Genomic DNA, 115,343 nt, shown 5'->3' on the forward strand with positions numbered 1-115,343 from the left:
TTAGCGTATTTAAACCCACAACTTTGTTCCCGCTTACAATTATAGAGGCCACACCTTTATTTTTAAGCGATTTATCGTTTGTATTTTTTTCGTATAACTCAACTAATTGGTTAAACTCGTTTTCGTATGCTTTTACTATATCAATCATATTTCTTGCTCCTTTGGCGTATTTACATTATCGCATACATCGCATGTGCTTCTATAGTAGTCTATAATATCGCTACATGCACCACTTTTTAGCACTCTACCATCGCAAATCAAATAGGAATAATCACTGTGGTTTGCAATTTCTTCTCTGTGAGTTATAACGATAACGCCTGTGTCATTTTCTTTTAAGTGTTTCATAATATCTACTATCATATCTAAACTCATCAAATCTATACCTGAATCTGGCTCATCCATAATTAAAAATTTCGGCTTTAATAGTATACAACTTGCAATTTCCACCCTTTTGCGCTCACCGCCTGATAATTTTTTATCAACAAAACGCGATAGATAAACATCGGGGTTGAGTCTTACTAGATTTAATGCTTCTTTTATATCATCTAATTTTATTTTCCCACCCAAACTTAAATAATTTTTAACACTTAAACCTTCAAATCGAGCAGGCTCTTGCCACAGCAAGCTAATGCCTAATCGAGCACGATCTGTAATGCTAAAATTTGTTATATCATTGTCGTCTAAGTAAATCTTTCCTTCATTAGGTTTATAATCGGACAATCCCATTATTATATAAGCAAGTGTTGATTTACCCACACCATTGCTTCCAATAATGGATGTAATTTTTTCTTCTTCAAAGCTGATGTTTACACCTTTTATGATTTCTTTTGAGTTGCGAGAGTATTTTATATTTTCTAATGTTAACATATTGTCTCCTTATTAAATTGTATTCTAAACTAATTCCATGTCAAGTTTCTTTAATCTTTCAATCTCATCTCTAAACTCAATGGCTTTTTCAAACTCCATTTTTTCGGACGCTTCTTTCATTTGCCTATAAAGCTTACTTATCATTTTTGGCAAATCTTTCTTTATTATGCCATCAATTTTTGGGTTTTCCAAATAATCCAAATTGCACATTTCCAAAACCTTACTATCTTTATTTTTTATTATTGTTGTAGGCGTTATATGATTTTTTATATTGTGACTTTCTTGAATTTTTCTTCTTCTTAGCGTTTCATTTATTGCTTCCTGCATTGATTTAGTCATATTATTTGCATAAAAAATTACTTTAGAAGTTGCATTTCGTGCAGCTCTTCCTGCAGTTTGTATAAGGCTCGTTTTGCTTCGCAAGAAACCCTCTTTGTCTGCATCCAATATTGCTACTAAATTTACCTCTGGTATATCAAGGCCCTCTCTTAGTAAATTTACGCCTACAAGACAGTCAAACTTATCGTTTCTAAAATCCCATATAATCTTCGCACGCTCAATTGCGTCTATCTCAGAATGCATATACTTTGCCCTAAGCCCTAAATTATTGTAATATTCGCTTACATCTTCTGCCATTTTTTTTGTAAGTGTCGTCACAAGTACCTTATAACCTTGATTTATGCTATTTTTAATCTCACCAAACAAATCATCTATCGCCCCATCCATAGGCTTTACTAATATTTCTGGATCCATAAGTCCCGTTGGTCTAATAATCTGCTCTACTATGTATGGTTTTGATAGTTCAAGCTCAAATTCAGATGGTGTAGCCGAAACAAATATTACTTGATAATTTTTTTCCATAAATTCATTGAATTTAAGTGGTCTGTTATCCAAAGCGCTTGGCAACCTAAAGCCGTAATTTACGAGTGTTTTTTTCCTTGAGTAATCACCTTCATACATACCTCTTAATTGTGGGATTGTAACATGAGATTCATCTATAATTAACAAAAAATCCTTATTAAAGTAATCTATTAAAGAAATAGGGGGCTCACCTGGCGATCTACTTGAAAAATGCAAGGAGTAATTTTCAATACCGCTGCATGTGCCCGTTTGTTCAATCATTTCAAGGTCAAAATTAACCCTTTCCTCTATGCGTTGGGCTTCCAAAAGCTTATTTTGGGATTTAAAAAATTGAATGCGCTCCCTTAACTCCTCTCTTATTCTATGAATCGCTATGTTGCGTTTTTGCTTTGTAGATACGTAGTGGCTTGCTGGAAAAATAACCACAGAGTCTTTTTTTTCAATCAATTTGGCAACAAGAGGATCAAAAATGGATATTTTTTCAACTGTATCGTCAAAAAATTCAATTCTTAAAGCCATGTTTTTAAAATAAGACAAATACACATCAACAACGTCACCCCTTACGCGAAAATTACCCCTTTCAAAATCAATATCGTTTCTCTTGTACAAAAGTTCAACCAGTACTTCTAAAAATTTTCTGATGTTTAATTTATCGCCAACACTTATCTTAAAAGACATGCCTTCATAATCTTCTTTTTCGCCAATGCCATATATACACGAAACGCTTGCTACAACAATAACATCTTTTCTTGTAAGCAAGCTCATCGTAGCTTTTTGGCGAAGTCTGTCTATCTCATCATTAATAGATGAGTCTTTTGCAATATAGGTATCTGTGCGGGGTACATAGGCTTCTGGTTGATAATAGTCGTAATAGCTAATAAAATACTCAACCGCATTATTTGGAAAAAAATTCGCAAATTCTGTATAAAGCTGACTTGCAAGCGTTTTATTATGAGAAATTACCAGTACAGGTTTATTTATATGTTTAATTAAATTTGCTATTGTAAAGGTTTTGCCACTGCCTGTTACGCCAATCAATGTTTGGAATCTAACACCTTTTTTTAGGTTGTTAACCAAACTTCTTATTGCATTTGGCTGGTCGCCTGTGGGCTTATAATCTGAGTGTAGATCGTATATCATCTTTAAATCCTATCTATTAAACAATCTGTAGAAGCTATTTTATCAATAAATAATATGCCGTCTAAATGATCAATTTCATGTTGAATTACAACCGCTTCAAATCTTTTTGCTTCAAGCGTTTGTTTTTTGCCATTTAAATCTATATAACCAACTGTTATTTTTTTTGGCCGTGAAACGTAGGCTAAATAATCTGGTATGCTAAGACAACCTTCTTTTGTAACTATACCATCTAAGCTCTTTTCAAGAATCGCCGGGTTTATCATTATTATCCTTCCATGATTTTTGTTTTTTGTTTTTGACACATCTACTGCAACAATTCTTGTCAAATATCCGATTTGCACAGCAGCTATGCCCACACAATGATTATAATAGTCAAGCACAAATGTGAGCTTATCTGCAATAGACAATATTTCATTATTAATAGAATCTACATCAAGCGATTGTTTTTTTAAAAGTTTGTCTGGAAACTTTACAATTTCTATCATTCATATACTGTAAGACTCGATCGGCCTAATTGAAAAATCAACATCCATTTCTTTCGAAATTGCGTTTATTGTACTATTGACAGAACTAATGTTTACATCCATTGGTACTTCAACTTCCAAAACCATAATGTATATATCTTTCTTCGATCCAGAAACCCGAGTCTTTAAGTCAACAATATTTATATTTAAATCACATAACGCTTGAGTAACTTTATATACAATACCTGGTTTATCACTACCATAAATTGAAATCATATATTTTTTTACTTCTTTTAAAGGCTGGTCCACTGCGTCAATTTGTCTTGCAGAAATGCTTAATTGCAAGTTTTTTCTAACATTTGCAAAAGCTTTCTTTAACTCCAATAAGCTAATTATAGAAGTATTTGAAATAATCAGTATCATGGAAAATTGATCTTTTAGTAATGTTGAAGAAGAATCCTCTATATTAAAATTCAGCTCGTATAGTACTTTTGCCACACTGGCAACAATGCCTGGCTTATCCTTCCCAATAACCGTTAAAGCATAATAATACTTCATACTACAGCATAATTATAAGTATTTTTTTTAAAAAAACAAATTAAACTTTTCCATACTTAAAGGATATAACTATAGCGCTTATAATAAATGCAATGCCAACAAATTGCCATAAGCTAATGGTTTGAGCAAAAAAAATATACGCCAAAATTGAAGAGCCAATAATTTCTCCAAGCGTAGTAATTGCTATAGCGGTTGCTTTTAAATACTTTAGCGCCCAATTAAATGCGCTATGGCCTACAAGCTGCGGTATAATTGCAAGGAGAAATATAAAAGAAAAATCCCTTGTGCTATAGTGAAAAGCATCCACATTGGCAAACATTACCATGATAGTTATGAAAATGGCAGCCGATGAATATACTACAGTAATATATTTGTTTGTATCCATACTTTTTCTAAGTTGAGCCCCAATTATAAAGTAAAAACTCACGCTAAAAGCACCAATTAAAGCTAACATATCCCCAAATAAAGCTACTTTGTCAATTTTAGAGCTAAATAGATTACCATCATTTACTGTTATAATAATCGTTCCAATAAAAGATACAATTAACGCTAAAACCATCTTAAATGTAATTTTTTCTTTCATTAAAAACAGCGATACCAAAACTACAAAAAAGGGGTTAGTGCTAACAAGCACCACTGAGCTTGCGATAGAAGTGTATTTTAGTGAAGCAATCCAAAAATAAAAATGCAACGCTAAAAAAACACCACTTAAAAAACCAAGCAAAAGCTCTTTTCTTGATAACGGTAGTATTTTGTTCTTTTTTAAAATGTTAATAAGCAATAATATTAGCGCTGCAATATCAAGCCTATACATTGATAATACTATGCTTGGCACATTGGCACATTCCTTTATAAATATCGAAGCAAAGCTAACGCCAATTATACCTATTAAGCTGGCTAAAATAATTTTATGCTTACTCAAAACTATGCTGTGTCCTTGCTATTATTTCATTTTGTAGCTGTTCATTTAAGTGACAAAAATAATCGCTATACCCGGCCACCCTTACAATCAAATCAGAGTAATCCTGCGGTTTTTTTTGGGCTTCTTTTAAGGTATTTGCATCTACTACATTAAACTGCACATGATGCCCATCAAGTTTAAAATACGATCTAATTAGACTCACTAAAGCATTTATACCTTTTTGATCTTTTAGTAAATCAGGTGTAAACTTCATATTAAGCAGTGTTCCTCCGGTTTTTATATGATCCATTTTTGATGCAGATTTTATCACAGCTGTGGGTCCTTTTCGATCTGCTCCTTGGGTTGGCGATATACCTTCTGAGATAGGAATATAGGCTAGTCTACCATCTGGCGTTGCAAGCATCTTCGACCCAAAATACACATGCACAGTTGTTGGCAACATATTTATCCTAAAGGTTCCACCTTTATAAGTAGGCTTGCCATCAATATTTTTAAAAAATTCATCGAATACTTCTTGCATTATGCTGTCAGCAAAATCATCATCGTTGCCATATTTGGGTGCTTTATTAAGCATTATTTGTCTTTGGATTTCAAAACCTTCAAAGTTTGATTTTAGCATTAAAAGCAAATCATTCGGCTCTATTTTCTTTGTATTAAACACAAGGTACTTTATGCTCGACAAACTATCTGTAACTGTTCCTATGCCTGTGCCTTGTATGTAGCACGTATTGTACCTTGTGCCACCTGCGTTGAAGTCTTTGCCGTTTTGTATACAATCATCAATAAGCACAGATAAAAATGGGACAGGGCAATATTTTGCATATATTTGCTCAATCATTAAACTGCCTTTCATTTTGATATCAATAAAGTACTGTAATTGCTTTTTGTAGGCATCGAAAAATTCATCAAATGTACTATAGTCTTGAAAATTTTTTATTTTCAAACCGATTTGCTTGCCAGTAAGAGGATCTATACCATTATTTAATGTGATTTCTAGCACCTTTGGCAGGCTAAAATATCCAGTTAATGTGTAGCTTTCTTTGCCAAAAGCCCCAGATTCCACACAGCCGCTTGTGCCGCCAAGTCGTGCATCCTCTATAGATTTGCCTTGCCTTAATAATTCTTGCACTACAGAATCCGCATTAAAAATAGCCGGTTGTCCAAATCCAGTTTTTATTACATCTATAGCCCTTTTTATGAACTCATCAGGTGTTTTTTTGCTAACATGAATTGAAGGGTTTGGTTGCACAAGCCTCATTTCTTCAATCACATCCAGCGTTAGATAAGATAGCTCATTAACACTTGGATTGCCTTTTTCACCCAAACCACCTAAATTAATTTGGGCAAAATCCGTATACGTTGAGCTCTCCTGCGCTGTCACACCCACTTTTGCAACCGCTGGATGGTTATTAAATTTTATCCATAAACACTCAAGTAGCTCTTTTGCCTTTTGCTTTGTTAAAATACCTCTTTCAATATCCTTTTTGTAAAATGGGTATAGATGCATATCAAGCTTACCAGGGCTAAATGAATCCCAACCATTAAGCTCGGTTATTACGCCAAGATGTACAAACCAGTAATACTGAATTGCTTCATAAAAAGTTTCTGGCTTGTAAGCTGGCACTTTGTTACAAATCCTTGCAATCTCTAAAAGCTCTTGCTTTCTAGTGGGGTTTTGCTCTGATTGGGCTATTCTTAAAGCTTCTTTTGCGTATCTATTTGCGAATTTTATAATTGCATTTGCAGCAATCTTCATTGCATGGAGTTCTTCTTTTTTGCTCAAACTTTCTGGATCATTTTTTGAATTGTTGAGTGTTTCATTTATCTGGTCAATGATGTCAAGCATACCCATTTTATAAATTTTATCGCCCAAAACCGTATGACCAGGTGCGCGCTGTTCCATAAATTCGGTAAAAACACCAGCTTCAAATGCATCAAGCCACGCTTGATGCATATTTGAAAATATCTTTTCCCTTATAGTTTTGCCACTCCAATAGGGTATTATAGCATCTTTATAAAGCAAAAATACTTCATCATCAACCCTATAGGGGACCTTAGATCTTTCATTTAAAATTTTTAAATCTTGTAATGAGTGTAGATTGATTTCTGGATAAGTTGGCGTCGCCTTAGGAAACTCCCCACGCTCTCCCACTATCAATTCATCGTCAAGTAGTGTTACTTTTTTATTTTCCAAAATATACTCAAATGCTAGCGCCCTTTTTAAAGGTATGCTGTCAACATCATTTTTTTTGTAAAACTCTGTTAAAAGCATTGCTCTTTCGGCGGAAATTTTTTCTTGAGCGTGCAAGCTTTGTTCGTATAGTTTTTTAATACGAGCGGTGCAACCCCTTAGTGTTTTTGGTTGTTTAAACCCTACAATTGAGCAACTCGTTTGCATATTAGCCTCCTATATTTACAATAAATTCTTGAGACTTAAAAAAGTTTGCTATTGAATTAACTGCTTCATCAGATGGTTTTTTAATATGTTGAAGTTTAAATTCCATATTAAGCCGCCTATACTTATCAAGCATTATATTGTGATAAAAAAGCAAATCTATCTTGTGAATCTTTAGTTTTTTCAAAAATATAGCAGTTTGAGAAAGATTATCCAAATTATCATTAATCGTTGGTATTATCGGTAGCCTTATAGTGATTTTGTCTCTTGCGGCGCAAGAGAGTTTTTCTAAATTTTCAAGAATGATTTGATTTGATACGCCTGTGTATTTTTTGTGCAATTGTGGATCCATTATCTTTAAATCGTACAAAAACTGGTCAGTATAGTCTAAAATCTTTTCTATATTTGAAAAGTTTGTATAGCCTGAAGTATCAATCGCAATATTTAGATAGTAATCCTTTAGTTTTTTAACCAAATACAATAAAAATTTGGCCTGAGAAAATGGTTCTCCACCAGAAATTGTAACACCACCCTCACTGTAGAATACTTTATCTTTTAATATTTCTTCAACCAATTCATTTATGCTGTAGAGTGCTCCAATTTCAGATAGGGCGTTTGTAGGGCAACTCTTTGTGCAATCCAAGCACATGTTACATAAAAGTTTGTTGATATGAGCTTTGTTGTCAATTATTTTAATGGCTTGTTTTTTACAAATATGTTCGCATGTCTTACAATTTATGCATTTGTTTTCATAATGCACTAATTGTGTTTTAAAACTTTGACTTTCTGGGTTATGACACCAAAGGCACGACAAAGGACAACCTTTAAAGAATATTGTTGTCCTGATACCTTCTCCATCGTGAATAGAATATCGCTTAATATCAAAAATTAGACCTTTCATTGTCTAAAGTAATACTCCATAATAAATTTTTCCTGCACACTAAAAGACCAATGAACATCCTTCATAAATACAGCTGCCTTAAAACAATCTTTTTCCAACAATTCTATGAAAGAATCATGTTCTGTTGTTGATCGCTTTTCCCACTCTGGCAAATAATGTGCTTTTTTTGGAAAATCATAAAGCCTTTGTCTTAAGTTTTCAATTATTTTTAGGGCATAGTGATTTTTACTTAAATTTAAGTATGAGTTGTGAAAATTTAAATTGTTTTTATAGTACAAGTCAAAATTTGATTCATCAAGTGCTTTTTGCATCACATCATTGTAAACTTTTAGTTTTTCAATCAATTGACTGTCAATATAAAGACACAGCTGTTGTATAATAGCGCATTCCAAAGCTCCAATTATTTCATAAAAATACTTAACATCATCTACACTAAGTTTATTAATCAATATACCTTTTCTTGGCTTTATCGTAACGAAACCATACATCTCAAGTTGCAACAGAGCATCTCTTAAAGGTGTTTTGCTAATTTTTAGCAGATTTGATAAGGCATTGATATCAATATAGTCGCCACCTTTTAGATTTTGTTTGTTTATCTGTTCCTTTAAGTACTCGTATACTTGTTCCCTTAAAGACTTTAAATTAATTTCCATCTGATATCTGATATATCACATATTTTATTAAAAAAAGCCACGACTGTGGCCCGTATTTAATTTTTTCATTCTCTTCTCCCCATCCCAAACAGGTTTAAAAGCATTAAGAAAAGGTTAATAAAGTCAAGATATAAAGCCAAAGCACCAATTACAGTGCCTTTTAAAACTAAAGAGCTATTGTCTGCATCAATTGTGTAACTCATTTGTTTCAATTTTTGATTATCGTAGGCTGCAAGACCAGCAAATACTATAACGCCAATTACACTTATTACAAAATACATCATTGGACTTTTGAGAAATATATTTACCACACTTGCTATAATAACACCTATTAAACCCATAAACAAAAAATGGCCAAAGCCCGTTAAATCTTTTTTTGTAGTCAAGCCAAATAAACTCATAACTAAAAACATCAAAGCACTTGTTCCAAATGCTGAAGCAATAACTGTTTGCGTGTATGCTAAAAAGATGAAGGATAGTGTTACACCATTGAGTAAACTATACAGTATAAATAAAAAAGCAGCAACTTGAGCATTTAGCTTATTAATTCCCGCACTAATTGTGAACACTAGGCCTAATTCCCCTATTATTAAAACCCAAAACAAAATAGGATTTTTGGCAATTATACTCAAGGCTTGAGGGCTGGTAGAAAAACCATAGGAGATTAAAAAAGTTAACCCTAAACCCAAAAACATCCACAAATATACCTTACTTACAAAAGCTGACGTGCTTATTGCTTGATCTTGTGTTCTTAATATTGTATTTGACATACCTCAGACCTCCCTTTTTTAGATTATAATCAATTTTACGATTTATTCAAGCGATCTAGATCCGATTGATACAATAACTATACCTAAAGCAATAAACACTAAACCAACCAACGCAGATAGGTAAATTTTTTGGCCTAAGAATAAATTTAGGTATATAAGCGACAAAAAAGGCGTTAAATAAATACCGTTTGATATAATATGCGTTTTTAAATACTCTAGGGCTTTAAACCAAAATATAAAGCTTATACCATTTATAAATGTTCCATTAACAAACAACCAAAATAAACTTTTAAAATTCGGTATTTTAAACGTTGATAGTATAAATAGGGTTGGTGTGATAAATATTAAAACAACCAAAAAATATAAAAAAACGCTTGTGGTTTTTTCAAAATTCATCTTTTTGCCAATAACTGAGTACACAGCAGCACTTAAGGCTGCAAGGAGTGCAAAAAAATCTCCTTTAATATTACCTAGACTTATTTGGAAAATATTCCCTTTAGTTACAATAATTATTATACCAAAAAAGCTAATCAAAATAGCAAGAATTTTTTTTATTGTGAGTTTTTCTTTAAACACAAATATTGACATAATAAATAAAAATACGGGCCAGGTATAGTTTAAAATAAACGCACTTACTGGATCTCCAATAGAAAACGCTTTATAAAGCATCAGGTAATTAAAGTAAATACCAATAAAGCCTATTAAAATAATGTAAAAGTAATCTTTTTTTGTATAAGAAAAAATCAGCTTTAATTTTTTTTGTAAAATCACAAAAACAAACAGAACTATTGTAGAAATTATTGTTGAGTAAAATAACATCTGAATATTATCTAAGACAGACAGTATTTCTTTTGAAGCAATAGGTATAAGTGCCCAGCATGCTATACATAAAGCTAGATAAATATAACCTTTTTTGGTATTTGACATTATAGTATTTTACTAATAAAAAGCTTCGTGCGTTCTTGCTTTGGGTTTGTAAAAATTTCCTGAGGTGTTCCTTCTTCTACAATCTGACCATCATCCATAAACACTACTCTATCACCAACTTCACGTGCAAAACCCATTTCGTGCGTAACAACAATCATAGTCATACCTTCTTTGGCTAAGTTTCTCATAACATTTAACACTTCACCCACCATTTCTGGATCCAGTGCACTTGTGGGTTCATCAAACAACATTACAATAGGGTTCATAGCCAAAGCCCTAGCAATTGCCACACGTTGCTGTTGACCACCTGATAATTCATCTGCGTAGTGATTTGCCTTTTCTTCTAAACCAACTTTTTTTAAAAGCTCTAGTGCAAGCCTGTGAGCTTCTTCTTTAGACTTGCCAAGTACTTTAATGGGTCCAATAGTAATATTATCTATTACTGTTAAGTGTGCAAACAAGTTAAAATGCTGAAAAACCATTCCCACTTCTCTTCTTACTAAATTTAGGTTAGTTTTATTGTGTGTAATCTCAACATTATTTATGTAAATCTCGCCACTATCAACTTTTTCCAAGCCATTTAAACATCTTAAAAAAGTGCTTTTCCCTGAACCAGAAGCACCCATTATTACAACAACTTCTTTTGGCTTAACCGATAGCGATACACCTTTTAGTACTAAATTTTTTCCAAAGCTTTTTTTAACATTTTTAGCGTCTATCAATTTTGAATCTCCTTTCTAAATATCCAGAAATTCCAGTCAATGTGAAAATTATAGCTAGATATATTACAGCTACCGCAGTCCAGATTTGCAATGATGCAAATGTTGTAGAAATAATCATTTGACCCTGCCTTGTAAGCTCTGAGATGGAAATTACAGATAACAGTGATGTGTCTTTGATAGTTTGTATAAATTGATTGACAAGTGGTGGTATCATACGCTTAAAAGCTTGAGGTAATATAATATATCTCATTGTTTTATATTTTGTCATACCAATACTATAAGCTGCTTCTGTTTGACCTTTTCCTATAGACAAAATACCAGCTCTAATGATTTCTGTAAGGTATGCGCCTTCATTAAGGGACAGTGCAAGTATACCAGCAATAGGCGTAAAATAAGGGTGAAACCACTCATGTAAAGGCAAAATCATTGGAAGCGCAAAGTAAATATAAAAAATCTCAACGAGCAAAGGCAGTCCTCTAAAAATATGTACATAAACTTCGCCTGTTTTTTTGAATATGGGATTGTGTGAAATTTTAAATAATGCAAATATAAGTCCAAGAAATGTTGCTACAATTATAACAACTACTGAGTAGAACAGTGTTAGTTTTGCTCCATATATTAGTTGAGGTAAATTTTGCCAAATTACATTTAAAAAATCACTCACTATAAACTACCAACCTTTTTGAAAAATTAAAGCAGCCCTTTGGTTGGCTGCTTATCTTAAATTATTTTGTAATCAATCCAGCATTATCATCGCCAAAGTATTTTCTATAAAGTTTTAGGTATGTACCGTTTTGTAGAATTTTTTCAAGACCAGCATTTACTTTTTCAAGCAACCTTGGATCTTGTTTGCTAACAGCAATTCCATAATCTTCACCGGTTAATAATTTTCCAACCGTATGGACATTTTTATGAGTTTTTGCATAATTAATATTTACTGGGTTATCAAACACCACTGCCTGAGCACCACCATTTTGCAATTGGTTGTAAGCATCGTCAATGTTTGTAAAACGTTCTACTTTGATATCTTTCATTTTTGATAACATGATATCAGCGGTTGTCCCTAACTTTGTGGCTGCAGTTTTTCCTTTCAGATCAGCCAAATCTTTAATTGGGCTATCTTTTTTAACCAATATGGACTGTCCTGAGTGATAATATGGTTTTGAGAAATACACAACTTGAGCCCTCTGAGGTGTAATTGTCATACCTGCTACTGCCATTTGAATTGTACCCGTTTGGAGTGCTGGAATCAGACCTTGAAAATCCATAGTGTGCCATTCAACTTTAAATCCTTCTGCTTTTGCAATGGCATTTACCAAATCAACATCAAAACCTACTACTTTACCATGTTCTTGCATTTCAAATGGTGGGAAAGTAGTATCCACGCCTACTTTAACTACCGGTTCGGCTTTAGCCAAATTTAGCAAACCTAAGGAAAATACGAAAAAACTAGCTACAAAAAACACAAAAACTTTACGAAGCATACAAACCCCCTTTTAATTTTCTACTTAAGTTTTAACAAATTATAATAAAATTGTCAACTGATTTTTAATTAGATGGGGTGCGCTAATGCACCCCTAAAGTTTAAGACTTGGGAGGTCTTAAGGCTAATGAGATTATGATACCTATGATTGCTATTATCATAACTATTGGGAACACTGTAAAATAAGAGCCCGTCATGTCTTTAATTTTACCGGAAAGCAGTGTACCTAAAATTGCAGCTATACCGTATGCTGTAAATATTACACCGTAGTTTTTACCATAATATTTAGTGCCAAAGAATGTTTTTGTTGCAGTTGGTGCAATTGCAAGCCAACCACCAAGTGTAAGCCATAGCAAAGAAAATGCTATATAATAAATTCCTACGCTTTTTGATGAATATAACAAACCTGTTGCAACAGCAATTATCACAAAAGACAAAGCAGATGCGTATTTTGGAGTCAATTTATCTGTAAGCCAGCCGTATAAAGGTCTTCCTGCAAAGTTAAATACCGCAAATAATTGAATAGCACTTGCTGCTGCAGCAACAGACAACTTCAATTCCTTTCCTACAGGCGCCGCAATACCTATTGCCGTAATACCTGCCATAGCGCCAATTATATATAAGAACCAAAGTATCCAAAAGGTTGATTTTGTCATAGCTTCTGAGCGATCATAATCTTTAACAGCAACTATTTGAGTCTGAACGGTAGTTGTAGTGGATGCGACTTTAAAATCAGGTGGAGGAAATTTAAATGGCAAAGAAAGCAATACATTTATAACCAAAAATACTACACCTAAATACATAAAAGTATTCAAAGGGCCCACAGAGGCTATTAGAGCTTTGATTATTGGTGCCATAATAAGTGCAGAAAGGCCAAATCCGCCTACCGTTAAACCAATTGCTAAACCGCCTTTGTCTGGAAACCATTTAGCAGCAACGGCAACAGGACAACCATAAACTAAACCTACACCAAAACCACCGATTATCCCATAAATTAAAGCAAGCATCCCAATACTTGTGGAAAATCCAGCTAAAATCCAGCCAATTCCAACAAGTATACTACCCAAAATCATCGTATTTCTTGGGCCCCATTTTTGCATCAAATTGCCACCAATTGGCATAGCTATAGCAAAAACTGCCAAGAAGAGCATAAAAGGATAACCACTTGCAGTAGCTGAGATACTCCAGAGTTTTTCAAGAGGAGCCCTAAACAAACTAAAAGAGTAAATAGTCCCAAGCATTATGTTTACAACTAAACCAAGAATAACATAAAGCCATCTACCACCACCTGCTTGTGCAGCATCTTGAGCCATACTAAGACCTCCTTACAAATAAATTAATTGTTTGTAATAAATATATCAAATAAAATTTAATTTGTCAATTACTTTTTATTTAATTATTTGAAAATAATAAAATACAAACCTCACATTTTGATAAGGGTTAATAAATCTAATATTTTAATTGTCAAATTTTTTTGTTTAGATAATTATAAATTGAATTTTTAAAAATTTTCTGTAACATACCAAATTATGAAAACGATAGTAATATTGGGTCAAACAGCAACAGGCAAATCAGAGTTAGCATTTAGACTTGCAAAAACACTAAATGGTGAAATAATTTCTGCAGATTCCATTCAAATTTATAAATATTTTGATGTAGGATCTGCAAAACCGTCAAAGACATGCTTAAAAGAAATTAAACATCATTTGATTGATATTAAAGAACCAGATGAAGATTATAGCGCCCAAGAATTTTCGATCCAAGCCAAACAAATAATACAAGAGATTAAATCAATAGGTAAAATTCCTATGCTTTGCGGAGGCACATTGTTTTATATTGATGCGCTGCTAAATTCACTTGACTTAATTCCCCAAGTGGATTCAAAAATTAAAAACTTTTTTGATAGTGTAGGCAATGAAAATGTGATTAATTTATATAAATGGCTTAAAATTATTGATCCTAAATGGGCACAAAAAATTAACAAAAATGATAAGCAACGTACTATTAGAGCTTTGAGTGTTTTTTTACAAACTGGAAGTAGTTTAACGAATTTTTTTAATACAAAAAAGAAGGAAAATTTTTTTGAAAATTGCATGATATTTTCATTGCAAATTTCAGACAATGTATTAGAGAAAAGGATAATTCATAGAACAACAAATATGCTTGATGGACTTATAGAAGAGACGCTTAATATTATAAAAATGGGTTTTGCCCAAACAAAACCCATGCAGTCTATTGGTTATAGGCAAGCTTTACTGTATATTAATGGTAAAATAACCAAAGAAGAAATGACAGACAGTATTATAAAAGAAACAAAACTATACGCTAAAAGGCAAAAAACATACTTTAGCTCAAAGTTTAAAGATAAAAGCATCAAAGTGGATTACAAAAATGCTTTTGAAACAATTATGGAATACCTATACCAAAGCCATCTGCCTTAGTCTTTTAATACGCTCTTGAATAGGCGGGTGGGTAGAAAACAAGTTTATTATACCTTTTGCACTGAATGGGTTTACAATAAAGAGATTCTCCGTGGCAGGATTGCCTTTTAATGGTATTTGTTTTGAATAGTTTTCAAGCTTTTCTAAAGCGCTTGCTAAATATAAAGGGTTAGCGCTAAATTCTGCGCCAGCTTTGTCTGCTTCGTATTCCCTCGCACGTGATATTGCAAGCTGGATTAGCGTTGCAGCCAAAGGTGCAAATATTGCTAGTGCTATTAAAACAAAAGGGTTAGATTCTGAATCTCGATCTTTAGAAAATCCTCCAAACAGTGCAGCCCATCTTATCATATCGGCGATAATCATTATAGCGCCAGCTATAGTTGCAGCAATTGTAGAAATTAAAATATCCCTGTGTTTAATATGACCTAACTCATGCCCCAATACCCCCATTAGTTCGTTTTCATTCAGGAGCCTTAGCGCTCCCGCTGTAACAGCAATCGCTGCGTTTTTTGGGTTTCTGCCCGTTGCAAATGCGTTTGGAGCTTCCTGTGGTATTATGTATATGCTTGGCATAGGCAAATCTGCATTTTGAGCAAGTTTTCTTACAATCCTGAATAAAGCAGGATACTCGCTTTCTGTAACCTTTTGAGCGTGATATATTCCAAGCGCTATTTTATCAGAAAAAAAGTAACTAAAAAAATTCATCCCAATTGCAAGCGCAAATGCTATCAAAGCCCCACTTCTGCCACCTATTGCATTTCCAATTACAATAAACAGTGCTGTAAGTATTCCTAGTAAAAGCGCGGTCTTAACCGTGTTTATCATAATTATTACCTCCTTTTCATGTTTTTTCCATTAAAATTATAAAGCAAAAGTAAAAATTGTCAAGGTATCCTTGAATATGTTAGTTACCTGTAGTATAATTGATAACTGTATAGGAGGTGTAGCATGGGAAGTGTAATAATTACTGGTGCTTCAAGCGGCATTGGAAAAGCGTGTGCTGAAATTTTTGCAAAAAATGGTTATAATCTTGTATTAAATGCAAGAAGAATAGACAGATTAGAAGAAATTGCAAGTAAATTAAAAAATGAAAAAATAAAAGTGTTTTATAAAAAAACCGATATGTCAAATAAAGAAGATATATTTGAGTTTGTTGAATCTATACCCAAAGATTTTTACCCAATAGACATACTTATAAATAACGCTGGACTATCCCGCGGTTTAGAACCATTAGATCAAGGGAACATTGACAATTGGAATGAGATGATTGATGCAAACATCAAAGGCGTGCTGATTATAACAAAACTGATTATACCTATTATGAAAAAACAGGGTTATGGTCATATAATTAATTTAGGTTCTATTGCAGGGCATGAATCGTATCCTGGCGGAAATGTCTATTGCGCAACAAAAGCTGCTATTAAGTCTTTAACAAAAAGTTTAAGAATGGACTTAATAAGAACAAATATACGTGTATCAAGCATTGATCCAGGTATGGTAGAAACTGAGTTTAGCGAAGTAAGATTTAGAGACGCACAAAGGGCTAAAAAAGTTTACGAGAACATAAAACCATTGTATGCAGAAGATATTGCCGATGTTATATACTTTATTGCAACAAGGCCTCAGCATGTAAACATTGAAGATGTAATTATAATGCCTACTCAGCAAGCAAGCGTTTTGATTAATGATAGGGATTACAACAAATAGGGGGTAGTTTTGTTTGAAATAATAAAAGAAATCAAGGAAAAAAAACATCAAGAGATAAGTGGAGAATTATTTATGGTGTTAGAAAAACACTTCCTTGATGCAAAAAATGGTGATAAATATATTGGTTTAAAGTTAAAAGACAAAAGTGGCACTATAGAGGCAAAGATCTGGAAAAATTTATATCACTTGCACGAAAATTTTAAAGAGGGAGATTTCGTAAAACTCAAAGCAAAAACTAATTATTATAAAGACAATTGGCAACTTATTATAGAAGACATTCAAAAAGTAGATGCCGATGAGAAATTAAAAGATGAGTTTTTGCCAAAAACAAAAAAAGATATAGAAGTCTTATCTAAAGAACTTTTTGCTATTATAAACGGCATACAAAACCAAGGTATTAAAAAATTGCTGCTTAACATTTTTGGAGTTGATGAATTTTTTTCTAAATTTAAAAAAGCGCCTGCTGCAAAAAGTATGCATCATGCCTATATTGGTGGCCTAATTGAGCATACAGTTTCGGTTGCTAAAATATCTAAAGAAATATCAAAGTTTTACATGCCTATAGATGTAGATATATTGGTTGCAGTGGCGCTTTTACATGATATTGGAAAAGTTTACGAAATAGATGCTTCTACATTTAACTATACAAACGAGGGCAGGCTTATTGGCCACATTGTAATTGGCTATAATCTAGTCAAAGAAAAGTTAAAAAGTGCAAAACTATCGTTTGAGCAGGAAATTCAGATTCTGCATTGCATTCTAAGTCATCATGGAGAATACGAGTACGGTTCTCCAAAAATCCCAAAAACTAAAGAAGCATTATTGCTGCACCTAATTGACACAATGGACTCAAAAATGGAGCCTTTGCAAAACTTACAAGCAAATGAAACAAATTGGACTGAATCAATAAAAATATTGGGTAGAAGTTTTTTTGTGTCAAAAAATAATAAAAGTGAAGAGTTAACGCTGTTTTAATAAATAATATGAATTACATTGTTTTTGAGGGCATTGACGGCAGTGGTAAAAGCACTGTCTCAAAAATGTTTTTACAGTATTTGCTAAACAAAGGATACAGCGTATTATACACAAAAGAACCATACACATCAGATATAGACGTGCTAATAAGAAAAAATCAAACGAACAAAACTTTGCTTTTTTTGTTTTTAGCCGATAGGTCTATACATATAGAGAAACTTAAAAAACAACATGTTGATTTTATTGTAAGTGATAGGTCTTTTTACTCAACAATTTGCTATCAAGGATACGGTGGTGGCATAGATGTTGAATTTGTAACTAAACTTAATGAATTTGTTGTTGAGGATTTTTTACCAAATACTGTATTTTACCTGGATTGCACCCCAGAAGTGGCATTAAGTAGAATTAAAAAACTTGACGCTATAGAACACAAACATTTAACTTTTTTTCAAAAGGTTAGAGAGGGTTATTTAGATCTTGCAAAAAAACACAATTTTATCACAATTAATGCCCAGGGCAATCTTCAAGAAGTTTTTTCGAATACAGTGGAATATTATGAAACAAGATTTAGCTAAATTTACAACATTTGCCTTAATAAACGCAAGCCTTGATGATGCAAGGCAGTTTTCTCAAAGTCTTGGCACTAACAATTCGTATGAGTTTGAAGATTTAAAATTACAAGATACTGATCAAATCAGGATAAAATCATACGAGTTTAACGAAACACCCAATGCTTTTTTAATCGGAAAAGCAAATTTAGAGTCTCAAAACGCATTATTAAAGCTCACAGAAGAACCCACAAACCATAATTATTTTATTTTTTATGAAACAGAATACATAATAGATACGCTCATCTCAAGGGCCCAAATCATTAATTTTAATATAAAGCCTGAAAATATTGATAAGTTGTTTGAATTTTTTAAAAACAGTGATAAAAGTGGTTTTTTAAAAGAAATTTTGAACATTAAAAATATAAGCAAGCAAAATAAACCAATTTTCTTAAAATACTTAAAAAGCCTAATAAGTAGACTTTCGGATAATTTCCCTGAAAAAATCAATATTTTAATTGAAGAATACAAAAATTTAAGAACTTATAATTTAAATATTAATTTATTTATTGCTCAACTATGTATTGAGCTTTGGAGGACATAAATGAGTATTGCGTATGTCGTATTTAAACACTCAAATAGTATAATTCCTTTTAAATATACGAAATTTGAGCTAAAGGTTGGCGATTTTGTGATTGCTGAGTCAGAAAGGGGCTTAAATCTCGCAAAGGTAATAAAAATATCTAAAGAAAAGGATGACAAATTAAAAAGTATCGTGAGAGTAGCAACTGCATCTGACCTTCAAAGGTACAATGAAAATCTTGTGTTAGCACAAAAAGCCAAAAAATATTGCGCACAAGAGTCAAAAAACTTAAATCTTGATATAAAACTAGTTGATGTTGAGTACACGATAGATAATAGCAAAATTATTTTTTATTTCACATCACCCACAAGGGTAGATTTTAGGCATTTGGTTAAAAAACTTGCTTCTTATTTTAAAACTCGTATTGAAATGCGCCAAATCGGCGTAAGGGATGAAGCTAAATTAATAGGCGGTATTGGTTTGTGCGGTCAAATAGTTTGCTGCAAGCGTTTCTTGCAAAACTTTGAGCCTGTATCAATAAAAATGGCCAAAGACCAGAATTTAAGCATAAGCGTTAAAAAAATTTCTGGCATATGTGGAAGGTTATTGTGTTGCTTGTATTACGAAGAGCATATTTACTCTGATTTTCTCAAAAATTTGCCACCAAAAGGCTCGATTATAAAAACAGACGAGTGCGAAGGCGAGGTTGTGCTTGTAAACCCAATAAAAAACACTGTTGTAATAAAAGACCAAGAAAATAAGATGATAGAAGTTGGAGTCAATGATATAAAAAGCGTAATAAAAATTGCAGAAGAAAAAGGAGAAGAATATGAAATTATCGAGGAAGAATAGTTATTATCTAACTACACCCATTTACTATGTTAATGATATCCCGCATATTGGTCACTCATATACTACAATTGCAGCAGATACTCTTGCTCGTTTTCACAGATTAATAAAAGAAAATGTATTTTTTCTAACAGGAACAGACGAACATGGGAAAAAAATTGAAACAACCGCAAAATCACTAAATAAATCGCCAAAGCAATTAGCAGATGAGGTTGTAGTGAGGTTTCAAAGCTTATGGAAAAAGCTTGACATAACAAATACAAAGTTTATTAGAACAACCGATGAATATCACAAAAAAGTAGTAGCGCAGATTTTTGAAGAAGTTTACAAAAAAGGCGATATTTACAAAGACCAATATGAAGGCTGGTACTGTGTACCTTGCGAAACATTTCACACTCAGCCTGGCCCAAATAACACATGCCCAGATTGCTCAAGACCACTTGAATTAATTAAAGAAGAGTCTTACTTTTTTAAATTGTCAAAATATCAAGATAAACTGCTCAAATTTTATGAGGAAAACCCAGATTTTGTTTTGCCAAAATCTCGATACAATGAGATTGTAAGTTTTGTAAAAAGTGGTCTAAAAGACTTGAGTGTAACACGCATAAATCTGGATTGGGGTATCAAAGTGCCTTTTGATGAAAAGCATACCATATACGTATGGTTTGATGCTTTATTTAATTATTTAACCGCAATAGATTATCCTAAAGAGAATTTCAAAGAAATCTGGCCCGCAGATGTACATTTGGTAGGCAAGGATATTTTAAAATTCCATGCAGTGTACTGGCCGGCTTTCTTGATGAGCTTAGATTTGCCACTGCCAAAACATGTGGTAGCGCATGGTTGGTGGACGGTTGATGGTAAAAAAATGAGCAAATCGCTAGGCAATGTAATAGATCCTAACGAGATGATAGAAAAATATCCTCGCGATGCCTACAGGTATTACTTGCTTAAAGCTGTCCCGTTTGGCCTAGATGGTAATTTTAGCGAAAAAGAATTTGTGGAAAAAATAAACAGTAATCTTGTAAACGATCTTGGCAATTTAATCAACAGATCGCTTACAATGATAGAAAAATACAACAGTGGTGTTGTAAAAGAAGGTACTGCAGATGAGACAGCCAAAAATTTAGCTCAAACAACCTTTGAAAACATTAAACTTGCTTTCGATATTTTTAGATTTGATGAAGCGCTTGAGTCAATTATGAATTTTGTAAGATCTATAAACAAATATATAACAGACAAGCAGCCCTGGTCAATTAAAAACAAAAATGAGTTAGATAATGTGTTGTTCAATATATTCTGCTCGATAAAATTTATATGCGGTGCAATTTTACCATTTATGCCAGATACAGCATCCAAGATTTATAAACAAATTGGATACAGCGATGACATTTATTCTAAAACGATAGATTTTTTCCTTGATTGGTCAGTAAATAATATTAAAATTGGCACAAAAGAAATGCTTTTTACCAGATATGAATACACACAAAAACAAAAAGATGCTTCCAATGAGCGCATAAACATTGATGAATTCAGAAAAATTGATTTAAAGGTAGCCAAAATAATTGATGCTTACCCTATAGAAAAATCAAATAAGTTAATGAAACTCAAAATAGATATTGGAGAAGAAGAACCCAGAACACTCGTTGCTGGCATTAAAGAATACTTTAAACCGGAAGAATTAATTGGCAAAACTATTATAGTTGTGGCCAACTTACAAAAGGCTAAGTTAATGAATGTAGAATCAAATGGCATGCTGCTTGCAGCAAAAGATGAGACAAGTTTAAAATTATTAACAGTCGATGGTGATATTAAGCCAGGAAGTAAAATAAGCTAATCTAAAAATTTTGAGGAGGTTTTATGCTTAGTGTAGATAGTCTAAAAGTTACATGTCTATCCGAAACTAGCTGGTTTGACACGGGCTTGTTAATGAGCAATATCAAAAAAGCTGGAGGGATGAATACTGACCAATACTCAATTAATTGGGATTATAAAAACGCAGGGGGCTATAGCGCTTTAGTAGAATACACAAAAAGCTATCAAAAAGGGTATGTTTTGCTTGATGTTGGCTGGAGAGAATCCTATATGGATTGGGTGTTTGATAGGGAAGGGGTAATGGAGCTTTTAAAAAAAGAAAAACTCAATGATGTGTTTATAAGTCACGAACACATGGATCACTTTTGGGGTTTGAATAGTATTACAAAAATAAGGAACGATTTCAATTTGTATATACCGGTGGGTTTTAGCAAAAAAGGCTATGAAATAATTGAAAAAAGCAATTTTAAAGGTAACTTGGTTGAAGTTGATGATAAATTTCAAAATGATACGCTTTCTTCGTTTGTTTACAAAATGGATATTATTTTAGGCGTAAAAAACGAACAAATGCTCGTATTCAACCTTAAGGACAAAGGTTTTGTTACAATCACAGGTTGCTGTCATCCCGGTGTAAATACTATGATGGAATATGTCAAGAATCATTATGGAGATGCTCTCTACGGTTTATACGGTGGGCTTCATATTTCACTTTTAGAAGACTGGAACGAACAAAAAGCTAAAGAAATTGAAAAACTTGCAAGTTGGGGATTAAAGAAAGTCGCTGCCAATCATTGCACAGGTGTTATTGCCGTTGAGCACATGATACAAAAAGGTATAAATGTCATAGGAGGCAGCGCAAAATTTGCAAGTCAAAGTCAATTATACATAGGAAACTCCGATAACATAGAATTTTAATCTGTTTATAACAAATTATATGATGGATACACACTTTAGCGAAACATTAAAAGATATAATTATGGATAATTTGTACATAGGGATATACTTCACAGATGAAAAAGGCAAAACGTTATATGTAAACAAAACATTCGAAGAAATGTCTTTGATAAAGGCAAAAGAACTTGTAGGTAAAACACTGGAAGAATTGGTAAAGCAAAAATACTTTACTGCAGCAGCAACCCTGCTTGTAATAAAAACAAAAAAACCTGCAGCAGTTACCTACATAACCAAAACTAACAAAAAGCTTTTAGCACGAGGCAAACCTTTTTTTGACCAAAATGGCAATTTTAAATACGTTGTAAGCACAGTATATGATCTAAGTGAAGTTCACTACATGGGCGATATTGACTATGACAGTCAGTATAATAACAAAAATAATCAAATTATTGCTTTTAGTTCTCAGATGGTTAGTATAGTGGACTTTACTTTAAGGGTTGCAAATGTAGATTCTACTGTTTTAATTACAGGGGAATCTGGTGTTGGAAAAGAGGTTGTTGCAAGACTCATTCATGACGCAAGTCCTCGCAGAATTTATCCTTTTGTAAAAGTAAATTGCGCAGCTATACCTGAAAATTTAATGGAAACAGAACTATTTGGTTATGAGGGCGGTGCCTTTACAGGTTCTAATCCAAAAGGCAAAAAAGGTTTTTTTGAAGCGGCACAAAAAGGCACATTATTTTTAGACGAAATTGGAGAACTATCTTTAAATGTACAAGCAAAACTACTGCAAGTTTTGCAGGACAAGCAATTTACTCGTGTTGGTTCTACACAGCTCATTAATGTAGATGTGAGAATCATTACTGCCACAAACAGAAACTTAAAAGACATGATATCAAAAAAGCTGTTTAGAGAAGATTTATACTACCGACTTAATGTCATACCCATTTTTATACCACCGCTTAGAGAAAGGAGGGATGATATTGAACCACTTATCAATTACATAGTCGCTAGAGTTAACACCAAATACAACTTTAACAAACAATTAGAGCCCGAATTGATTAGTTTATTTAAATCACTTTCATGGAGAGGCAATATAAGAGAGCTAGAAAATGTTATTGAAAAACTGATAATTACAACACCCAAAAACCTCATTGCCAAATCAGACTATTTGATAGAAAATATTCAGCAGCCAAATATAAACCCAAAGCTTATACTAAAAAACTACGAAAAAGAACTTTTGCTTAGCCTTTTGCCAGTATGTAAAAATACTCGAGAGCTTGCCAAAAAGTACGGTGTATCGCAGTCTACTATTGTTAGAAAACTAAAGCATTATGGAATTTTGATTCAATAATGAATCGAAATATTCAAAAATAAATCAAATCTTATCCTGTTTTGTAAACAAAATATTTATTTATGATTCATAAGTGTATATCAGTAACCAATTCTTTATATTTAAATGATTAATTAGTTATTTAGAAATACTAACAAGATAACTAAAATTAATAGTTAAATAATTAGGAACAGTTTTTGCTTTAGTTAATTTAAGTAAGTAAAGAGGAGGATAAAATGAGTGTTTGCATTTTGGGGACATCCCATACAAAGTTTGGTAAATTAAATGATAGCATTTACGATCTTATCATTGCCAGCGGGAAAGAAGCGATTTTAGACGCTAAAATAGATCCAAAAGACATTGGGGGTGTTTGGATTGCAAACTATGGAAGCCTTGGCTTTAATAACCAGGGTCACTTAGGTCCAGTTGGTGTAGAGATCGATGAGTCTTTGAGGTTTAAGCCTTGCGTTAAGGTAGAAAGTGCCTGTGCAAGCGGCTCGGCTGCAATACTACAGGCAATAAACGCTATTGAATCTGGTAGAGTAAGGTTTGCTCTGGTTGTTGGGGCAGAAAAGATGACATCACTGGATACAAAAGGCATCACAAAAATATTGGCAACAGGTTCTTTTTGGCCAGATGAAGGCGAAAAAGGCATTACATTCCCGGGATTGTTTGCAGAGTATGCAAAAGGCTATAAAGCACATTATAACTTTAGCGATGACCAATTAAGAACAATGTTTGCAAAAGTTTCATCAAAAAACCACAAAAATGCCCTTTTAAACCCTTTAGCTCAGCTACCTTTAGATATTGAGCCGCAAGATATACTGAATATGCCAGACAACAAAAACCCCATCATAGCAGACCCATTAAGGCTGTATGATTGCTCACTAATTACAGACGGTGCTGCTTGTGTCGTATTATCAAAACTTGAAGATGCAAAAGCAGTAAAAGACAAACTTGTTGAAATAGCTTCCATAGAAGCTGCTTGCGATTATTTATCTATGTCTAAAAGGGCAAATTATGAGTTTACAGCAGGCAAAATTGCCGTTCAAAAAGCTTACGAAAAAGCAAAAATTAGCGTCAATGATTTAGATTTTGCAGAAGTTCACGACTGTTTTACAATTGCAGAGATTTTAGCATATGAAGCTCTTGGTATAAAAAAGGACGGGGAAGGCTGCAAAGCTTTAGAAGAAGGCATTGTATACAGAGACGGAAAACTGCCTGTAAACCTATCAGGCGGTCTTAAAGCCAAAGGCCACCCAGTAGGTGCAACGGGTGTTTCTATGGCTGTTATTGCTGCAAGGCAGCTTTTAGGAAACGCGCTTGGCTTTCAGCTGAAAAATCCACAGATTGGCCTAACATTCAATATTGGAGGCTCAGCGGCAAGTAACTATGCAGTTGTATTCAAAAGGTTATCTTAAAAGGAGCAGGTAATGTATCAAAGTGATTTAAAAGGCAAAATCGCTTTAGTAAGTGGTGGATATAGGGGCATTGGAGAGACTGCTTGCTCAGCTTTTGCAAAAGCTGGCATTAATGTTGCAATAGCAGCAAGAAATTACAATTTATGTAAACAAAAAACTGATAGCTTAAAATCAGACTATGGCATTGAAACGCTGGCTTTGCAAATGGATGTAAGCGATACAGAAAGCGTAAAAAATGGCGTAAACAAAGTAAAAGAAACACTTGGGCGCATAGATATCCTCGTTAATGCTGCTGGTATTTCTGGTGTGCAAAAGCCTGCAGTTGAACTTATTGAATCTGAGTTTGACGAAGTTTTTAATGTTGATTTCAAAGGCACGTTTTTTGTCTGCAAAGAAACAGCAAAGTTAATGATAGCTCAAAATGCAGGAAAGATTATAAATATAGCTTCTATTTTAGGCAAAATTGCAACACCATACATGACAGGGTACTGCGCAAGCAAAGCGGCTGTTATTCATTTTAGTAAAGTCTTGGCTTTAGAGCTTATAAAACACAACATACAGGTAAATGTAATATGCCCCGGGTATTTTTTAACAGATATCAACAAAGCATTTTTTGAAACTCAAAAAGGAAAACAATACATAAATGAGCGCATACCCATAAAGCGTTTGGGAAATGTCGAAGAGCTTGAGAGTACATTTCTTTACTTAGCAGCAGCCCCTGCTTTTTTAACAGGCACAGAAATTATAATAGATGGCGCACAAACGATCATATAACGAAAGGAGGCTAACTAATGCTTAGGACAAAAGAACAATACTTTGAAAAACTATTTTCGATGAAGCCTAATATCTATATAGGTGGGAAAAAAGTCTCAAGGGATGATCCAAGACTAAGGCCTGGGCTTAATGTGCTTGGTGTAACATTCGATTTAGCGCAGGATGAAAAATGGAAAAATGTAGCCACAGCGCACTCAACTCTAATAGATGAAGAGGTAAACAGATGGGCTCATTTACCCCAAAACCCTTATGATTTGATGCAAAAACAAAAACTCATAAGGTTTGCTGCAAGACGTGTAGGTGGGTGTATTCAGCGCTGCATGGGTCATGATGCTATAAACGCTTTGGCTATATGCACAAAAGAAATAGATGAAGTCAAAGGGACAAACTACCACGAAAGATTTATGAACTATTTAAAGGATTATCAAAAAAATGATCTTGTGGGTTGCTGCGCACAAACCGACTCTAAAGGCGATAGGTTAAAAAGACCCAGCGAGCAGTCAAATCCTGACCACTATGTCCATATTGTGCAAGAAAGAGACGATGGAATCATTGTAAGTGGCTTTAAAATGTCCATAACGCAGGCCGCATATGCAGACGAAATACTAGTTATACCAACAAGAGCGCTCAAAGCAGACGATAGGGCTTTTGCTGTGGCATTTGCGCTACCTGCCGATTGGGATAATATGTATTTAATTACAAGGCCTGTATGGCTCAGAGACAAAGATGACAAAAATGCCCCACCTTTTTGCAAATACGGCGTATCAGACTCCGTAATAGTCTTTGACAACACATTCGTGCCAAAAGAAAGGGTATTTATGTGTGGGGAGTGGGAATTTGGTAGAAGGCTTGCGCTTCTTTTTGCGGATTCCCACAGACACAGCTACTCTGGGTGCAAACCCGCAGTATCAGATATACTATGCGGTACAGCATCTTTGGCTGCGCAGGCTAATAGTATAGAAAAAGTTCCGCACGTGAAAGAAAAACTAACAGAGTATGCAGGGGCAGCTGAGCTTGCCTATGCAGCAGGCATAGCAGCTGCCGTATTTGGCGAAAAAACAAAATCCGGTGTATTCTTCCCAAACCCAATTTATGCAAATGTAGGCAGAAGACTAACCGGTGAGCTCATTTATCACGAGTATAACCTTCTAACAGAAATAGCAGGCGGCATAAGCGTTACTTTACCGTTTAAAGAAGATTTCTTTGCTCCAGAAACAAAAGAGTACTTAGAAAAGTTCATCGTAAGAAACCCAAATTTAACAGCCGATTATTCACTGAAGCTGTGGAAGTTTATAGAAGATATTGGCGCATCGCCTATGACTGCATGGTATGAAATAGCAGGAGTCCACGGCGGAGGCTCACCTATTATGGAAACCATAGCGCTAAGCATAGAGTTTGATTTTGAAACCAGAAAAAGCCTAGCGCGCTATCTTGCAGGCATAGATGAAGCATACGATGAGTCAAAAGAACTCAATTTAGAGCCAAACGATATTAAATAGGAGGAGATATTATGGAAAGCATTGGAGAATTATTGGGATTTCACCATCCAGACGAAATGAGAGAGTTTTTTAGAAAAAAGTCAAAAAAGATGACAAATAAGCTAATGGATTTAAAAGAGGCCGTTGCCCTTATAAATGAGGGCGACTATCTTTCAATTGGTGGTTTTGGCACTGTAAGAGTACCAACTGCCTTCATACATGAACTATTGCGGGCAAAAAAGAAGAATCTCCAAGCTGCTTGTTTTACATCAAATGTTGACACAGATTTACTGGCAGCAGGCAAAACATTCACCAAAGCCGATGTGTCATACATTATAAATTTTGAAGCACTTGGGGCACCAAAAGTTTTAAAAAAATACTTTGAAAGCGGTGCTATAGAGCTAACTGAGTGGTCAAATGGTGCAATGGGCTGGCGCTATAAAGCAGCGGCTATGGGCCTATCTTATTTACCTGTAAGATCTATGCTGGGTACAGATACACAAAAGTACTCTGCAGCAAAAGAGCTAACATGCCCATTTACAGGTATAAAATACTTGGCTGTGCCTGCGCTGTATCCTGATGTAGCAGTTATCCATGTCCATGCGGCAGACATTTACGGCAACAGCTACATAAAAGGCGTACTAGTAGCTGATGCAGATATTGCAAAGGCTTCCAAAAAGGTAATTATCACAACTGAAAAAATTGTACCCACTGAGTTTTTTAGAGATAACCCGCAAAATACCACAATCCCATTTTATCAAGTAGATGCAGTGGTTGCTGCGCCGTATGGCAGCTATCCTTGTAATATGCCGTATGAGTATTTTATGGATGTAGATCACTTAAGAGAATTTTTAAAAGCAGCAGAAGACGAAAAAACATTTGAGGAGTTTTTAAACAACAACATATACAGCTGTAAAGATTTTTACGAATATTTGGATAACTGCGGCGGCATAAGGCGAATTGAATACTTAAAAGATTTAGAAAACCAAATAATAGTGGAAGGGGGCTTAAGATGAATAACTATAATGATATAGAGTTAATGATATGCGTTGCCTCAAGAATATTTGAAGATGACACAAGTGTATCTGTTGGCACAGGTATACCATGCGCAGCTGTTATGCTTGCACAGAAGCTTTATGCACCAAATATTTTAATCACATTCGAAGCAGGTGCAGTTGCCCCCATACTGCCTGCTATGCCTATATCAGTAGGCGATTCTGCAACAATGCACAAAGCTCTCCAAACAGGCTCTACGTGCGATCAAATGGAAATGATACAGCGTGGCCTTATTGACTACTGCTTTTTAGGCGGTGCCCAAATAGATATGTACGGCAATATCAACTCTACAGTGATTGGAGACTACAAAAAACCGAAGGTAAGATTTCCGGGTTCAGGTGGAGCTAACGATTTTGCTTCTATGGCATGGAGAATTGTGATGGTCGTACCACATTCAATAAGAAGATTTACAAACAAAATAGATTTCATTACTACACCTGGCTATCTAACAGGTCCTGGCGCAAGAGAAAAAGCAGGTTTAGCGCCAAATACAGGGCCCTACAAGATCATTACTAATTTAGCTGTTATGGGCTTTGATGAAGAAACAAAAAGAATGACATTAGAATCCATTCACCCAGGATATACCATTGATGATGTACAAAAAAACACAGACTTGGAATTGCTTATCAAGCAACCCCCCAAAAAAACTGAACCGCCTACGCAAGAAGAGCTTAGAGTGTTGCGCGAAGAAGTGGATCCATTTAAAGCTGTGATAGAAAGAAAGGCAGAATAATTTTTATAAAGGGAGGTTTTATGATTCAAGGCAAGACCAAAGATTTCTTATGGATTACTCAAGGCGTCTTGGCTATTATTATTGCCATACTTTTTTTTGCTAAGTTTCCAACTTTAACGGTATTTTTTAGCATTTTGCTTTTAGCTAATTTTATGCTGATTGGAGCTGGTTCAAGAACAGATAAAATGTTTCTAGTCTACCCTTATGGAACATTTTTAGTTATTTTTTGGGGTGGTTTTTTAGGTTTATTCTACTACTGGAAACTTTATTACAATGCAATTCCAAAAACATTATTTTTAGGAATGCATCCTGGAACAGCTATTTTATGGATAGTCTTTCTTGTATTAGGAGGGTTTTTAACAACTATTCTCTCATACACAATACTTTTTGAAAGAAATGTAATTTCTCTAAAAGAATGGGAAGCATTTATTGCTGATGTAGAGGATTTTAATAAAAGGCATGAACAAGCTAATGAAGAAAAACCAGAAGAAGAAATTAAACAATAAGGGGGAACCCATATGAAGACATTTGAAATAATTGTTACACTGCTGTATGCCGCTATAATTTTATGGTGGGCGATAAGCTCCAAAAGACAAGCAGAAAAAAGTGGCTCTAAATTTTTTGCTTCAAGCAAAACTTTTGGAGCGCTTGTTGCTGGACTTGCTGCGGCAACTACCGGAATGAGCGGCTTTGGTTTTGTTGGTGGACCTGGTTTAAACTATAAATTTGGCTCAGCTGTTATGTATATGGGAATTTTCTTTACTGTAAGCTACGGTCTCATGATGTGGTTAAATGGCAAACCTATGAGAATGATGTCCGCAATCACAAACATTGAAACATTCGCAGATCTAGGAGATGTTAGATACGGTAGCAAAAGTTTAAGATTTTTGATAGCCATAAATTTAATTATCTGCATATTTGCCTACCTTGGAACACAAATTTTAGCGGGCGGATATATATTAAATTCAATTTTTGGAATTTCAGTAAAAGCTGGCGGTATAGCTTTGTTGATTTTTACACTTATATATACTGTTTATGGTGGTATGGTTGGAAGCATAAAGGTTGATTTTTTACAGGGAATCCTAAAGTTATTCAGCATTATAGGCATAGTTATTGGATTTTACTACATTACTGGCGGCATGGGTCATGCTACTATGACGATTGCATCAAGCAAACTATTTGGCCCACAATTCGTAGACCCAATAGGACACCCAGATAATGTAATGCTACCTTTGGCTATGTCGTGGGTTTTTGTTTTAGCAATAGGTGTTATAGGTCAACCACACGTCAACACAAAGTTATACTCTCTTAAAAGTTACAAAAGTTTAAAAACATTTGGCTTAGTAGGTGGATTGGGTTATGGCATAATGAGCCTTTTGTATATTCTGCCCGGAACCGCAGTGCTTTATTTAGTGGCTTCTGGTCAAGTTAAACCATTTAAAGTGCCTGATGAAACTATATTTCACTTTTTTAATCATTTACCACCAGTTTTAGCTATTATACTTTTTGCTGGACTTCTTGCCGCTACAATGTCCACTTCCAGTTCATTTCTAGTAATAGGTTCTTCAATTATCACAAGAGACATACCTAAATCATTCAATAAATCACTATCCCAAAAAGAAGAAGTGGCTTGGGGGAGGTGGGCGCTGATAGTATTAACCATAGGAGCAGCCATTTTTGGACTATACGGCGGGTATATGGTAGCTCTTTTAGGTGTGCTTGGGCTTGGAACATTCATAGCGGCATCACTGCCGGTTATTATTGGCTATCAATGGAAAAAAGCTTCTACTGAAGCTGCAATAATATCTGAAATAATTGTTTTAATAATGAGTATATTTGTATCTATAATTTATGAGCAGGTATTAAAACAAAAACTACCAGGAGGAATTGCTGGCTACTCATATATGATTATGATAGTTTTTGTAATTATGATTTTTGTTTCTTTGTTTACTAAAAAGGCTGCGGAAAACAATTTACCAGAAAAAATGAAACTTTATTTCAAACATATGGAATAAATTAGGAGGATAAAATGCTAAAAGACAAAATTTGTATCGTAACAGGCGCGGCAAGCGGTATTGGGCTTGCCATAGCCCAAAGTTTCGCTAAAGAAGGATCTAAAGTTATAATGTCAGATGTTAATCAAACTACGCTAGAGCAAGAAGCCAAAACAATAAAAGCTGATTATTTTGTGTCTGATTTAAGCACACAAAAAGGTTGCAAAGATTTAGTAGATTATACGCTCCAAAAATACTCTAAGGTTGATATGCTCATAAACAATGCAGGCATACAGCATGTTTCTCCAATCGAAGATTTTCCTGAAGATAAGTGGAATTTTATAATCTCTTTAATGCTTACAGCACCATTTTTACTTACAAAGTATGTTTGGCCTTCTATGAAAGCCCAAAAATGGGGTAGGATTATAAATATAAACTCAATACATGGGATACGCGCCTCGGAATTTAAAGTAGCATACATCTCTGCAAAACACGGTCTTTCTGGTTTAACAAAAGTAGGGGCTTTAGAAGGTGCGCCATATGGTATTACAGTAAATTCAATTTGTCCATCTTATGTTAGAACACCCCTGGTTGATAATCAAATTGATGACCAAGCGAAAACTCACGGCATACCAAGAGAAAAAGTAATAGAAGAAATAATGCTCAAAAAAGCGGCTGTAAAAAAACTCATTGAACCAAACGACATTGCAGAGGTTGCAAAATTTTTATGCACAAGCACAGCAGATTATATCACAGGAGCAATGATGAGCATTGATTGTGGCTGGAGTGCAAGCTAAAATTTTAAAGTTATTTTCTGGGAGGCCTATATGCCATTTGTAAGAGAAATAAAAGATTGGCACTTTAAGCCTAACGAGATGTTTAGTGTTAAAGATAAGGTAGTGTTTGTTACAGGGGCTGCTTCTGGTTTAGGACAAGCGATAGCTTTGGGTTTTGATGCTTTAGGATCTAACATTGTGTTAGCAGATATAGATCAAGAAGGCTTAGAGCTTACAGCAAGTAAAATGAGTTCGGATACCTTGATTGTAAATGTTGATGTTACTACCACTGATAGTGTTCAAAAAGCTGTTAAAACTACACTTGAAAAGCACAAGCGCATCGATGTTTCATTTAACATTCCGGGGATAAACATCAGAAAACCTGCTTTAGAGCTTTCATATGAAGAGTTTGACAAAGTAATAGATGTTAACTTAAAAGGCGTTTTTAGGTGTGCAAAAGAAGTTGGTAAAGTAATGTACGATCAAAAATATGGCAGTATGATTAACATGGCTTCTATATTTGCCGAACTCATCATGCCTAGGCAGGTTGCCTATGCTTCAACAAAAGGTGCATTAAGGCAAATGACAAGAGTTTTAGCAGCTGAATGGGCACCATATGTAAGAGTTAATGCAATAGGTCCTTGTTACATTCAAACTCCTTTAGTAAAGCAGGTTATGGAAAATAAAGAGTGGTATGAAAAAGTAAAACCGCAAAACATCATGCAGCGTTTTGGCTTACCGGAAGAGATTGTAGGGCCTGCTGTGTTTCTTGCTAGTGATGCTAGCAGTCTGATAACAGGTTTTTTGTTGTTAGTAGATGGAGGATGGTATGGATTTGGCGGCTGGGTGTAAAACTGTAAAACTAAACTTGAAATTGCTAGTTAATACATTATATTTTTATTATATAATTAAATTTGGAGGTTTTTTTTATGAGCACTAAGTTATACGCATTTAGCAGCGGTATCTTAAAATCTACTAAAGAAAAGTTTTTATTCAACACAGGCATTGGCGAACCATTTGATATTCCTGTGCCTTATTTTTTAGTTGATGTAGATGGAACCAAGATTCTCATTGACACAGGTATATCACCAGGGTGTATAAAAGACCCACAAGGCACTTGGGGTGATGTAATTAATGTTTACTATCCTGTAATGAAAGAAGAAGGACAACCAGTAGTGGCACTTTCTAAGCTTGGCATAAAGCCACAAGATATATCATACATTATCCAAACGCACCTCCATCTAGACCATGCGGGCAGCACAAAATTTTTCCCAAATGCAAAGGTAATAGTTCAACTGAATGAACTAAGGTATGCATTTTTCCCAGACCCGCTAATGGACGCAGCATACATTAAAAATGATATTAAAGACCCAAATATCAAATGGGAGCCTATTGTAGGTTTTAGAAGTATGTTTAACGGTGCAGTATTCATTATTCCTACACCAGGTCATACACCAGGTCACCAGAGTGTACTGGTAAGACTAAAAAAACACAAAAACGTAATTCTAACAGGTGACTCAATTTATCTCAAAGACAACTTTGAAAAAAATATACCATCTGGTTTTGCCCTTAACTTTGCAGATGCTGCCTACTCTGTACAATCACTGGGTGAGTTGGCAAAGGCAGAAAACGCCGAAATTTGGTTTGGGCATGATCCGGAATTTTTCAAAACTATAAAATTAGCACCAGAGTACTATGAATAAAAGGAGATTTATATTTGTTTTATGTTAGGCATTAAAGAAAAATTAAAAGAAAAAGTCGAAATTCAAAGGGAGGAGGTTACTAAACTTTTAAAAAACTATGGTGATGTAAAAATAGGGGATATTACTATTGCTCAAGTCATTGGTGGCATGAGAGGGTTGAAGGTCTTGGTTACAGATATTTCTTACCTAGACCCATTTGAAGGTATACGCTATAGGGGCTACACTGTAGATGAAGTGTTAGAAAAGCTTCCAAAACCTAAAGGAGCAGAAATGCCATACGATGAAGCTCAGTTTTACCTTTTAATGACCGGCGATATTCCAACTGAAGAAGAAGTGCGAGAAGTAATTGATATTTTTAAAGAAAAACGAAAAGTTCCAAATTATGTTTATAGGGTTTTAGATTCAATGCCTCGCGAAGCACGTCCCGACGTGATGCTCGCAGTTGCTGTAGGTACCATGCAGCAAGAATCTGTGTTTGCCAAAGCATACGCAGAAAATAAAATTACAAAACAAAACGCATGGGAGTATATGTTTGAGGATGTTTTAAATTTGCTGCCAAAAATTCCTATGATAGCTGCTTATATTTACAGACTAAAGTATAAAAACAACGAACAAATACCTCAAAACCCTGATCTGGATTTTGGTGGCAATTTCGCTTATATGATGGGTATAGATAAACCGTATGATGATTTTTCGCGTCTTTACTTTATTTTGCTTTCTGACCATGAAAGTGGAAATGTCTCGGCTCATACCACACACCTTGTTGCTTCTGCATGGGCTGATGCGTATTATTCTTTGGCAGCGGGAATAAATGGTCTATCTGGGCCTTTGCATGGTGGGGCTACACAAGAAGCTCTAAAGTGGTTTCAAGAATTGCTTAAAAAGCTTAACAAAATTCCTACAAAACAAGAGTTAGAGCAGTTCTGTTGGGATACTTTGAATGCAGGTCAAGTAATACCCGGTTATGGTCATGCGGTATTAAGAAATAAGGATCCAAGATTCGAAACTCAGTTAAAATTTGGAGAACAATATTTAGCGAACGATAATCTTTTTAAGTTAGTTATCGTAGCGTATAAAATAGTTCCCAATATTTTAAAACACTATACTAGCATAAAAAATCCATGGCCAAACGTTGACAATATTTCTGGTACAATTCATTCTCATTATGGAATACCTGAAGATTTTTTTTCAGTATTGTTCGATATATCCATTGCTATCGGTAGTTTATCAAATATTTTGTGGGACAGAGCTTTGGAATATCCTATTGGAAGACCAAGGTCTGTAACAATTGATCAGTTATCAAAGTTTGTTACGAATAAGATTTGAAGAAATGTAGTTTTTTGCCATTTTCAAACTATTTGATATTTCATTCAATTAATTAATAACAAAGAAGTGCTTGACAGATATTAAGTTAAATGTTAACTTAAAATACGAATTTTTAGAAAAATACGGGGATTTAATTATGCCATTTGATGAGCGCGAGTTAACTTTCATTGTCGACGGTTTAGGTGTTGGTATCTATTTAGCTGATAGTAAAGGTGTTACGTTGTGGGTAAATAAGGTTTTTGAAGATATTTCTTTAATAAAAAAAGAAGAGGTTGTTGGAAAAACCTTAGGAGAATTAGTCGATACTAAATATTTTTCAAATTCAGCCACTCTTTCTGTTATGCAAACCAACAAACCAATAACGGTATCTTTTGACACTAAAACAGGTAAAAAACTTTTATCTCAAGGTAAGCCACTTTTTGACCAAAATGGTCGTCTAAAATATATAGTAAATACTATATATGATCTCTCAAGTATATTAACGCCACAAAATGAAGAGTCTTATCAATACAGTTTGTTTAATGATTATAATATTGTTGCTCAAAGTGAAAAGATGCTACGAGTTTCAAGTATAGCCATTAAAGCTTCAAATATTGATTTACCAGTATTAATTTGCGGCGAGACCGGTGTAGGTAAAGAATTAATAGCAAAATTAATTCACTATGCTGGTATACGTAAAAATAAAACTTTTATATCACTAAATTGTGCTGCAATACCAGAATCATTAATTGAATCAGAATTATTTGGTTATGAGCCAGGAAGCTTTACAGGATCTGACAAAAAGGGTAAGAAAGGTATTTTTGAGCTAACAGATAAAGGTACTGTATTGTTGGATGAAATTGGAGAAATGCCTTTATCTTCTCAAGCAAAATTATTAAGATTTCTTGAGCAAAAAGAGTTTATTAAGTTAGGGGGTACAAGATTAACCAAAGTGGATGTTAGAGTTATAGCGGCTACAAATAAAGATTTAAAAAAATTAATATTAGAAGGTCGATTCAGAAAAGACTTGTATTATCGACTTAGTGCAATTACTATTTATGTGCCTCCTTTAAGAGAAAGACTTGACGATATTGATATTTTGGTAAATTTTTTTTTAAATAACCTTAATGAAATTTATAAAACAAAAAAATCTATTTTACCTGACGTAATTGAATTAATTAAAACGCTAAGCTTAGATGGAAATGTTAGGGAGTTAAAAAATATAATAGAAAGGTTGTATTTTTATTCTATAAATGACATTATTACTTTGGATGATTTTTATCAAAATATTGGACAAAATAGAATCAACGAAATAATAATTAGTGAAAATAGCTTAAAAGATGAACTTGAGGCTTATGAGAAAAGCATTTTAGAGAAATATTATAAACAGTATCATAGCACAAGAAAGTTAGCTAGATTTTTAAAAATAAGCCAAACTAGTGCCTTCAAAAAATTAAAGAAATACAATATAATATGAGTACTTTTAGAATCATATGGTTCTAAAAGTACTCATACTCAAATATGCTATTAATTTAAGTTTAGATAGTAAAATATTAAATATTTTAGATTACAAAATTAATTAATTAATTAATTGTAAGAATTAAATAGTAAATTGATTAATTATACATTTTTTATATAAAATATGCTATTTTTATAAAGTTTTATATAATTTAATTACCATTATTTATTTATTTAATTTAATCTGGAACGCTTTTTGCTTAATTAATTTAGAGATTATTAATAGGAGGTAAAGATGCTGATTTCAAAGGTAGGTTTAAGGGAAGAGGTGATAGAGTTTATAAATACTGTTAAAGAATTTTGCGAACGCGAGTTCAAAGATACACTAGAATGGGACGCTCAAGAGTACATGCCACATGATTTATGGAAAAAAATGGGTGATATTGGTCTTACTGGAATGATGTTGGATGCCGATTTAGGTGGATTAGGTGATGATTTGTTAACAAGTGTTGTAATACACGAAGAAATGTCTGTTTATTCACCAGCAATAGCTATGACTTTAGGTGCACATGCAATACTTGCAGGAAACGTTATAAATAGAGGGGGTAATAAAAAACAAAAAGAAAAATATATACCGCCTATTGCAAGTGGTGATAAAGTAGCTGCTATATGTATTACTGAACCAGAAATTGGCTCTGATGCGGCTCACCCAAGAACTCGAGCAATTAAAAAAGGAGACAGATATATTTTAAAAGGAAATAAAATTTTTATTACAAATGGGCCTATTGCTGATATTTTTGTGGTTTATGCACGTACATCGGATGATCCAAAAAGAGGAGTTTCTGCTTTTATTGTTGAAAAAGATTTTGGAAATATTTCTGTCGAAAAAATGCATAAAATGGGAATGCGTGCTTCTCCAACAGGATTTGTAACATTTAACGATACAGAAGTACCGGAAGAAAATTTATTAAGAGCAGAAGGAGAAGGAATTCACATAATGATGGAGGGTCTAGATGTGGAAAGAATTGGTTTATCTGGGAGCAATCTAGGTATGATAAAAGGTTCTTTAGATATTGCATCAAAATATGCAAAAGAAAGAATGCAATTTGGTCAACCAATTATAGATTATCAATTAATTCAAGAAAAACTTGCATATATATTATCTCAGTTAGAGTTAAATAGATTATATTTGTATAATTTAGCTGAAATATGGCGTAAATATCCTGGCTCTAAAAAATTACGAGCAGCAACTGCATTGGTTAAAATGACTTCAGCACAAGCTGCTGTTAAATCAGCAGAAGAGGCAATTCAAATTCTTGGTGGTTATGGTTATACAACTGACTATCGCGTTCAAATGTACTGGAGAGACGCGAAACTTTATGATATTGGTGCAGGTACGACAGAAATGATGAAGATTTTGCTCTCAAGACGAATAGAGGAAGGTTTTGCAGATTTATAAAAATTTTTAAGGAGGTTTTGTTATGACAGGTATTGTAGGTTATGGGTGTTATGTTCCAAAGCGCAGGATTAAGGTAGAAGAAATAGCTGCCCAGTGGGGCGAGGATGCCGAATCTTTAAAAAGTAGTTTATTAGTAAGAGAAAAAACAGTTCCAGCAAAAGACGAAGATTCTGTAACAATAGCATATGAAGCAGCTAGAAATGCCTTAAAAAGGGCAGAGATCGATCCAAAAGAAATAGGGGCAGTATATATTGGCTCAGAATCAAAACCCTATGCTGTTAAGCCATCAGCAACTATTGTAGCTGATGCTTTAGGTATAGCTCCAGTTGTTCATGTAGCTGATTATGAATTTGCTTGCAAAGCTGGTAGCGAAACGGTGTTTGTAGTATATGGGTTAGTTAAATCAGGAGAAATTAAATATGGCCTTGGAATAGGGTCTGATACTTCTCAAGGAGCACCAAAAGATCCGTTAGAATATACTGCAGCTGCAGGTGGAGCAGCGTTTATTATGGGCAATGATAATGTATTGGCAGAAGTAGTTGCAACATATTCATATACCACTGACACACCAGATTTTTGGAGAAGAGATGGCCAATCTTATCCGACACATACAGGACCATTTACAGGCGCACCAGCCTATTTTAATCATACCTTAAATTCTGCAAAAGGAGTAATGGAAAAGGCTAAGATGACGCCAAAGGATATTACGTATTGTGTATTTCATCAACCAAATGGTGCATTTCCGCTTAGAGCTTCAAAAATGCTAGGCTTTAAAAAAGAACAATTTGAGCCTGGGTGGGTAGCACCCTACATTGGGAATACATACTCTGGTTGTTCTCTTTTAGGGTTGGCTTCCGTGTTAGATATAGCAAAAGCAAATGACATTATACTGGTTACATCATTTGGATCTGGTGCAGGTAGCGACTCTTTTATTTTTAAGGTAACAGAAAGATTAGCAAAGGTTAGAAATAATGCTCCTTTGCTAAAGCATTATGCTGATAGAAAACAATATATTAATTATGCAAACTATGCTTTTCTACGAGGCAAAATTAAAATGAGGGAGGACTAACATAATGAGAGAGGTAGCAGTTGTTGGCATAGGTATGACAAACTTTGGATATTTATGGGAAAAATCATGGAGAGATTTAGCTGTTGAAGCAAGCCTAGAAGCAATAAAAAGCTCTGGCGTAGATAAAATAGATTCTATTTATGTTGGAAATTTTAGTGGTGGTACTTTTGTAGAGCAAGAACACATGGCGGCAATCGTTGCTGATTATTTAGGATTTTTACATATACCGTCAACTAGAATAGAAAATGCCTGTGCTTCTGGTGGAGTGGCAATTAGGCATGCTTATATGGAAGTCGCCTCTGGCATGTCTGATGCAGTACTTGTGACTGGCGTTGAAAAAATGACCGATGTGGTTACTTCTCAAGGTGTTTATTCACTTTCTATGGCTGCAGATAGAGAATTTGAAGGCTATCAGGGCGTTACATTCCCAGGTTTATTTGCGCTTGTTGCAAAAAAATACATGTACGATTTTAACGCTACCAGAAAACAACTTGCGGCAGTTGCTGTAAAAAATCACAAAAATGCTTCCAAAAATCCTAAAGCACAATTTCATAACATGATAACAATCGATGATGTTATAAATGCACCTATGATTGCAGATCCTCTTGGGCTATATGATTGTTCGCCAATGACTGATGGTGCTGCAAGTGTAGTTTTAATGCCATTAGATAAAGCAAAAAAATTAACAAATGCAGCTAAACCAATAAAAATCTCCGCCATAACCCAGGCAACCGATACTATAGCCTTAGCACAAAGAGATAGTTTTGTTACATTTCAAGCTACGGTAGAAGCTGCAAAAAAAGCTTACGAAACGGCAAAGAAATCACCGAAAGATATAAATTTAGCAGAAGTTCATGATTGTTTTACAATAGCAGAAATATGTGCAATTGAAGACCTAGGATTTTTTGAAAAAGGAAAAGGGGCAATGGCAACCGAGAATGGATTAACAGAGATTGATGGAAAAATACCTATAAACCCCAGTGGTGGTTTGAAAGGCAAAGGACATCCGGTTGGTGCTACAGGTGTTGCTCAAATTGTAAACCTTGCAGAACAACTAAGAGGAGAAGCAAAAGATCTTCAGGTGCAAAATGCTAAAGTAGGGCTAGCTCACAACTTAGGTGGTTCAGGAGCTACTGTTACAGTTACAATTTTGGAGGTGGTCTAATGCTTACAATACCAAGAATGTGGAGAGAGAAACCACAAAGATACATGCTAAAAGGTGGTAAGTGTAAAGATTGCGGGTATACAATGTATCCAGCAAGAAAAATTTGCCCAAAATGTAATTCTGAAAATATAGAAATCATAGATCTTCCGAGAGAAGGCGCTATTCTTACCTACACTATCATTTATTCTGCTCCAGAGGGATTTGGAGATTTTGCACCTTATGGAATAGCTATAGTAGAGCTTACAAATGGTGCAAGATTAATGCTGCAAATAGTTGATACTGACGTGGAAAATATACAAATAGGAAAAAAAGTTAGCGTGGTGTTTAGGAGACTATTTGTTGAAGGAAAAGCAGGAATAATAATTTACGGTCCAAAAGCAAGAGTAGAAGAATAAGTTTATAAGGGGGGAGGGGCGCCCTCTTTCCTTATCTTTGAGGTTAAGACATGAGCAAGGTTAATGTGGAAATAGAAGATAATGTAGCTATTGTTTATATGAATAATTTAGAAAAGAGAAATGCCTTAGATGAATCTTTATCAGCAGAGTTACTAGAAAACATTAAGTCACTATCTCAAAATGATTCTGTACATGCAGTTATCCTTACGTCAGCAGGTAATGTTTTTTGTGCGGGAGGAGATATTAAAGAATTTGCCTCAGGTGTAGAATTGAAAGCTATAGATCACTATTTTAAAAAAAGCATTAATGTAGATGTGTTAAGAATAGTTGACATATTAAAGAAACCTCTGATAGCAGCTGTCTCCGGCTATGCTTTAGGTGGCGGTTTTGGGCTTGTTGCCAATGCTCATATAGTTGTTTCGCATCCTAATACGCGTTTTGGCTTAACCGAGATTAATTTAGGAATATTGCCATATGTCATTTTTCCTTATGTTAAAAGAGCTATAGGCGAAAGGAACGCTGTTGCATTAACACTTACTGGTAACATAATTAGTTCAGAAGAAGCTTATCGAATTGGTCTTGTGCATTACATTGACGAGAAACCACTTGAAAAAGCCAAAGAAATAGCAAAGAGTATAGCCCAAAAAAGCCCTTTGGTTTTAAAACTCTTAATGGAATCTATTAATGTTAGTAGAAACCCTTTATGGGAAAGTGATTACTTATCATTATTAAGAATAGTTAATTTTTCTTCAGAAGATTTAAAAATTGGTATAGAATCATTTTTGAATAAACAAAAACCACAGTGGAAAGGAAAATAGGAGGCGATAATGAACATCGGTGTTTGTATAAAAGTTGTGCCTGACTATGAAATTTCCTTGGAGAAGTTTCGATTAGAAAATAACAGAATGTCTGGGGAGTATAAAGATGTAATAGGTTTGTACGATGAACATGCAATTGAAGTTGCCCTTCAATTAAAATCTAGTATTAATGCAAAACTTTACGCGATTAGCTATGGACAAGAAAAACATGTGCCGGCACTTAAAAAAGCTCTTTCTATGGGAGCAGATGAGCTTATATTGGTTCGTGCTAGTGTAGATGATCCTTTTCAAACAGCATATAATTTAGTGAGGGCTGTAGATGCATATAACATAGATTTGGTTTTATTAGGTAGAGTTTCTTCTGATCTAGAGCGAGAAATGGTTCCTGGTTTTGTGACTGGCATATTAAACTGGGCTTATCTACCGTATACTATATCAATTTTACCAGATAATGAGAATAATTGTTTTTTATGCACACAACAATTAGATAATAAAAGTTTAGTTTTGCATGTAAAAGAAAAATTTGTCGCTTCTGTAACAGACGCTCCATGCAATTTGCCTCGTATTCCTAATCTAAAGGAAATTATGAAAAGCAAAACAAAACCCATTCATATCATGGAAGAAGAGTTAACAACACCGTTTGAGTGGGCACAAGAGATATCGGTTACAATTCCAAAATATGAATATGTAAATGAGACATTACCTAATGATGATTTAGATTTTACAGCTAAATTGCTGATAGAAAACCTTAAAAAGGAGCATTACATATGAATGTGAGGAATGTTTTAATTATTAGTGATGATAATCAGGATAGACTGTCGGAGTTGAATTTTGTTGCAAAGAAATTTAGCAGTAACATTGATGCTATAATTTTCACTAATAAAAATGAAATAAATATAGACTTAAATAGGGTTTACGGCATAAACAACCTTCCAGTTAATTCAATTGATGCACTCAATTCAATGGCAGCTAAGTATGACTTGATTTTAACAAATGGATTTGCAGGAGCTTGTGTTGGTGGTATTTTAGCGTATAAATTAAAGGCCTGCTGTATTTTTGGTGTAAATGCTATAAGATATAATGATTTTATTTTTTTGCATAGTGCATATGGTGATAAGACGGTAATTGAATATAAACCACTATGCTTGCCATTAGTAATTGTTCTTAAAGAGAAGTATTTCGAACAATCTCCATGTGAAGATCAAAATAAACATGTAGTTGAGTGGATAGACGTCGATAATAAAGTTAATCTTATTAAAGAAGAAGTAGTTGAAAAAAAAGTAGAACTTGATAAAGCAAAATTTGTTGTTGGTGGAGGACGAGGCATCGGGTCTAAGGAAGGTTTTGAAATATTGCGTCAATTGGCTAATAAACTTGGGGGTATAGTAGGAAGCTCTAGAGCCGCTGTAGATAATGGATGGATTTCTCATCAATATCAAATAGGGCAATCTGGTGCTATGCTTTCAGCCAATTTATATTTTGCATTTGGTATTAGCGGTGCAACTCAACATCTTTCTGGAATTAAGAATGTTAAATGTGTTGTAGCAATTAATACTGACGAGGAAGCGCCTATATTTAAGAGGGCGCGCTACAATATAGTAGCTGATTGGAAGAGCTTTGCGATGGCTTTGTTAAATCAATTGGAGGTAGCTAATGGCTAAAATTGTATCTAATGTAAATACTAATTCAGAAGAATTTAAAAAACGATATTTGTTCAATAAAAGTAAAGTTGAAGAAATAGAAGCTATAAGAAAAGAATTAGCTAAAGGCGGTCCGTCAAAAGCTCACGAAGTGAATAAAAAAAGAGGTAAACTTTTTTGTAGAGAACGCATAGAAAAAGTAATAGATAAAAATTCTCCTTTTTTAGAAATAGGACCTTATGCCGGTTTTAATATGTATAACAATGACGCTCCATGTGGGGGGATAGTTACAGGAATAGGAAGAATCAGTGGCAAAGAGGTTATGATAGTTGCAAATGATCAGACAGTAAAAGGTGGAACATACTATCCAATTACAATCAAAAAACATATACGAGCTCAAACTATTGCTAAAGAAAACAATTTGCATTGTCTGTATTTAGTTGATTCTGGCGGGGTATTTTTACCTATGCAAGATGAAGTTTACCCTGATAAAGAACATTTTGGCAATTTTTTCTACAATCAAGCAGTAATGAGCAGTATGGGTTTGCTTCAAGTAGCTGTTGTAACTGGACTTGGAACTGCTGGAGGAGCATATGTACCATCTATGTGTGACCAAGTTATAATGGTTAAGAATCAAAGCGCGATCTTTATAGGCGGTCCGCCTCTGGTTAAAGCGGCTACTGGAGAAGAAATTGATGCAGAAAATTTGGGAGGCGCAGATGTACATACGCGTATTTCTGGTGTAGCAGACTATTTAGCAAATAACGAAGAAGAGGCTTTAAAAAAAGCAAGAGAAATTTTTGCGCACTTACCCAAAAAAGAAAAGTTTAAGCTAGATAGAATTGCACCAGAAGAACCACTGTATGATCCAGATGAAATATACGGTATATTGCCTGAAGATTTAAGCATACCTTTTGACGTGCGTGAAATTATAGCTCGTATTGTAGATAGAAGTGAATTTGAAGAATTTAAGCCCTTGTATGGTCAAACTTTAGTTACTGGTTTTGCTAGAATAGGGGGATATTTAGTCGGGATTATAGGCAACAATGGTATTATTTTCCCAGAATCTTCCCAAAAAGCTGCTCATTTTGTAGAATTATGTAGTTTAAGAAAAGTTCCTCTAGTTTTTCTTCAAAATATTACTGGGTTTATTATAGGAAAAAAATATGAACACCAAGGCATGGCAAAAGATGGTGCTAAATGGATAACAGCCATATCCACAACAAATGTTCCAAAAATCACCATCATAATAGGTAACTCTTATGGAGCAGGTAATTATGCTATGGCGGGTAGAGGCTATCACCCAAGGTTTTTGTGGATGTGGCCTAATGCAAAAATAGCTGTAATGGGTCCAAAACAAGCTGCAGAAGTATTATCAAGCATAAAAATTGCTCAACTTGAAAGGGAAGGAAAAAAAATCAGTCCAGAGGAAATAGAAGCCATACAAAAGCCAATTTTACAAGAGTACGAGGAAAAATCGAACTCATTATATTCAAGTGCTAGGCTGTGGGATGATGGAATTATTGATGCGAAAAGTACAAGGGAATATTTAATGTTAGCTTTAGAGGTAACGCTTAACAAGCCTATAGAAGATGTAAAATTTGGTATTTTTAGGATGTGAAGTATTAAAGGGGTATAATGATGAGAAGTATAAAAAGAATACTTATTGCAAATAGAGGCGAAATAGCAATTAGAATTATGAAAACACTGAAGTTACTTGATATAGAAGCTGTGGGCGTTTATTCTGAGGCTGATAAATTATCGAAGCACATTTCATACGCTGATAAGGCTTACAATATAGGTGAACCTGAAGCTTTGAAAAGCTATCTTAATACGGAAAAAATAATAGATATTGCAAAGCAAGCCAAGTGTGATGCAATTCATCCAGGATATGGTTTTCTAGCAGAAAATCCAACTTTTGCAGCAATGGTGCAAGAAAATGCCTTAATATGGATAGGACCACCACCTAACTGTATGAGAAATTTAGGTGATAAGATAAATTCAAGGATTATAGCACAATCCGTTGGTATTCCCACTACACCAGGAGGCACTATAGAGTCTATTGAACAAGCACATGCTTTAGCTAATGAATTAGGGTATCCAATACTTATAAAAGCATCTGCTGGCGGTGGCGGAAAAGGTATGAGGATTGTAAATAGCGACAAGGAGTTAGAAGAAGCAATAATAGTTGCAAAAAAAGAAGCGCAAGCGGCATTTGCAGATCCTACTGTTTACATAGAAAAATATATAGAAGACGCTCATCATATTGAGATACAATTTATAATTGATAAGTTTGGAAACGGACTATATTTCCCAGAACGAGAATGTTCAATCCAGAGAAGATATCAAAAAATTGTTGAAGAAAGCCCATCACCAACGATTAATAGAGAAGTAGCAAAAAAAATGGGGGAAGCTGCCATTTCTGTAACAAAAAAAGCAGGGTATTATAATGCAGGAACTGTGGAATTTATTTATGATAAAAAAAATGAAAAATTTTACTTTTTGGAGGTAAACGCAAGAATACAAGTAGAACATCCAGTAACTGAAGAAATCAGTGGGTTTGATTTTATTGCTTCTCAAATTGATATTGCTGAAGAAAAACAGATTAAGTTATCTCAAGACGAACTTAATTCACGTATTAATGGTCATGCCATTGAATCTAGAATATATGCCGAAGATACTGAAAACAACTTTATGTCTTCTGTAGGTAAAATAGAACACTACAAGGAACCGTCTGGTTTTGGTATTAGAGTAGATTCAGGGTTTTTTGAAGGTTCGAATGTATTGATATATTATGACTCTCTTATCTCAAAATTAATAGTAAAAGCTCCAAATAGAAATATGGCTATAAAAAAAATGTATAAGGCAGTGTCAGATTATCACATTTCGCCTATTAAGACAACAATTCCTTTATTGAAAAATATATTCAGCCATAAAAAGTTTATAGAAGGCGAGTATAATACAAGATTTTTAGAAACTTATAGAGACGATCTGTTTTCTAAAAAGCAAAATAGTAGTCGGATTATGGAGGCCATAGTATTATTCGAGTACTTAAAACAATACAAGCACCCTAATTATGATGCTATACAAGAGTCTTCTATGACATCTTGTTGGGAATCTATAGGTAACTGGAGGGGATAAAATGGAAAAGATTAAAGTAAATAATGAATTATTTGAGTACGATTTATCAATAAAGGATAGCCTTTACACGCTGGCACACGATGGTACAAGTGCGTCTTTTCAAGTTTTTAAGTACGGTGATGATTATCTTGTTTTTGATTTAGAAAATAACACATTTGTTGTTTTAGATGCATATTTAGCCAAAGATAAGGCGATTATTTGGGTGGATGATCAAGAGTTAGTATTAGAAGAAGAATCAGAAGAAAATGTTTCTTTAGGGGATGAATCTAAAGAAAACAATATAAAATCTCCAATGCCAGGTATTATTAGAGAAGTAAAATTTAAAGAAAAAGACAGTGTAAAAAAGGGTGATGCCATTGTTGTTTTAGAATCAATGAAAGTTTTAAACGACCTTAAATCCAGTATAGATGGTATTATTAAGAAAATTAATGTAGATGTAGGTATGCAGGTTGGTCCTTTAGAAATTTTAGTAGAAATTGAGCCAAAGGAGGAACAATGAGTAATTTTGTTTTTGGAGTAGAAGAGGTTGCAATAGCAGTTAATGATGCACAAGAAGCAGCGCACGATTTTTCAACATTATTTGGCATAAATTTTGATTATCAATGGGAATTGCCTGATGAGAAGTTATTTGTAAAATCAGCTAAAATTGGTAATACGCAACTACAGTTTATCGAGTCTACCAGCGAAGATGGTGTCGTTGCAAAATTTGTCGCAAAAAGAGGAGAAGGATTAAACCATATTGCATTAAAGATAAAAAATTTAGATGCCTTAATAAAACAGCTTCGAACAAATAATGTAAAGTTAATGCCGAACGAACCAGTTTTAGTTGATAACATACCCCCTTTTTCTGGAAAAATAAGATATATTTTTATACATCCATCGTCTTTTCATGGGGTACTAATAGAATTAATTGAGGAATTATAAATTTTTAAAGGAGGTTTTCGTTATGAGTAATTTTTCCGATTTTAAAAATGGGTCGTTTGCACAAAGCAGTCCTGCAATGCAAAAAATCAGAAACAAAACCATTACGGCAGAAAAATTTGCAAGTATGGTTAAATCAGGAGACTGGATATATGGGTGTATGGTTGGTACTGATGCAGTCGCGCCAAGAAAAGCTATTTTTCAAAGATTAGGTGAAGGTTCCGATAAACTCCAAAATATAGAAATGTGGGCCGTAGATAATGCATTTTTAGGAACTGATTTTGGACTTAGATATGACAAGGAAGGTAAATATCACATCCAGCACCAAGGTTTTATACATAAAGGCACAAAAGATGCAATAAAAGAAGGATGGCAGGGTTTTGATTGGTATCAGTGGGGCTGGTCAATGCATATGAACTATCAATTTGCAAGATTTTACAAAAAAGATAAATCACAAAGAATAGCAGACTGGGGTATTGCTACTATAGCAAAGCCAGAGGGTAGTTATGTAAATGGAAGCTATGGTGCTTCGAATTTTATGATTACAGCTAAAACATGCAAAAAATTTGTGTGTGAAATTAGAGAGGATCACGCTTGGTGTGAACCTGGACGCAATGTTAATTTGCATGTTGATAATGTGGATTATTTTATTGAAGTTGATTTATTAGATCCAGATTTTCAATATCCTAGATTAGATGAACGTGCTATTAAACCTTCTGAAACAGAGAAAAAAATTGCTGAACATATCTTATCAATAATGCGAGACGGCGATATTCTTCAAGTTGGTATAGGGGCTTTACCCAACGCTGTCGTTTTAGCAATAGCAGACTCTGATCTAAAGCACCTTGGAGTACATACTGAGATGATAGGTGAATGGGCTTTTACACTAATAGAAAAGGGATTAATTGATAATTCAAGAAAATCAATTGATCAGGGCAGATGCGCATGGGCTTACGCTGTACCTTTTATACCAGAGAGGTATTTTGAATTTATGCATCACAATCCAATGTTCGCTGCTTATGATATTAATTACACCAATAACTTTTTAACATTATCAATGGTTGATAATTTTATGGGTATTATGAGCTTTGCAAAAATGGACATTAGGGGACAAGTTGTATCAAGTTGCGTTGCAGGAAGACCGATATCTAGTACTGGTGGTCAATTTCAATTTATTGTTGGCGGTCAATTATCGAAAGGTGGAAGAGCTGTGCTAGCTGCTACATCTAGAACACCAGATGGTAAATCTCGAATTATCGGAATGCTTGATAGAGGCGATGTTGTAGACGTACCTTCTCAATTTGTAAGCTATGTTGCAACTGAGTATGGGATTGTTAACTTAATGGCTTGCACAGATGCTGAAAAAGCTAGAAAATTAATTAGTATCGCACATCCTGACGATAGAGAAGAATTAGAAAAAGAAGCTGCAAAGCTAGGAATCAAAACAAAACACTGGATGTTTGATGTGTGTCCAGATAGAAGGTATCCAACAGCAGATGACTTAAAAGATCACAAGCATGGTTACATGGATTTAGTTATTGCGCCAAAGGGAGTTAGTAACCCAAGTAGTTAACAAATAATAGTATTTATGGCATTAAAAAATTAAAGTTTTTAATGTCTAGTGAAAAAGGAGGGTTGTGTATGTTATTATCTAAGAAAGCGTATATTCAAAGAATTGCGACAAAAAAACCAAATCTTTATATTAATGGGGAAAGAATAGATAACTTTATTGATCACCCAAATATTAAACCTATGATTGATTCAATTGGGTTAACATATGAGTTAGCATCAAAAGACGAATTTAAAGATTTGGCAACTGCAAATTCTCAATTTATAAGTGAACCAATTAACAGATTTTTGCATATCTATACAGAAAAAGAAGATCTTATAAAACGCATTAAGTTAGCAAGGCTTTTGAGTCAAAAATTAGCAACTTGCAATTACCGCTGCGTAGGATGTGATATCCTAAACGCTTTATACGCTACTACTTACGACATGGATGAAGCATTAAAAACCAATTATCATAAAAGATTATTGGATTACATTAAATATGTACAACAAAATGATTTAGCTGTGTCTGGTGCATTAACAGATGTAAGGGGCGATAGAGCAAAAAGTCCAAGCCAACAAGATGACATGTATCTAAAAATTGTAGAAAAAAAATCTGACGGTATAGTGGTAAAGGGCGCAAAAATTTGTCAATCCGGTACATTGGTTGTCGATGAAACTGTTGTTATGCCAACAATTGCATTAAAGGAAGCTGATAAAGCCTATGCTGTTTCATTTGCAATGGAATCCGGCACAAAGGGTGTTACGTATGTTTTACAGAATAATGCGTACGAGTCCAAAAAAAGAGAAACGCCAGGTTGGGAATCAGGTAATCCATATGGTGACAGAGGCACGTTTTTAGTTATTCTTGACAACGTATTTGTGCCTTGGGATAGGGTGTTTATGTGCGAAGAATACAACTATGCTGGTTTATTAGTAAGCAATTTTACCGATATTCACAGATATGTTGGCTCTGGCTGTAAAGCAGGTTTTATTGATACAATGCTAGGTGCTGCTAAACTAATGTCAGAATACAACGGTATTCAAAATGCCTCTCATGTAGTAAATAAGATTACGGACATTGTCAAAGGCCAAGAAAGTTGTTATGCATGCGGTTTAGCTGCAGGGTATGAAGGCATAAAGACAAAATCAGGTGTATATTTGCCAAATTCTTTATATTCAAATGTATCAAAAACACTTGGCCTGCCAGCAATTGCTCAGGCTGCTATAAATCTTGCAGATATAACTGGTGGCGTATGCGTTACAGCTCCTTCTGAAAAGGACTTAAATAACCCCGACATAGGAAAATATATAGAGCATTATTTGAAAGGAAGTGATGCGGCTACAACACAAGAAAGGTTAAAATTAATAAAATTTGTTGAATATTGGATAGCAGGACCCCATTTAGCTGGTGCTATTCATGGTGGCGGATCACCTATTACACCAAACATTTTTATACAAAGGTTGGCAAATGTAGATCAAAAAAAATCACTGGTAAAAGAGCTGCTAGAAATCAACTAGGAAAAGGAGCGTGTAATGCCTGCTTTTAAAAACATAATTTATACTGAAGAAGATAACATTACCTGGATTCAATTTAATAGACCAAATAAACTCAACGCTTTTACAAGAGAAATGTGGGAAGAGCTTTATCAGTCGCTGGAGTTAGCAAAGGGCAATAAAACGACATTGGTTGTTGTTACAGGTACAGGAAAAGCTTTTAGCGCAGGTGATGATATACCATCCATGTACAAGTTTAAAACTAAAGAAGAATCACTCAATTTCTTTAGCATATTAGAAAAACCATTCGAATCTCTATTAGATTTTGAAAAGCCGCTTATTGGAATGGTAAATGGCTTAGCATATGGTGGCGGTTGTGAGTTACTTTTTTTTATGGATATTATTGTAGCAGGTAAAGATTCTAAATTTGCTTTGCCAGAAACCAAACTTGGATTGATACCACCTGGAGCGCTATCTGTGGGTTACAATGTTTTGGGTATAAAACAAATTAACCGACTTGCTTTGACAGGAGAAGCAATTGATGTATACGAAGCTCAAAGAATTGGCCTTGTGGATTACATAGTAGAACCAGATAAATTAAAAGATAAAACGCTTGAGATTACACGGAAAATCCTTTCTAACTCCAAACAGCCAATGCAGTTTATAAAAAGACTCTCAAACAAACGTAGAATTAAGGTAGAATTAGCTAACATGATTGAGAAATTGGCAGCTTTTTCTATCGAGGAAGAATCAAAACAGAGAATGGGGGCTTTTATAAACAAAAAAAACGAAACTAGTGACATCTTTTGTTAAAGTGAAATTTCAATTTTTAGGAGGTGTCATAAGGAACACTTCTTGGAGCACGCTGGTCATGTAGCGATAAACACTTTTTTGTGCGAAACTGCGGTGGTATTGTAGGTTATTGGTATGATGGATTTAGATGTAAGCAAAAGAGTGGCAGGAAAAAGAGCATTATGCTCCCAAGTGAAATTAATCAAAGAAAAAGATTTAGGAGGGAGAAAGAATGAGTTACGACAACCTTAAAAAACTAAAAGATAAATACGCCATTGTGGGTGTAGGTTATACACCACAAGGAAAAGTATCAAATAGGAGTGCTTTAAGTTTTTATGTGGAAGCAGGTATTAATGCAATAAAAGATGCTGGATTAAAAAAAGAAGATATAGATGGTTTAATATGCTATAGGCAATTTGGCACCCTTTTAAATGAACCAGAGCCAACACCTTACTTAGTAGCTCAGATGTTAGGTATACAGCCCACTATTTTAAGTCAAGAATCATATTGCCCAAGGCACCACTTTGTGCAAGCTATATCGCTTTTAGAAGCTGGCTTTTGCAATCACGTTTTAATTATATACGCTGATAATGGCCTCTCAGGAGGCAGAACATTTATAGAAGAAGCTACACACCCAGAACCTAAAAATGACAATTACCTTTATGGTGAATTTGGTTTTGTTGGAGATTATGCGCTTGCTGCAAGAAGAGCCATGTATGAGTTTAACACTGGTCCAGATACTTGGAAAGAAATAGCAATTAGCCAAAGAAAGTGGGCTATGTTAAACCCTACCGCCACAATGTACCAAAAACCATTAACGCCTGAAGACTATTTAAACTCAGACTATATTGTAGAACCGTTTAGAAAACTTGATGCAGCTTTAATAAGCGATGGTGGCAGAGCATGTATTGTCACATCCGTTGAGCGCGCCAAAGATTTAAAAAACCCTATTGTTTCAATAATGGGTATTGGAGAAGCAAACCCTAGCATCGATATACACCAAGCTACCTATATAACAGGACCGACAGGCGCTAAAAAGGCGTCAGAAATGGCTTTTAATATGGCAAATATTACGCTTAATGATATAGACGCATGTGAGATATATGATTGCTTTACATACACAGTAGAAATCACAATGCAAGATTACGGTTTCTTTAAGCCAGGTGAAGGAAAAGACTTCTTTAAAAATGGTTATACTGCTCCAGGTGGCAAACTACCTGTGAATACTTCTGGTGGTTTACTCTCAGAAGCGTATTTTATGGGTTTAACACCTATTACAGAAGCGCTAATGCAGCTCATGGGCAGGTGTGGCCAAAGACAACTAGGTACAGCAGTAGGCAATAAAAAACCAGAGATAATCTTATGCAGCGACAATGGAAGTGTATTGCAAACGCATGCAACTATAATTTTAAGGAGGCAATAAATGAGTATTTTTTTACCAACCCCGACATCTGACACAGCTTTTTTTTGGGAAGCATCTAAAAATAAACAGTTAAAATTCCAAAAATGCAGAGATTGTGGCTATGTCAGATGGCCTGCTTCAATTGCTTGCCCACAGTGCCATTCTCTAAACTTCGAATATATAATTTCAAAAGGATTGGGGAAAATCTATTCTTTTGTAGTATATAAAGTGGCTTTCCATAAAGCTTTTAAAGATAATCTTCCCTACATAGTAGCTATTGTTGAGCTTGATGAAGGACCACGTATCGTTAGTAATATAATAAACTGTGATCCATCTAAATTAAGCTGTGATATGCCAGTTAAGGTAGTGTGGGAAGAGGCTTTAGAGTTTAATATACCTAAGTTTGAATTGAATCTTTAGGAGATGTTGCTATGGAAAGCGTAGGGAAACTATATGGATTTTATGATCCCGATCAGATGAGAATGGTATTTAGGAATCGATCTAAAAAATTAGTACCAAAAGTTACTACTTTAGAGAAATGTGTTTCTTAACTGATCTTAAAGGAGATCGTGGTAAAAAACCATCACAGCAATCTGATCTTGACAGCAATTTACGCGTTGTAGAAGTTAAAAAAGATGGTATTGTTATACGCGGCGCAAAAGTGATGATATGTGGTGTTGCTGCTTCAAATGAAATTTTTTTACTGCCCGGCGGAGTTTATGGAGAAGCGGATAAAGACTTTGCTGTAGCTTACGTAGTACCAAGGTATATAGAAGGTCTAACTATTGTAGAAACAACACGTCCAAGCGACCTAAGGGGAGCTTGGAGATAACTTTGATATGCCGCAAACTGGAATTACGCAAAGCCTATCTATTGTTTGATAATGTGTTTGTGCCTAACGATAGAGTATTTATGCGTGGAGAATATAAGTACACTCGTGATATCATAAATTATTTTACTTCTACTTACCGCGCATGTCTTGGCGTTTGTGTTGCAGGGCAAGAGGATACAATGATTGGTGCAGCAGTTTTGATAGCCAGAGCTAATGGTTTGTCTTCTCGAGTATTTTTCGATAAACTTATTAATATGTCTATTAATAATGAAGTGACATATGGACTTGGCATAGGAGCTATAGCTCTAGGCAAAAAACACCCTTCTGGCGTATATTTTCCGGATCAGCTTTTAACTAATGTAAACAAAGTTCAAGTAGCAACACTTCCGTATGAGACAAAAAGACTTACACAAGATATTGCTGGTGGTATAGGAGAAGCCGGGTGCTTAACTTCATGCCAAGATATCGAAAACCCTCAATATGGGCCACTAATAGAAAAATATCTAAAAGCAGGTGAAGGTTCTGGTAAAACTCGCGCAAAAATTGCAAGGTTAATAGAATGGTTAACCTTAGGTGCAGGTGTTCCTGGCACAATGCATGGGGGAGGGTCTCCTGATGGTGCACGCCTGTTTGTTAGAGCTCTAACTCCTTTCGATAAATATGTAGACTATGCAAAAAAAATTATGAATATTGAGGAAGATGTTAAAGAACCTGAAAAAACAAAATAAATTAGCTTGATTTGCTTGCTTTAGCTGTAGAAAAGGTTTTTTTCTACACCTATTAAAAATAAGAGGAGGTTTCTTATGATTGATTTTACTTTTACACAAGAACAAGAGGATTTCAGAAAACAAGTGGCAGAATTTGTGAAAGCAAAAATTGCACCAAAAGTTAAGGATATGGAAAAAAATAAAGGTGCAGACAAAGAGGTAGTTGAAGCTGTGAAAGAAGCAAAACTCACAGGTATATTTATACCAAAAGCGTATGGTGGCTTAGGGCTTGGCTACGTTGCAAGGCTTATTGCTTTGGAAGAAATCGCCAAAGTCTCTCCTGGTGTTTCCATGATGCTCCAGATTTTTGGTCTTGGTATTGAGCCTATTCTAAAATCAGGCAGCGCAGAGCAAAAAGAAAAATACCTACCAGGCCTTGCAAGTGGAGAAAAACTTGCTACAGTAGCTGTAACAGAAACCACTGGTGGATCAGACCCAACAGGCATAGAAACAACATACACAAAGGAAAGTGACTACTACATACTAAATGGAAGAAAAATTATGCTTACCAATGCTCCCGTTGCCAATACATTTGTGGTGCTTGCGAAAGATCCAAATAACCCAAAAGCCTTTTCTACCTTCATAATTGAAGATACATTCGAAGGCTTCAAAAGAGGAAAAGATTGGAACGAGATAGGCCTTCATGGTTGCAGTGTGGGTGAGATACTGCTTCAAAACTGCAAAGTGCCCCAAGGAAACCTGCTTGGAGAAGAAGGCAAAGGCATGAGGGTAGCGATGAGCGCCATAGGTGAAGTAGGCAGAAGCGGTATGGTAGGTGTGGGCCTTGGTATACTCTCTGCTCTTTTAGAACAGTCGGTAAACTTTTCAAAAAAACGCATACTATACGGAAAACCCATAAGCAACTTACAAACCATACAAAACAAAATAGCTCAAATGAAATTAGATTTAGAAGTCTCAAGCCTACTTGGCTATAGAGCAGCAAGCATGCAGGATAAAGCTCAAAGATGTGACCTAGAGTTTGCCATGGCAAAGTACTATACTACAGAAGCTGCCCAGAGGTGCGCTAAAATGGCTGTGGATATCCATGGTGGCTATGGCGTTGTAGAAGAATCTATTGTCACAAGATTATTACGGGATGCCTTTGTGCTTGGTCCATCTGCTGGCACATCAGACATTATGACGGTTATTATTGCAAGGGCGGCTATTGGGTAGTACAAAGCTTTGATTTTTATAAAATATTTTCATTATTGACAGAATTTGAAAGTAAGTGTAGAAAAAAGGAGGTATATTTTTAAAAGGAGGAATTAAGATTGAAAGTAGAAGAGATTTTATCTAAAATAGTTCCAATTAATGAAGAAATTTATAAACAAGCAAATCAAAGAACATCAAAACTGATTATGCCATATAGGGCAATGGGTTATTTGAATGATATATCAGAACAATTATGTGCCATTTATTCTTCTATGTCTTTAAAAATCGAAAATAAAGCTGTATTTGTTATGGCAGCAGACCATGGAGTAGCAGAAGAAGATGTGAGTGCATATCCTCAACAGGTTACTTGCGAAATGATAAAAGCTTTTATTAAAGGTAATGCAACTATAACTGTCCTTGCAAGATTAAATAATTGTTCTACTATCGTCGCTGATGTGGGCACAAAATGCGATTTATCAGAAAAAGAACCAATAGGTCAAAATCAATTTATAATAAAGAAAGTTAAAAATGGCACAAATAACTTTGCAAAACAACCCGCAATGACAAAAGAAGAAGCGTATAACTCAATACTAACTGGCTTTAAAATTGCAGATGAGTATATAACATCTAAAAAACTCAATTTAATAGCAACCGGCGATATGGGCATAGCAAACACAACCGCAGCTTCTGCGGTTGGTGCTTGTATAACAAAAAACAATGTAGAACTTATAACAGGAAGAGGTACACTTATAACAGACGATACACTTGAAAATAAAATTGCCATTATCAAAAAATCACTAAATCTTCACAACCCAAGCCCCAATGATCCAATAGATGTATTATCAAAAGTAGGTGGTCTTGAGATTGGTGCAATTGCAGGTGTAATTTTGGCTGCTTGCTACAATAAAATACCTGTTGTTATTGATGGTTTAATTTCAACTGCTGGCGCACTTTTGGCTTACAAACTAAACCCACTGACAAAGCAATATATGTTTGCAGGCCATTTATCTTATGAGCCAGGCCATAGCTTAATGCTCTCTTATTTAGGATTAAGGCCAATCTTACAATTAGATATGAGGCTTGGCGAAGGCAGTGGAGCTGTGCTTGCAATGCCTATCATTGAAGCAGCGGCTAAAATAATAACGCAAGTAGCTACATTTGATGAAGCGCAAGTAACCAAAAGCAGTTTATAATACTTTATTGAGTAACTTTTTCTAGAGTATCACAAAAATCATTTGTGAATAAAAAATTAGTTTGAGGTAGTAAAAAAACACTATCTTCTAAAAAACCAAAAAAAATATGCTGTGCTAAATAGCTTCCAATTGCTACTTCTATTATTTTATAGTCAACATTTTTATTTTCGTATATGCCAAGTATTTTAAAAATCAGTTCACTGTTTTTGTATTCTAATCTTTTTAAATTAATAGGAAAATCGTATTTTTTATAAAAATTTGGCGGCGAATTGAACGTTTTTTGTAAAACTAGCGAGTAAAACACTCTGTTTAAGCGTTTCCATTTTTTTGCATACAATGTGTCAAAATTATTCTTTATTTCAATAAAATGTTTGTTTTGAGGTTTCAGGCCAAAATTATTTGCAATAATTGAGCTATGAACGGCAAATGAATAGTTATCTGTAATAATGCGTAAAAAACCGTTTTGCTTTATTTTATCGGTAATTTTTTTAAATGTGATTTTGTTAAAAATGGAATGTTGAATACGGTAAAATTTAAACCACGGCTCTGGAAAATTTACATAAATATTATCAAAGCAGTTATTTTCAAATAAATCAATAGCATACTTCGCATCGTAATTAATCAATTTTATGTTATTTAACTTTTGCAGACAACAGCGATTTAAGGCTGTTAAATAATCTTTGCCGTAAATTTCTATACCGTAAAAAAACTCGTTTGATCTTTGCCTTGCCAAGCTAAGCAAAAACTCTCCTCTGCCAAAACCTATTTCTAGGTTATTAATATTTTTTTGCAGCTTGAGTGGGTCTTTTTGAGTATAGATTTTTTCAAAGCAATCACATAAGTGCATATACGAGTTTGTTGGCTCTAAATTGTGAAAAACTATTTCTGCTTTTAGAAAATTTGCAATATTTTTTGAGATGCACAATATTTCATTTTTAAGCTCATCTGTTACGATGGAACGTGTAACTTTATTTAATTTTATAATTAATGAATCGTGTTTTTTGTAAAAATCTAAAAAACAATTAAATGGCTCATTTAATGACAAAATGCCCCTATTTTTGAACACAAAAAGATCAACACAAACTATATCTTTTAAATTTTTATCTGTTTTTAATATTGCGTGAGGCATATATAAAAAAAGGGGCAAAGCCCCTAAAAATTATTTTTGAGCATTTTTTACGCTTGCTATCACCTTTAGCGGCAAACCCCAGATATTGCAAAAACCCTCGCCATCTTTATGTCTAAATGTATCCGTAGATTCGTACGTTGCAAGATTTTTATTATATATAGAATACGGTGATTTTCTAGAAACTGCAACAACAGAGCCTTTGTATAGTTTTATAGTAACTTCACCTGTCAAATTCTCACACAATTTATCAGCAAAAGCATCAAGTGCTTCCCTTAGCGGTGAAAACCATAAACCATAATAAACAAGTTCTGAATATTTTATAGCTAATTGATCTTTAAAATGCATAGCTTCTCTATCAAGCACAAGCTGTTCTAAAGCCCTTTTTGCTTCAAGCAAACTTACAGCAGCAGGAGCTTCGTAAACTTCCCTTGATTTTATACCAACGAGACGATTTTCAATCATATCAATCCTGCCTACACCATTATTGCCTGCTATTTCGTTTAAGTGTGTAACTAAATCAACAAGCGGCATTTTTTGGCCATCTATACTTATTGGTATATCTTTTTCAAAGCCAATTGTAACGTATTGAGGCGCATTTGGTGCTTCAAGGGGGTTTTTTGTCAAAGAAAAAATATCTTCTGGGGTTTCTTGCTGTGGATCTTCTAATATGCCAGCCTCAATTGCCACTCCCCAGATATTTCTGTCTATTGAATAAGGCTTTTCTTTTGTTATAGATATGTCTATGTTGAATTTTTTAGCATATTCAATTTCTTCTTCTCGCGATTTTAACTCCCAATCTCTGATAGGCACAAGCACTCTAATATCGGGCTTTAGCGCAACTGCAGATACATCAAATCTTACTTGATCGTTACCTTTGCCTGTTGATCCGTGAGCAATGGCATCTGCGCCTTCTTTAATTGCAATCTCAACGAGTTTTTTTGTAATAAGCGGCCTTCCAAGTGCTGTGGCAAGCGGGTATTTGTTTTCATAAAGCGCATTCATTTTGAAAGCTCTCATTACATAGTCTTCTAAAAATTCTTTTCGAAGATCTTCTACATAAGCTTTTGACGCCCCAGTCTTTAGTGCTTTAGCTTTTATGGGCTCAAGCGGTTCATTTTGACCTAAATCGGCAGTATAGGCTATAACTTCGCAGTTATATTTATCCATTAACCACTTAATAATAACCGATGTATCAAGTCCACCAGAATAAGCCAAAACTACTTTTTTTACACTCATATTTTACTCCTTATTTAATAAATTAAAAATTATTGCCATTTGAGCATATAAGCGATTTTCTGCTTGTACAAATACAACCGAATTTTTACCATCAATAATATCGCTTGTCACTTCCTCATTCCTGTGAGCAGGAAGGCAATGCATAAAGATAAAATTACTATCTGCAAATGAGCACAGTTCTTTATTTGCCTGGTATTTTTTTAATATTGAGTATTTTTTTTCTTTTTGATCTTCCTGGCCCATAGAAGCCCACACATCGGTATATACAATATTTGCCCCACTTACAGCCTCTGTTGGATCATCTGTTATAACAATGTTTGCTTGAGTTAGTTTAGATATCTCAATAGCTTCTTTTACAACTAAACCGCTTGGGCTATAGTCTTTTGGACAAGCAACCGATATATCAATTCCAAGCAAAGCACAATGTAAAAGCAAAGAATTTGCCATATTGTTGCCATCACCCACATATGCTAATTTTAAATTATCAAAACTGCCAAAATGCTCCTTTATTGTAAACATATCTGCTAAGGTTTGGCATGGGTGCAGTAAATCACTTAGCCCGTTTATTACTGGAATACTTGAGTTTGAAGAAAAGTCAATCAACCTTTGGTGTTCAAATGTGCGAATCATTACAATATCGCAGTAGCTGGAGATAATTTTTGCTGTGTCTTGTATGGTTTCACCTCTACCTAACTGGATATCTTTTGAAGATAAAACTATAGTTTGACCACCAAGCCTCTTAAATCCTGCTTCAAAGGAAACCCTGGTCCTTGTAGAAGATTTTTCAAATATCATAGCAAGTATATAGTCTCTAAAGGGTTTGTACTCTTGCTTTTTTTTGATTTTTTCTTTTATATTAATACCAAGATCTACAGTTTTAAGTGTCTTTAGCGCGTCAAAATCCGTTGGGCTCAAATAATGGTAAATCATCAAACCTCCTTAAAAAAGCAGAGCCTTTTTAAATTTATTAAGTTTAAAAAAGCACTTTGAGGACCAAAAAAAATAACCAACCTATTTGCATTATCCATAGATGCTATATCCATGATATCATCTGCCCATGACTTTGTCAGGCAATATCCACTACATAATACCAAAAAATTATTTGCAACGCAATTATATAGATGATCTTGAAAGTTATTTTTTGTAAAATTTAAAAAATCTGTTTTAAATCCATATTTTTGCAAAATTTCAAAATTATCCATTGAGTAATCAATAAGACACATGCTTAAGTTAGCACCATAACGTTTTAAAAGCCTACTACCAATCTCATTAAAACAAAACTGTTTATTTTTGCAAAAAATAGTGGTATTTTCTTTGTAGTAAAAATTGGCAAACGCATTTAAATAGCCGACATACAACTCTTTGTTTTTATCTTCTTTTAAGTCAAGGTTTAGCAAATCTTTTAGTAATAATTCTTTTTCGATTTTACTAAAGCTCAAACCTTCGCTTTTAGAATCCATAAAATTTGTATACAAAATATTTTCTTGGGTTTTAAATAAAACAGGTTTTTCAAGTAAATTATCTTTTTGTAAGATAGGCAATACTTTAGTCTTTGCAAGGTCTAAGATAGACATAAAATGCACTCTTTTTTTATATATTTTGAAATCAGCCTTGTGCCTGCTGCGAGGCTTACCAATGTTTTTACTTTATCTTTATCCACAATACTAACCCCACATAAATGCGTAATTTTTGTGTTTAAAAATGCCTCTTTTGACATTGTGCATGTTGCACCCAAAAGAATATTGTATTTGGCATTTGAAAAGCTCAAAATACTATCAATCGTTTTATTTACAAGCGTCGTAGCTGAAATTATAGCTACATCGCAGCTTTTAAGCTCAAAGAAGCTAGCCCAATCAGGTAAAGAATCAAACCTGTTGTCGCGCTCTACAATTTTTAAGCTTTTAGCTTTTTGTTTGATGTGTTCTATAATGGGCGCAAAATAGCCTACCATTATAACATTATGTTGTTTTTCAATGAGGTTTAAAAAATCAAAACAATTTTCTTGTGGTTTATTTAGTATGGCGTTTGCACACGCAATGGCTAAAGCGCTATCAAGCAAATTATATGAAAAAATCCCTTTTAATAGCTCTGTTGCTTTTTTACCAATAATTTTATCACCAATATCCAAGATATTGCAACTTGCATGGTTTAACTCTTTTGCAAATGTATATGAAAGACCGCAAAAGTTTCCATTTAGTTCAACGCAAGTATAGCCAAGACCAATTCTGATATCGCTAATTTCTAGGCTATTTGCTTGCTTTTTTGCAGCTTCGTAAATCATCTCATGCACAAACATAGTTTTTTACTCTTTCTATATAGTTTAAAACTTCATTTAGCGAAAATACACCGCTAAAAACATTGATTTGTTTTTTATCCAGATAAACTGCAATAGTCGGTGCACTGTAAATATTTGTTATAGATACAATTTGAGGGAGTTTTTCAATATCAACTTCAAAAAAATTCTCTTTGTCCTTTAATTTAAAAGAAAGTGCTTTGCATGTAGAGCAATCACTGGTACTAAAAAGTATTCCAACAGGTACCTTACTATCAATGTTTTTTTCAAAAGCTTCAATTAAATCAATTACTTCCATAGTTTAATCATGTTAGCATAAATTTAAGATTTTGTAAAACCCTAAAAATCGTTCTTTACTTAAAATTTTTTTATAGTATAATATTTCGTGTGAAAGTAAAGCCAGAGTGTTTTGTTTGTTTTGTCTCGCAAGCAATAAGGGCAACAGAAATCATCAGCAAAAAAGATGAAGATGCTATAAGGGCACTAAAAAATGTATCTGAAGTTTTATCAAGACTCAGCTATGATGTAGCGCCACCTTTAATCTCTGAGTTTGTCTATGGCTCTATAACGAAAACTCTAGACCATGATGACCCATACAGTGAAATTAAAAATAAGTATAACAAGATTGCAATAGCTTATATTAAAAACCTAAAAGATTACATAAACAACTCTGAAGATAAACTGCAAGCTGCTATCAATATATCCGTTGCAGGAAATATTATAGATTTTGGCTCTCAAATTGAAAAATTTAACATCAAAGAAACAATCTCAAAAGCTATTAATGAAGGTTTTTTGGTTAATGATATTAAAGATTTCAAAGAAAAAATAAACAAAGCTAAGATACTGCTTTTTTTGGCCGATAATGCAGGTGAGATTGTTTTTGACAAATTACTTTTAGAAACAATAAAATCGCTCTACCCAAACCTGGATATTTACATAGCTTTGCGTGGCAAGCCCATAATAAATGATGTAACAAAAAACGATATAGAAGGTTTAGGTTTAGAGGATATAGGCACAATCATAGAAAGCACAAAGCCCACACCAGGTTTTTGGCCAGATTACTGTGATGAAAAATGCAAAAAGATTTACAACAGTGCAGAGATTATTGTATCAAAAGGGCAGGGCAACTTTGAGACGCTTTCTGAATTTGATGACGATAGGGTTTTCTTTTTGTTTATAATAAAATGCTCGGTTGTGGAAGGGTACCTAAAAAAACCTAAATACTCACATATTTTTGCCAAAAAAAGCTCATTATGTTAGTAGCTGGCGTAGATGAAGCAGGCAGAGGGCCATGGGCTGGGCCAATTGTCAGTGCAGTTTGTATGCTACCAAAAGAGTTTAACACAATAGTAAAAGACTCAAAAATTTTAACAGAAAAAAAGCGCGAAGAGATTTATAAAATACTCATAAAAAATTCTATATTTGGAATCGGTATGGCTTCTTGTGAAGAAATTGATGCACTTGGTATTGTAAGAGCGTTTGAGCTTTCTATAAAAAGAGCACTTGCTGTTATGCCGAAAAAACCGGAGCTTTTGTTAATTGATGGGAGAGACCATTTAAATTTGTCAATTAAATTTAAAAGTATTGTTGATGGTGACTCAAAAATAGCCTGTATTTCTGCTGCATCAATTCTGGCTAAGGTTAGCCGTGACCACTACATGATGCTAATGTCGCAAAAATATCCACAGTATGCATTTAATCAGCATAAAGGTTATGGCACAAAAAAACATACTGAATTGCTAGAAAAATTTGGCGTTTGTGAGATCCACAGAAAAAGTTTTCGGCCTATAGAGCAGTTTATTAATGGTACATTCAAACCAAAGTTACTGCTACATGCCTGCTGTGCGCCATGTGCTACAAGCGTTATAGAGCGTCTAAAAGATAACTTTAGAGTTAGCGTGTACTTTTTTAACCCAAATATACAGCCCTTAAAAGAATATAAATTGAGGCTAAAGGAAATTGTCGGGCTTTGTAAATACCACAACATAGATTTGATTGTGCCAGAATACAACCCAAAAGCATGGTTTAAAAAAATAAAACAATACAAAAACTACCCCGAGGGTTCAAAAAGATGCACGCTGTGTTATGCATACAGGTTGTACAAAACAGCACTTTTTGCAAAAAAACACAATTTTGAGTATTTTACAACCACATTATCTGTAAGTCCTCTAAAAAAATACGACGTTATTGCACACATAGGTAAAACACTTCAAGCTTTAAATATAAATTTTTTAGACGAAGACTTTAAGAAAAAAGACGGGTTTAGACGCTCATGCGAGTTATCAAAACAATTCAATTTTTATAGACAAAACTACTGCGGTTGTGTATACTCATACCATGAATCAATTAATAGAAAGCTTAAAAAACAAGCTCAAAGCAACACTCATTGAAACACACATTTCTTATGTATTAGTAAACGATATTGTCTACAAAATAAAAAAAAATGTAGATTTTGGCTTTTTGGACTTTACCACTTTAGAAAAAAGAAAGTACTTCTGCGAAAAAGAAGTTGAGCTAAACAAAAGATTGTCTAAAGATTTGTATTTAGGTGTTGTTCCCATTACTTACAAAAATAACGATTATTCAATATCTTATGATGGAGACATTGTAGAATATGCCGTTGCAATGAAAAAATTACCCCAGGATAAAATGATGGACAATCTCTTAAAAGAAAACAAAGTAACACTTAAAGATATAGATGATTTAGCAGAAATTATCGCACAATTTCACATAAACGCTGAATCAAATCAAGCAATCAGCGAGTTTGGCAAAAAAGAAAACATAAAAGTAAATACAGATGAAAACTTTAGCCAGACGATCGATGCTTGCGATGATTTTTTAACAAAACACCAATACGAGGCAATAAAGAGCTATACAAATAACTTTTTAGATAGTTATGATTGGCAAAAGCGCATCGAAGAGCAAAAAATCAGAGATTGCCACGGCGATTTATACTCACACAACATTTGTATATCTGATAAAACATACATTTACGATTGTATTGAGTTTAATGATCGGTTTAGGTACTCTGACGTTGCAAGTGATATAGCATTTCTAATAATGGATTTGGAATTTTATAAAGGATACGAGTTAGCAGAAAACTTTTTGCAAAAATATATAGAGACAACACAGGACTATTCGCTAAATGAAGTTTTAAATTTTTACAAAGTTTATAGAGCCTATGTCAGAGGTAAAATAGCATATTTTGAAAATGAAAAAGAACTATCAAATAAATATTTCGACTTAGCCTATAAATACATTGACAACAAATACAAGCCAATACTAGTGACGATGGTTGGGCTAACAGGCTGTGGCAAAAGTTATTTTAGTGAAAAATTAGCAAAAAAAATCAACGCAAAAATCTTTTCTTCAGATGTTATAAGAAAGCAAATATTTTCTCCTGCGTCCAGTAGGGACTTTGAAGGCGGTATATATACGCAACAGCACACACAAATAGTTTATGAAACGCTAAGCAAATTAGCTTATGAATCCTTAAAAGAAGGATACAATGTAATATTAGATGCTACATTCATAAAAAACTTTTTTAGACAAAATTTAATTGATTTATTAGATGAGATTGGAATAAATCCAAATTTTGTATTTTTAGATCCAGATGAATCTACAATATTGTATAATTTAAAAACAAGAAAAAAGCAAAAAAGCATCTCAGATGGCACAATAGATGTGTATTTTAAGCAAAAAGAAGTATTCGAAAAGCCAGAAAATGCAATAACAATACACTCAAACGAAGAAGGCAGTCTAAATTTTGTTTTAAATGCTATTTTGGAGGCTAAAGTATGAGACTCGGTGTTAATATTGACCATATTGCCACACTTAGACAAGCAAGGCTTGGTATTGAGCCAGAGCCTTTGTATGCAGCCTTTATTGCTCAAGAGGCTCTTGCAGATAATATTACAATGCATTTAAGAGAAGATAGGCGCCATATACAGGAAAGCGATGTAATTGCTGTAGTTAGTTCATTAAAAATTCCTCTAAACTTAGAAATGAGTATTGCAGACGATATTGTTCAGTTTGCTTTAGAAGTAAAGCCACACCAATCAACGCTTGTGCCCGAAAAAAGAAAAGAACTTACAACCGAAGGGGGCCTTGATGTAGTGACTAATTTTGAAAAGCTAAAAGAAGTAATAGATAAACTCCACTCAAAAGACATTTTTGTAAGCTTATTCATTGATCCAGATAAAAAACAAATTGAAGCGGCCAAAAAACTCAACGTTGACTCAATTGAAATGCATACAGGCGAGTATGCAAATGCACCTATATCGCAAAAAGCTAAGTTTGCAAATATTATTGCAGATGTAGCTGCTCTTGCAAAAAGTTTAGGTTTGAATGTACATGCAGGTCATGGTTTAAATTATCAAAATGTAAGCCCAATTGCAAAAATTAAAGAGATTGAGGAGCTCAACATCGGCCACTCTATAATCTCAAGGGCTGTTTTTTGTGGGCTCAAAGAAGCTATTTTGCAAATGAAGCAAATCATCGAAAAAGCCAGATGGTCGGTATAGACATAGAGCAAACAAAAAGATTTGAAAAAATGTTGAAAAAATTTGATAAAAAAACATTACTTAGAGTGTTTTCTCAAGAAGAGCTAGAATATTGTTTTTCAAAAAAATACCCGCATATCCACTTGTGCGGCAAATTTTGTGCAAAAGAAGCGTTTTTCAAAGCAACTAATATAAAAACACCACTTAATAAAATTCAAATCCTAAATAATAAAAATGGTGCACCACATATTTATATTGCTAATAAAATATTTAGCGCCGATGTTAGTATATCGCACACTGATGAATATGCAGTAGCTGTTGTTATATGCAAAACTATATAAAACTTAAAAAAATCTTAGAAAATCTTCAGCCATATTCAATAAAACTTGGACTAAAACGTATAAAAGCTATGCTTGAAGCACTTCATAACCCACAAAACGCCTTTAAAAGCATAATCATTGGCGGCACAAATGGTAAAGGCAGCGTAGCGCAAATGCTATGTGATAGTTTTGTCCACAAAGGTTATAGGGTAGGTCTATATACTTCACCTCACTTAATATTGCTAAACGAACGCATCAAAGTAAATAACAAAAGTATAGATTTTGATACACTGCTAGATATAGCTATAGAAATTGAGCCTTTAGCAAAAGAATTTGGCGTAACGTACTTTGAGTTTTTGACTGTTTTAAGCTTTTTAGCATTTAAAAAGTTAAATGTTGGATATGCAATTTTAGAGGTAGGCATGGGGGGTGAGTTTGATGCAACAAATGTAGTAGATCCGATTTTGAGTGTTATAACAAGCATCTCACTGGATCATACAGAGCATTTAGGCAAAACCATAGAACAAATAACAAAAACAAAAATGGCTATTATAAAAAAAATAGGCGTTATTGGTAAAAATCCCCCAAACGTTGTGGATTTGATAAAGCAATCCAAAAACGTCCCACTTTATTTTGTAGATGAACAATACATAAATCGTGCTAAAAATTTTGATTTAAAATTTTTAAAATGCGATTATGAAAAAGAAAATCTCGCATGCGCTATGCTTGCAGTTGATAGTCTAAACAAACATTACAATTTAGGATTAAACACAAGCGCTATGGAAAATACATACTGGCCTGCTCGCTTTGAAATAATCAAATCAGCTAATAAAAGATTTATAATAGATGGGGCACACAATGTAGATGGAGCATTAAGGTTTTTAGAATGTGCCAAAAAAATCAAAGGCCCCAAGATTTTGATTTACTCAAGTTTAAAACAAAAAGATTACCAAAAAATTTTAAATATACTTTGTGGTTGGTTTGATGAAATTATAATAACCAAAACAAACAATCGCAACTCAATTGATGAAGCAGATATTAAAGATATAATTAAAAACTATCGCTTTTTAGAAGATGTGAATGCATGCTTACTATACGCCCAAAAATCAAAATATGAAAATATATTTGTTGCAGGTTCGCTGTATTTAGCTGCTTTAGCAAAAGCCTGCGGTTTAGCGCAAGGAAACCTTCCTTAAAACTTCACACTTTAAAACTTAAAGCTTTTATCTCGCTTAGGCCTTTTCCCTGCACATCCTTTTCTAGCACCATAACAAGTGATTTGGGCTTTGTTGGGCATACTTCAACGCAAATACCACAACCCTTGCAATGGTGATAGTCAATTCCAACCATTTTTTCATCTTTATCTAAAAGAATTGACGCATCTGGGCAGTACTGCCAGCAAAACAAGCAGTTGATACATGTTTTTTCATTCCATACGGGGCGCTCAACACGCCATGAACCTGTCTCAAAATTTTCGATTTTTTCTTCTTTTGACTCAACTTCAATAATTTTGTTTAAATCCACTATGCTCATATACCCTCCTAATAAGGCACTCTATTTTGAAATGCCTTTTGCAATGTTAATTTGTCAAGTGAATCAATATTATAGCCAACCGGTATACCAGAAGCTGGTTTTGTAATTTTAATATCCTTTGGCAACATTTCTATAATATACTGTGCCGTGAGATTACCTTCAATAGAATCATCCAGCATCAATATAATTTCATTTGCAAGGGCTGCATTTTCTTTTAGTTTTTCAAGACCTAAGTCATTTGCATAAATGCCTTCAATCGGTGAAATCAAACCCCACAAAACAAAATATACACCATTATAAATATGTTGGGGTTCTAAATTTAATAGTGTTTCTATGGTTTCTACAACGCAGATAGTTGACTTATCGCGATTTTCATCCAGACATATATCGCAAATATCGCTTTCACACAAATTGGCACAGATTTTACATTTTTTTAAATGAAGGGCTGTTTCAATACTTTTAGATATTTCTTTGGCATCTTGCGGGTTATTTATAAGCCATAGAGCATACCTTAGAGCGCTTTTTTGACCAATCCCCGGTAATTTTGTTATTGATTCAACTAAGTTTTCAATTGATTTAATCATAGACCAGGTATACTTATCCCACCAGTTAATGCAGACATCTTTTCTTTTACTTTTTCTTTTGCTTTCCTGATCGCTTCATTAACGCCAGATAGCAGTAAATCTTCCAGCATTTCAACATCGTCTGATAACAACTCTTTTGAGATTTTAATCTCAACAACCTCTCCATCTCCATTGGCACTAACTGTTATCATGCCACCACCAACACTTACCTGCGTAATTTCTTTTGCCGCTTCTTGTTGGATGCGCTCAATTTCTTTTTGCATTTTTTTTGCCTGACTCATTAAAGAGTTCATATCAAATCCGCCAAAACCTTTCGTCATAAATCACCCCTTTGCTATTATTTCTCCACCAAAAATATCAATTATCATTTTATCTAATTTATCAATATCATCTACGTTATTGTCTTTAAGCATTTCCTTGTCGCCAGAATCATCTGTACCACCACCTAAAGCAACTGATGAAGTTTCTTTGATTTTTTCTGAGATTTCTTTTTTTGCTTCTGGTATAGATAAATCCACAGTGTACTGTATTATTTCTTCAATTTTAGCGAGGTTTTTTAGAGCGAGCGCCTTTTGCGTAGCAACTTTGAGTGCTACAATGTCATCAACCTTATGTTTTATTTGCAAAAAAGCATCATAGAAAAAATTTATAAAAGCTGTTTTTAATTCAATCCTTATTTCTAAAGTTAACAATTTTTCAAGTAACATTTCAACAAATGTTTCTACTTTTAAATTATGCTCTAAAAGATAACCAATCTTTTCATAGGCTTGATTTGAATTAAAATTAACAATTGCTTCAACAAACTCATCAATTAATCTATAGTCTGCAATACCAAGCACGCAAGACACATCTTTTGCAGTGATATCTTGACCTTTGTAAGCAACTACCCTGTCTAAGTAATTTTCTGCAACCCTAAAAGAGCCTTGTGCTACTTGTGAAATCAGCTTTATGCTTTCATCTTCTAATTTTATATTTTCAGTTTCTAAGATTTTTTTTAACTTAATATAAATTTTTTCTGGTGTAATTTTATTGAGCTTAAAAATTTGACACCTTGAAAGAATTGTTTGGGGTACTTTTTCTATATTTGTCGTAGCAAATATAAATTTAACATAATCTGGTGGCTCTTCAATGGTTTTTAGCAGTGCGTTAAAAGCTTCTTCTGTGAGCATATGTACTTCATCTATAATAAATATTTTATAGCGAGCGCTAAAGGGCACATACTTTATGCTTTCTATAATATTCCTTGCATCGTCAATGCGCCTGTTTGATGCACCATCAATTTCAATGACATCAACACTTCTGCCTAAAGAAATTGCTCTGCACTGCTCACACTCACCGCAGGGCTTAATTGTTGGCCCTTTTTCGCAATTAAGCGATTTTGCTATAATTCTTGCAAGCGAAGTCTTACCTGTGCCCATTGAGCCATAAAATAAAATGGAATGGTAGAGCCTATTTTGCTCTATGGCATTTTTTATTGTTTGAGTAACAACATCCTGGCCAATTACTTCATCTAATGTTTGTGGCCTGTATTTTCTTGCAAAAACTATATACATTTGCCTTCCCTTAGCGATACCCACCAATAAAGTGTACCTGCTGGGGGCTAATTTGCTACCGTTGCTTCCTTCCGGACCTGGCGGGGTTCACAAACGCCCCTACAAGTAGCTTCAAAGGTGGGTATCGCTAAAAGTGGCGCGCCCAAGAGGATTCGAACCTCTGGCCTCAAGAACCGCAATCTTGCGCTCTATCCAACTGAGCTATGGGCGCAGATAAAACCCATCTTTCATTTTTGATTATATATTTAGTGGTTATAAAAATCAAGTTTAACAAAAATTTAAACTAAAAACCTCATATTGTAAAACTGTTAATTTTTTTATATAATCAAATCTCGCTGGAGGTAGAAAGTTTTGAACATAAAAAACATAATTGGCAAAAGCTTCCTTATATTAGATGGAGCAATGGGGACACTACTGCAATCCTATGATTTAAAAGAGTCTGATTGGGATGGAAAAGTTGGGTGCAACGAAATTCTAAATATAACTAGAGCTGATATTATAAAGAATATACATCTAGATTACCTAAAAGCCGGGGCGGATATTACAAAAACAAACAGTTTTGGTGCGCTACCGTGGGTGTTAGAAGAGTATAATTTACAAGACAAAACTTACGAAATAGCAAAACAAGCGGCTATAAATGCACAAACAGCCAAGAATGAGCTCCAACTAACTGAAAATAAATCAAAATTTATTGCAGGTTCCTTAGGTCCTGGCACCAAACTTGCGTCACTTAATCAAATTGACTTTGATATAATCCATGATGGTTACTTTTTGGCCACATCAGGCTTAATCGATGGAGGTGTTGATTTAATATTGTTAGAGACATTCCAGGATCCATTGCAAATTAAAGCTGCACTTAATGGTTGTTTTGACGCCATAAAATATAAACAAAAAGATATACCCATAATGGTTTCTGCTACTATTGAGTTAAACGGTTCTATGCTTATTGGCACTGATGTTGCCACACTTGCTGCAATACTTGAGCCATTTGACATATTGAGTTTAGGCTTAAACTGCGGAAGCGGACCCATCCAGGTTGAAACACATCTTAAAAAATTATCCCAGCATTGGCATGGTTATATTTCAATTCACTCAAATGCAGGCCTACCAGAAAATGTCTGCGGTAAAGTATGCTACCCTATGGACCCAGAAAGTTTTGCAATAGCTGAGTCTAAGTTTTGCGACATAGATGGTGTATCTATTATTGGTGGTTGCTGCGGCACAACGCCAAGGCACATAAAAACACTAAGTGAAAAAATAAAAAACCTAAAGCCAAAACCTCCAAAAGGCAAAGCCCCACAAGCTCTTGCAAGCCTTTATCAATATGAGCCTTTATTCCAAGAGCCACCGCCTTTTTTGGTAGGAGAGCGCACAAACGCCACAGGTTCAAAGCAATTTAGAGACTTATTGCTAAAAGAAGACTACGATTCAATACTATCTATCGCCCAAGAGCAAGTGCTAAGTGGCGCAAAAGCATTGGATGTTAGTGTTAATTTTGCTGGACGCGACGAAGAAAAAGACATGGTAGAGCTCATAAGCCGCTTTAACCAAAAAATTTCAATCCCGTTAATGGTAGACTCTACCCAACCAAACACAGTTTTAAAGGCTTTAAAACTAATAGGCGGAAGACCCATTATAAATTCTGCAAATTTAGAAGACGGTGTTGAAAAGTTCGATAAAACTTGTGAGCTTGCAAAAAGGTTCGGTAGTGCACTTGTTTTACTTGCTATAGATGAAAAGGGTATGGCAAAAACAAAAAAACGTAAAGTAGAAGTAGCCTATAGAATGCTTGATAGAGCTTTAAAAAATGGCCTTAAAAAAACCGACTTGGTATTTGACTTGCTCACATTTACAGTAGCCTCAGCTGAAGAAGAATACAGAAATGCAGCCAAAGATACAATTGATGCCATAAAGGAATTAAGAAGCACGCATAAAGAAGTAGGTGCTATTTTGGGTATATCTAATGTATCATTTGGTCTTGATCCCCAAGCAAGAAAATATCTAAATTCAGTATTTTTGTACCATGCTGTAAAAAATGGCCTATCTATGGCTATAGTCAACCCAAAATCACTCATACCATATCCATTAATAAATCAGCAAGACAAAAGAATTTGCGAACGGTTGATTTTTAATGATTGGCAGGAGGGTGATCCTTTAATTAAATTTATTGAGCATTTTTCTGAAAATAAAAAATCTGAAGAAAAAGAAACCTTAGAAGATTTACCGCTCGAAGAAAAAATAAAAAAACTATTAATAAGCGCCCAAACCAATCAGTTAATTGAAACCGTTGATAAAGTCCTACAGTTTATGCCTGCTGATAAAATCATCGCTGACTTGCTTATAGAAGCGATGAAAACCGTAGGAAATTTGTTTGGTGAGGGCAAAATGCAACTGCCGTTTGTTTTGGCTAGTGCTGAGAGTATGAAAAAATGCGTTGACTATCTCAACCAATTTATGGATAAAAAGAAAAAAGACAAACAGCTTACACTTGTTTTGGGGACAGTAAAAGGCGATGTGCACGATGTTGGCAAAAATTTGGTAGATATAATCTTAACAAACAATGGATACAAAGTAATTAATCTAGGAACAAGAGTAGAAGCACAAACGTTTATTAAAGCTGCAAAAGAACACAACGCAGATTGCATTGGAATGAGCGGCCTTCTGGTAAAATCTACCATAGAGATGAAAAATAACATAGAAGAATTTGAAAAAAACAATCTCAAAATACCTGTGTTGCTTGGAGGTGCTGCCCTAAATAGCAAATTTGTTGAGGATTATTGTAAACCAATTTACAGTGGCAGCGTATTTTATTGCAAAGACGCCTTCGACGGTTTAAAAGCTATGTCAATTGTAGAAAGTGAAAAAAATCTTAAAATAAACAAAAAAGTAAGAAATATACCGACTAAAGCAATAACAAAAGAAATCGACCCATACGATATTGTTTTACCTAAAGCTCAGAATGTGCCTAAAGCACCTTTTTTTGGCAGAAGAGTTTTTGTATCAAATAGTCTACCAAATTATAACTACATACAAAATCTTGCATTTAACTGGATAAACAAAACTGCTCTATTTGTGCGTGCGTGGGGCTATAAAAAGGCTAATCTAGCAAAAGAAGAATATGATAAACTGACAAAAGAAGAAATACTGCCAAATTTTGAGAACTTAAAGCAACATTTAATAGAGCAAAACATTTTTGAACCGCTTATCATATATGGATATTTTGCTTGCAGATCAGATTCTATCTCGAGGCTAAAAAATGGCGATACAAAAAAAGCTGCTTTGTATATTTTTGATGAATCTACAAATGAGCTAACTAAAAATTTAGAATTTGAACAAGTAAAAAATTCAGCAAAACTTGTGATGGATTTTGAAAGAGTAGGTCATAAACCATACCTATGTTTGGCCGATTATTTTAGAAATGATATAAATGATATTGTTGCTTTTAGTTTGGTGTCTGCTGGTAGTAAATTTTCTAAGTTTGAAAAAACCCTATTTAAAAACGGCGAGTACAAAAAATATCATTTAATTCATGGGCTTGGCATAGAATTAACCGAGAGCTTGGCAGAAATTATACATAAACACATAAGAATAGAGCTAGGCATTACAAACAACGAATCAAGGAGCTTAGAAGATGTAAATTTCTTAATGAAATCTTATCAAGGAGCTAGATATTCACCAGGTTATCCATCCTGTCCGGATTTAAGTTTAAACGATATAATATTTAGCTTGTTAAGAGCTTACGAATACGGTGTAAAACTAACAGAAAATCACCAAATTGTGCCCGAACAATCTACAGTTGCAATTATACTGCATCATAAAGAAGCAATTTATTTTTAAATAAGTGGAAAGACTAAGTATTTACTTGGTCTTTCCACTCTATAGATAAGGAGGGATAGACTATATCGAAAAATGGTACTTTTCTTTTAGTGTTTTGTAGATGGTCTCACCTACGTAGCCTGGGTTTTCAATAACATGAACGCCTGCTTCTTTTAGGGCTGCATATTTTGATTCAACAGTGCCTTTTTTACCCATTATGATTGCACCGGCATGACCCATTCTTTTGCCCTTTGGAGCACTTGCACCTGCAACAAATGCAAATACAGGCTTTGTAACATGGGCCTTTATGTATTCTGCAGCCTTTTCTTCTGCATCACCGCCGATTTCACCTACTATCATAACAGCTTCTGTTTCTGGGTCTTGCTCAAATTTTTCAAGCCAGAATATGTAGTCTGTACCTACTATGGGGTCTCCACCTATACCCAAGCAGGTAGATTGTCCAAGGCCTACCTTTGAGATTTGATCCGCTGTTTCATAAAGCAGTGTGCCACTTCTTGAGATTATGCCAATTGAGCCTCTCTTAAAGATATGGCCTGGCATTATGCCTATTTTGGAAGCCTCTGGGGTGATAATGCCCGGACAGTTTGGCCCAATAAGAATAATACCTTCTTTTTCAATTACCCTTTTGACCTTTACCATATCAAGCACAGGAATACCTTCTGTGATACATACAATTATCTTTATGCTGCTTCCTACTGCCTCTAGTATAGCATCTGCTGCAAATGGGGGTGGAACAAATATGAGGCTGACATTGGGGTTTGTTTTTTGAACAGCTTCTTCCACAGTATTAAATACGGGGATGCCTTCTATGTCCTGGCCGCCTTTGCCTGGTGTTACACCACCTACTACCTTTGTGCCATAATCTCTGCAAGCTAGGGCGTGGTATTTACCTTCCTTGCCAGTAATACCCTGAACTATTACTCTGCTTGTTTTATATACAGCTATAGCCATATTTATTTCTCCTTCTTATTGGTTTCTTTTGTTGTTTCTTTTTGCTGTTCCTGACTCTTTCCTTTTGTGATTTGCGTGATCATATGGGCTGCTTCTTTGATATCCTTAGCTACAGAGAATGCAAGACCGCTGTTTTTTAGCATCTCCATGCCCTCTTCTTTATTCATTCCGGTAAGTCTTACTACAATTGGCACCTTTACTTCTACAGTCTTTAGTGCCTGGAGTATGCCGTTTGCCACTTTGTCGCATCGTACAATGCCTCCAAAGATGTTTATAAATAAAGCTTTTACTTTGAGGTCTCTGGTTATAATTTCGAAGCCTTTTGCTATAGTATCTGGTGTAGCCTCCCCGCCTACATCAAGGAAATTAGCGGGGTTTCCGCCTGCAAACTTAATAACATCCATAGTAGCCATAGCAAGGCCTGCGCCATTTACCATACAGCCTATATCACCATCAAGTTTTATAAAATTTAAGCCTGCAAAACGAGCTTCAAGCTCATCTGGATCATACTCGGTTAAATCTCTCATTTTAGCTATTTCTTTTCTTCTGAATATCGCATTATCATCTATCTCTATTTTTGCATCAAGGGCTACTAGGTGATTTGTGTCTGTTACAACCAATGGGTTCATTTCTAAAAGGGAGCAGTCTTTGTCCATAAAAAGCTTGTATAGGTTGCTTACAATCTTTGATATTTCTTTTTCTTGCTCTACTAAATCAAGATCATACTTCAGTCTTCTTATCTGGTATGGCAAAAAGCCTACTGCTGGATCTATGGGTATCTTTATGATGTCTTCTGGGTAGAGTTCGCTTACCTCTTCTATGCTCATACCGCCTCTTTTTGAAGCGATAACCGCGGGCTTTCCTATTGTCCTATCTATAGTAATAGAAAAATAGAGTTCTCTTTTGATGCTTGATACTTTCTCAACAAGTAGTTTTCTTACTTTTGAACCCTGAGGACCGGTTTGGGCTGTAACAAGCGTTTTGCCAAATAGTTCTTGGGCAATGTCACGTGCCTCGTCTGCAGTTTTAGCTATCCTTACACCGCCTGCTTTGCCTCTGCCACCTGTTAAAACCTGTGCTTTTAGCACAACGGGAAAACCCAACTCCATTGCAACCATCCATGCATCATAGGGAAAGTATGCTACTCTGCCTTCTGGGACGGGCACTTCGTATAGGCTCATTAGCTCTTTTGCTTGGTACTCGTGAAGCTTCATTTAAACCTCCAAAAAAAGTTTCTAATAATTATATACATTACTTTATCGTAAATGTCAACTATATTTTGTAAATTTATTAAAAATAATCCACACATATCAAATATAACTTTATAAACTAAATTTTAAAAAAATCAAGTACGTTAATTAGTCTTTTTCGATGCAAGCATAAGCATTATGGTTGTGAATACTTTCTAAACTTTCAACTTCTACCTTATACCAGTAAATGCGCTTATCTGATTCTAGGGCTTTTACAACATTTCTTGCTATATCTTCTACGAACATGGGGTTATCGTAGGCTTTTTCTGTTACATATTTTTCGTCTGGACGTTTTAACAAACAGTATATGTCGCTACTTGAGTTTGCCTCTACAATACCAATAACATCTTCTATCCACACCATATCGCTAAACTTTACATAAACAGACACAAAAGCCCTTTGATTGTGTGCTCCATAATCGCTTATTTCTTTAGAACATGGGCAAAGTGATGTAACAGGCACTTTGACAAACAACGTCAATTCATCAACATCGCTGCTAAACGCATGCAAACCGCAAGAATAACTCATCAGCGATTTAATTTTTGAAACGGGAGCTTGTTTTTCTACAAAATAGTCAAAATTTATCTCTAAATATGCTTTTTTGGCATTTAATTTAGCCTTTGTTTGAGCTAAAATATGATGAATTTTTTTAATGTTGATTTCATTTTTATTTTCATTTATTATTTCTATAAATCGACTCATGTGTGTACCTTTAAATTTGCTAGGCAACAACACATACATATTTATATCTGCAATTGTGTGCTGCAATCCGTTTTTTTTATCAAGTAACGTAATAGGGTATTTAACGCCTTTCACACCTACTTTATTGATATTGATATTTCGAAAATCCTTTTGAGATTGAACATCCTTTAGACTCATAAATCAAATTATAATCATTACGAAAAATAAATCAAATTACTAAAAAACTTGCACAAAAATGTAAATTTTGATAAAAGTTAGTTATGGACGATAAAATTAGAGTTGAAACATCTAATATTAAAGACGAGCTAAATAGAATCACTGAAGATTCCTCAATAAATTCATCAAATATTGATTTTGAGATTGTTGATAAAAAATTAGAGCAAACGCAAGAGGGAATAAAACCACTCTATACTGTAGATTTCATACAAAGACAGCCAAATACCTTGTGTAAAATAATAGATATTGAAATAGATAATTCAATCCCGCAAAAAAACGCTTTTACTAAAGTTGACTGCACAAATTTAGATAAACCACTGGATGCTATCCTAGATGATATAATTCAAATTATAAATAAAAAATTAGCTTTTTGCTCAATAGTCTATGGTATTAAAGAAAACAATCTGCCATTAATTGCCAAAGAGATTCAAAAGCGCTTAAACCCAAACTTTACTAAATTTAAAGTATTGATTGCAAGCGGCACACCACCTATTGATGGTAAAAACTCTGAACTTAAAACTTTTTTTGAATTAAACACTATGGGGCAAATTGACGAAAAAGGCAACATCAATTTTAAAGAAAAAAGTTTTGCAATTGCAATAGATGCTGACACGCTTATCGCAGAATACATAAAGCCAACAAAAGGCATTGACGGGTACGATATATTTGGCAATATATTGAAAGCCCAAGATGGTAAAGAACTTCAAAAAATAACTGTTAGAATTGACACAGCAGATATAGATAGAGTTGAAGATGATATTAGCGTGAAATTTATTGCTAAAAAAAAGGGCTCTTTAATTCAAAAGAATGGTATATTTTATATAGAGGAAAATGTAAAAATTAATAAAGCTGATATAAAAACAGGCAACATTTACTTAAAAGATGCATCTGATGTAAATATTGGCGTAAGTAGTGACATCGAAGAAGATGCAGTAGGTGCGGGCATAAAAGTTACTGGCAAAAAGATTGTGATTAATGGTAATGTGGGGCCAAAAGCTTACGTGGAAGCAGAAATTGTGGATATTAAAGGAAGTGTTCATCAAGATGCCACAATAAAAGCCAAAACTGCCCACATAAAAAATCTAAATGGCACATTAATAACGCAAGAGGCTTTTATAGAAAATGCAAATTATGCTAATATAGAAGCCGACGATAAAGCAATAATAGATAATTGCCTTGCATGCAACATATTATCTCCATCAGTTGAAATTAAAAAAGAAATGCTCAGCTCAAATATCGTAACCTCATCAAAAGAAGTGATTCTAAACAATGTAGTAGGCAATAACAATAAAATCTCCATAAAACCATTAGAAATCAAACAAATTTCAGCACAGTATAAAGAACTACTCGTGAAAGAAAAAATGCTTTCAAATGAGCTCAAAATGTCAAAGAGTACGCTTGAAATGCTAAAACAAAAACTTGATTCAAACTTAAAAAACTTTAGTGAATCAATAAAACTAATAAGACAGTTGCAGTCAAAAGGTGCAAAAATACCTTCTGCTTTATTAAATTCGGTAAAAAATTTTCAAGAAATAGAAAATAGCTATAAAGAACAAAAAAACAAGATAATTGCTCTTGAAGAACAATACAAAGAAACAGCGCACAAAATTAAAGAGTTGCAAGGTAGCTACAAATTTGCCCACATCATTATAAAAGGGGAGATTGAGGCAGAAAACCTTATAGAATTCGACGATACGCTATCTAGACGTTTAATAAATAAGCAAAAAGCAATTAAAATTTATGTGCGTGAGATTGACGGCAAAGAAGAAATTGTCATCGAGCCGTTATCTTAAAAGATTCTATTGCTTTTGCTAAATAATTAATAACATCAGATGCCAAAAGTGCATTTTCGCCAAATTCTTTTACTGCTAAATCTGCGCTAAATCCATGCAAGAAAACACCAAATGTTGCAGCTTCTAACGCCTCTTTGCCTTGCGCTAAAAAGCTCGCAATGATACCGGACAATACATCACCGCTACCACCTGTAGATAGGCCAGGATTGCCGCTTGTGTTAATAAAAATACTTTCGCCGTCGCTTATTAGCGTATCAGCCATTTTTAAAACCAATATCACATTATAGTTTTTTGCAAATTCTTTAATCAAATTAAGTCTGTTTTTTATAACATACTGTGTTGGCTGACCAATAAGCCTGGAAAATTCCTTTGGGTGAGGTGTTAAAATTATTGGTGCACTAGCTGTTTTTAATATATCGGGTTTTTTTGACAACACGTTTAACCCATCCGCATCAATAACCATTGGCTTTTTAAGATCAATTAAGCCTTTAAGTAAGTCTAGTCCTTCGTCAAACACGCCAAGTCCCATGCCAAAGCAAATTACATCTTTGTCTTTTACAAACTCCAGCATATCGCCAAACGAATCTTTTGAAAAAAAACCGTCTTTACTATTAACGGGGTAACTCATAGCTTCAATACATAAAGACTCAAATGCAGTATTTATGCAATCTGGAATAACAGCGCTGGAAAGTCCAACACCACTTTTTATGCTAGCACAAGATGACAAAACAACAGCACCAGATTTACCTATACTGCCTCCAACTATAGCCACATGGCCAAAATTGCCTTTGTGGGAGTTTTTTGGTCGATCTTCGAGCGAAAAATCATTCTTAACTAAAGCGCTAAATGTAGGTTTAAATTCATAAATTAAGTTTTTTGGTGTAGAGATATCTACAATCTCCAATCTGCCACAGTAATCTCTGCCAGGATACAAAAAATGACCTGGTTTTGCCAAAGCAAACGTTACAGTTAAATCAGCTTTCACAGCTATACCCAAACATTCAGCAGTATCAGCATTAATACCAGATGGTATGTCAAGTGATACTTTATACGCGTTAGAATTATTTATCTTTGCTACAATGTCGTAAAATAAACCTTCAATATTGCGCGATAGTCCAATACCAAACAAACCATCTATAATAATTAAAGAGTGTGCCAAAAAAACGTCGTTAATATCATCGACATTATTAATTATGGCAATTTCTACATTCATTGAGCGCAAAATTTCATAGTTTATTTTTGGGCTAGGGTTAAGTTTTTGTGGGTTTGCAGCCAAATTAACCAAAACATTTGCACCTGCATTGTACAAGTGCTTTGCAAGTGCCATTGCATCTCCGCCATTATTTCCAAGGCCTGCAAACACAGACACTTTAATGCCTTCAAGTTTACCAAAGTGTTTTTTTATGAGCTCAAAAGCACCTCTTGAAGCATTTTCCATCAATACAATATCTGGTATATTAAACTCTTTAATAGATTTTGCGTCTAATTCTTTCATTTGGCTAGATGTGCTTAACTTCATAAATCACTCCTTCTTGGAACAAATTTTGCTATAGAAATTAATGACATTGTTTGTTGCGAGGTATGTTTAATGCAAAAAGCACTGCTCAGTGTAAACGATAGCAATCTCATATCACAAATTATAGACAAATTGTTTGCAAAATCAACATCGAAAAATCCAAAAGCCGATTTCGGTTCAATTTTAGAACAATTATTAAAAAGTAACCCTCAAAGTCAAAGCAAAACTAACATAAACTCAAAAGATCTCCTAAGCACACTTGAGAAAATTATTAACAAGCAAAAAGACATCCAAAAAAACGACTCAAGTAAAAACACCGATCCCACAAATAATGATCTAATAAACTTGCTTTCTTTAATCCAAAATAATGCAGTTAGTAGCTTCCAAAACGAAAAAAACACAAATAGACTTGAAAAAAAATATAATCAAACTTTAAATAATATTGATATTAAAGAACTTGCAAATGCAATTAAAACTCAAGCATCGAGTCAAACCCGACAAGATAGCTCAGATCCAAAAAATACCAAAATAACAAAAAGCAATCAAAAGCCAAATTTAGAGGCAATTATACAAAATTCGCAATTAACTATTACAAATGAAGAAAAATTAACTCAAATAACAAAAACATCAAATAAAACGATTTTAGACACAGGTTTGCAAAAAACAGACTCGCAAAACAACAAACAGCCAAACACACAATTAATTGAACGCGCTCAAGACACTCAAAAGCTCAATCAACAAGAAAATCTATCAAACAAACAAACTTCAGTTATCCAAATAACAGAAAAATCTCCTACAAACGATACCAAAGCGTCATCTATAGATGCTTCTTCTTTTAATACTAAAGCAAAAGTGGATGAACAAACTCTTAATCAATATTCGTTGGATCAAAAACAACAGATTTTGCAAAAAACTACTATACTAACTGAAAAGCAAAGCCAGCAAAATTCACCTTTGCAACCAAAACAATCAAATGTAACAGAAACTTTTGCACAATCAAATCCCCAAACACAATCAAGCAAAACCTCAACGCAAGGAAATGCTAACGCCAGTATAGACTTGTCAAACACAAAAGAGTCAAAAGCCGTATCGCCAAATGCCACTAATTATAATTCTCAAAGTAAAAGCTACAACAACTCCACTAATACGCAAGAAAATAAATCTCAAAACCAAGATTTGCAAAACCAAAATACAAACCAGCCGCAGCAAAAATTTGCAATAGATAATCAAACGCCAAAAACTCTTTTTGCACAACAAACTCAATCAAAACCACTTCAAAGTGAAGAAGCTTTGCAAAACGCACAAAATCTAGAAAAAGCTCAAAAACAATTATCACAAAACACAAACAATAATCAAACTCAAAATACAATCGCCTTAGCTGATAATGCAGGCTTGCAAAAAATGCAAGATACCCAAAACACAAATGCTCCAAAACAGCCTTATCCGATTAATCATATTATTGAAAAAATCATTGAGTTGCAAAACTTAAAACCGCCCGTTGTAAAAAGCATAACAATTCAGATAAACCCACCATCCCTTGGCCAGATTGATGTAAAAGTTTCAATTGATTCAGCTAAATCACTCAGTGCAACCATCCATGTAGAAAACCAAGAAATTTTGAATCTTGTAAATAATAATTTAGATTCGCTAAAAGCCAATATTTCACAGCAGGGAATAAATGTTTCTCAAATAAGCGTAGTTTCGTCAAGCAATTTGGGTCAACAAAATTTTACTCAAAATCAAAATCAGCAAAATCAAAATCAGTCGTTATTCCAATTTAATCAAAATTTTAACCAGTCAAACAATGGCCAAAATTCATTTAATCAAGCTTTTAACCAGCAAAAACAGCAAAATTATGTTTTTGAAAGCACCACAAAACAGATAAAGCGCATATTTAAGCGCTCAAGTGCGCTTTTAGATATTAGCATTTAAAGGAGGTAAATATGAGTATTGTAGCATCGCCAACGACACTTACACCAGCATCAAGTGCATCACAAATAAGTAACCCAAACAACACTATATCTCAAGACGGTTTTTTGAAGATTTTGATTGCGCAGCTTCAAAATCAAGATCCAAGCAATCCATTATCATCAGACAAGTTTATAACGGAAAATACGCAGTTTGCACAGCTTCAACAATTGACGAATATGAATACAGCGCTTAAAAACCTACAAAATCAAAATCAAAGCAATTCTTATGCGGCGAGTTTGTTGGGGAAAAATATAATGACCAATTCTGCTGCAGTTACGGTTAACGGGGCTTCAGTAAGCCCAGTCGGTTATTCTTTAGCTCAAAATGCCGCTGATGTGCAAGCCACGATTGTGGATTCCAATGGAAACACTATTGTAACACAGGATTTAGGTCCTCAAAATGCAGGCACGAATGCATTTCAATGGAATGGACGCGGGGTCAATGGCAACTATATTTCAAATGGAACATATACAGTTGAGTTCAGCGCAACCGATTCAAATGGCAAACCAATACCAATAAGCCAAAGCGCGGGTACCGTAACTGGCGTTCAGTTTACATCAAATGGAGCGGTTTTAACAACTAATTTAGGTGAAACCGTGAATTTGAGCAATGTAGTCGGTGTTTCATCATAATAGGGGTTTAATATGGACAGTGGTTTTTGGATAGCCCAAGGTGCACTGCTTGGAAATCAATTTGCTATAGATACGGTGTCAAACAATGTAGCAAATGTAAATACCGTAGGCTTTAAGTCAAGTAGCACAAATTTTGCTGACTTACTGTATCAAACAACAAGTGAAGGAACAGCAAGCACAAATCCATTACAAGTGGGTTTGGGCTCTCAAGTTGCAGCAAATAGCCTTAATTTATCTCAAGGCTCCATTCAACCTACAAGCACTGCAACAAACATAGCATTAAACGGCAACGGTTTTTTTATGGTACAAAACGGGCCGTCTTCTAATCCAAATTATTACTTCACAAGGGCAGGCGACTTTAGCTTTGACGCAAATAATAATCTTGTAGATCCAAGCGGCAATTTTGTAGTGGGGTGGATGGCAAGCCCTAGCTCAAGTGGCACAGGTTTTACACTATCTGAAAATCCTACAACCGGTATCCCAACTACCTCAGCTGGCGTAATGAACATTTCAAATTATCAGAAAGTTCCAGCTGCTGCTTCAACATACGTTAAAATGCAAGGCAATCTTGATCCTGCAAGTTCTGTTACGCAGTACGCCCAAGCTTTACCAACTTCTGACTTTAGTATGCTTTACGATTCTAATGGGAATTCGCTAAATGTACAGCCTGGAAACAACTTTGCAGTTAGCTATAACGGCGGCACCACTTACCATATATACGAATATCAGCCCTCAGGCACTGCAGCTACACCTGGCACAGAAGGCTTTTCCACAATTAATGACTTAATTACAAAAATGAACCAAGATATCCAAAGCGACACAGGTATGACCAATTCGGTGGGCTTTAACAACGGTCAAATTACAATAGCAAATAGCGGCTCATCTAATATATCGGTTAAAGTGCTACCCACCAGTCAAGTTCCATCTTTGCCAACAAGCGTTACTCCCTCAGATAATGCAAGTTTAGATCAGTTAGTGGAACCACTGAGCCAACCAATTGCTCCAGGCCAAAGTATAAGCTCTTCAACCATAAATGCTGATTCCTACACGATGCAAGCGACATTCTACGATTCTACAGGTACAAAGCATAATTTAAACATAACTTTTACAAAGTCTGCTTATAACAAAACAAACAGCACCACAACTTGGGACTGGCAGGCAAATTTGCCAAATAACGACGCTACGCTTTCAAATAACACAGGCCAAATAGTATTTGACAGCAACGGCGGCTTGGATCCAAGCATCACTTCGCCTACGATCAACATCTCATCATTCAATAGTGGTGCTTCCAATATGAGCCTGCAGTTGAATTTTTGGAATACTTCAAACGCCAATTACTCTGGCAACCAGTTTACAGGATTAACACAATTTGGAATGAATTCAAACACATCAAGCATATCATCTGACGGTTCTGCATCTGGTATGCTGCAGAGTGTTAACTTCAATGCAAGTGGAGATTTAGTGGGAATATACTCAAACGGCAATTCTTACACAATAGGTAAAGTAGCTGTAGCTAATTTCACAAACCCTCAAGGTCTTGCACAAGTTGGCTCAAATTTATTTCAAATAACAGCCAATACAGACAGCCCCCAAACAATTGCTTCAAAATCCTATATCGGTGTTGCAGGAGAGGGCACAAGAGGAACAATATCGCCATCAAGCCTAGAGCAAAGCAATGTTGATTTAAACACCCAGTTAACAAATATGATCTTGTATGAAAGAGCTTATCAGGCAAATACAAAAAGTTTGCAAACGATGGACCAGGTAATACAAACGGCTATTCAATTAAAACAATAAGGAGGTAAACGCATATGATGCGATCACTTTGGAGCGGCGTTTCTGGGCTTCAGACTAGTCAAGATTTCATGGATGTTGTGGGAAATAACGTAGCAAATGTAAATACAGTAGGCTATAAGGCAAGCCAGATTAATTTTAGCGACGTTTTGGCACAAACTTTAAGCGGGGCAACTGGTCCTCAAGGTGCTTTAGGCGGTATGAACCCAATGCAAATAGGTCTTGGCACACAGGTGGCAAGTACAAGTAAAAACTTTTCTCAAGGCAGTTTGCAAACTACAAATGTTACCACTAATTTAGCTATTCAGGGCAACGGCTTTTTTATTGTGAGTCCAGACAATGGAAATACTTATAGTTACACACGAGCGGGTGACTTTACATTTGATGCAAAAGGCAACCTTGTAACACCTACAGGTGATGTTGTTCAAGGATGGCTAGCCAACAATACCACTCACTTAATAAACACTGCCTCTACAATTCAAGGAATAAATATACCCCAAAATATGACGGTACCAGCAGGCGTTACTAAGAATGTATCAATGAGCGGGAACTTAGATGGAGGCCAAACCGTTCAAACTTCTGAACTAACAGCAATAACACCAAGTCTTGAAAATTCTACAGGCGCAATAAACATGAATTCGATATATAATTCGAATGGCAATCTTATAGGTGTAGGTCAAACAACAGCAACGGCTGCGGTGGGAGCGGGTAGTGATACTGTAAGTGGTCTTTATGATATCAACGGCAACCAGATAGGAAGTAATTGGACGGTCACTGTAGGTGGTACAACCTTAACTCCCACCCCTGCCACCTTATCGGATTTGGCTAATGCCTTGGCTCCTAGTGGTACCACAGCTACAATTACACCAGGCGGCGAGATACAGATAAGTAGTACTGGTGGAACAACCTTGCCCACAATTACAAGTTCTAACCCTGTCTTAAACGGCATTTTATCTAATTTGTCTGGAAAGACGATTCCTGCTGGTGGCACCATAACAAGCCTGCCTTTTTTTTCAACACCTGGTGATACTGTAGCTATGAGCTTTGATGGAGGAGCCAATTACAATACTTACATATACGGTAGCGGTACAGGTGGTGGTGGTACTAGAAATTCTACTACAGGAATTATGTCTGGTAATGTGCAATATTTTACAACACTCGATGACTTAAAAAGTGATATTAATACTGACATTAATGATAATTCTGCTACTCCGCCAATTAATAATGCCACCGTAACACTCAACTCAAGCGGCGAAATGCAGATTGTGCCGACCACCGGATCTAATTTATCTTCCATAGGTCCTGTTTACTCAAATAATTCAAACCTTGCAACAATTTTGGGTACTTTATCTGGACAAGTTCAGCAAACAGGTTCCACAAGCCAGCCGTTTATGGCAGACACATACTCCACATCTGTAGCTGTATACGACTCATTAGGCAATAAGCACGATGTTACCTTTAACTTTGCAAAAACAAACTATAATCCTTCAACTAATCATACTCAGTGGGAATGGTACGCTACAGCGCCAAGTTCAGGCTCCTCAACGCCTACATTAACAAATGCAAGCGGACAAATTACCTTCGACTCAACAGGAAAACTAGTTGGACTTACACCTCCGCTCGCAATAACGGCAAACTGGAACAACGGCACATCGCAGCAAGTGGTCAATTTGCATTTTGGAGATTTAAATACTTTCGACGGTCTTACACAATTTTCACTGCCGTCTCAAACTTCAAGCCTTACGCAAGATGGATACGCTGGCGGCAGTTTACAAAATATTATTGTCAACCAAAACGGTGTAATTAGCGGTATGTTCTCAAACGGTAAAAGTTATGCTTTAGGTCAAGTTTCACTTGCGACATTTAATAACAACGACGGCTTGTTGTCTGAAGGGAATTCTTTGTTTGAGGCAACGGCAAACTCTGGCACACCAATAGTTACTACAGCAGGCACAGGTACTGCCGGTACGGTAATACCAAGCGAGTTGGAAGAAAGCAATGTAGACTTAGGCACAGAGTTTACAAATATGATTATAGCAGAGCGCGCCTACCAGGCAAACGCAAGGACACTCAGCACATCAGACACAATGCTGCAGTCTTTGCTTAATATTCAGTAATCTAAAGTAAACTTGAGATGTTTTACACAATGTAACTTAATTTTTGTGTAAAACATCCGATTTACTTTTATGGAGGCTGTAAAAATGCAAGAACAATTAGAACCTATTTTTCAAAACATAATAGCTTTTTATGATGAATTGATAGAGATTACCAAAAAAGAAACGGTCTGTTTGACATATATAGAAATAGACGGTTTAGAAACACTTATTAAAGATAAAAAAATTATATCGCAAAAAATAACTACAAGCATAAGGTGCCTTGGCGAATTATTGAAACAAGAGGATAAAGAAAAATTTTCTAATTACATTTATACAATCAAAGAGTTAAGCGATAAGCTTAATTATCAAAACAAAATAAACGCGCAAATAGCACAGCAGCACATCGCTTTTTCGCAGTCTATGATAAATCTTTACTTGGGCTTTAAAAAAGTCAGTCAAACTTATGATAAAAAAAGCTTTATGTTGTATAAAAGCGAAAACAATATAAGAGGTTAGCATGCCTTCGATTTTTGATGCACTAAATATCGGCACAAGCGGACTTAATGTTGCCCAAAATGCCATAAATATTACAGGAAACAATGTGGCAAACGCAAACACGCCCGGCTATACAGATGAGTCTCCAACAATTACTGAAAGTTATCCTACAAATACGCCAACAGGCCAGTATGGTTTAGGCGCAACTATTCAAACAATAACTTCGTCTCGCAACCAGCTGCTTGATAGTACGCTAAACCAGCAGCTAAATTCGCAGGCTTATTATCAAACCTTAAACGACAATTTATCTCAAATACAAAACATATTTAACGAAACAAAGGGGACTGGTTTAGCTACTGCTTTAAACAATTTTTTCAGCTCATGGCAAACACTATCTTCTAGCCCTGACCTTGCTACCGCAAGAGGGCAGGTAATACAAAGCGGTCAAACACTTGTGCAAGCTATCCAGTCAAGCTATAGCTCGCTTCAACAGCTAAACAGCAATCTAAATTCTCAGGTGGTTTCGAATATAAATCAGATTAATACGCTCACAAAAAACATAGCCAATATTAACGACGAGATAAAGTTAGCCTCTCTATCGCCAAGTCAATCGGCTAATACATTGATTGATCAAAGAAATCAGCTTGTTCAGCAATTGCAAAAAATAGCTAATGTTACAGTTTTAAGCAATACTTACTCATCTGGTAGTCAAGGTCAGTCAATAGGCGCCAATCAAAATGAGATGACTATACTTTTAGGTGGGATGCCTATTGTCTCTGGAATAAATTCTACCAATCTTACTACACAAGCCTCAAGCAGTGGTAAAAATGTAGACGTTGTTTTTAATGGACAGGCAATAACAAATAAAATTACAGGTGGAAGTTTAGGGGCAGTAATACAGCTTGCTAATCAAACTAGTCCTTCTAATTCTAGCAATCCTAGTGCCCCAAATACAATTAACTATATGGATACTCTAAATACGCTTGCAAACTCAATCATAAACCAAGTAAACATTTTGCACTCAGGTGGCAGCGGCCTTAGTGCATATACGCAAACTCAAGGCACATATGCACTAACAAGCGCATCAAATCCAGTTTCTCAATCAGAACAAGCGGGTGTAAATTTACCCATAAAGGATGGCACATTAAGCGTAAATGTCTACGATTCAAATAATAATCTGGTAAATACCGTTTCTATAGCTATCGGCAGCAATGATTCATTTAGCACAATTTCACAGAAGTTTAACAACGCTTTAGGCCAATACGGTATTTCAATGAGTTTATCGGGAATTTCTCAAGGCAACGTCCAAATCACATCCAATAACGGCAATCAATTCTCTTTTGCAGGTGATACTTCAAACTTTTTAGCATCAGTTGGTATCAATACCTTCTTTAGAGGTACTAATGCTTCAAATATTGGCGTTAACTCAGTAGTAGCAAACGACCAAAGCAAAATTGCAGCAGGAGAGTCCCTATCCCCTGGCGATAATTCCAATGCTTTAGCTATTGCAAACCTTCAAACACAAAATGTCATGGACTCAAATACGCAAACAATTAATCAGTATTATGAGTCTTTCGTAGGTCAAATTGGTTCACTTGCTCAATCTAACCAGAATATACTAAATTCTCAAAACTCTATGGTGAGTCAGACGCAAAGTTTGGTACAATCTCAAGAGGGTGTATCATTAGATCAAGAAGCGGCAAATCTTATAAAATACCAAATGGCATATCAGGCATCGGCTCAGTTTATATCAATTGTTAATCAGATGACGCAATCATTAATAAATATGGTGCAATAGGAGTTATTATTATGAGAATAACTAATTCTATGCTTTTTAATAACTTTCTAGCAAATTTGGATAATATCAATACTCAGCTTTACAATACACAAACTCAAATGGCAACAGGCAAAAGTATCAACAATCTATCAGATAACCCAACAGCACTATCACAAGTAATGTCAATACAAAATATACAAGATCGTTTTACCCAATACACATCAAATATTAATTATGCAAATTCTACTCTCTCAGCTCAAGATACGGCAACGAAAGATATCAGCAGCGTATTGCAAAATGCTGGCTCTTTGGTGGTGCAGGCAGCAAACGCTACAAACGATACGGCAAGCAACACTGCTATTGCACAGCAGCTTGCAGCCGTAGAATCAGAAATAAAAAATGGCGCAAACACCATGTTTGGCGGTAATTACCTATTTAGCGGTTTTTTAACAAATACAGCACCTGTGCAAAACATCACGCAGCAGGCGGTTATCACATCATCAAATAATAATTTCCAAATAACCACATCAAAAAGTTTTAGCGACCTGAATCAACTGAAAAGCGGGGCATATTCAATTAGTATTGATAACAGTGGAAATCTTACAATCAAGCAAAATGGGAATCCAGTTCCTATAAGCTCAGACGGCGTTGATAGAAGTTTTGCTGGCGGCAATACACTATCCACATCTGTAAATGTCGCAAATATTATAAATAATGGCGGCGGTTGGTTTGATACAGGAAGAGGTGTTAAGATTTACATACCTGCAAATGGTAGTAGTGCAACATTTAATTACACGCAGGGTGGCAATAATGTATATGCTGGCGATAGCAACAACCTTTCTATTGCCTACTCAGATGGTCTAACTACGCCCATTACGATAAACGCTCAAGATATGCTCTACCAGCAACACAAAATACTGCAGTCAAACAACCAGCTTTTAAATTCTTCCAATAACCCAGCAACAGCTCAAACATTACTAACAGACCTGCATCTATCTAATGCTTTGGGTAATGTATCCTTGCAAACAGGCCAAACTATTTCGATTACAGGCACAGACCATGATGGCAATGTAGTATCTGGCAGCGGTTTTACTGTATCAGCTAACGCAACAGTTTCTCAATTATTAAATTACATAACAAATCTTAAAACAAAAGAAGTTTTGCAAAACAATAAGGTTTTAACACTCCAAGACGGCTTGCTCGCAACAAGCGCAACAACACTCAATAGTATTGTTGGGGTAAATAGCTCTATTACTATTTCTTTAGCAAATACAAACTCGAATATAAGCACAACGTTTAGTGCTGGCTCTACTATCGCAAATGTTTTGTCGTTTTTTAAAAATCAAGGCTACAGCGCGACTATTTCACATGGTTTAATCCAAATCCAAGATAACTCAACAGGTTCAAATAATCTTAATGTATCAATAAAAACACAAGCAAATGGTATTCCAGTTTTTGGCCTTTTTACACCTATAAGCGATGGTGCAGGCGAGGGGTTTAACAGTTCTGTAGTATCTGCAACTATGGATAATGGCCATATCGTTATACAAGACTTGCGCGGCGGTGCGAGCAAGCTAAATTTATCTATCAATGTTTTAGATAGCAACAATAAAAATAGTAATAACATCTTTGGCGTTTTCAACACAATTGCGCAAGGAGGCGGCATTAATATTTTTGACTCATTCGATAATGCCCAGGCAGCTGTATTAGGTCAAAGTGTCAATCAAATTTCAAAAGCCACGGGTTTTAGCGGCGGCTCTACGCTAACACCAACAGTTTCTGGCTACTATACGGGAAATAATTCCGATCAATGGACATTTACAGTAACAAGTACTGCTTCAGGCGGATCTACATCAAGTATCGCAAATCTAAGTTCTGTTGGTAATTCAGCTGCAATAACAATCACAAACTCTAGTGGCGTTAGTCTTGGAACAATAGATATTTCCGTAAACAGTCATGGTCGATTTAACATATCTGTGCTTGACTCAAGCGGAAACATTACTTCAACAATACTTTCAGCTGCTAATTTAAGCAATATTAAATTACCAGATGGATTAACGCTTAACCTTTCAAAAGCAGGTGTAACTCCAATATTAAAAGACGGTGATTCGTTTTCTGTTACACTTACCAATATGCTTCAGCAGTCTATTACAAATATACAAAATTCTCTGTCTCAAGTGGATGCAAACCGTTCTGTAATCGGTGCATATGAGCAGCGCATGCAACTTGCCCAAACGCGCATAAACAATACGTCGCTATCAAACTCACAAACACTTTCAAATCTTCAAGATGCAAACTACGCTCAAGTAATTAGCAATTACGAACAAGAGATCACAATTATGCAGGCTTTAATGCAGAGCTTTGCAAAAGTAAATCAATTAAGTTTGTTTAATTATATATAAAAACCTCTAACGCGACATAATTAATCAGCTATAGCAAGATTTGTTTTCAAGATTGTTGTTTTTGAAGGTTGGTGCGCCTGTAGGGATTCGAACCCCCAACCGACGGATCCATACTTCTTTGAACCATACTTATCACTTCATGAACTATACTACAAAGTGAAATGCGCAAAAAAAGCCACAGAAATTCTAGACTACGGCTACCAAAAAGCTATCGAATACCTAAAAGACAGTGAAGGCAACCAGCCAAAAAAGGCTAAGGTGGGGCTTTAGGGAAAATAGACATATAATTACCTAACTTTCCCCATCTTTTTATGCACCACATAAAAAATTCTTTATTATAAGCATTTTTTACTTGATATTTTACCTTTGTAGTGTATATAGCATACACTAGTCTTTTGTAAGAAAAATAAAAAAGAAAGATGCGGTTTATCTTGCCGAAGTTGAAAATTACCGCGAAGGCAAAAAAGTAAAACAGAAGGTAATAAGATATATAGGCAAAGAGGTAGAAGGAGAAGTTGTAAGAAGGGTGGATTCAAAATCAATAGAGATAGAATCCGTAAAACAATATCTGGATTACAAAATACTTCATTTGATATCCAATGAGATGGGATTAACGGAAGTTTTGGGAAAATATGCGAAATATATCCTACTTTTAGTTTATACGCAGATTATTTCCCGCAAATCTATTTACAGGCTCCCTGAATATATTGAGCAAACAACTTTAAAAGAACTGTTGGGCCTCGTGCAACTCAAAAATACAAAGGTATATGCAACTGATTTTGATTTTATGGAAGGTAAACTAATTGCAGTTTATAATCCAGAGATAGAACTTATCAAAAGAAACCACGCTATAGAATCCGGCAGATTCGATTCCGATAAAGCAAGGTATATGGGTTACTCCAAAAGAAGGCTTTAGTTGGTCTAAAATCGTTACGTTTACTAAAGAACAGCAGGTAATTTTAAAACATTTAGGTTGTAGTGTATAAAAAAAGGGTGGAAGTTAGGTAATATATACAATAGAACTTCTTTAAATTTTTCCAAATTTCTTTGAGGAACATTTATTCTCATGTCTATTTCTTCTCTAAAATTTTTTCTAAAACCATAACGCAACTTCTTTACTATATAAAACAAAGCTTAAATATAATTTACAAATCTAAAATTGTTATAATACTTTTTGGCAATAAGTCAATTAATCATAAGTGAAAAAAAGTGTCAATTTTTTTGGGGGGCAAAAATAGTATAAAAACAATATTTTTTAAGGTATTCATAAATTAAGTTTTTAAGTGTTGGTTTTTAATAGCGACTACGCAAAAAAATTTTTCTACAATAAAGAAAAATATTCTTCCAGCTTTAGATATTTTCGTTTCTCGAAGTTCAATATTCTCAGGTTAAGCTGTCCTCTTTTGTCAACTCAAAAATTTCTAATTTTTTATTCCTGATTTACGCTGCTTCCTCTATACCAGTCTTATAAACACTCATAGCTGTTTTATAGCATAGGATTGCATGAGGTCTTTTGTAATTGTAAAAGCTAACATATTCTTCTATACCATCTCTAACCTCCTTAATCAATATTTTTGTGTATTTAGCTGTTTTTGCAATTATCTAATTGCGTTAATGTTCTATTAATGTAGCGTGAGTATAGTCCTCTTTAAGATTTAAAAATGGAGGTGTGTTATGAAAAACACAAAAAAACTAACGGCTTTAGGAGGACTTTTACTTACGACTTCGGCAGCAGGCATTGCAACGGCAAGCAATCAACTAAACGGCTCTATCAAAATCATGCATGATAACGAGGCAAACTATGCTGACCTTGCAAGTCTCACAATTGATCAGGCAGTGGCAAGCGCACTGAAGGCTCAGCCCGGAGTATTAAAATGAAAATTCTTCATTTAGACACACAAAAAGGTTTTCGCGGTGGCGAGCAGCAGTTAATATACCTCGCACTTGGCTTAAGGGAACTTGGTGTAGACTCTATAATAGCCTGCTGTGATGAGCTATCCAAAAAAGCGCGCACACTGGGCTTTGAGACCATAGATTCAAAAAACTTCTACAAACTCCTAAATGCAGCAAGAAAATGCGATATTTTACATGCTCATGCCTCAAATGCCCACACTTTGGGTGTTGTCTTAAAATTACTCACAAAAAAGCCGCTTGTTTATACAAGAAGGGTAGATTACAAGCAAAAAAAGACTTCAAAAATAAAGTACATGCTAACAGATAAAGCTGTGAGTGTTTCTAATGCTGTTAAACAGGTTCTGTATATAAATTATCGCACCTTCACTGAAGTTATCTATGACGTTGTAGACTTTAGTCTGCTTAATCAAGTTGACCCTCAAAAAGTAGAAGCTATTAAAAAAAAGTATAAATACCCAATAATTGGCAATATAGGGGCGCTTACTGAACAAAAAGACCACAAAACCTTAATTGATGCAGCAAGTCTGCTTGATAAAACATACACCTTTTTAATATTGGGCAAAGGGGAACTCAAAGAAGAACTAGAAAATTACGCAAAACAAAAAGGTGTTGATAATGTAGTATTTTTAGGCTTTAGGCAAGACATACAAAACTACTTGGCTGCATTTGACTTGTTTGTAATTTCATCGCAGAATGAAGGTTTATGCTCAAGTATACTGCAGGCTTTTTTATTTAAAATACCAACTGTTGCTACAGATGCAGGCGGTATTATTGAGCTTATTGGCAACAACCAAAGAGGCTTAATTGTGCCGATAAAAGACGCTAAAGGGCTTGCTCTTGCAATAGATAAACTAATTTCAAATACTGAGCTTTCAAAAAAACTAGTAAATGAGGCCTATGAGTTTGCAAAAGACTTTAACTACAAAATAATGTCTCAAAAATATTTAGATATATACAAAAAACATGCATTCATGAGAGTATAATATTCTTTGTGTAAACCTGTTTTCAGCTGCTCCCCTTTATCAAGTTAAAAATTGGGTTTGTCAAGTTTTTTGTGTAAACCTGCTTTTTACCTTCGTTTCCTTATTTTTTTTATATGGGGCCTTCGAAACACGATCAGAACCATCTGATCTATGGTCTGCAAAAACTGTAGTACCTTTATTATCTGTATAAATCTCTGTATTTTTGCCTTTGTATGAACTTCCACCTTTCTTAGTGTCAACAATGGTTGAGTCTTTTTAACTCTTTTGTGTTTTCTTAGATAGCAGTTTAGCTAACTTAGCTAACATTGATTCTTGCATAGTGTAAACCTACATAAAAAAAGTGTTTTTTGTTTACTCTCACTTTTTCTTGCTTGTTTTGTCAAGTGCAATATTGAAATGCACCAAAATGCAATCTAAAAATGCGCCACTAATGGCATTTTACGAAAGATTGCGCTGTAAACTAAAAAAATATATATTAAAAATCCTATCAGATAAGAATTTGTTAGATGCTTAGTTATTGACATGTTATTTTATAAGCCATTAAAAGCGATGTTTATGGTTGTCAATGTTGATTAAATTTGTATAGTATTATACTGTAAACACCTATGAGTGTTTATAAGACTGGTATAGAGGAAGCAGCGTAAACGGGGAACAAGAAATTAGAAATTTTTGAGTTGGTAAAAAAGGGACAGCTTAGTCTAATAGCTTTTTAGCCTAATATTTACTGTCTTACGCTTAAAAACTCAATTACCTGAAATCCTTCTAAAGGCTAGCTATGAATCTACTGGCTAGGTATTGCTACGCAAGTATCCACGCCTTATATAGTTAGAACAATTTCTTAAGTCACACAACACAAAAAATTGACAATTGACTTTTATTAAAATATAGTCATTTTTTGTGAGAAGAATACATGGAGGAGGTTTTATGTTTAATTGGTACTTTAGGGCTAATTTGCCACTAAGGGTGCTTATTGGTTTGGTGCTTGGGGTATTTGCAGGTCTTATATTGAAAGACAAAGTAATTTATTTAAAACCGTTTGGTGAGTTATTTGTAAGGCTTTTAAAGATGATTATTGTGCCTGTGATTATATTAACACTTATTTCTGGTGCGTCAAACATTGAGCCTTCAAGATTGGGGAAAATCGGCATTAAGGTTTTTATTTATTATTTCATTGCTCTAGCTTTTGCAACAACTATAGGTTTACTCGCTGGAAATATTTTCGCTCCTGGTGCTGGTTTAAATCTTCAAGGGACTCACCCTATAACATTAAAGCATCTTCAAGCACCATCGATTATTGATGTCTTGCTTAACATTGTGCCCACAAATTTTATTGAAGCTATGGCTAAAGGTGATATATTGCCAATAGTATTCTTTAGTTTATTGTTTGGTATCGCCTTGGCTTTTATTAGGGATAGTAAGAATGAAAAGCTTAAAGCATCAGCAGAAGTTTTGTTTCAAATACTCCATAGTTCCACAGAAGTAATTTTTAAAATGATAAGGTGGATATTAGAATATGCACCAATAGGTGTTTTTGCATTAATGGCTTATACAATTGGAACGGTAGGTCCAAAAGCCGTAGGGCCACTTGCTTATGTAGTTTTGGTGGTATATATAGCACTAATATTCCAAATTATTATTTTTTATGGTGGTACACTAAGCTTACTTAAGGTGAATTTTTGGAAATTTTTAAAAAAAGCTCAAGAACCATTTTTAATGGCATTTACCACAAGGAGCTCAGATGCTACACTACCTGTTACCATTGCTACAGCTCAAGAAAAAATGGGTATATCTGAAGCTGTTAGTGCTTTTACACTACCGCTTGGCGCAAAATTTAATATGGATGGTACAACTTTATATGAAGGCGTATGCGCTTTATTTGTAGCACAAGCTATAGGCCTTCACCTAACCTTAGCTCAACAATTGATAGTTATATTAACAGCAATTTTGGCCTCAATTGGCACAGCTGGCGTACCTGCTGCTGGTGCTATTATGCTATTATTAGTACTAAACTCAGTAGGTTTAAAAGTAGAACCCGGAAAACCAGAAACACTCGCCTATGCAATGATTTTTGGCATCGATGCGTTGCTTGATATGGCAAGAACCGCAACAAACGTCCTTGGAGATTTAACTGCCACTACATTTGTAGCAAAGCTTGAACATGAAATAGATATGTCAAAGTGGAGTTAAAAATGAAGACTGTGGGCATTATTGGCGGTATGGGGCCACTTGCAACAATAGACTTATACACTAAAATTATTAAATATACTAATGCTAAAACAGACCAGGAAAATTTACATGTAGTAATTGATAGTTATCCGCAAATCCCAGATAGAACTAAATATTTAAAAGGCGAAGGCGAAAATCCTCTGCCTTATCTTTTGGAATCAGCAAAGAATTTAAAAAAAGGGTTTAATGTTGATGTATATTGTATGCCATGTAACACTGCCCATTACTTTATTGATGAGCTAAGAAAAAATATCGATGCACCTTTTGTCAGTATAATAGAGTCTGTTTTTGAAGAGACAAAACAATATAACTTTAAAAAGTTAGGAATTTTGGCAACTGATGGAACATTGCTAGGAAGAGTTTACCATGATTTTTTCGAAAAAAACGGTATAAAGATTGAAAATTTTGATGAAAAAACACAAAGCTTAATCATGAAAGCTATATATGATGTGAAAGCTAATTCAGTAAACTTTGGCGCAAAGGTATTTAATGAAGCTTTAGAGAATATAACAAAAAATAATTTTGATTTATTGATAGCTGCTTGCACAGAAATACCGATTTTATTACCTTATAAACAATATGATATACAAATAATTGATGCAACGGATTGCTTAGCTAAAAACGTAGTAAAATTTTGTAAGGAGTAAATATGCTTGTTTGTAATGCTTGTGGTAAAAAGTATCCCTTAAGTGAACCCATATGGCACTGTGAGTGTGGTGGAGTATTAGACATAGAGTTTAAATCGGAATTAAATTTTGATATTATCAAAAAAAGGCCACCAAATATGTGGCGATATAGACAAGCAATACCCATTGATAACGATCATAACATTGTGTCATTTAATGAAGGATTTACCCCAATTGTAAATTATTCAGTTAATCAGAAAGAAATTTTTTTAAAGCTCGATTACTTATTCCCTACCGGTTCCTACAAAGATAGGGGGGCGAGCATACTTATTAGCAAAGCAAATGAGCTTGGCATAAAGAAAGTTATCGAAGATTCTTCCGGTAATGCAGGCTGCGCAATAGCTGCTTATTGCGCAAAAGCAAAGATTGAGTGTGAAATATACGTTCCAAAAGATACTTCACTAGCAAAACTAACACAAGTTAAAGCCTACGGTGCAAAACTAAATATAATAGAAGGTAATCGTCTACAAACAGCTCAAAAGGCGCTTGAGGATGCAAATAGCGTTTATTATGCAAGCCATACTTACAATCCATTTTTTTATCAAGGTACAAAAACACTAGCTTTTGAAATTTTTGAACAATTGGATTTTTCAGTACCAGACTATTTGTTTATACCAACAGGTAATGGCACGTTATTTATAGGTGCTTATTTAGGTTTTACTGATTTGGCAGACAATGGATATATAGATAAATTACCCAAATTAATTGCAATCCAATCTCAAAATTGCGCACCTATTTTTAAACAATACAAAGAAAATCTAAAAACATCACAAAGAGTTACAGAGTTGCATACACTTGCAGAGGGTATAGCTATAAATGAGCCTCTCCGTGCAAATCAAATAATAGATATCGTTAAAAAAACGCATGGAGATATTTTAACTGTAAATGAGCAGGAAATCAAAGATGCTTTAATTAAGCTTTCTTTGGATGGTTTTTATGTTGAACCAACATCAGCAAGCAGTTTGGCGGGTTTTTTAAAATATAAACCTACTACTAAAAGCTTAGTTGTGCTAACTGGTTTTGGTCTAAAGTCGAATGAAAAAATACAACATATCGTCGAAAACTATTAAATATTACTTTCAACTTTATTTAAGTAATCTTTTGCGATTAAAGTATCTTATTGTGGATAATTTCTTTGTTACTCCAACCCCACTTAACAAATTTTACACAAGAAATCAATTAGTAGAAAGCGGGGATTGATGTTATGCTTGATTTTGACACGAGAAGATTTTTTGATGTATTGGAGTTTTGCTTTTGGAGTACATTTTGTGTGTCTCAATTAAGAATAGGAAGCTAAACACATAGGCTAATAAAACACCTATGAGGGCTTATAAGACTAACATGAAGGAAGCGAACGTAAATGGAAAACAAGGAATTAGAAATTTTTGACCTGGCAAAGGTGTACATGTATTTTAAAGCTATTTGTGTACCAAAAATCCATTTGATAAAGTGGACCCATTTGTCAAGACAAAAAATAGCATTTTTAAAGTTACAGTTTTGAGTCTTTGTTTTAGTTATTTCTACCAAAATATACCTCTGCCGGTGTCTTATTACCAAGAGACTGATGTGGTCTTTCCTGGTTATAAAAGCTCATATAGTTACTGATACCCTGTCTTGCTTCCCGAACACTCTGATAATCCTTAATGTACACCTCCTCGTATTTTAATGTCCTCCACAATCTCTCTGTGAAAATATTATCTGTAACCCTCCCTTTAAATTGTGACCCCTGATCAGAATTGAAGATATCCGGCATTCCTATAACAAATGCCTTCTCTAAAGCACTTATGCAGAAATCTACCTCAAAAACGCTTGATAGTTCCCAGGATACTACGTATCTGCTAAACCAATCCATGATGGCCACCAAATATATCCATCCCTTGCTTAATCTGATATAGGTTATATCAGTGCCCCAGGCCTGATTGCTTCTTATTGATCTCAATATCCCTGAGCAGATAGTGGTATATCTTGTTGTCTGGATGTGGTTTGCTCAGATTGGGCTTTGGATAAATGGCTTCAATCCCCATCGGTCTCATCAGCCTCTGCACCCTTTTCCTGTTTACTAAGTAACCACTTTTGTTCAATGATACCGTCATCCTCCTGGAACCATAAAAAGGTGCTTCGTGTATTGCTCATCTATGAATTGCATGAGCTTTAAGTCGTAAAGATCAACAACAGGGCTCATAATACACTGTCGATCTGGCTATGCCCAAAAGTTCTGCCTGTCTGGTTATCGTTATAGATTTGTTTGCGTGGTCAATGAGCAATTTCTTCTCCTTAGATGTTAATTCCAGATTTTTTAAGCCAGTCAAGCTCGACCTTTAGTTGCCCAATCTGTCGGTAAAGCTCTTCTATAAGCTCATCCTTATCCTGTTCTGCCTTTTGCCTTTTCCATATAAATAACTCTGTAAGGCCATTGCTTGCTATGGCCTTACAATTCCTTGTTTGCCCAGGATGAACCTTAATATACAATATTTTTATAAAAACTCAAGTCTTTCTTCCAATTCCTTATTTGCCCAGGATGAACCTGATACTGACTTGCCAATTCAGATGTGGTCTTTTCTTCCTTTATTGCCTCTAATGCTACTTTTGCCTTAAAAGCCTGGGGATAGTTTGCCCTCATTTTCTTCATGGACATCCTTCTTTTTGGCTTCAACTGTAACTTAACATACTGTCCGATTTTCTGGATCCATTATATGATACACAAAAATCATTTAAGCAATATTACTCTTATACGTAATATCAAATATTTTTAACATATAACGCAAGATCGATTTTGTAGAAACTTGACAAACATTTATTCAAGGATTATTTTATAAAAAGTGGAAATAGAAAGCAAAAATAAACTTTTATTAGAACTTAATAATGCTCTTATTAGTAAATATGATCCAAAAGTATTCTCTAACACACTTGCTGAAATAATAAAAACAAAAGTTGCACACTATGATCGATTTAGCATTACTATACTAGACCCTGAAGACACTTGTGTTAATTATTTCAATAGCCCCTATGGTATAGAAATTCCTGAAATTGATCAAAATAAGCGAAATTTAATGCAAGCGTCTCTTTCGCAATATGTTATTAAAAACAAAAGACCTTTAATAATCTATGATTTACTCAAATATTCTAATTGGCCGTCCGTTCCGCCAATGATAAAAAAAGGTCTTAAATCCGCAATTTCAATCCCTCTTATACATAGAGAAGCCCCTTTGGGTAGTATGCATATCTATTTTAAAAATGCCCCATCAAATATCGATGAAATTTCTAATTTTCTTGTTGTATTTTCTAAACAACTCGCTCTCTTGATAGATAATATTATAATACACGCCAAAGACCAAGAAAAAATTGATTTTCTAAGTAAACAGAATATTTATTTACAAAACAAAGAGCAACAAATGTATAAAATGAATAAATTTTACTTCACAAGCAAAAAAATGCGTGATATTTTAAATTTTGTTAATAAAATAGCGATTCTAGATGTACCTGTCTTAATCACAGGAGAGACCGGGACAGGCAAAGACTTTTTAGCCCGGATTATACACTATGATAGCTTGAGAAAAAATGGAATGTTCGTGAAAATTAGCTGCCCCGCAATACCTCAAAACCTTTTTGAAAGCGAATTATTTGGACACAATAAAGGTGCGTTCACAAACGCAACTTCTCAAAAAGTTGGACAGATTGAACTAGCGAACAATGGAACATTGTTTTTCGATGAAATTGGAGATATGCCTTTTACTCTACAATCTAAGTTATTAGAGGTTTTGCAGGAAAAAATTATACATAGAATAGGAGATAATAGAACAATAAGAGTAAACTTCAGATTGATATCGGCCACAAATTCAGATTTAGAAGAAAAGATTCGCAGAAATGAATTTAGGTCTGATCTTTATTATCGTATTAATGTATTTAATATCAATATACCGCCATTAAGAGAAAGAATTGAAGATATACCAATTTTAGTGGACAATATATCATTAGAATATTCAAAAATATTTAATTGTAAACCTCCAAAATTTACTGAATCGGCAATCAAACTTCTTCAGGAGTACAATTGGCCTGGCAATATTAGGGAATTAGAAAGCTTTATTTCTAAAGTCATTGTTATTCATTCTGGAAACAAAGTATCATCCAATGAAATAAAAAGCCTTTTTTCTAACAATGACAAGTTTTTTGAAAAGGGCAATATTACTCTAAAAGAATTAGAGAAGAACTATCTTTTAGATATTTTACAAAAAAATAATTACAACATAAGCAAATCTGCAAAAATACTAAATATACCGAGAACTACACTGCAATATAAAATAAATAAACATAAAATTTTCTTACCAAATCAGAATTAATATAATTTTACTGCCGAATTTTAGTCATAATAACTAAAATTCGGCAGTAAAATTAAACCTAGAAATTAGCTAAATGCTGTATATTAAGCAATTATTAATAAAGAACAGATTTTGCTTATTAAATTAGCAGTTTATTAAAATAAGGAGGTACTATGAGTGAAGTAAGGTTTCTAATCCACGGTTCAGCTGATAATGTCGGCGTTGCCACAGCTGATATTAAGGCAGAGGAAGATGTAGTTGGTTTGTACATGGATTCGCAAAAAACAGTAGAATTAAAAGCAGAAGAAGAAATTCCCCTTGGGCACAAAATAGCTTTATGCGACGTTAATGTAGGAGATAGTATAATAAAATACGGGCACGATATAGGCAAGGTGGTTGTACCTATAAAAAAAGGTGACCACGTTCACATTCATAACTTAAAAACAAGGAGGTGGTAAGCAATGGAATTAGAGAGAATATTCGCTTATAGAAGGGAAAATGGGAGAGTTGGAATAAGAAATCATGTAGTAGCTTTGTCTTTGGATGATATTTCTAATGCCGCCTGCGAAGCCGTTGCGGCAAACATTAATGGAGTATTAGCTCTGCCTCATGCTTATGGAAGACTGCAATTTGGCAAAGATTTAGAGTTGTTTTTTAGGACAATTATTGGGATTGGTTCAAATCCAAATGTGGCGGCCGCAGTTGTTATTGGAATTGAGCCAGATTGGACCAATAAAGTTGTAGAAGCTATAGCGAAAACCGGAAAACCTGTATCGGGTTTCAGTATAGAGCGCAAAGGACAATTAAAAGCAGTTGAAGAAGCAAGCAGGCAAGCAATGAAGTATGTTGTATGGGCAAGCGGCTTAAAAAAAGAGGAGGTTGATTTAAAAGATATATGGGTATCCGTGAAATGCGGCGAGTCAGATACAACTTCTGGCCTAGCTTCCAATCCCACCGTAGGCAACGTAATTGATAGGCTCACAGAGATAGGAGGAACTTGTTCGTTTGGCGAAACAAGTGAAATAACAGGGGCAGAAGAAGTATGTAAACAACGTGCAATTTCTCCCGAAGTTGGAGAAAAATTCATGGCTGTTTGGAAAGAGTATAATGACCTTATAAATACAAACAAAACAGATGATTTATCCGGTTCTCAACCTACGAAAGGCAATATTCGAGGCGGTCTTACAACCATTGAGGAAAAAGCCTTTGGAAATCTTCAGAAGATAGGCAAAAAAGCTAAGTATGCTGGGGTATTGGACTATGCGGAAAGTCCTAATGGTCCCGGTTTGTGGTTTATGAATACTTCATCAGCTGCAGCAGAAGCGGTAACGTTATGGGCAGCAGCTGGATTTGTAGTACATTTATTCCCTACCGGCCAGGGAAATATTGTAGGAAATCCAATCGAGCCTGTTATAAAACTTTCCGCAAACCCGCTAACGTGTGCAACTATGAGCGAACATATAGACTATGATTGTTCACAAATTCTCAAAGGGAAGCTAACCATAGAGGAGTCGGGAGAAAGGTTACTTAATATTATGGTGCAAGTATGCAATGGTCAGGTGACCGCTGCAGAATGTTTAAATCATAGAGAATTTATATTAACCAAACTATACCCAAGTGCTTAAAAAGGAGGCGTACTTATGCTTAATAAATTAAGTAAGGCTCTTGTTGCTTTTGTGGTAACCATTATAGGTCTTTTCTTTTTTAGTTTGAGCGCTTACGCGAGCAACTTTCCTTCACGTCCAATAACATACATAATTCCATTTAATCCGGGAGGGCAATCAGACATTCAAGCAAGACTTCAGCAATCTTACTTAAAGCAAGTGTTGCATGTACCTATTGTTGTGACGTATGAACCTGGTGGTGGAGGGGCCCTTGGCTGGAGCAATTTAGTGCACGGAGCGACAAATGGCTATACTATAGCAGGTATAAATCTCCCGCATATTATATTACAGCCGCTTGTTAGGGGAAAAAGCGCAGGATATAAAACAGACCAAATATTACCATTAGCATTTTTTCAAAGGACACCGATAGGATTGGCGGTTTTAAAAACAAGTCCTTTTAAAACATTAAAACAGTTAGTGAAATATGCTAAAGCGCATCCTGGAGCTGTAACTATAAGCGGAGTTGGAAAGTGGACGGGACATTATATGACTTACCTTGAATTCGAAAAAGCTGCAGGCATAAAGCTCACTTATATTCCATCAACTGGCGACTCTGAAACAGTAACTAACCTTTTGGGTGGCTCAACTCAAGTTGCGTTTTTTAATTCAAATGATTTTATATCTTATAGAAGTAAGCTAAGGGTATTAGCTATGGCTTCTTCTAAGAGGTTGAGTTTTCTTCCAAATGTACCGACGTTTAAGGAACAGGGCTATAATATAGTAGAATCCATCGATAGGGGCGTTGGTGTAAAAAATGGAACACCAAGCGCAATTGTAAACACACTAGAAAAGGCTTTTATGGAAGTTATGCATAATAAAGACACAATTGAAAAGATGAAGGCGGAAGGATTCGAACCCATTTTTATGAATATGCAACAATCAGAACAACATGTAAAAGAATTGAAAGCAAAATATGAATTACTGTTAAAGCAATTGGGCATTCATTTTAAAGGATAAGATATGGAACATATAATTAGTATTTTCGAATCGCTTTTAACATTTCAAAATATTTTGTTTATCATTGTTGGAGTGGCAGGTGGAGCGTTAATAAGCTCCCTGCCCGGTTTAACTGCAACCATGACTTTAGCTTTGATAATCCCTTTTACATTTTCAATGAATGCTACTACTAGCCTCCTTTTGTTGGGTGGTTTGTATGTAGGTGCAATCTATGGTAGCGCTATTCCTGCTATATTAATTAACACACCTGGCAATCCATCGGGAATAGCAACTACTTTTGATGGTTATCCGTTGAATAAAAAAGGAGAAACCGAAAAAGCTTTAATGGCATCCGGTGTTGGATCAAGCACCGGTGGAATTATTGGCGCGATAGCATTACTTTTTTTAGCACCACTGCTTGCAAGTGTAGCTTTAAGCTTCGGCCCTCCACAGCTCTTCTGGATTACTGTGTTTGCTTTGACAATCATAGGAACATTAACTTCACAGTCACAGCTAAGAGGGTTTATTGGTGGAGCAATTGGAGTATTGATTGGTTGCGTAGGGGTAGCCCCTATTGGGGGAGATGTTAGATATACATTTGGAATGTGGCAACTGCAAGGAGGAATAGAGCTTGTTTCAGCACTTATCGGTTTATTTGCCATTCCACAGGTTTTGGAAATGGTTAAAGAAGAAAAGGTTAGGATAGGTAAAGTTGTTTCTTATAAACATAAAAAAGGTGTATTAAAAGAAGTTATAAAATATGCACTAAAAAAACCTTATTTAATGATCAGATCTGCTTTAATCGGCATAATAATAGGAATTAAACCAGGTGCTGGTGGCAATATTGCAGGTATTATATCTTATAATGAAGCAGTTAGGTGGTCAAAAGAACCTGAAAAATTTGGTACAGGTGTTTTAGATGGAGTTTTAGCGCCTGATACTGCCACTGGTTCAGAGGTCGGTGGTTCTCTTATACCACTCTTGGCTTTGGGAATTCCTAGCGCACCACCTACAGCAGTACTAATTGGTGCCCTCCTAAGCCATGGAATGATACCAGGTCCAGAGTTATTTAAAAAATATAGCGATATAGTATACCCGTTTTTATTTGGTTTTTTGATAGCTAACATTGCTTTACTTTTTCTTGCCATATATCTACCGCGCATAAGCAGTAAATTAGTGAATATTCCACGTTACTTTTTAATCCCCACGATTGTTTTTTTGTGTGTTGTTGGTTCATATAGTATTCGAAACTCAATATTTGATGTTTATATTATGGTTATAATAGGTTTGCTTGGGTATCTTTTAAAGAAATTTGATATTACGGCAGGCCCACTAGTGCTTGGTTTGATATTAGGACCTATTATGGAAAAAGCCTTAATTCAATCAATGCTTCTTGTTAAATCAGGAGAGTCAATCGGAGAAGTCTTTTTTGGCAATGCAATCTCAATCGCTCTAGTCATGTTATGTATTCTCGCTTTAATCTGGCCTTTTATTTCTAAAAAGCACTCTTTAAGTATAGAGGAAAAATGATGATAAGAGATGTTGCATTTGCTATATTGCTTATTTTTGTATCTGTAATAGGTTACGTAAAAGTTGAAAATTTATCTTTTACTAGTTCTTTCTTCCCAGAAATGGTATGTGTTGTTTTAGCAACTTTAGTTTTTATTGATATTATGTTAAGGATAGTTAAAAGAGTTATTAAGAAACAAAGTATCAAGAAAAAAAAATTGTTTATAGATCTTTTTGCTGATAAGGCTGGTGTTGCTATTATTTTAATATTGCTTTACATTGTAATATTAAAAGATTTGGGTTTTATCGCCTCAAGTGTTCTATTCATTGGATTATTGTCATTGTATATTAAAAAAGCTTCCAAAATATTTGATGTTTTGAAAATTTTTATTTTTTCTTTTCTTGTAACGTTATTTTTCTATTTTATATTTTACCATCTTTTTAATATTCAACTTCCAAGAGGTATAATATCGTGATAGCCAATGTTTAAGGAGGATAGCATTATGATGGAAATTAAAATTATTGGTTTAGATGCAAAAGCCGTTAGCGTACCTTTAATTAAAACAAATCCTGAACAAAAATGGAGGGAAAGCTGGAGTAATCAACTAATTTTATTGATTAAAACAAATACAAAAATAACTGGTGTGGGAGAAGTATTCATTCATGCTTCGTCGCAGAAGCCCTACATTGAATTAGTAAAAACTTTATCAAATTTAATAATTGGAATGGATCCAACCAATATAAATCTTGTCATAGATACTTTAGAAAAAATGACATACGCTTCCGGAAGGAGCGGTATAACTTCTGCTGTTATAGCCGGAATAGATACAGCATTGCATGATATTATTGCAAAATCAATGAATATTCCTCTATATAAATTACTAGGTGGAAAAAGGCGCGATGCAGTCAGAGCGTATGCAAGTTTTTCAAGATATAATAATATTAAAGAAGTAATAGAAATCGTAAAATTCGCACTGAGTCAAGGGTTTAAAGACATCAAATTGCATCAAGGAGGAGTTTCTGTATACGAGTATGTTAAATCAATAAGAGATGAATTAGGATATGACTTTAACTTAATGTTGGATTTGAATTGCAGCTTATCGTTAAGAGACGCATTGTTAGTACTCCCAAAATTAGAAAAATATTCAATTAGTTGGATTGAAGAGCCAACTTGGCCACCGGAAAATTTAGATATTCTCAAAGAGTTGTCAAATAGCACAAACATACCTATTGCAGCCGGAGAGAATTTCTACTGTCCTTATGATTATTTAAAGCTAATAGAGATAGCAAAAGTAAAAATTATTCAACCTGACATCGCAAAAGTCGGTTTAAGTAGAATTAAAAAAATCATAACTCTGGCTGAAACAACTGGCTGTATAGTTATGTTACATTGCAGACCTCAATCGTTATGGTCTACAATTTTGGCTTCAATACATGTTGGCGTTACAATGCCATGGGAAAATATGATAGAGGCTTCGCCGACAATGCCTTACCAAGAACCGTTTATAGAAAATATAAAATTTAATAATGGCATGTTGTCCCCAACAGATGTCCCTGGAATAGGCATAAGAGATGAAAAGTGGTTCGATAGTTTTCCTCCTATCGAAGGCAATTTACCGAAATTTATAGATTAAATGGCAAAAGGGTTGTTAAAATGAACATGCAAAATACTATAAAATGGGAAAAAAAATTAAATAAGAAAAAGAAAAAAAAGAAAAAAAAGAACAATAATTTTTTTGTGTACTTTAGAAAAATACAAAAAGATAAAGCACCGGGATCAGAAGTTTTAGATGCATTGTACTTTTATTTATGTAATGGATATTTTATAACTTAAATTATGACTGAGTACTGCGAATATAAAATTCGGGTTTGCCAACTTTCTTGTGTAAGCCTGCATTTTTTAGCAGTATTTTCTAAAAATCTCCAATAAATATTTTTTTATTTTACACACTTTGGAGGCTTACACAAAGAAAATTACACTCCCTCTTTTAGTCTGCATTATACACAGTATAAATTAAACTTGACTTTATATAATATATATTATATATTGCATTTATTGAAGTTTTTCAAACAATGAATTAGTTTTTTAAAGGAAATTAATTAATTGTTGCTTTATTTAAAATTAATAATGAAAAATATTTTTGAGCAAAAACATAGTGGTCCTCTTGTCCCTTCATAGATAAATTATACAATAAAAAAACGTAGGAGGTTGTATGAGTGAAAATATAGGCAAAGATGCTATCGGGAAAGTGAGAAAGTACTTATTACCCTATATGTTTTTTCTTTATATTCTAAACTTCGTAGATAGAGTCAATGTAGGGTTCGCAGCCTTAAAAATGAATAAAGATTTAGGTATGAGTGCTGAACAGTTTGGTTTGGCGGCAGGTATTTTTTTATTGGCTACTTAATTTTTCAAGTGCCAAGTAATCTAATATTAAACAAAATTGGGGCACGCATATGGATAGGTGTTGTACTTGTTTTATGGGGATTAATTGCTACTCTAACAGGCTTTGTTAAAACACCCGACCAACTTTATTTGATTCGTTTTTTACTAGGACTTGTAGAAGCTGGATTTTTCCCAGGCGTTATTTTGTATTTAACCTTCTGGTTTCCTCAAAGAGAGTTAGCGCAAGCGGTTGCTTTGTTTATGACAGCATTAGCTATATCAAGCGTTATTGGCTCTCCAATATCTGGCATAATATTAGATCATGTAAGTTGGGGTGGATTAGAAAGCTGGAGGTGGTTATTTAATTTATATTAGAGGGCCTTCCAGCAGTTCTTTTTGGAGTTATAACTTATATTATACTGCCAAATAAGCCAAAAGAAGCGAAATTTCTTACTGAGGAAGAAAAAAATTGGCTAATAAACAAAATATCTGTTGAACAGGAAGCAAAAGCAAAACAAGAAAAAATATCTATCGGAGAAGCAATGAAAAACGGAAAGACATGGCTATTAGCTTTTATTTATTTTTTCGGACCAGTTGCAGGACTCTTTGCTGCTAGCTTTTGGATGCCAACAATAATCAAGAGTTTGTCAAAAGGATATAGCGCAGAAACAGTAGGTTTTCTTGCTATGATACCCTGGTTATTTGCAGCGATCATGATGGTAATAGTAGGTAAATCGGCCGACAAAAAAGCTGAGTGGCGATATCATTCACAAATACCTGTTTTGATAGGCGCTATTGCTGTGTTCTTGCTCCTTTTCGTTAAAGCACCATTTATATCCATTGTATTGTTATCTTTTATAACAGCAGGAGCGCTTAGTGCTTTTGGGCCATTTTGGGCTTTACCAAACAAATTTTTGACCGGTGCTGCTGCAGCAGCAGGAATAGCGTTAATCAATGCAGTTGGAAATTTAGGTGGATTTGCAGCACCTTATATAATCGGGTTTATTAAAACAGCTACAGGTAGCATGCACTATGGTCTTATTGCACTTGGAGTAATGATGTTGATTGATGTTGCTTTATTAGCTCTTTTACCTAAAAGAATTACTAGGGGTGATATTGAAGTTTAACGAGGTATGTTTATGTAAATTATAGATCAAATCTGTGTAGTTTAAAAAATAGGTGAGGAAATGATGGAAAAGTTTAAGATTGCAGTTATACCGGGTGATGGTATAGGTCAAGAGGTAGTACCTGCAGGGATAAAGGTTCTTAATAAAACAGCGGAAGTTTTTGGTAACTTTGCTTTTAAATTTGAAGAATTTGAATGGAATTGTGAATATTATATAAAAAATGGAAAAATGATGCCGGATGATGGGATTGAGATATTAAAGAATTACGATTCAATATTTTTAGGTGCAGTAGGTCACCCAAAAGTACCAGACCACGTTTCATTATGGGGATTGCTCTTACCCATAAGAAGGAAATTTGAGGAGTATGCAAATGTCCGACCTGTTAAATTATTTGAAGGCATCAAATCTCCCCTTTGTAATAAAAAGCCAGAGAATATTGACTTTGTTGTTGTTAGAGAAAACAACGAAGGAGAGTATTCTGATATGGGTGGCAGAATATATCAGCATTCTGACAGGGAGATTGTTATTCAAGAATCTGTGTTTACTAAATATGGTGTTGAACGTATAATAAAATATGCTTTTGAGTATGCAAAAATGCATGGTAGAAAAAAGGTAACATCTGCAACTAAGTCTAATGGAATTAACTTTACAATGCCATTTTGGGATGAAATTTTCCTTGAAACTAGCAAAGCTTATCCTGATATTGAAACGAGCAAATTCCATATTGATGCTTTAGTTGCAAAGTTTGTGACTAATCCAGAATACTTTGATGTAGTTGTTGGAAGTAATCTTTTCGGAGATATATTGTCAGATTTGGGACCTGCTATAGCAGGCAGCTTAGGTATCGCTCCGTCAGCTAACTTAAATCCCGATAAGAAATTTCCATCAATGTTTGAGCCAGTACATGGTTCAGCACCAGATATAGCAGGAAAAGGTATAGCAAATCCTATAGGTCAAATTTGGAGTGGATCGTTAATGCTTGAACATTTTGGATTCAAAGAAGCTGCTTCAATAATAGTAAAGGCCATAGAAAAAACCATTAAAGATGGTATTTGCACTCCAGACCTTGGTGGTAAATACAAAACAAATGATGTAACGGAAAGTATTTGCAATAAAATTGAATGACTGAAAAATAAATTTGTTTATTATTTTTAAGGAGGGAAATTATATGAGTTTATCGTATGTTTCTCCAAACGATACAGTCTTTACGGTTAGAAACGTTCAGGTAAAATTTGGTGAAGGCGTTGCAAGTGAAGTGGGCTATGAGACAAAAAGGATGGGTGCAAAAAAAGTTCTTATAGTAACGGATAAAAATATAAGCAAAAGCACAGATATACTGTCTACAATAAAAGACAGTCTGGAAAAATCGGGCGTAGGCTTTGATGTGTTTGACTCCTCGCCTGTCGAGCCTATAGATACTGCTTTTATGAAAGGCTTAGAATCAATTAAAGGCAGTACTTACGATGGTTTTATTGGTGTAGGCGGTGGCTCATCTATAGATACAGCCAAAATGCTTAATCTATACACTACCTACCCAACGCAAGACTTTAAAGACTATGTGGCGCCACCAACAGGACTTGGAAAAACCATACCAGGACCACTAAAACCTCTTATTGCTATCCCTACGACAGCAGGCACAGGCAGTGAAAATACGCCTGTTGCTATAGTGGATCTAGAAAAAGAAAAGTTAAAGGTAGGTATATCCCATCAATACTTGCTGCCAAGCCTTGCTTTACTTGACCCTGTTTTAACTGTAACACTATCTAGTTATTACACTGCTTCTACCGGCATGGATGCACTGCTGCACTCTATAGAAGCCTATACAAGTCTGCCGTTTTATGCAAGAAAAAGACCAGACTCGCCCGATAAAAGGCCAGTCTATATTGGTGCAAACCCAGTATCGGATTTGTTTGTAGAAAAAAGCATTGAGCTTGTTGGAAAGTACCTAAGGAGAGCTTGCCATAACCCCTATGATCTAGAAGCAAGGACCAATATGCTCTTGGCTGCTCATTTGGGTGGTGCATTTGGGACCGAAAAAAGGGGACAGGACCGGAAAAAGGGGGAAAAAGGGGACAGGCTACTTTATTCTATCTTCTATTTCTTTTTTGGTCTTACATTTCGCTTTATGGTTGATTCCAAGCCAAATACTTTTTTGATTCTTGCTTGCCATTTTTTACCTATATAACTAGCCTGTCCCCTTTTTTCTGTCATAAATCCTTTATATGTCATAAAACATCCCGTTTGTTCGCTTCTACTAATGTTGGATCTACAAGAAGGGTATACTCCGTATTCTTATCAAGCATTAGGGCTTTTTTGTTAATTTTATCTATTACCTGATTAAATCCGTTAAGTCCTGTTTTGTCGTATCTTCTTAGCCAGTCTCCGTATGAAGATGCGCTTGGTATTCTAAACTTTAACAAGTTCATTAGCGCATTATCATTTTTTATCTCTCTTAAATCTTCTATATGTCTTACCCTTTGCGTACAACACCAACATTAAAGGTATCATATAAGAAGAAAGTTTATAATCTCTGTTAGAGCCGGGATAAAGCATATACTTATCAATTAAAAAATCTATATTTAACGGAAATTTATAGGGTCAAACAGATTGTTGACAAAAGCACAAAAAAAATCATAAAAAAACTTGAAAAATTATTTTGTGAAGCGTAATATCTCTTCTAATGTAAGCTTAAATTATAAAACACCTATGAGTATTTATAAGGCTGGCATAAAGGAAGCAAGTGTAAATTGGGATAATAAAGAATTTAATTTGAGAAAAGAATACACCTTAAAAATATGGACATCATAAATCAACAATAGGAGTTAAGTTATGACAAAATATAACAAGGTTACACCAGATTTAGCAGACACATTGACACAAATATGTGGTGAAAAAAATGTCATTTATGAAAATAAAGAAGAATTATCTAGTTATTCTTATGACGAAGCAGGTAAATTGTTTGCACGTATGCCAGAGATTGTTGTAAAACCACAAAATACAGGGCAAGTTTCAAAAATAATGAAACTAGCCAACGAAAATCTTATACCAGTAACCCCAAGGGCAGCTGGCAGCGGAGTAGCAGGCGCTACAATTCCACTTGAAGGTGGGATAGTTTTATCTGTTGAAAAGATGAATAAAATCTTGGAAATAAACAAAATTGATCGCGTTGCTGTAGTTGAGCCAGCAGTTGTTACGAATGAGTTATGCGAAAGAGTTTTAGAAGAAGGGCTTTTCTATGCAGGTTATCCTATGAGTGTAGAAATGAGTTTTATTGGTGGGAATGTAGCTACAAACGCTGGGGGAGATAAAGTTATTAAGTACGGTAATACAAGAAAGCATGTTCTAGGTTTGGAAGTGGTACTAGCAAACGGCGGTATTTTAAATTTAGGCGGTAGGATTAGAAAACAAACTTGGGGATATGATTTGATGGATTTGATGATTGGCTCTGAAGGAACTTTAGGTATATTTACAAAGATAATTTTAAACTTACTACCCGCTCCGGGCAAAACTGTAACATTGCTGGTACCATTTGACAATATTGAAAAAACTACAGAAGCTGTATCCAATATTATACTGGCTATAAAAAAGCTTCCTTTAACTGTGGAATTTATGGATAAAATCTCAGTTGAACTATCTTCAAAGTATTTAAAAACAACTATACCTTTCCAAGATAAGGCTGAAGCCTATTTAATAATTGAAGTTGATGGGGATTCTCAGCAAGAACTGGAAGACACATACCAGAAAGCAGGGGAGGCTTGTCTAAAAAATGGCGCACTAGATGTATTCATAGGAGATGATAGAAAATCAGCAGAAAGTATCTGGAGAGTAAGGATGGTGTTTGCCGAAGCCCTAAGGCTAGTGGATCCTTATGTTTCTTTAAGTGGTGATGTGGTTGTCCCCCCTTCAAAGGTAACTGAATTAATGGAAAAGACCATAAAAATCGCTAACAAGCATAAAGTTAGGGTTGCAATTGCAGCTCATATTGCTGATGGAAACTTACATCCTGAACTCTTTAAGCCAGATTACGTTTCATTAGAAGACTGGCCAGAACTTGCAGAAAAGATTTATGTTGAAATAACACAAGAGGCAATAAAACTTGGAGGAGTTGGAAGTGGAGAGCATGGAGTAGGTTTTCTAAAAAGGGATATCTTTCTAAACACTAAACCACAAATAGAACTTGATATTATGAGAGGAATAAAAAATTTATTTGACCCAAATAATATTTTAAACCCAGGGAAAATTATTTAGCAAGGGAGTATAATATTCTTTATGTAAACCTCCAATGTGTGTAAAATAAAAAATATTTTTGAAGATTTTTATAAAATGCAGTTAAAAAAGAAAAAGGGCATGTTGACAAAAAACTTGACAAACCCCACCCTGAGAAAAATTTCAATCTTGTACCTCTCTAAATCTTGTACCATATATTTTCTTTGGAAAGTCACCTTTTGCATACTTGACATTCCTTTCTCTCTTTACAAGAGCTTTATCTGCATACGCTTCTATCACTTCACCTATAAATAGTCTTTTATCTCCTGCCTCTATTTCTTGCCTAACTTTACACTCCATATAAGCTACACACTCATCGATAATAGGGGCTTTTACTTTGCGTGCTGGTTGTGGCGTTAATCCTGTTTCTTTAAATTTATCAACTTGAGACCCTGAGTGAAAACCACAATAATATATCTGCGGTTTTAGCTCTTTTGGGGGTACATTTATAATAAATTCTTTAGTACTTTCGATTAACTTACATGAATAAGCCTTTTTCCCTATGGCACAAGCCACAAGTGGGGGTTCCTTTGATACAGGCATACAAAAACTGATTGCTATGATATTTGATTTTCCTTCTATATTTCCACATGTTATTAAAAAATGTCTCATCGGCCACATAAATTCTAAATATTCGACATCTATCTTCATTTTATTTCACCTTTCTTTTCCATTTCAGCTAACTCGTTCATAACAGCACCAAGTGCCATTACACTACTCGTTAGGTTTGCTTTTTATACTAAAAGCTGCATTTAACTTTTTACGCCAAAGCTTTCAATATTGCATCTGAGCTTTCGACTATAAACAGCTTTGACATGTTTTCTAGCGAACAATTATGAGCTTTTTCGTCACTGGATGAAACACAATCAGAAACAATAACCGGATAAAAACCTCTATTTGAAGCATCTCGAGCGCAGGATTCTATTCCTATGTGAGTTGCAATTCCTGTAAATATCACGGTGTTAATATTTCTTGAGCGAATTAAATACTCAAAATTGGTTCCGATGAAAATGCTAGCCGTTGGCTTTTCTAATATTATATCAGACTCTTTAGGGTAAATTGTTTTATAAATATCTCTATCTTTTGGATCCCTCATAAAACTTAAAACTTTAGATGGATCCGTTATATTCCTGGATTTCATCATAGAATAATACTGCCATGATGATCTAAACTCATCTTTTGGTGGTGTAATCTGAGTATAAAATACAGACATTTTGCTTCTAACTTGTTTTATAAAATTACTTAATGCACCAATAAAGGCCTCCTTGTTAAAAATACTTTCAACGAGAGCGTTTTGTACATCCCATACCACCAAGCAGGTATGAGAAGGCTCTACAATTTCTTTAAGTGTCTCGTAAATGAAAATGTTTTTAAATTGTTTCATAGTTGCACCCCTCTTTCAAAAACCTTAATATTAAAAAGTATAATCCAAAAAAACAAATAATCAATCAATAATGAAAAGTTTGCCTATGTAAGGGTAACAGACAATATGAAACGAGAAACCTTTCAAGAATGCACAAAAAAAAGCTTTTGAGTATTTTGGAGGGATACCTCAAACAGTACTGTATGATAATCTAAAAAGTGTAATTATTCAAAGGGATAAATATGGTAAAAAACCAACACGGGTTTAACGACAATTTTGTAGATTTTGCCAAAACCTACAAATTTATCCCAAAATTGTGCAAACCCTATAGGGCACAAACGAAAGGAAAGGTAGAGAGGTTTAATAATTATTTAAAAGGCAATTTCTATAGACCTCTAAAAGCAAAATTAAAAGACAATGGAATCAAGTATGAAACATCATCAATTGTTATTACTACAAACTCAAGCTTTATCAGATTGAAGGAGGTGTTCAATGACAATGAGGCATTAACAACTGCTGTACTTGATAGGTTAATTCACCACAGATTATTAACATTCAGAGTGAAAGCTTTAGGTTGAAAGAAAAAAAAGGCTGGGCTGTTAAATTTGAACGAAAAAATAGCTAATTTTTTATGCCATTAGTGGTGTATTTTTAGATTGCATTTTGGTGCATTTCAATATTGCACTTGACATTTTTGGCTTTGTCAAATCTTTTGCATAAACCAATAGCTGTCCTTTTTTATACTGACTAAAAGCATATTCCTTGCAACAACTCAATGAGTTTTATGGATTTTTGATTATTTTATATGGTTTAAATATAGGCTTTGTGAGAATAGGCAGTGGTTTGTGGTGAACTAAAGCGTTCGAAAATAAACATTTTGGAATATAGAGGCCTAAAAACTTACAGAATAATAAATGATTCCGATTTATATTAAATTAAGAATAGTTGCTAAACACGATCCAAGCTTTTCTTTTTCTCTTACCACAACTTGACTTTTTCTATTTATTAGGTATTTAGTTGATTCATGGTAGAGCTTTTAAATAGTATTGTACTACTATTTTTTTCTGCTACAGTTACCGCCGTAGGCA

112 protein-coding genes, 1 tRNA gene, 1 other RNA gene and 1 pseudogene (2 of these 115 cut by a window edge) are annotated in these 115,343 nt (G+C 34.7%); 78 read left to right on the plus strand and 37 right to left on the minus strand.

Going from position 1 to position 115,343, the window contains the following annotated elements:
• The 15 genes from DESAMIL20_RS03735 to DESAMIL20_RS03805 form a co-directional block, all read right to left on the minus strand.
• Positions 1-148: the 5' portion of a SufB/SufD family protein gene (locus DESAMIL20_RS03735; RefSeq protein ID WP_239393386.1), read on the minus strand. 815 nt of this gene lie to the left of the window's left edge; 148 of the gene's 963 nt are visible here — the first part of the coding sequence; it begins with the start codon at positions 146-148; its stop codon lies beyond the left edge, outside the window.
• Positions 145-867 (minus strand): ATP-binding cassette domain-containing protein, encoded by a 723-nt coding sequence (locus DESAMIL20_RS03740; protein WP_086033480.1) that lies wholly within the window; start codon positions 865-867, stop codon positions 145-147. The genes DESAMIL20_RS03735 and DESAMIL20_RS03740 overlap by 4 nt, the downstream gene beginning before the upstream one ends.
• A gap of 24 nt (positions 868-891) precedes the next feature.
• Entirely contained in the window at positions 892-2,868 is a 1,977-nt protein-coding gene (gene uvrB / locus DESAMIL20_RS03745; protein ID WP_086033481.1) for an excinuclease ABC subunit UvrB, read from the minus strand.
• A gap of 2 nt (positions 2,869-2,870) precedes the next feature.
• On the minus strand, positions 2,871-3,353 hold the full coding sequence (def, locus tag DESAMIL20_RS03750) for a peptide deformylase (protein WP_086033482.1): 483 nt from the start codon (positions 3,351-3,353) through the stop codon (positions 2,871-2,873).
• On the minus strand, positions 3,354-3,890 hold the full coding sequence (locus DESAMIL20_RS03755) for a glycine cleavage system transcriptional repressor (RefSeq protein WP_086033483.1): 537 nt from the start codon (positions 3,888-3,890) through the stop codon (positions 3,354-3,356).
• Between the two features lie 40 nt (positions 3,891-3,930).
• Entirely contained in the window at positions 3,931-4,812 is an 882-nt protein-coding gene (locus DESAMIL20_RS03760) for a DMT family transporter (protein ID WP_086033484.1), read from the minus strand.
• Positions 4,805-7,210: a trans-4-hydroxy-L-proline dehydratase gene (hypD, locus tag DESAMIL20_RS03765; RefSeq protein ID WP_086033485.1), complete on the minus strand. Its 2,406-nt coding sequence runs from the start codon at positions 7,208-7,210 to the stop codon at positions 4,805-4,807. The genes DESAMIL20_RS03760 and hypD overlap by 8 nt, the downstream gene beginning before the upstream one ends.
• Position 7,211: 1 nt before the next feature.
• Positions 7,212-8,108: a glycyl-radical enzyme activating protein gene (locus DESAMIL20_RS03770; RefSeq protein ID WP_086033486.1), complete on the minus strand. Its 897-nt coding sequence runs from the start codon at positions 8,106-8,108 to the stop codon at positions 7,212-7,214.
• Positions 8,105-8,761 (minus strand): GntR family transcriptional regulator, encoded by a 657-nt coding sequence (locus DESAMIL20_RS03775; protein ID WP_086033487.1) that lies wholly within the window; start codon positions 8,759-8,761, stop codon positions 8,105-8,107. Before DESAMIL20_RS03775 ends, DESAMIL20_RS03770 begins: the two co-directional genes overlap by 4 nt.
• 65 nt (positions 8,762-8,826) lie before the next feature.
• Positions 8,827-9,531, minus strand: coding sequence for a Bax inhibitor-1/YccA family protein (locus tag DESAMIL20_RS03780; protein ID WP_086033488.1), 705 nt, complete (start codon positions 9,529-9,531; stop codon positions 8,827-8,829).
• A 42-nt stretch (positions 9,532-9,573) separates the two neighbouring features.
• Positions 9,574-10,458, minus strand: coding sequence for a DMT family transporter (locus DESAMIL20_RS03785; RefSeq protein ID WP_086033489.1), 885 nt, complete (start codon positions 10,456-10,458; stop codon positions 9,574-9,576).
• Positions 10,458-11,180, minus strand: coding sequence for an amino acid ABC transporter ATP-binding protein (locus tag DESAMIL20_RS03790; RefSeq protein WP_086033490.1), 723 nt, complete (start codon positions 11,178-11,180; stop codon positions 10,458-10,460). The genes DESAMIL20_RS03785 and DESAMIL20_RS03790 overlap by 1 nt, the downstream gene beginning before the upstream one ends.
• Complete coding sequence (locus DESAMIL20_RS03795; protein ID WP_086033491.1) at positions 11,167-11,844, minus strand: amino acid ABC transporter permease; 678 nt, start codon at positions 11,842-11,844, stop codon at positions 11,167-11,169. Before DESAMIL20_RS03795 ends, DESAMIL20_RS03790 begins: the two co-directional genes overlap by 14 nt.
• Before the next feature lie 61 nt (positions 11,845-11,905).
• Positions 11,906-12,664, minus strand: coding sequence for a basic amino acid ABC transporter substrate-binding protein (locus DESAMIL20_RS03800; protein ID WP_086033492.1), 759 nt, complete (start codon positions 12,662-12,664; stop codon positions 11,906-11,908).
• A 100-nt stretch (positions 12,665-12,764) separates the two neighbouring features.
• Positions 12,765-13,976, minus strand: coding sequence for an L-lactate MFS transporter (locus DESAMIL20_RS03805; protein ID WP_086033493.1), 1,212 nt, complete (start codon positions 13,974-13,976; stop codon positions 12,765-12,767).
• 216 nt (positions 13,977-14,192) lie between these two features.
• Here DESAMIL20_RS03805 and miaA point away from each other — a divergent pair, with 216 nt between their 5' ends.
• Positions 14,193-15,104, plus strand: a complete 912-nt coding sequence (gene miaA, locus DESAMIL20_RS03810; protein WP_086033494.1) for a tRNA (adenosine(37)-N6)-dimethylallyltransferase MiaA — start codon at positions 14,193-14,195, stop codon at positions 15,102-15,104.
• On the opposite strand, the gene htpX is transcribed toward miaA, so the two are convergent.
• Entirely contained in the window at positions 15,081-15,929 is an 849-nt protein-coding gene (gene htpX, locus DESAMIL20_RS03815) for a zinc metalloprotease HtpX (protein ID WP_162287159.1), read from the minus strand. The two genes, miaA and htpX, sit on opposite strands and share 24 nt — an antisense overlap.
• A gap of 123 nt (positions 15,930-16,052) precedes the next feature.
• On the opposite strand from htpX, the gene DESAMIL20_RS03820 reads away from it, so the two are divergent.
• The 40 genes from DESAMIL20_RS03820 (at position 16,053) to cobT (ending at position 56,297) form a co-directional block, all read left to right on the plus strand.
• Positions 16,053-16,811, plus strand: coding sequence for an SDR family NAD(P)-dependent oxidoreductase (locus DESAMIL20_RS03820; RefSeq protein WP_086033495.1), 759 nt, complete (start codon positions 16,053-16,055; stop codon positions 16,809-16,811).
• Positions 16,812-16,820: 9 nt separating this feature from the next.
• A complete protein-coding gene (locus DESAMIL20_RS03825) occupies positions 16,821-17,786 on the plus strand; it encodes a 3'-5' exoribonuclease YhaM family protein (protein WP_086033496.1) in 966 nt (321 codons plus the stop codon).
• An 8-nt stretch (positions 17,787-17,794) separates the two neighbouring features.
• The gene (gene tmk / locus DESAMIL20_RS03830; RefSeq protein WP_086033497.1) at positions 17,795-18,361 is read left to right on the plus strand and encodes a dTMP kinase; all 567 of its coding nucleotides are present in this window, start codon (positions 17,795-17,797) and stop codon (positions 18,359-18,361) included.
• Positions 18,342-18,938 (plus strand): hypothetical protein, encoded by a 597-nt coding sequence (locus tag DESAMIL20_RS03835; protein ID WP_086033498.1) that lies wholly within the window; start codon positions 18,342-18,344, stop codon positions 18,936-18,938. Before tmk ends, DESAMIL20_RS03835 begins: the two co-directional genes overlap by 20 nt.
• A complete protein-coding gene (locus DESAMIL20_RS03840; protein ID WP_086033499.1) occupies positions 18,939-19,769 on the plus strand; it encodes a PSP1 domain-containing protein in 831 nt (276 codons plus the stop codon).
• Complete coding sequence (metG, locus tag DESAMIL20_RS03845; RefSeq protein WP_086033500.1) at positions 19,747-21,603, plus strand: methionine--tRNA ligase; 1,857 nt, start codon at positions 19,747-19,749, stop codon at positions 21,601-21,603. Before DESAMIL20_RS03840 ends, metG begins: the two co-directional genes overlap by 23 nt.
• Before the next feature lie 23 nt (positions 21,604-21,626).
• The gene (locus DESAMIL20_RS03850; RefSeq protein ID WP_086033501.1) at positions 21,627-22,496 is read left to right on the plus strand and encodes an MBL fold metallo-hydrolase; all 870 of its coding nucleotides are present in this window, start codon (positions 21,627-21,629) and stop codon (positions 22,494-22,496) included.
• 19 nt (positions 22,497-22,515) lie between these two features.
• Positions 22,516-23,829, plus strand: coding sequence for a sigma-54 interaction domain-containing protein (locus DESAMIL20_RS03855; protein ID WP_086033502.1), 1,314 nt, complete (start codon positions 22,516-22,518; stop codon positions 23,827-23,829).
• Between the two features lie 215 nt (positions 23,830-24,044).
• A complete protein-coding gene (locus tag DESAMIL20_RS03860; protein ID WP_086033503.1) occupies positions 24,045-25,229 on the plus strand; it encodes a thiolase domain-containing protein in 1,185 nt (394 codons plus the stop codon).
• A gap of 12 nt (positions 25,230-25,241) precedes the next feature.
• Positions 25,242-26,003 carry an SDR family NAD(P)-dependent oxidoreductase gene (locus tag DESAMIL20_RS03865; RefSeq protein WP_086033504.1) on the plus strand — a complete coding sequence of 254 codons (762 nt, stop codon included), beginning with the start codon at positions 25,242-25,244 and terminating at the stop codon, positions 26,001-26,003.
• Positions 26,004-26,020: 17 nt separating this feature from the next.
• Complete coding sequence (locus tag DESAMIL20_RS03870; protein ID WP_086033505.1) at positions 26,021-27,502, plus strand: 4-hydroxyphenylacetate 3-hydroxylase N-terminal domain-containing protein; 1,482 nt, start codon at positions 26,021-26,023, stop codon at positions 27,500-27,502.
• A gap of 11 nt (positions 27,503-27,513) precedes the next feature.
• The gene (locus DESAMIL20_RS03875) at positions 27,514-28,497 is read left to right on the plus strand and encodes a CoA transferase subunit A (RefSeq protein ID WP_086033506.1); all 984 of its coding nucleotides are present in this window, start codon (positions 27,514-27,516) and stop codon (positions 28,495-28,497) included.
• On the plus strand, positions 28,494-29,270 hold the full coding sequence (locus tag DESAMIL20_RS03880; RefSeq protein ID WP_086033507.1) for a CoA-transferase subunit beta: 777 nt from the start codon (positions 28,494-28,496) through the stop codon (positions 29,268-29,270). The genes DESAMIL20_RS03875 and DESAMIL20_RS03880 overlap by 4 nt, the downstream gene beginning before the upstream one ends.
• 20 nt (positions 29,271-29,290) lie before the next feature.
• Entirely contained in the window at positions 29,291-29,776 is a 486-nt protein-coding gene (locus DESAMIL20_RS03885) for a hypothetical protein (protein WP_086033508.1), read from the plus strand.
• A 12-nt stretch (positions 29,777-29,788) separates the two neighbouring features.
• Positions 29,789-31,285, plus strand: a complete 1,497-nt coding sequence (locus tag DESAMIL20_RS03890) for a sodium:solute symporter family protein (RefSeq protein ID WP_086033509.1) — start codon at positions 29,789-29,791, stop codon at positions 31,283-31,285.
• A gap of 14 nt (positions 31,286-31,299) precedes the next feature.
• Positions 31,300-32,061, plus strand: coding sequence for a 3-hydroxybutyrate dehydrogenase (locus tag DESAMIL20_RS03895; protein ID WP_086033510.1), 762 nt, complete (start codon positions 31,300-31,302; stop codon positions 32,059-32,061).
• Between the two features lie 30 nt (positions 32,062-32,091).
• On the plus strand, positions 32,092-32,892 hold the full coding sequence (locus tag DESAMIL20_RS03900) for an SDR family NAD(P)-dependent oxidoreductase (RefSeq protein ID WP_086033511.1): 801 nt from the start codon (positions 32,092-32,094) through the stop codon (positions 32,890-32,892).
• Positions 32,893-32,969: 77 nt separating this feature from the next.
• Positions 32,970-33,743: an N-acyl homoserine lactonase family protein gene (locus tag DESAMIL20_RS03905; RefSeq protein ID WP_086033512.1), complete on the plus strand. Its 774-nt coding sequence runs from the start codon at positions 32,970-32,972 to the stop codon at positions 33,741-33,743.
• A gap of 21 nt (positions 33,744-33,764) precedes the next feature.
• Positions 33,765-35,069 carry a citrate (Si)-synthase gene (locus DESAMIL20_RS03910; RefSeq protein ID WP_086033513.1) on the plus strand — a complete coding sequence of 435 codons (1,305 nt, stop codon included), beginning with the start codon at positions 33,765-33,767 and terminating at the stop codon, positions 35,067-35,069.
• A 70-nt stretch (positions 35,070-35,139) separates the two neighbouring features.
• Positions 35,140-36,525, plus strand: coding sequence for a sigma-54 interaction domain-containing protein (locus tag DESAMIL20_RS03915; protein WP_086033514.1), 1,386 nt, complete (start codon positions 35,140-35,142; stop codon positions 36,523-36,525).
• A gap of 276 nt (positions 36,526-36,801) precedes the next feature.
• Entirely contained in the window at positions 36,802-37,965 is a 1,164-nt protein-coding gene (locus DESAMIL20_RS03920) for an acyl-CoA dehydrogenase family protein (RefSeq protein ID WP_086033515.1), read from the plus strand.
• A gap of 22 nt (positions 37,966-37,987) precedes the next feature.
• A complete protein-coding gene (locus DESAMIL20_RS03925; RefSeq protein ID WP_086033516.1) occupies positions 37,988-39,034 on the plus strand; it encodes a hydroxymethylglutaryl-CoA synthase in 1,047 nt (348 codons plus the stop codon).
• A 4-nt stretch (positions 39,035-39,038) separates the two neighbouring features.
• On the plus strand, positions 39,039-40,199 hold the full coding sequence (locus DESAMIL20_RS03930) for a thiolase domain-containing protein (RefSeq protein ID WP_086033517.1): 1,161 nt from the start codon (positions 39,039-39,041) through the stop codon (positions 40,197-40,199).
• Complete coding sequence (locus DESAMIL20_RS03935) at positions 40,199-40,594, plus strand: Zn-ribbon domain-containing OB-fold protein (RefSeq protein ID WP_086033518.1); 396 nt, start codon at positions 40,199-40,201, stop codon at positions 40,592-40,594. Before DESAMIL20_RS03930 ends, DESAMIL20_RS03935 begins: the two co-directional genes overlap by 1 nt.
• Before the next feature lie 50 nt (positions 40,595-40,644).
• Positions 40,645-41,412, plus strand: coding sequence for an enoyl-CoA hydratase/isomerase family protein (locus tag DESAMIL20_RS03940; protein WP_086033519.1), 768 nt, complete (start codon positions 40,645-40,647; stop codon positions 41,410-41,412).
• Positions 41,413-41,421: 9 nt separating this feature from the next.
• Positions 41,422-42,183 (plus strand): adenine nucleotide alpha hydrolase family protein, encoded by a 762-nt coding sequence (locus tag DESAMIL20_RS03945; protein WP_086033520.1) that lies wholly within the window; start codon positions 41,422-41,424, stop codon positions 42,181-42,183.
• Positions 42,180-43,073, plus strand: coding sequence for an electron transfer flavoprotein subunit alpha/FixB family protein (locus tag DESAMIL20_RS03950; protein ID WP_086033521.1), 894 nt, complete (start codon positions 42,180-42,182; stop codon positions 43,071-43,073). The genes DESAMIL20_RS03945 and DESAMIL20_RS03950 overlap by 4 nt, the downstream gene beginning before the upstream one ends.
• Positions 43,066-44,673: an acyl-CoA carboxylase subunit beta gene (locus DESAMIL20_RS03955; RefSeq protein WP_086033522.1), complete on the plus strand. Its 1,608-nt coding sequence runs from the start codon at positions 43,066-43,068 to the stop codon at positions 44,671-44,673. Before DESAMIL20_RS03950 ends, DESAMIL20_RS03955 begins: the two co-directional genes overlap by 8 nt.
• Positions 44,674-44,693: 20 nt before the next feature.
• Positions 44,694-46,193, plus strand: a complete 1,500-nt coding sequence (locus tag DESAMIL20_RS03960; RefSeq protein WP_086033523.1) for an acetyl-CoA carboxylase biotin carboxylase subunit — start codon at positions 44,694-44,696, stop codon at positions 46,191-46,193.
• A gap of 1 nt (position 46,194) precedes the next feature.
• Positions 46,195-46,692, plus strand: a complete 498-nt coding sequence (locus tag DESAMIL20_RS03965; protein ID WP_086033524.1) for a biotin/lipoyl-containing protein — start codon at positions 46,195-46,197, stop codon at positions 46,690-46,692.
• Positions 46,689-47,117 (plus strand): VOC family protein, encoded by a 429-nt coding sequence (locus DESAMIL20_RS03970; protein ID WP_086033525.1) that lies wholly within the window; start codon positions 46,689-46,691, stop codon positions 47,115-47,117. The genes DESAMIL20_RS03965 and DESAMIL20_RS03970 overlap by 4 nt, the downstream gene beginning before the upstream one ends.
• 22 nt (positions 47,118-47,139) lie before the next feature.
• Positions 47,140-48,687, plus strand: a complete 1,548-nt coding sequence (locus DESAMIL20_RS03975) for an acetyl-CoA hydrolase/transferase family protein (protein ID WP_086033526.1) — start codon at positions 47,140-47,142, stop codon at positions 48,685-48,687.
• A 68-nt stretch (positions 48,688-48,755) separates the two neighbouring features.
• Positions 48,756-50,183, plus strand: coding sequence for a 4-hydroxyphenylacetate 3-hydroxylase N-terminal domain-containing protein (locus DESAMIL20_RS03980; protein WP_158090510.1), 1,428 nt, complete (start codon positions 48,756-48,758; stop codon positions 50,181-50,183).
• Positions 50,184-50,198: 15 nt separating this feature from the next.
• Complete coding sequence (locus tag DESAMIL20_RS03985) at positions 50,199-50,972, plus strand: enoyl-CoA hydratase/isomerase family protein (protein WP_086033528.1); 774 nt, start codon at positions 50,199-50,201, stop codon at positions 50,970-50,972.
• Between the two features lie 211 nt (positions 50,973-51,183).
• The gene (locus tag DESAMIL20_RS03990) at positions 51,184-52,374 is read left to right on the plus strand and encodes a thiolase family protein (RefSeq protein ID WP_086033529.1); all 1,191 of its coding nucleotides are present in this window, start codon (positions 51,184-51,186) and stop codon (positions 52,372-52,374) included.
• Positions 52,375-52,773 carry a Zn-ribbon domain-containing OB-fold protein gene (locus DESAMIL20_RS03995; RefSeq protein WP_086033530.1) on the plus strand — a complete coding sequence of 133 codons (399 nt, stop codon included), beginning with the start codon at positions 52,375-52,377 and terminating at the stop codon, positions 52,771-52,773. It begins immediately after the preceding gene.
• A gap of 118 nt (positions 52,774-52,891) precedes the next feature.
• Positions 52,892-53,185 carry a 4-hydroxyphenylacetate 3-hydroxylase N-terminal domain-containing protein gene (locus tag DESAMIL20_RS10570; protein WP_204218558.1) on the plus strand — a complete coding sequence of 98 codons (294 nt, stop codon included), beginning with the start codon at positions 52,892-52,894 and terminating at the stop codon, positions 53,183-53,185.
• A 2-nt stretch (positions 53,186-53,187) separates the two neighbouring features.
• A complete protein-coding gene (locus DESAMIL20_RS04000) occupies positions 53,188-53,913 on the plus strand; it encodes a 4-hydroxyphenylacetate 3-hydroxylase C-terminal domain-containing protein (RefSeq protein WP_204218559.1) in 726 nt (241 codons plus the stop codon).
• 75 nt (positions 53,914-53,988) lie between these two features.
• Positions 53,989-55,125 carry an acyl-CoA dehydrogenase family protein gene (locus tag DESAMIL20_RS04005; RefSeq protein WP_086033531.1) on the plus strand — a complete coding sequence of 379 codons (1,137 nt, stop codon included), beginning with the start codon at positions 53,989-53,991 and terminating at the stop codon, positions 55,123-55,125.
• 98 nt (positions 55,126-55,223) lie between these two features.
• Positions 55,224-56,297, plus strand: coding sequence for a nicotinate-nucleotide--dimethylbenzimidazole phosphoribosyltransferase (cobT, locus tag DESAMIL20_RS04010; protein ID WP_086033532.1), 1,074 nt, complete (start codon positions 55,224-55,226; stop codon positions 56,295-56,297).
• Positions 56,298-56,301: 4 nt separating this feature from the next.
• On the opposite strand, the gene DESAMIL20_RS04015 is transcribed toward cobT, so the two are convergent.
• Genes DESAMIL20_RS04015 through DESAMIL20_RS04040 form a run of 6 tightly spaced genes read right to left on the minus strand, consistent with a single transcriptional unit; the run spans position 56,302 to position 61,253 of the window.
• The gene (locus tag DESAMIL20_RS04015) at positions 56,302-57,426 is read right to left on the minus strand and encodes a class I SAM-dependent methyltransferase (RefSeq protein ID WP_086033533.1); all 1,125 of its coding nucleotides are present in this window, start codon (positions 57,424-57,426) and stop codon (positions 56,302-56,304) included.
• A gap of 30 nt (positions 57,427-57,456) precedes the next feature.
• The gene (locus DESAMIL20_RS04020) at positions 57,457-58,662 is read right to left on the minus strand and encodes an argininosuccinate synthase (RefSeq protein WP_086033534.1); all 1,206 of its coding nucleotides are present in this window, start codon (positions 58,660-58,662) and stop codon (positions 57,457-57,459) included.
• A gap of 3 nt (positions 58,663-58,665) precedes the next feature.
• Entirely contained in the window at positions 58,666-59,592 is a 927-nt protein-coding gene (argF, locus tag DESAMIL20_RS04025; protein WP_086033535.1) for an ornithine carbamoyltransferase, read from the minus strand.
• Positions 59,592-60,236, minus strand: a complete 645-nt coding sequence (locus DESAMIL20_RS04030; RefSeq protein ID WP_086033536.1) for a hypothetical protein — start codon at positions 60,234-60,236, stop codon at positions 59,592-59,594. The genes argF and DESAMIL20_RS04030 overlap by 1 nt, the downstream gene beginning before the upstream one ends.
• Positions 60,224-60,958: a DUF364 domain-containing protein gene (locus DESAMIL20_RS04035; protein ID WP_086033537.1), complete on the minus strand. Its 735-nt coding sequence runs from the start codon at positions 60,956-60,958 to the stop codon at positions 60,224-60,226. Before DESAMIL20_RS04035 ends, DESAMIL20_RS04030 begins: the two co-directional genes overlap by 13 nt.
• The gene (locus DESAMIL20_RS04040) at positions 60,945-61,253 is read right to left on the minus strand and encodes a thioredoxin family protein (RefSeq protein ID WP_086033538.1); all 309 of its coding nucleotides are present in this window, start codon (positions 61,251-61,253) and stop codon (positions 60,945-60,947) included. The genes DESAMIL20_RS04035 and DESAMIL20_RS04040 overlap by 14 nt, the downstream gene beginning before the upstream one ends.
• Positions 61,254-61,342: 89 nt before the next feature.
• Here DESAMIL20_RS04040 and DESAMIL20_RS04045 point away from each other — a divergent pair, with 89 nt between their 5' ends.
• The 6 genes from DESAMIL20_RS04045 to DESAMIL20_RS04070 are packed head-to-tail and all read left to right on the plus strand — an operon-like array spanning position 61,343 to position 66,973.
• Positions 61,343-62,215: a damage-control phosphatase ARMT1 family protein gene (locus DESAMIL20_RS04045; RefSeq protein WP_158090511.1), complete on the plus strand. Its 873-nt coding sequence runs from the start codon at positions 61,343-61,345 to the stop codon at positions 62,213-62,215.
• Positions 62,209-63,345: a ribonuclease HII gene (locus tag DESAMIL20_RS04050; RefSeq protein WP_086033540.1), complete on the plus strand. Its 1,137-nt coding sequence runs from the start codon at positions 62,209-62,211 to the stop codon at positions 63,343-63,345. Before DESAMIL20_RS04045 ends, DESAMIL20_RS04050 begins: the two co-directional genes overlap by 7 nt.
• The gene (locus tag DESAMIL20_RS04055) at positions 63,293-64,756 is read left to right on the plus strand and encodes a bifunctional aminoglycoside phosphotransferase/ATP-binding protein (RefSeq protein ID WP_086033541.1); all 1,464 of its coding nucleotides are present in this window, start codon (positions 63,293-63,295) and stop codon (positions 64,754-64,756) included. Before DESAMIL20_RS04050 ends, DESAMIL20_RS04055 begins: the two co-directional genes overlap by 53 nt.
• Positions 64,753-65,478 (plus strand): pyridoxine 5'-phosphate synthase, encoded by a 726-nt coding sequence (locus DESAMIL20_RS04060; protein WP_086033542.1) that lies wholly within the window; start codon positions 64,753-64,755, stop codon positions 65,476-65,478. The genes DESAMIL20_RS04055 and DESAMIL20_RS04060 overlap by 4 nt, the downstream gene beginning before the upstream one ends.
• Positions 65,466-65,798, plus strand: coding sequence for a holo-ACP synthase (gene acpS / locus DESAMIL20_RS04065; RefSeq protein WP_086033543.1), 333 nt, complete (start codon positions 65,466-65,468; stop codon positions 65,796-65,798). Before DESAMIL20_RS04060 ends, acpS begins: the two co-directional genes overlap by 13 nt.
• Positions 65,783-66,973 (plus strand): bifunctional folylpolyglutamate synthase/dihydrofolate synthase, encoded by a 1,191-nt coding sequence (locus DESAMIL20_RS04070; protein WP_086033544.1) that lies wholly within the window; start codon positions 65,783-65,785, stop codon positions 66,971-66,973. Before acpS ends, DESAMIL20_RS04070 begins: the two co-directional genes overlap by 16 nt.
• A gap of 4 nt (positions 66,974-66,977) precedes the next feature.
• Here the strand turns inward: DESAMIL20_RS04070 and DESAMIL20_RS04075 are convergent, their stop codons facing one another.
• The 6 genes from DESAMIL20_RS04075 to DESAMIL20_RS04100 form a co-directional block, all read right to left on the minus strand.
• Positions 66,978-67,310 carry a 4Fe-4S dicluster-binding protein gene (locus DESAMIL20_RS04075; protein ID WP_086033545.1) on the minus strand — a complete coding sequence of 111 codons (333 nt, stop codon included), beginning with the start codon at positions 67,308-67,310 and terminating at the stop codon, positions 66,978-66,980.
• An 8-nt stretch (positions 67,311-67,318) separates the two neighbouring features.
• Positions 67,319-67,894 carry a recombination mediator RecR gene (recR, locus tag DESAMIL20_RS04080; RefSeq protein ID WP_086033546.1) on the minus strand — a complete coding sequence of 192 codons (576 nt, stop codon included), beginning with the start codon at positions 67,892-67,894 and terminating at the stop codon, positions 67,319-67,321.
• Positions 67,891-68,214 carry a YbaB/EbfC family nucleoid-associated protein gene (locus DESAMIL20_RS04085; RefSeq protein ID WP_086033547.1) on the minus strand — a complete coding sequence of 108 codons (324 nt, stop codon included), beginning with the start codon at positions 68,212-68,214 and terminating at the stop codon, positions 67,891-67,893. Before DESAMIL20_RS04085 ends, recR begins: the two co-directional genes overlap by 4 nt.
• Positions 68,215-68,217: 3 nt before the next feature.
• Complete coding sequence (gene dnaX, locus DESAMIL20_RS04090; RefSeq protein WP_086034719.1) at positions 68,218-69,447, minus strand: DNA polymerase III subunit gamma/tau; 1,230 nt, start codon at positions 69,445-69,447, stop codon at positions 68,218-68,220.
• A gap of 22 nt (positions 69,448-69,469) precedes the next feature.
• Positions 69,470-69,563, minus strand: an RNA gene (gene ffs / locus DESAMIL20_RS04095) — signal recognition particle sRNA small type.
• Between the two features lie 18 nt (positions 69,564-69,581).
• A tRNA-Arg gene (locus DESAMIL20_RS04100) sits at positions 69,582-69,658 on the minus strand.
• A gap of 140 nt (positions 69,659-69,798) precedes the next feature.
• Between DESAMIL20_RS04100 and metH the strand changes: the two genes are divergently transcribed.
• Positions 69,799-73,284, plus strand: coding sequence for a methionine synthase (gene metH / locus DESAMIL20_RS04105; protein ID WP_086033548.1), 3,486 nt, complete (start codon positions 69,799-69,801; stop codon positions 73,282-73,284).
• Between the two features lie 60 nt (positions 73,285-73,344).
• Here metH and sucD read toward each other — a convergent pair whose 3' ends face one another.
• The 3 genes from sucD to folE2 form a co-directional block, all read right to left on the minus strand.
• Complete coding sequence (gene sucD, locus DESAMIL20_RS04110) at positions 73,345-74,235, minus strand: succinate--CoA ligase subunit alpha (RefSeq protein ID WP_086033549.1); 891 nt, start codon at positions 74,233-74,235, stop codon at positions 73,345-73,347.
• 2 nt (positions 74,236-74,237) lie between these two features.
• The gene (gene sucC, locus DESAMIL20_RS04115) at positions 74,238-75,449 is read right to left on the minus strand and encodes an ADP-forming succinate--CoA ligase subunit beta (protein ID WP_086033550.1); all 1,212 of its coding nucleotides are present in this window, start codon (positions 75,447-75,449) and stop codon (positions 74,238-74,240) included.
• A gap of 144 nt (positions 75,450-75,593) precedes the next feature.
• On the minus strand, positions 75,594-76,364 hold the full coding sequence (gene folE2, locus DESAMIL20_RS04120) for a GTP cyclohydrolase FolE2 (protein ID WP_086033551.1): 771 nt from the start codon (positions 76,362-76,364) through the stop codon (positions 75,594-75,596).
• 83 nt (positions 76,365-76,447) lie between these two features.
• Between folE2 and DESAMIL20_RS04125 the strand changes: the two genes are divergently transcribed.
• Entirely contained in the window at positions 76,448-78,196 is a 1,749-nt protein-coding gene (locus DESAMIL20_RS04125; RefSeq protein WP_086033552.1) for a flagellar assembly protein A, read from the plus strand.
• On the opposite strand, the gene DESAMIL20_RS04130 is transcribed toward DESAMIL20_RS04125, so the two are convergent.
• Positions 78,177-79,715 carry an NAD(P)H-hydrate dehydratase gene (locus tag DESAMIL20_RS04130; protein ID WP_086033553.1) on the minus strand — a complete coding sequence of 513 codons (1,539 nt, stop codon included), beginning with the start codon at positions 79,713-79,715 and terminating at the stop codon, positions 78,177-78,179. The two genes, DESAMIL20_RS04125 and DESAMIL20_RS04130, sit on opposite strands and share 20 nt — an antisense overlap.
• A gap of 69 nt (positions 79,716-79,784) precedes the next feature.
• Here DESAMIL20_RS04130 and DESAMIL20_RS04135 point away from each other — a divergent pair, with 69 nt between their 5' ends.
• The 8 genes from DESAMIL20_RS04135 to DESAMIL20_RS04170 all read left to right on the plus strand — a co-directional run bounded on the left by DESAMIL20_RS04135 (position 79,785) and on the right by DESAMIL20_RS04170 (position 91,795).
• Positions 79,785-81,644 (plus strand): flagellar hook-length control protein FliK, encoded by a 1,860-nt coding sequence (locus tag DESAMIL20_RS04135; protein WP_086033554.1) that lies wholly within the window; start codon positions 79,785-79,787, stop codon positions 81,642-81,644.
• An 11-nt stretch (positions 81,645-81,655) separates the two neighbouring features.
• Complete coding sequence (locus tag DESAMIL20_RS04140) at positions 81,656-82,315, plus strand: flagellar hook assembly protein FlgD (RefSeq protein ID WP_086033555.1); 660 nt, start codon at positions 81,656-81,658, stop codon at positions 82,313-82,315.
• 12 nt (positions 82,316-82,327) lie between these two features.
• Positions 82,328-84,112, plus strand: a complete 1,785-nt coding sequence (locus DESAMIL20_RS04145; protein ID WP_086033556.1) for a flagellar hook protein FlgE — start codon at positions 82,328-82,330, stop codon at positions 84,110-84,112.
• A gap of 14 nt (positions 84,113-84,126) precedes the next feature.
• Positions 84,127-86,226, plus strand: a complete 2,100-nt coding sequence (locus DESAMIL20_RS04150) for a flagellar hook-basal body complex protein (RefSeq protein WP_086033557.1) — start codon at positions 84,127-84,129, stop codon at positions 86,224-86,226.
• A gap of 84 nt (positions 86,227-86,310) precedes the next feature.
• A complete protein-coding gene (gene flgN / locus DESAMIL20_RS04155; protein WP_158090512.1) occupies positions 86,311-86,721 on the plus strand; it encodes a flagellar export chaperone FlgN in 411 nt (136 codons plus the stop codon).
• A gap of 1 nt (position 86,722) precedes the next feature.
• Entirely contained in the window at positions 86,723-88,498 is a 1,776-nt protein-coding gene (flgK, locus tag DESAMIL20_RS04160) for a flagellar hook-associated protein FlgK (protein ID WP_086033559.1), read from the plus strand.
• 11 nt (positions 88,499-88,509) lie between these two features.
• The gene (gene flgL, locus DESAMIL20_RS04165) at positions 88,510-90,879 is read left to right on the plus strand and encodes a flagellar hook-associated protein FlgL (protein ID WP_086033560.1); all 2,370 of its coding nucleotides are present in this window, start codon (positions 88,510-88,512) and stop codon (positions 90,877-90,879) included.
• A gap of 526 nt (positions 90,880-91,405) precedes the next feature.
• Positions 91,406-91,795 (plus strand): hypothetical protein, encoded by a 390-nt coding sequence (locus DESAMIL20_RS04170; RefSeq protein WP_086033561.1) that lies wholly within the window; start codon positions 91,406-91,408, stop codon positions 91,793-91,795.
• Between the two features lie 524 nt (positions 91,796-92,319).
• Here the strand turns inward: DESAMIL20_RS04170 and DESAMIL20_RS10765 are convergent.
• Positions 92,320-92,448, minus strand: coding sequence for a transposase (locus DESAMIL20_RS10765; RefSeq protein ID WP_143340244.1), 129 nt, complete (start codon positions 92,446-92,448; stop codon positions 92,320-92,322).
• A gap of 105 nt (positions 92,449-92,553) precedes the next feature.
• Here DESAMIL20_RS10765 and DESAMIL20_RS04175 point away from each other — a divergent pair, with 105 nt between their 5' ends.
• The 5 genes from DESAMIL20_RS04175 to DESAMIL20_RS04195 all read left to right on the plus strand — a co-directional run bounded on the left by DESAMIL20_RS04175 (position 92,554) and on the right by DESAMIL20_RS04195 (position 97,758).
• Positions 92,554-92,757, plus strand: a complete 204-nt coding sequence (locus DESAMIL20_RS04175) for a hypothetical protein (RefSeq protein ID WP_204218560.1) — start codon at positions 92,554-92,556, stop codon at positions 92,755-92,757.
• Positions 92,754-93,776 (plus strand): glycosyltransferase family 4 protein, encoded by a 1,023-nt coding sequence (locus tag DESAMIL20_RS04180; RefSeq protein ID WP_086033562.1) that lies wholly within the window; start codon positions 92,754-92,756, stop codon positions 93,774-93,776. Before DESAMIL20_RS04175 ends, DESAMIL20_RS04180 begins: the two co-directional genes overlap by 4 nt.
• 924 nt (positions 93,777-94,700) lie before the next feature.
• Complete coding sequence (locus DESAMIL20_RS04185; protein ID WP_086033563.1) at positions 94,701-95,963, plus strand: dicarboxylate/amino acid:cation symporter; 1,263 nt, start codon at positions 94,701-94,703, stop codon at positions 95,961-95,963.
• A 2-nt stretch (positions 95,964-95,965) separates the two neighbouring features.
• Entirely contained in the window at positions 95,966-96,649 is a 684-nt protein-coding gene (gene cuyB / locus DESAMIL20_RS04190; protein ID WP_086033564.1) for a cysteate racemase, read from the plus strand.
• 2 nt (positions 96,650-96,651) lie between these two features.
• Positions 96,652-97,758 carry a threonine synthase gene (locus DESAMIL20_RS04195; RefSeq protein ID WP_086033565.1) on the plus strand — a complete coding sequence of 369 codons (1,107 nt, stop codon included), beginning with the start codon at positions 96,652-96,654 and terminating at the stop codon, positions 97,756-97,758.
• 440 nt (positions 97,759-98,198) lie between these two features.
• On the opposite strand, the pseudogene DESAMIL20_RS04200 reads toward DESAMIL20_RS04195, so the two are convergent.
• Positions 98,199-99,317: pseudogene (locus DESAMIL20_RS04200) on the minus strand (IS3 family transposase).
• A 190-nt stretch (positions 99,318-99,507) separates the two neighbouring features.
• Between DESAMIL20_RS04200 and DESAMIL20_RS04205 the strand changes: the two are divergent.
• The 12 genes from DESAMIL20_RS04205 (at position 99,508) to DESAMIL20_RS04265 (ending at position 110,811) form a co-directional block, all read left to right on the plus strand.
• The gene (locus DESAMIL20_RS04205) at positions 99,508-101,025 is read left to right on the plus strand and encodes a sigma-54-dependent Fis family transcriptional regulator (RefSeq protein WP_086033566.1); all 1,518 of its coding nucleotides are present in this window, start codon (positions 99,508-99,510) and stop codon (positions 101,023-101,025) included.
• A 152-nt stretch (positions 101,026-101,177) separates the two neighbouring features.
• Positions 101,178-101,462, plus strand: a complete 285-nt coding sequence (locus tag DESAMIL20_RS04210) for a UxaA family hydrolase (RefSeq protein WP_086033567.1) — start codon at positions 101,178-101,180, stop codon at positions 101,460-101,462.
• Between the two features lie 3 nt (positions 101,463-101,465).
• Positions 101,466-102,629, plus strand: a complete 1,164-nt coding sequence (locus DESAMIL20_RS04215; protein WP_086033568.1) for a UxaA family hydrolase — start codon at positions 101,466-101,468, stop codon at positions 102,627-102,629.
• A 15-nt stretch (positions 102,630-102,644) separates the two neighbouring features.
• The gene (locus DESAMIL20_RS04220) at positions 102,645-103,625 is read left to right on the plus strand and encodes a tripartite tricarboxylate transporter substrate binding protein (RefSeq protein WP_086033569.1); all 981 of its coding nucleotides are present in this window, start codon (positions 102,645-102,647) and stop codon (positions 103,623-103,625) included.
• Between the two features lie 3 nt (positions 103,626-103,628).
• Positions 103,629-105,134 carry a tripartite tricarboxylate transporter permease gene (locus DESAMIL20_RS04225; protein ID WP_086033570.1) on the plus strand — a complete coding sequence of 502 codons (1,506 nt, stop codon included), beginning with the start codon at positions 103,629-103,631 and terminating at the stop codon, positions 105,132-105,134.
• Positions 105,131-105,589: a tripartite tricarboxylate transporter TctB family protein gene (locus DESAMIL20_RS04230; RefSeq protein WP_086033571.1), complete on the plus strand. Its 459-nt coding sequence runs from the start codon at positions 105,131-105,133 to the stop codon at positions 105,587-105,589. Before DESAMIL20_RS04225 ends, DESAMIL20_RS04230 begins: the two co-directional genes overlap by 4 nt.
• Positions 105,590-105,616: 27 nt before the next feature.
• On the plus strand, positions 105,617-106,747 hold the full coding sequence (locus tag DESAMIL20_RS04235) for a mandelate racemase/muconate lactonizing enzyme family protein (protein WP_158090513.1): 1,131 nt from the start codon (positions 105,617-105,619) through the stop codon (positions 106,745-106,747).
• 579 nt (positions 106,748-107,326) lie between these two features.
• Positions 107,327-107,521 (plus strand): hypothetical protein, encoded by a 195-nt coding sequence (locus tag DESAMIL20_RS04245; protein ID WP_086033574.1) that lies wholly within the window; start codon positions 107,327-107,329, stop codon positions 107,519-107,521.
• An 8-nt stretch (positions 107,522-107,529) separates the two neighbouring features.
• On the plus strand, positions 107,530-107,874 hold the full coding sequence (locus tag DESAMIL20_RS10770; RefSeq protein WP_158090514.1) for an MFS transporter: 345 nt from the start codon (positions 107,530-107,532) through the stop codon (positions 107,872-107,874).
• Between the two features lie 44 nt (positions 107,875-107,918).
• On the plus strand, positions 107,919-108,626 hold the full coding sequence (locus DESAMIL20_RS04255; RefSeq protein WP_338032064.1) for an MFS transporter: 708 nt from the start codon (positions 107,919-107,921) through the stop codon (positions 108,624-108,626).
• Between the two features lie 63 nt (positions 108,627-108,689).
• Positions 108,690-109,751, plus strand: coding sequence for a tartrate dehydrogenase (locus DESAMIL20_RS04260; RefSeq protein ID WP_086033577.1), 1,062 nt, complete (start codon positions 108,690-108,692; stop codon positions 109,749-109,751).
• 43 nt (positions 109,752-109,794) lie between these two features.
• Positions 109,795-110,811 (plus strand): hydroxyacid-oxoacid transhydrogenase, encoded by a 1,017-nt coding sequence (locus DESAMIL20_RS04265; protein WP_086033578.1) that lies wholly within the window; start codon positions 109,795-109,797, stop codon positions 110,809-110,811.
• A gap of 40 nt (positions 110,812-110,851) precedes the next feature.
• Here the strand turns inward: DESAMIL20_RS04265 and DESAMIL20_RS04270 are convergent, their stop codons facing one another.
• Positions 110,852-111,052 (minus strand): hypothetical protein, encoded by a 201-nt coding sequence (locus DESAMIL20_RS04270; protein WP_086033579.1) that lies wholly within the window; start codon positions 111,050-111,052, stop codon positions 110,852-110,854.
• 232 nt (positions 111,053-111,284) lie between these two features.
• Here DESAMIL20_RS04270 and DESAMIL20_RS10470 point away from each other — a divergent pair, with 232 nt between their 5' ends.
• Both DESAMIL20_RS10470 and DESAMIL20_RS04275 read left to right on the plus strand, forming a co-directional pair.
• Positions 111,285-111,434: a hypothetical protein gene (locus DESAMIL20_RS10470; RefSeq protein WP_158090515.1), complete on the plus strand. Its 150-nt coding sequence runs from the start codon at positions 111,285-111,287 to the stop codon at positions 111,432-111,434.
• A 21-nt stretch (positions 111,435-111,455) separates the two neighbouring features.
• Positions 111,456-112,874 carry an FAD-binding oxidoreductase gene (locus tag DESAMIL20_RS04275; protein WP_086033580.1) on the plus strand — a complete coding sequence of 473 codons (1,419 nt, stop codon included), beginning with the start codon at positions 111,456-111,458 and terminating at the stop codon, positions 112,872-112,874.
• Between the two features lie 141 nt (positions 112,875-113,015).
• On the opposite strand, the gene DESAMIL20_RS04280 is transcribed toward DESAMIL20_RS04275, so the two are convergent.
• Together DESAMIL20_RS04280 and DESAMIL20_RS04285 are read right to left on the minus strand one after the other, a co-directional pair.
• Complete coding sequence (locus DESAMIL20_RS04280) at positions 113,016-113,543, minus strand: flavin reductase family protein (protein ID WP_086033581.1); 528 nt, start codon at positions 113,541-113,543, stop codon at positions 113,016-113,018.
• 109 nt (positions 113,544-113,652) lie between these two features.
• Complete coding sequence (locus tag DESAMIL20_RS04285; protein WP_086033582.1) at positions 113,653-114,276, minus strand: cysteine hydrolase family protein; 624 nt, start codon at positions 114,274-114,276, stop codon at positions 113,653-113,655.
• Between the two features lie 221 nt (positions 114,277-114,497).
• Here DESAMIL20_RS04285 and DESAMIL20_RS10855 point away from each other — a divergent pair, with 221 nt between their 5' ends.
• Positions 114,498-114,833 carry an ATP-binding protein gene (locus DESAMIL20_RS10855; RefSeq protein ID WP_204218561.1) on the plus strand — a complete coding sequence of 112 codons (336 nt, stop codon included), beginning with the start codon at positions 114,498-114,500 and terminating at the stop codon, positions 114,831-114,833.
• A gap of 446 nt (positions 114,834-115,279) precedes the next feature.
• On the plus strand, positions 115,280-115,343 hold the start of the coding sequence (locus DESAMIL20_RS04295) for a sulfite exporter TauE/SafE family protein (protein WP_086033583.1). It continues 737 nt past the right edge of the window; the window shows 64 of its 801 coding nt (coding positions 1-64); the start codon lies at positions 115,280-115,282; its stop codon lies beyond the right edge, outside the window.

Origin of the sequence: Desulfurella amilsii (assembly GCF_002119425.1) — a bacterium.
In the GTDB taxonomy this organism is placed as follows: domain Bacteria; phylum Campylobacterota_A; class Desulfurellia; order Desulfurellales; family Desulfurellaceae; genus Desulfurella; species Desulfurella amilsii.

Coding starts and splice junctions, on each gene's coding strand:
- DESAMIL20_RS03985 (WP_086033528.1), top strand. CDS start 50,199: ATGCCTGCTTTTAAAAACATAATTTATACTGAAGAAGATAACATTACC.
- DESAMIL20_RS10570 (WP_204218558.1), top strand. CDS start 52,892: ATGTGTTTCTTAACTGATCTTAAAGGAGATCGTGGTAAAAAACCATCA.
- DESAMIL20_RS03935 (WP_086033518.1), top strand. CDS start 40,199: ATGCTTACAATACCAAGAATGTGGAGAGAGAAACCACAAAGATACATG.
- DESAMIL20_RS04040 (WP_086033538.1), bottom strand. CDS start 61,253: ATGGAAGTAATTGATTTAATTGAAGCTTTTGAAAAAAACATTGATAGT.
- DESAMIL20_RS04195 (WP_086033565.1), top strand. CDS start 96,652: ATGCTTGTTTGTAATGCTTGTGGTAAAAAGTATCCCTTAAGTGAACCC.
- sucD (WP_086033549.1), bottom strand. CDS start 74,235: ATGGCTATAGCTGTATATAAAACAAGCAGAGTAATAGTTCAGGGTATT.
- DESAMIL20_RS03895 (WP_086033510.1), top strand. CDS start 31,300: ATGCTAAAAGACAAAATTTGTATCGTAACAGGCGCGGCAAGCGGTATT.
- DESAMIL20_RS03785 (WP_086033489.1), bottom strand. CDS start 10,458: ATGTCAAATACCAAAAAAGGTTATATTTATCTAGCTTTATGTATAGCA.
- DESAMIL20_RS04125 (WP_086033552.1), top strand. CDS start 76,448: ATGGACGATAAAATTAGAGTTGAAACATCTAATATTAAAGACGAGCTA.
- DESAMIL20_RS04275 (WP_086033580.1), top strand. CDS start 111,456: ATGACAAAATATAACAAGGTTACACCAGATTTAGCAGACACATTGACA.
- DESAMIL20_RS03940 (WP_086033519.1), top strand. CDS start 40,645: ATGAGCAAGGTTAATGTGGAAATAGAAGATAATGTAGCTATTGTTTAT.
- DESAMIL20_RS03955 (WP_086033522.1), top strand. CDS start 43,066: ATGGCTAAAATTGTATCTAATGTAAATACTAATTCAGAAGAATTTAAA.
- DESAMIL20_RS04020 (WP_086033534.1), bottom strand. CDS start 58,662: ATGAGTGTAAAAAAAGTAGTTTTGGCTTATTCTGGTGGACTTGATACA.
- acpS (WP_086033543.1), top strand. CDS start 65,466: ATGGTCGGTATAGACATAGAGCAAACAAAAAGATTTGAAAAAATGTTG.
- DESAMIL20_RS04085 (WP_086033547.1), bottom strand. CDS start 68,214: ATGACGAAAGGTTTTGGCGGATTTGATATGAACTCTTTAATGAGTCAG.
- DESAMIL20_RS03850 (WP_086033501.1), top strand. CDS start 21,627: ATGCTTAGTGTAGATAGTCTAAAAGTTACATGTCTATCCGAAACTAGC.
- DESAMIL20_RS03910 (WP_086033513.1), top strand. CDS start 33,765: ATGTTAGGCATTAAAGAAAAATTAAAAGAAAAAGTCGAAATTCAAAGG.
- hypD (WP_086033485.1), bottom strand. CDS start 7,210: ATGCAAACGAGTTGCTCAATTGTAGGGTTTAAACAACCAAAAACACTA.
- DESAMIL20_RS04260 (WP_086033577.1), top strand. CDS start 108,690: ATGGAAAAGTTTAAGATTGCAGTTATACCGGGTGATGGTATAGGTCAA.
- DESAMIL20_RS03945 (WP_086033520.1), top strand. CDS start 41,422: ATGAACATCGGTGTTTGTATAAAAGTTGTGCCTGACTATGAAATTTCC.
- DESAMIL20_RS03975 (WP_086033526.1), top strand. CDS start 47,140: ATGAGTAATTTTTCCGATTTTAAAAATGGGTCGTTTGCACAAAGCAGT.
- DESAMIL20_RS03740 (WP_086033480.1), bottom strand. CDS start 867: ATGTTAACATTAGAAAATATAAAATACTCTCGCAACTCAAAAGAAATC.
- DESAMIL20_RS03990 (WP_086033529.1), top strand. CDS start 51,184: ATGAGTTACGACAACCTTAAAAAACTAAAAGATAAATACGCCATTGTG.
- DESAMIL20_RS04070 (WP_086033544.1), top strand. CDS start 65,783: ATGCAAAACTATATAAAACTTAAAAAAATCTTAGAAAATCTTCAGCCA.
- DESAMIL20_RS04050 (WP_086033540.1), top strand. CDS start 62,209: ATGTTAGTAGCTGGCGTAGATGAAGCAGGCAGAGGGCCATGGGCTGGG.
- DESAMIL20_RS03805 (WP_086033493.1), bottom strand. CDS start 13,976: ATGGCTCAAGATGCTGCACAAGCAGGTGGTGGTAGATGGCTTTATGTT.
- DESAMIL20_RS03870 (WP_086033505.1), top strand. CDS start 26,021: ATGCTTAGGACAAAAGAACAATACTTTGAAAAACTATTTTCGATGAAG.
- DESAMIL20_RS04030 (WP_086033536.1), bottom strand. CDS start 60,236: ATGTCTATCTTAGACCTTGCAAAGACTAAAGTATTGCCTATCTTACAA.
- miaA (WP_086033494.1), top strand. CDS start 14,193: ATGAAAACGATAGTAATATTGGGTCAAACAGCAACAGGCAAATCAGAG.
- DESAMIL20_RS03885 (WP_086033508.1), top strand. CDS start 29,291: ATGATTCAAGGCAAGACCAAAGATTTCTTATGGATTACTCAAGGCGTC.
- DESAMIL20_RS03995 (WP_086033530.1), top strand. CDS start 52,375: ATGAGTATTTTTTTACCAACCCCGACATCTGACACAGCTTTTTTTTGG.
- DESAMIL20_RS03930 (WP_086033517.1), top strand. CDS start 39,039: ATGAGAGAGGTAGCAGTTGTTGGCATAGGTATGACAAACTTTGGATAT.
- DESAMIL20_RS04265 (WP_086033578.1), top strand. CDS start 109,795: ATGAGTTTATCGTATGTTTCTCCAAACGATACAGTCTTTACGGTTAGA.
- DESAMIL20_RS03880 (WP_086033507.1), top strand. CDS start 28,494: ATGAATAACTATAATGATATAGAGTTAATGATATGCGTTGCCTCAAGA.
- DESAMIL20_RS04150 (WP_086033557.1), top strand. CDS start 84,127: ATGATGCGATCACTTTGGAGCGGCGTTTCTGGGCTTCAGACTAGTCAA.
- DESAMIL20_RS03920 (WP_086033515.1), top strand. CDS start 36,802: ATGCTGATTTCAAAGGTAGGTTTAAGGGAAGAGGTGATAGAGTTTATA.
- flgL (WP_086033560.1), top strand. CDS start 88,510: ATGAGAATAACTAATTCTATGCTTTTTAATAACTTTCTAGCAAATTTG.
- metG (WP_086033500.1), top strand. CDS start 19,747: ATGAAATTATCGAGGAAGAATAGTTATTATCTAACTACACCCATTTAC.
- DESAMIL20_RS04280 (WP_086033581.1), bottom strand. CDS start 113,543: ATGAAGATAGATGTCGAATATTTAGAATTTATGTGGCCGATGAGACAT.
- DESAMIL20_RS03780 (WP_086033488.1), bottom strand. CDS start 9,531: ATGTCAAATACAATATTAAGAACACAAGATCAAGCAATAAGCACGTCA.
- DESAMIL20_RS04055 (WP_086033541.1), top strand. CDS start 63,293: ATGAATCAATTAATAGAAAGCTTAAAAAACAAGCTCAAAGCAACACTC.
- DESAMIL20_RS04285 (WP_086033582.1), bottom strand. CDS start 114,276: ATGAAACAATTTAAAAACATTTTCATTTACGAGACACTTAAAGAAATT.
- DESAMIL20_RS03775 (WP_086033487.1), bottom strand. CDS start 8,761: ATGGAAATTAATTTAAAGTCTTTAAGGGAACAAGTATACGAGTACTTA.
- DESAMIL20_RS03835 (WP_086033498.1), top strand. CDS start 18,342: ATGAAACAAGATTTAGCTAAATTTACAACATTTGCCTTAATAAACGCA.
- htpX (WP_162287159.1), bottom strand. CDS start 15,929: ATGATAAACACGGTTAAGACCGCGCTTTTACTAGGAATACTTACAGCA.
- DESAMIL20_RS04220 (WP_086033569.1), top strand. CDS start 102,645: ATGCTTAATAAATTAAGTAAGGCTCTTGTTGCTTTTGTGGTAACCATT.
- folE2 (WP_086033551.1), bottom strand. CDS start 76,364: ATGAGTCTAAAGGATGTTCAATCTCAAAAGGATTTTCGAAATATCAAT.
- DESAMIL20_RS04015 (WP_086033533.1), bottom strand. CDS start 57,426: ATGCCTCACGCAATATTAAAAACAGATAAAAATTTAAAAGATATAGTT.
- DESAMIL20_RS03755 (WP_086033483.1), bottom strand. CDS start 3,890: ATGAAGTATTATTATGCTTTAACGGTTATTGGGAAGGATAAGCCAGGC.
- DESAMIL20_RS03800 (WP_086033492.1), bottom strand. CDS start 12,664: ATGCTTCGTAAAGTTTTTGTGTTTTTTGTAGCTAGTTTTTTCGTATTT.
- DESAMIL20_RS04210 (WP_086033567.1), top strand. CDS start 101,178: ATGAGTGAAGTAAGGTTTCTAATCCACGGTTCAGCTGATAATGTCGGC.
- DESAMIL20_RS04060 (WP_086033542.1), top strand. CDS start 64,753: ATGAGACTCGGTGTTAATATTGACCATATTGCCACACTTAGACAAGCA.
- dnaX (WP_086034719.1), bottom strand. CDS start 69,447: ATGTATATAGTTTTTGCAAGAAAATACAGGCCACAAACATTAGATGAA.
- DESAMIL20_RS04180 (WP_086033562.1), top strand. CDS start 92,754: ATGAAAATTCTTCATTTAGACACACAAAAAGGTTTTCGCGGTGGCGAG.
- DESAMIL20_RS04175 (WP_204218560.1), top strand. CDS start 92,554: ATGAAAAACACAAAAAAACTAACGGCTTTAGGAGGACTTTTACTTACG.
- DESAMIL20_RS03905 (WP_086033512.1), top strand. CDS start 32,970: ATGAGCACTAAGTTATACGCATTTAGCAGCGGTATCTTAAAATCTACT.
- DESAMIL20_RS03855 (WP_086033502.1), top strand. CDS start 22,516: ATGATGGATACACACTTTAGCGAAACATTAAAAGATATAATTATGGAT.
- DESAMIL20_RS03890 (WP_086033509.1), top strand. CDS start 29,789: ATGAAGACATTTGAAATAATTGTTACACTGCTGTATGCCGCTATAATT.
- uvrB (WP_086033481.1), bottom strand. CDS start 2,868: ATGATATACGATCTACACTCAGATTATAAGCCCACAGGCGACCAGCCA.
- flgN (WP_158090512.1), top strand. CDS start 86,311: ATGCAAGAACAATTAGAACCTATTTTTCAAAACATAATAGCTTTTTAT.
- DESAMIL20_RS04185 (WP_086033563.1), top strand. CDS start 94,701: ATGTTTAATTGGTACTTTAGGGCTAATTTGCCACTAAGGGTGCTTATT.
- DESAMIL20_RS03960 (WP_086033523.1), top strand. CDS start 44,694: ATGAGAAGTATAAAAAGAATACTTATTGCAAATAGAGGCGAAATAGCA.
- DESAMIL20_RS03950 (WP_086033521.1), top strand. CDS start 42,180: ATGAATGTGAGGAATGTTTTAATTATTAGTGATGATAATCAGGATAGA.
- DESAMIL20_RS04230 (WP_086033571.1), top strand. CDS start 105,131: ATGATGATAAGAGATGTTGCATTTGCTATATTGCTTATTTTTGTATCT.
- DESAMIL20_RS04225 (WP_086033570.1), top strand. CDS start 103,629: ATGGAACATATAATTAGTATTTTCGAATCGCTTTTAACATTTCAAAAT.
- DESAMIL20_RS04135 (WP_086033554.1), top strand. CDS start 79,785: ATGCAAAAAGCACTGCTCAGTGTAAACGATAGCAATCTCATATCACAA.
- flgK (WP_086033559.1), top strand. CDS start 86,723: ATGCCTTCGATTTTTGATGCACTAAATATCGGCACAAGCGGACTTAAT.
- recR (WP_086033546.1), bottom strand. CDS start 67,894: ATGATTAAATCAATTGAAAACTTAGTTGAATCAATAACAAAATTACCG.
- cuyB (WP_086033564.1), top strand. CDS start 95,966: ATGAAGACTGTGGGCATTATTGGCGGTATGGGGCCACTTGCAACAATA.
- DESAMIL20_RS04215 (WP_086033568.1), top strand. CDS start 101,466: ATGGAATTAGAGAGAATATTCGCTTATAGAAGGGAAAATGGGAGAGTT.
- DESAMIL20_RS03865 (WP_086033504.1), top strand. CDS start 25,242: ATGTATCAAAGTGATTTAAAAGGCAAAATCGCTTTAGTAAGTGGTGGA.
- DESAMIL20_RS03820 (WP_086033495.1), top strand. CDS start 16,053: ATGGGAAGTGTAATAATTACTGGTGCTTCAAGCGGCATTGGAAAAGCG.
- DESAMIL20_RS03875 (WP_086033506.1), top strand. CDS start 27,514: ATGGAAAGCATTGGAGAATTATTGGGATTTCACCATCCAGACGAAATG.
- tmk (WP_086033497.1), top strand. CDS start 17,795: ATGAATTACATTGTTTTTGAGGGCATTGACGGCAGTGGTAAAAGCACT.
- DESAMIL20_RS03860 (WP_086033503.1), top strand. CDS start 24,045: ATGAGTGTTTGCATTTTGGGGACATCCCATACAAAGTTTGGTAAATTA.
- DESAMIL20_RS03770 (WP_086033486.1), bottom strand. CDS start 8,108: ATGAAAGGTCTAATTTTTGATATTAAGCGATATTCTATTCACGATGGA.
- DESAMIL20_RS04140 (WP_086033555.1), top strand. CDS start 81,656: ATGAGTATTGTAGCATCGCCAACGACACTTACACCAGCATCAAGTGCA.
- DESAMIL20_RS03925 (WP_086033516.1), top strand. CDS start 37,988: ATGACAGGTATTGTAGGTTATGGGTGTTATGTTCCAAAGCGCAGGATT.
- sucC (WP_086033550.1), bottom strand. CDS start 75,449: ATGAAGCTTCACGAGTACCAAGCAAAAGAGCTAATGAGCCTATACGAA.
- DESAMIL20_RS04005 (WP_086033531.1), top strand. CDS start 53,989: ATGATTGATTTTACTTTTACACAAGAACAAGAGGATTTCAGAAAACAA.
- DESAMIL20_RS03970 (WP_086033525.1), top strand. CDS start 46,689: ATGAGTAATTTTGTTTTTGGAGTAGAAGAGGTTGCAATAGCAGTTAAT.
- DESAMIL20_RS03840 (WP_086033499.1), top strand. CDS start 18,939: ATGAGTATTGCGTATGTCGTATTTAAACACTCAAATAGTATAATTCCT.
- DESAMIL20_RS04145 (WP_086033556.1), top strand. CDS start 82,328: ATGGACAGTGGTTTTTGGATAGCCCAAGGTGCACTGCTTGGAAATCAA.
- argF (WP_086033535.1), bottom strand. CDS start 59,592: ATGATTTACCATTATTTGAGCCCAACGGATTTTGACGCGCTAAAGACA.
- DESAMIL20_RS04075 (WP_086033545.1), bottom strand. CDS start 67,310: ATGAGCATAGTGGATTTAAACAAAATTATTGAAGTTGAGTCAAAAGAA.
- DESAMIL20_RS03965 (WP_086033524.1), top strand. CDS start 46,195: ATGGAAAAGATTAAAGTAAATAATGAATTATTTGAGTACGATTTATCA.
- DESAMIL20_RS04270 (WP_086033579.1), bottom strand. CDS start 111,052: ATGAACTTGTTAAAGTTTAGAATACCAAGCGCATCTTCATACGGAGAC.
- DESAMIL20_RS03980 (WP_158090510.1), top strand. CDS start 48,756: ATGTTATTATCTAAGAAAGCGTATATTCAAAGAATTGCGACAAAAAAA.
- DESAMIL20_RS10855 (WP_204218561.1), top strand. CDS start 114,498: ATGGTAAAAAACCAACACGGGTTTAACGACAATTTTGTAGATTTTGCC.
- DESAMIL20_RS03900 (WP_086033511.1), top strand. CDS start 32,092: ATGCCATTTGTAAGAGAAATAAAAGATTGGCACTTTAAGCCTAACGAG.
- DESAMIL20_RS04235 (WP_158090513.1), top strand. CDS start 105,617: ATGATGGAAATTAAAATTATTGGTTTAGATGCAAAAGCCGTTAGCGTA.
- DESAMIL20_RS04035 (WP_086033537.1), bottom strand. CDS start 60,958: ATGTTTGTGCATGAGATGATTTACGAAGCTGCAAAAAAGCAAGCAAAT.
- DESAMIL20_RS04245 (WP_086033574.1), top strand. CDS start 107,327: ATGAGTGAAAATATAGGCAAAGATGCTATCGGGAAAGTGAGAAAGTAC.
- def (WP_086033482.1), bottom strand. CDS start 3,353: ATGATAGAAATTGTAAAGTTTCCAGACAAACTTTTAAAAAAACAATCG.
- DESAMIL20_RS04130 (WP_086033553.1), bottom strand. CDS start 79,715: ATGAAGTTAAGCACATCTAGCCAAATGAAAGAATTAGACGCAAAATCT.